The 81,242-nt window shown below is 48.1% G+C and carries 76 protein-coding genes, 2 tRNA genes, 1 pseudogene and 1 other annotated feature; of the genes and pseudogenes, 48 read left to right on the top strand and 31 right to left on the bottom strand.

The genetic code is table 11. The annotated features are described in order from the left end of the window. The 3 genes and pseudogenes from C8R14_RS05490 to nadB form a co-directional block, all read right to left on the bottom strand. Nucleotides 1-565: pseudogene (locus C8R14_RS05490) on the bottom strand (transposase); the annotation flags it as partial. Continuing rightward, nucleotides 171-287: a sequence feature (AL1L pseudoknot), on the bottom strand. It overlaps the preceding pseudogene by 117 nt. Beyond that, on the bottom strand, nt 549-2,531 hold the full coding sequence (locus C8R14_RS05485; RefSeq protein WP_011635023.1) for a type I polyketide synthase: 1,983 nt from the start codon (nt 2,529-2,531) through the stop codon (nt 549-551). The pseudogene C8R14_RS05490 and the gene C8R14_RS05485, both read right to left, overlap by 17 nt. Nucleotides 2,532-3,153: 622 nt before the next feature. Next, nucleotides 3,154-4,737, bottom strand: a complete 1,584-nt coding sequence (gene nadB, locus C8R14_RS05480) for an L-aspartate oxidase (protein WP_011635024.1) — start codon at nt 4,735-4,737, stop codon at nt 3,154-3,156. Nucleotides 4,738-4,986: 249 nt separating this feature from the next. Between nadB and C8R14_RS05475 the strand changes: the two genes are divergently transcribed. From C8R14_RS05475 to C8R14_RS05390, 19 genes are all read left to right on the top strand, one after another. After that, a complete protein-coding gene (locus tag C8R14_RS05475; RefSeq protein ID WP_011635025.1) occupies nt 4,987-5,907 on the top strand; it encodes a branched-chain amino acid transaminase in 921 nt (306 codons plus the stop codon). A 24-nt stretch (nt 5,908-5,931) separates the two neighbouring features. Then, entirely contained in the window at nt 5,932-6,141 is a 210-nt protein-coding gene (locus C8R14_RS05470; RefSeq protein WP_011635026.1) for a zinc-finger domain-containing protein, read from the top strand. Nucleotides 6,142-6,204: 63 nt separating this feature from the next. Continuing rightward, complete coding sequence (locus C8R14_RS05465) at nt 6,205-7,584, top strand: phosphomannomutase/phosphoglucomutase (protein ID WP_011635027.1); 1,380 nt, start codon at nt 6,205-6,207, stop codon at nt 7,582-7,584. A 36-nt stretch (nt 7,585-7,620) separates the two neighbouring features. Further along, nucleotides 7,621-9,228 (top strand): NAD+ synthase, encoded by a 1,608-nt coding sequence (locus C8R14_RS05460; protein WP_011635028.1) that lies wholly within the window; start codon nt 7,621-7,623, stop codon nt 9,226-9,228. Then, nucleotides 9,225-10,898: a M48 family metalloprotease gene (locus tag C8R14_RS05455; protein ID WP_309147356.1), complete on the top strand. Its 1,674-nt coding sequence runs from the start codon at nt 9,225-9,227 to the stop codon at nt 10,896-10,898. Before C8R14_RS05460 ends, C8R14_RS05455 begins: the two co-directional genes overlap by 4 nt. A 79-nt stretch (nt 10,899-10,977) precedes the next feature. Further along, nucleotides 10,978-12,123 (top strand): efflux RND transporter periplasmic adaptor subunit, encoded by a 1,146-nt coding sequence (locus tag C8R14_RS05450; protein ID WP_011635030.1) that lies wholly within the window; start codon nt 10,978-10,980, stop codon nt 12,121-12,123. A 10-nt stretch (nt 12,124-12,133) separates the two neighbouring features. Beyond that, complete coding sequence (locus tag C8R14_RS05445; protein WP_011635031.1) at nt 12,134-12,901, top strand: ABC transporter ATP-binding protein; 768 nt, start codon at nt 12,134-12,136, stop codon at nt 12,899-12,901. Next, entirely contained in the window at nt 12,898-14,121 is a 1,224-nt protein-coding gene (locus C8R14_RS05440; RefSeq protein WP_011635032.1) for an ABC transporter permease, read from the top strand. Before C8R14_RS05445 ends, C8R14_RS05440 begins: the two co-directional genes overlap by 4 nt. 40 nt (nt 14,122-14,161) lie before the next feature. Beyond that, a complete protein-coding gene (locus C8R14_RS13480) occupies nt 14,162-14,332 on the top strand; it encodes a hypothetical protein (protein WP_166485017.1) in 171 nt (56 codons plus the stop codon). A gap of 77 nt (nt 14,333-14,409) precedes the next feature. After that, nucleotides 14,410-14,595 (top strand): hypothetical protein, encoded by a 186-nt coding sequence (locus tag C8R14_RS05435; protein WP_041353560.1) that lies wholly within the window; start codon nt 14,410-14,412, stop codon nt 14,593-14,595. Nucleotides 14,596-14,636: 41 nt separating this feature from the next. Further along, on the top strand, nt 14,637-16,094 hold the full coding sequence (gene atpD / locus C8R14_RS05430; RefSeq protein ID WP_011635033.1) for a F0F1 ATP synthase subunit beta: 1,458 nt from the start codon (nt 14,637-14,639) through the stop codon (nt 16,092-16,094). Next, nucleotides 16,091-16,501 carry an ATPase gene (locus C8R14_RS05425; RefSeq protein ID WP_011635034.1) on the top strand — a complete coding sequence of 137 codons (411 nt, stop codon included), beginning with the start codon at nt 16,091-16,093 and terminating at the stop codon, nt 16,499-16,501. The genes atpD and C8R14_RS05425 overlap by 4 nt, the downstream gene beginning before the upstream one ends. Continuing rightward, entirely contained in the window at nt 16,498-16,779 is a 282-nt protein-coding gene (locus C8R14_RS05420; RefSeq protein WP_011635035.1) for an AtpZ/AtpI family protein, read from the top strand. Before C8R14_RS05425 ends, C8R14_RS05420 begins: the two co-directional genes overlap by 4 nt. A 45-nt stretch (nt 16,780-16,824) precedes the next feature. Next, complete coding sequence (locus C8R14_RS05415; RefSeq protein WP_166485018.1) at nt 16,825-17,118, top strand: N-ATPase subunit AtpR; 294 nt, start codon at nt 16,825-16,827, stop codon at nt 17,116-17,118. A gap of 21 nt (nt 17,119-17,139) precedes the next feature. After that, nucleotides 17,140-17,832 (top strand): F0F1 ATP synthase subunit A, encoded by a 693-nt coding sequence (locus C8R14_RS05410; protein ID WP_011635037.1) that lies wholly within the window; start codon nt 17,140-17,142, stop codon nt 17,830-17,832. Between the two features lie 2 nt (nt 17,833-17,834). Beyond that, the gene (locus C8R14_RS05405; RefSeq protein ID WP_011635038.1) at nt 17,835-18,113 is read left to right on the top strand and encodes a F0F1 ATP synthase subunit C; all 279 of its coding nucleotides are present in this window, start codon (nt 17,835-17,837) and stop codon (nt 18,111-18,113) included. Nucleotides 18,114-18,119: 6 nt separating this feature from the next. After that, nucleotides 18,120-18,890, top strand: coding sequence for a F0F1 ATP synthase subunit delta (locus tag C8R14_RS05400; protein ID WP_011635039.1), 771 nt, complete (start codon nt 18,120-18,122; stop codon nt 18,888-18,890). Between the two features lie 12 nt (nt 18,891-18,902). Beyond that, nucleotides 18,903-20,453 carry a F0F1 ATP synthase subunit alpha gene (locus C8R14_RS05395; RefSeq protein WP_011635040.1) on the top strand — a complete coding sequence of 517 codons (1,551 nt, stop codon included), beginning with the start codon at nt 18,903-18,905 and terminating at the stop codon, nt 20,451-20,453. A 4-nt stretch (nt 20,454-20,457) separates the two neighbouring features. Continuing rightward, complete coding sequence (locus tag C8R14_RS05390; protein WP_041353561.1) at nt 20,458-21,327, top strand: F0F1 ATP synthase subunit gamma; 870 nt, start codon at nt 20,458-20,460, stop codon at nt 21,325-21,327. A 54-nt stretch (nt 21,328-21,381) separates the two neighbouring features. On the opposite strand, the gene C8R14_RS14010 is transcribed toward C8R14_RS05390, so the two are convergent. Continuing rightward, complete coding sequence (locus C8R14_RS14010) at nt 21,382-21,516, bottom strand: hypothetical protein (protein WP_256211953.1); 135 nt, start codon at nt 21,514-21,516, stop codon at nt 21,382-21,384. Between the two features lie 601 nt (nt 21,517-22,117). Between C8R14_RS14010 and mutS the strand changes: the two genes are divergently transcribed. Next, nucleotides 22,118-24,706 (top strand): DNA mismatch repair protein MutS, encoded by a 2,589-nt coding sequence (mutS, locus tag C8R14_RS05380; RefSeq protein WP_049753164.1) that lies wholly within the window; start codon nt 22,118-22,120, stop codon nt 24,704-24,706. A 34-nt stretch (nt 24,707-24,740) separates the two neighbouring features. Here the strand turns inward: mutS and C8R14_RS05375 are convergent, their stop codons facing one another. The 17 genes from C8R14_RS05375 to C8R14_RS05295 all read right to left on the bottom strand — a co-directional run bounded on the left by C8R14_RS05375 (nt 24,741) and on the right by C8R14_RS05295 (nt 40,839). Next, nucleotides 24,741-25,220: an FKBP-type peptidyl-prolyl cis-trans isomerase gene (locus C8R14_RS05375; protein ID WP_011635043.1), complete on the bottom strand. Its 480-nt coding sequence runs from the start codon at nt 25,218-25,220 to the stop codon at nt 24,741-24,743. 155 nt (nt 25,221-25,375) lie between these two features. Further along, a complete protein-coding gene (gene rnhB / locus C8R14_RS05370) occupies nt 25,376-25,990 on the bottom strand; it encodes a ribonuclease HII (protein ID WP_049753165.1) in 615 nt (204 codons plus the stop codon). A gap of 23 nt (nt 25,991-26,013) precedes the next feature. Further along, on the bottom strand, nt 26,014-26,457 hold the full coding sequence (gene fabZ, locus C8R14_RS05365; protein WP_011635045.1) for a 3-hydroxyacyl-ACP dehydratase FabZ: 444 nt from the start codon (nt 26,455-26,457) through the stop codon (nt 26,014-26,016). A gap of 32 nt (nt 26,458-26,489) precedes the next feature. Next, complete coding sequence (locus tag C8R14_RS05360; RefSeq protein WP_011635046.1) at nt 26,490-27,053, bottom strand: OmpH/Skp family outer membrane protein; 564 nt, start codon at nt 27,051-27,053, stop codon at nt 26,490-26,492. Between the two features lie 25 nt (nt 27,054-27,078). Continuing rightward, a complete protein-coding gene (gene bamA / locus C8R14_RS05355) occupies nt 27,079-29,355 on the bottom strand; it encodes an outer membrane protein assembly factor BamA (protein ID WP_011635047.1) in 2,277 nt (758 codons plus the stop codon). A 2-nt stretch (nt 29,356-29,357) separates the two neighbouring features. Next, nucleotides 29,358-30,725 carry an RIP metalloprotease RseP gene (gene rseP, locus C8R14_RS05350; protein WP_011635048.1) on the bottom strand — a complete coding sequence of 456 codons (1,368 nt, stop codon included), beginning with the start codon at nt 30,723-30,725 and terminating at the stop codon, nt 29,358-29,360. 18 nt (nt 30,726-30,743) lie between these two features. Beyond that, entirely contained in the window at nt 30,744-31,985 is a 1,242-nt protein-coding gene (ispC, locus tag C8R14_RS05345) for a 1-deoxy-D-xylulose-5-phosphate reductoisomerase (protein WP_011635049.1), read from the bottom strand. Then, nucleotides 31,982-32,809, bottom strand: a complete 828-nt coding sequence (locus tag C8R14_RS05340) for a phosphatidate cytidylyltransferase (RefSeq protein ID WP_011635050.1) — start codon at nt 32,807-32,809, stop codon at nt 31,982-31,984. Before C8R14_RS05340 ends, ispC begins: the two co-directional genes overlap by 4 nt. Nucleotides 32,810-32,843: 34 nt before the next feature. Then, the gene (gene uppS, locus C8R14_RS05335; RefSeq protein ID WP_011635051.1) at nt 32,844-33,635 is read right to left on the bottom strand and encodes a polyprenyl diphosphate synthase; all 792 of its coding nucleotides are present in this window, start codon (nt 33,633-33,635) and stop codon (nt 32,844-32,846) included. A 3-nt stretch (nt 33,636-33,638) separates the two neighbouring features. After that, nucleotides 33,639-34,196 (bottom strand): ribosome recycling factor, encoded by a 558-nt coding sequence (frr, locus tag C8R14_RS05330; protein ID WP_011635052.1) that lies wholly within the window; start codon nt 34,194-34,196, stop codon nt 33,639-33,641. A 100-nt stretch (nt 34,197-34,296) separates the two neighbouring features. Then, on the bottom strand, nt 34,297-35,010 hold the full coding sequence (gene pyrH / locus C8R14_RS05325) for a UMP kinase (RefSeq protein ID WP_011635053.1): 714 nt from the start codon (nt 35,008-35,010) through the stop codon (nt 34,297-34,299). Nucleotides 35,011-35,066: 56 nt separating this feature from the next. Continuing rightward, a complete protein-coding gene (locus C8R14_RS13475) occupies nt 35,067-35,210 on the bottom strand; it encodes a hypothetical protein (protein ID WP_160803517.1) in 144 nt (47 codons plus the stop codon). A 350-nt stretch (nt 35,211-35,560) separates the two neighbouring features. Further along, nucleotides 35,561-36,445: a translation elongation factor Ts gene (gene tsf / locus C8R14_RS05315; RefSeq protein ID WP_011635054.1), complete on the bottom strand. Its 885-nt coding sequence runs from the start codon at nt 36,443-36,445 to the stop codon at nt 35,561-35,563. A 72-nt stretch (nt 36,446-36,517) separates the two neighbouring features. After that, a complete protein-coding gene (gene rpsB / locus C8R14_RS05310) occupies nt 36,518-37,273 on the bottom strand; it encodes a 30S ribosomal protein S2 (protein ID WP_011635055.1) in 756 nt (251 codons plus the stop codon). Nucleotides 37,274-37,487: 214 nt separating this feature from the next. Then, a complete protein-coding gene (fnr, locus tag C8R14_RS05305; protein WP_011635056.1) occupies nt 37,488-38,216 on the bottom strand; it encodes a fumarate/nitrate reduction transcriptional regulator Fnr in 729 nt (242 codons plus the stop codon). Nucleotides 38,217-38,277: 61 nt separating this feature from the next. Then, nucleotides 38,278-38,589 (bottom strand): c-type cytochrome, encoded by a 312-nt coding sequence (locus tag C8R14_RS05300; RefSeq protein WP_011635057.1) that lies wholly within the window; start codon nt 38,587-38,589, stop codon nt 38,278-38,280. Nucleotides 38,590-38,826: 237 nt separating this feature from the next. Then, complete coding sequence (locus tag C8R14_RS05295; RefSeq protein WP_011635058.1) at nt 38,827-40,839, bottom strand: TonB-dependent receptor; 2,013 nt, start codon at nt 40,837-40,839, stop codon at nt 38,827-38,829. Between the two features lie 173 nt (nt 40,840-41,012). On the opposite strand from C8R14_RS05295, the gene C8R14_RS05290 reads away from it, so the two are divergent. From C8R14_RS05290 to icd, 8 genes are all read left to right on the top strand, one after another. Next, complete coding sequence (locus tag C8R14_RS05290; protein WP_041353562.1) at nt 41,013-41,228, top strand: hypothetical protein; 216 nt, start codon at nt 41,013-41,015, stop codon at nt 41,226-41,228. 420 nt (nt 41,229-41,648) lie between these two features. Then, nucleotides 41,649-42,536, top strand: coding sequence for a 3',5'-nucleoside bisphosphate phosphatase (locus tag C8R14_RS05285; RefSeq protein WP_011635059.1), 888 nt, complete (start codon nt 41,649-41,651; stop codon nt 42,534-42,536). 122 nt (nt 42,537-42,658) lie between these two features. Further along, nucleotides 42,659-43,291 carry an L-threonylcarbamoyladenylate synthase gene (locus tag C8R14_RS05280; protein WP_011635060.1) on the top strand — a complete coding sequence of 211 codons (633 nt, stop codon included), beginning with the start codon at nt 42,659-42,661 and terminating at the stop codon, nt 43,289-43,291. Next, nucleotides 43,284-43,949, top strand: a complete 666-nt coding sequence (locus tag C8R14_RS05275) for a site-2 protease family protein (protein WP_011635061.1) — start codon at nt 43,284-43,286, stop codon at nt 43,947-43,949. The genes C8R14_RS05280 and C8R14_RS05275 overlap by 8 nt, the downstream gene beginning before the upstream one ends. Before the next feature lie 75 nt (nt 43,950-44,024). Next, nucleotides 44,025-45,227 carry a tryptophan--tRNA ligase gene (locus C8R14_RS05270; protein WP_011635062.1) on the top strand — a complete coding sequence of 401 codons (1,203 nt, stop codon included), beginning with the start codon at nt 44,025-44,027 and terminating at the stop codon, nt 45,225-45,227. Continuing rightward, nucleotides 45,227-46,072, top strand: a complete 846-nt coding sequence (locus tag C8R14_RS05265; protein WP_011635063.1) for a segregation and condensation protein A — start codon at nt 45,227-45,229, stop codon at nt 46,070-46,072. The genes C8R14_RS05270 and C8R14_RS05265 overlap by 1 nt, the downstream gene beginning before the upstream one ends. Further along, on the top strand, nt 46,038-46,688 hold the full coding sequence (gene scpB / locus C8R14_RS05260) for an SMC-Scp complex subunit ScpB (RefSeq protein WP_011635064.1): 651 nt from the start codon (nt 46,038-46,040) through the stop codon (nt 46,686-46,688). The genes C8R14_RS05265 and scpB overlap by 35 nt, the downstream gene beginning before the upstream one ends. Nucleotides 46,689-46,711: 23 nt before the next feature. Then, a complete protein-coding gene (icd, locus tag C8R14_RS05255) occupies nt 46,712-47,959 on the top strand; it encodes an NADP-dependent isocitrate dehydrogenase (RefSeq protein WP_011635065.1) in 1,248 nt (415 codons plus the stop codon). A gap of 138 nt (nt 47,960-48,097) precedes the next feature. Here the strand turns inward: icd and C8R14_RS05250 are convergent, their stop codons facing one another. Next, on the bottom strand, nt 48,098-48,301 hold the full coding sequence (locus C8R14_RS05250; protein ID WP_011635066.1) for a cold-shock protein: 204 nt from the start codon (nt 48,299-48,301) through the stop codon (nt 48,098-48,100). Between the two features lie 373 nt (nt 48,302-48,674). Between C8R14_RS05250 and clpS the strand changes: the two genes are divergently transcribed. From clpS to C8R14_RS05165, 17 genes are all read left to right on the top strand, one after another. Next, nucleotides 48,675-48,986 (top strand): ATP-dependent Clp protease adapter ClpS, encoded by a 312-nt coding sequence (gene clpS, locus C8R14_RS05245; protein WP_011635067.1) that lies wholly within the window; start codon nt 48,675-48,677, stop codon nt 48,984-48,986. 1 nt (nt 48,987) lies between these two features. Next, nucleotides 48,988-51,258, top strand: a complete 2,271-nt coding sequence (clpA, locus tag C8R14_RS05240; protein ID WP_011635068.1) for an ATP-dependent Clp protease ATP-binding subunit ClpA — start codon at nt 48,988-48,990, stop codon at nt 51,256-51,258. A 16-nt stretch (nt 51,259-51,274) separates the two neighbouring features. Beyond that, nucleotides 51,275-52,336 carry a TRAP transporter substrate-binding protein gene (locus C8R14_RS05235; RefSeq protein ID WP_011635069.1) on the top strand — a complete coding sequence of 354 codons (1,062 nt, stop codon included), beginning with the start codon at nt 51,275-51,277 and terminating at the stop codon, nt 52,334-52,336. Between the two features lie 93 nt (nt 52,337-52,429). Beyond that, nucleotides 52,430-53,092, top strand: a complete 663-nt coding sequence (gene pyrE, locus C8R14_RS05230; protein WP_041353563.1) for an orotate phosphoribosyltransferase — start codon at nt 52,430-52,432, stop codon at nt 53,090-53,092. 194 nt (nt 53,093-53,286) lie between these two features. Continuing rightward, complete coding sequence (locus C8R14_RS05225; protein ID WP_011635071.1) at nt 53,287-54,363, top strand: ABC transporter substrate-binding protein; 1,077 nt, start codon at nt 53,287-53,289, stop codon at nt 54,361-54,363. Nucleotides 54,364-54,367: 4 nt separating this feature from the next. After that, nucleotides 54,368-55,204, top strand: coding sequence for an ABC transporter permease (locus C8R14_RS05220; RefSeq protein WP_011635072.1), 837 nt, complete (start codon nt 54,368-54,370; stop codon nt 55,202-55,204). A gap of 4 nt (nt 55,205-55,208) precedes the next feature. Continuing rightward, on the top strand, nt 55,209-56,030 hold the full coding sequence (locus C8R14_RS05215) for an ABC transporter ATP-binding protein (protein WP_011635073.1): 822 nt from the start codon (nt 55,209-55,211) through the stop codon (nt 56,028-56,030). 114 nt (nt 56,031-56,144) lie between these two features. Next, a complete protein-coding gene (gene glgP / locus C8R14_RS05210) occupies nt 56,145-58,700 on the top strand; it encodes an alpha-glucan family phosphorylase (RefSeq protein WP_011635074.1) in 2,556 nt (851 codons plus the stop codon). A 312-nt stretch (nt 58,701-59,012) separates the two neighbouring features. Further along, nucleotides 59,013-59,495 (top strand): flagellar basal body-associated protein FliL, encoded by a 483-nt coding sequence (fliL, locus tag C8R14_RS05205; RefSeq protein ID WP_011635075.1) that lies wholly within the window; start codon nt 59,013-59,015, stop codon nt 59,493-59,495. Between the two features lie 12 nt (nt 59,496-59,507). Next, nucleotides 59,508-60,500, top strand: a complete 993-nt coding sequence (fliM, locus tag C8R14_RS05200) for a flagellar motor switch protein FliM (RefSeq protein WP_011635076.1) — start codon at nt 59,508-59,510, stop codon at nt 60,498-60,500. A 28-nt stretch (nt 60,501-60,528) separates the two neighbouring features. Next, complete coding sequence (gene fliN / locus C8R14_RS05195) at nt 60,529-61,002, top strand: flagellar motor switch protein FliN (protein ID WP_011635077.1); 474 nt, start codon at nt 60,529-60,531, stop codon at nt 61,000-61,002. 26 nt (nt 61,003-61,028) lie between these two features. Continuing rightward, nucleotides 61,029-61,472 carry a flagellar biosynthetic protein FliO gene (gene fliO, locus C8R14_RS05190; RefSeq protein WP_011635078.1) on the top strand — a complete coding sequence of 148 codons (444 nt, stop codon included), beginning with the start codon at nt 61,029-61,031 and terminating at the stop codon, nt 61,470-61,472. Further along, nucleotides 61,462-62,247: a flagellar type III secretion system pore protein FliP gene (fliP, locus tag C8R14_RS05185; RefSeq protein ID WP_011635079.1), complete on the top strand. Its 786-nt coding sequence runs from the start codon at nt 61,462-61,464 to the stop codon at nt 62,245-62,247. Before fliO ends, fliP begins: the two co-directional genes overlap by 11 nt. A gap of 15 nt (nt 62,248-62,262) precedes the next feature. Then, nucleotides 62,263-62,538 carry a flagellar biosynthesis protein FliQ gene (gene fliQ, locus C8R14_RS05180; RefSeq protein WP_011635080.1) on the top strand — a complete coding sequence of 92 codons (276 nt, stop codon included), beginning with the start codon at nt 62,263-62,265 and terminating at the stop codon, nt 62,536-62,538. Nucleotides 62,539-62,634: 96 nt separating this feature from the next. After that, on the top strand, nt 62,635-63,435 hold the full coding sequence (fliR, locus tag C8R14_RS05175) for a flagellar biosynthetic protein FliR (protein WP_011635081.1): 801 nt from the start codon (nt 62,635-62,637) through the stop codon (nt 63,433-63,435). Between the two features lie 159 nt (nt 63,436-63,594). Further along, nucleotides 63,595-65,691 carry a coiled-coil domain-containing protein gene (locus C8R14_RS05170; protein ID WP_011635082.1) on the top strand — a complete coding sequence of 699 codons (2,097 nt, stop codon included), beginning with the start codon at nt 63,595-63,597 and terminating at the stop codon, nt 65,689-65,691. A gap of 105 nt (nt 65,692-65,796) precedes the next feature. Next, complete coding sequence (locus tag C8R14_RS05165) at nt 65,797-67,233, top strand: DUF4139 domain-containing protein (protein ID WP_011635083.1); 1,437 nt, start codon at nt 65,797-65,799, stop codon at nt 67,231-67,233. A 62-nt stretch (nt 67,234-67,295) separates the two neighbouring features. Here the strand turns inward: C8R14_RS05165 and C8R14_RS05160 are convergent, their stop codons facing one another. The 9 genes from C8R14_RS05160 to prsT form a co-directional block, all read right to left on the bottom strand. Next, the gene (locus tag C8R14_RS05160; RefSeq protein WP_107818362.1) at nt 67,296-68,225 is read right to left on the bottom strand and encodes an alpha/beta fold hydrolase; all 930 of its coding nucleotides are present in this window, start codon (nt 68,223-68,225) and stop codon (nt 67,296-67,298) included. A gap of 271 nt (nt 68,226-68,496) precedes the next feature. After that, a complete protein-coding gene (locus tag C8R14_RS05155; protein WP_011635085.1) occupies nt 68,497-69,711 on the bottom strand; it encodes an argininosuccinate synthase in 1,215 nt (404 codons plus the stop codon). Nucleotides 69,712-69,749: 38 nt separating this feature from the next. Further along, nucleotides 69,750-70,673, bottom strand: coding sequence for an ornithine carbamoyltransferase (gene argF, locus C8R14_RS05150; RefSeq protein WP_011635086.1), 924 nt, complete (start codon nt 70,671-70,673; stop codon nt 69,750-69,752). A 175-nt stretch (nt 70,674-70,848) separates the two neighbouring features. After that, the gene (locus tag C8R14_RS05145) at nt 70,849-72,030 is read right to left on the bottom strand and encodes an aspartate aminotransferase family protein (RefSeq protein ID WP_011635087.1); all 1,182 of its coding nucleotides are present in this window, start codon (nt 72,028-72,030) and stop codon (nt 70,849-70,851) included. Nucleotides 72,031-72,264: 234 nt separating this feature from the next. Further along, nucleotides 72,265-72,690 (bottom strand): YdbL family probable chaperone protein, encoded by a 426-nt coding sequence (locus C8R14_RS05140; protein WP_011635088.1) that lies wholly within the window; start codon nt 72,688-72,690, stop codon nt 72,265-72,267. Between the two features lie 25 nt (nt 72,691-72,715). Next, nucleotides 72,716-72,961, bottom strand: coding sequence for a hypothetical protein (locus tag C8R14_RS05135; RefSeq protein ID WP_011635089.1), 246 nt, complete (start codon nt 72,959-72,961; stop codon nt 72,716-72,718). Then, the gene (locus tag C8R14_RS05130; RefSeq protein WP_011635090.1) at nt 72,962-75,037 is read right to left on the bottom strand and encodes a hypothetical protein; all 2,076 of its coding nucleotides are present in this window, start codon (nt 75,035-75,037) and stop codon (nt 72,962-72,964) included. Between the two features lie 5 nt (nt 75,038-75,042). Then, the gene (gene cysM, locus C8R14_RS05125; RefSeq protein WP_011635091.1) at nt 75,043-75,921 is read right to left on the bottom strand and encodes a cysteine synthase CysM; all 879 of its coding nucleotides are present in this window, start codon (nt 75,919-75,921) and stop codon (nt 75,043-75,045) included. 131 nt (nt 75,922-76,052) lie between these two features. After that, entirely contained in the window at nt 76,053-78,845 is a 2,793-nt protein-coding gene (gene prsT / locus C8R14_RS05120; RefSeq protein WP_011635092.1) for an XrtA/PEP-CTERM system TPR-repeat protein PrsT, read from the bottom strand. 494 nt (nt 78,846-79,339) lie between these two features. Between prsT and C8R14_RS05115 the strand changes: the two genes are divergently transcribed. The 3 genes from C8R14_RS05115 to C8R14_RS05105 all read left to right on the top strand — a co-directional run bounded on the left by C8R14_RS05115 (nt 79,340) and on the right by C8R14_RS05105 (nt 80,508). Beyond that, a tRNA-Arg gene (locus tag C8R14_RS05115) sits at nt 79,340-79,416 on the top strand. Between the two features lie 68 nt (nt 79,417-79,484). Further along, nucleotides 79,485-79,560: transfer RNA gene (locus tag C8R14_RS05110), tRNA-Phe, on the top strand. A 663-nt stretch (nt 79,561-80,223) separates the two neighbouring features. Beyond that, entirely contained in the window at nt 80,224-80,508 is a 285-nt protein-coding gene (locus C8R14_RS05105; RefSeq protein WP_011635093.1) for a ComEA family DNA-binding protein, read from the top strand. Nucleotides 80,509-81,242 lie beyond the last annotated feature (734 nt).

Below are 81,242 nucleotides of genomic sequence, written 5' to 3'. Positions count from 1 at the left end.
ACCTGGACATCTTCACGCTTAAGCTGACGCCAGACCTTGTCGGCACCATAGACCTGCATGTTGGTCTGCCAGACCCGCTGTATTTGCGGCAGCAGTTCATCATCACGCAGGACGCGAGCACTGCGCAAAGCCGGATTACGCTGCTGCGCGAAATATCGCCGATACCCTGATGGGGCGACCTGCAAAACCTTGCAGATCGGCTCGACCCCATGGGCGTCGCGGTGCTGGTCGATGAACGATCTCAGGATTTGAGTTTGCGGTCGAGCTCCGCCTGAGCGAAAAAAGCGCTGGCCAGCTTCAGAATCTCATTCGCCTTGCGCAATTCCTTTACTTCGCGTTCCAGGGCTTTGATGCGGTCGCGCTCTTCGCTGGTCACACCGTCTCGCAAGCCGGTATCGGTCTCGTGTTTGCGCACCCATTCAAGCAATGTGTGGGCTGAACAGCCGATCTTCGGCGCGATGGATTCAATCGTCGACCACAACGAGGGATACTCACTGCGGTGTTCCTGCACCAGACGGACTGCGCGCGCTCTTACTTCGGGGGAATATTTATTTGATTTGTTCATGGCTCCATCTTCTCAGATAGTGGAGCCTCCTCAAAACCCGGGGCGGTTCAAGATCCAGCGCACCGGCCGCCCAGGCAGCGGCGATTTCACCCACGCTATGGCCGGCGACAGCGGATGGTGTCACCCCCTGCTCTCTCAGTAGAAGTGTGACTGCAACCTGAATAGCGAACAGCAGAGGCTGCGCGACAGCTGTGTTACTAAGCCTGGCAAGCTCACTTTCGGATTGCAGCGTCTCAAGCAGAGAAAAATCTGTCAAGGGGCGCATGGCGATATCGATTTCCGTAAGAATTTCTTCAAACCGGGAGGATTCAGTCAGCAGCGCACGCCCCATACCAGCCCACTGCGCGCCGTTACCTGAATAGATAAACGCCACATCGCCACTTTGTGGCAGGCTATCCTCAATGAAGATATCCGCTGAAACATTATCCAACGCATATTGCTGCAGCAAATGAATTGTCGATTCAACAGAGCCGGAATGGAGCGCGAGCCGTTTTTCCATACGATCACGCTGATTGACAGCAGCATGTGCCACGTCATAGAAATCCTGCCCGGATTTATCGTGTAACAGATCTGCATAACGACCCGCCAGCTCTTTTAGTGCTGTTTCGGAACGGGCTGACAGAAAAAGAGGTGGCAAGGATGCCGGTAGCGGTTCCGTCGTTGCCAGATCACGGCAACGATATTCCTGCAGCAGCACATGCGCATTGGCACCACCAAAGCCGAAGGAATTCACACCGGCAATCAGAGCTCGATTATTCTTTTTCGCCAGTTCCAGATACTCGGTCACCGGCCTCAGATTCAAGCCGAGAAAATCAATATTTGGATTGGGCGTTTCCAGATGAATCTGTGGTGGCAGAGCATGATGCTTGAGCGCCAGAATTGCCTTGATGATTCCTGCCATGCCGGAAGCCGGTTCCATGTGTCCAAGATTGGCCTTGACCGATCCGATCGGCAAAGGTTTTTCGCGCTTTTTGCCATAGACTTCACCAATTGCTGCTGTTTCAACAGGATCTCCCACCGCCGTACCTGTGCCATGCGCTTCGATAAAATCGATGTCTCGTGCTGACAGACTGGTTTTGGCGAGGACGCTCATCATGAGCTCGGATTGTCCATCACGGCTGGGAATGGTAATGCCAGCCTTGCGTGCGCCATCCGTATTGATACCAGTGGCCAGGATCACCGCCTGAATATCGTCGCCCTCTGCAATCGCCTGTTCAAACGGCTTGAGCAGCAAGACTGCCCCGCCTTCGGCACGTACATAACCACTACCGGAAGCATCGAAAGCCTTACAGCGGCCATCAGCAGACAGCATGGATGCTTTGGTAAAACCAACGAAGGGATAGGGATGCAACAATAAATTAACCCCTCCCACCAGCGCAGTGCCTGCCTCACCAGTTTGCAGGGCCTGACAAGCATGATGCAATGCAACCAGCGACGATGAACAGGCCGTGTCAACCGCCAGCGAAGGGCCATGCAGATTGAAAACATAGGAAAGACGATTGGCGGCAATGCTGAGCGTGTTGCCGGTCATCATGTGGGGCGAGAGCGACGCCAGATCATCCAGTCCGCGCGTGCCGTAATCCAGGCCGGAAATACCCACATAGACTGCACAATTGGAACCGGACATGGATGAAGGCGGAATACCTGCATTTTCCATGGCCTCCCAGGATAATTCGAGCAGAAGCCGCTGTTGAGGGTCCATCCAGGCTGCTTCGCGCGGAGAAATACCAAAGAAGCTCGCGTCAAATTCATCGATACGCGACAGAACGCCTGCTGAATAAGTAATGCTGCGACCAGGCTCGGAACGTTTGTCATGCTGAAGCTCACTGATCGCCCAACGCTCGGGCGGGATACTGGTTACAAGATCACGTTTTTGCTTCAGTGCATTCCAGAAATCTGTTTCGTCACCAAGATCACCAGGGAATCGGAAGCCGATACCAATAATTGCAACCGCTTTTGAGGTCATATCTCCAGATCAATATCCATGCAATCCGCTTCACGTTAACTCAGGGAAGTTCTTCGGATTTATTGCGATCACCATCCCCTTATTGAAACTTGAATCAGTTTGTCGTCATTTGAGAACATGACGGGCGATACTATCTTATCGTCATGAAATGAACAACAGGAAAACCGGTATTATAAATGCCTATATCATATATGAAACAGTCAATCATTGATGAGCACACAGTTACCGGCAAACTTCAGTATTGATTTTTCAGATCATAGCTAAAGCAACAAAAGGTTTATTTAAAAAAAGTAAAAATGATTTTATAAAGATAAAATCTATTGTCTCCAAACAGAGACATAGTAATTTTGCCTGATTGCCAGACTGCTGGTGAAATTACAGAAAAATCTGGATAACACAGTTGAATCCCGGATTTGGCCGAGAAATGCTGAAGGGCACTCTAAAAATTGGTTACTCAGGGACAAACGAAGGAAAAGAATCCGCAGAAAATCAGGATGCTGAACACGATGTACATGTACAGCACATTATTACGATGCAATGAATATGGGCAGACGGACTATCAAACCTGTGAGGCAGGTAAATCAAGCGAGAACGCTTGATCAGCCACGCCTTATTTTTGCCGCTATCGTGACAAGATCGTATCAGTGGCTCGTGGCAAGGCTTCCGGGTAATCCCGGCTGGAGTGCAATCCGCGACTTTCATGCCGCAGCATGGCGCTGCGAACAATCAGATCTGAAGTACATACGAGATTACGCAGCTCAAGCAAATCGCTGGTTACCCGGAAATTGGAATAGTACTCATCAATTTCCCCGCTCAGCAGTCTGATGCGGTGTTGTGCCCGCTGCAATCGCTTGTTGGTGCGCACGATACCGACATAATTCCACATGAAACGACGCAGCTCATCCCAGTTATGGGAGATAACGACTTCTTCATCCGCATCCGTCACCCGACTTTCATCCCAGTCAGGCAATGGAAAATCCGGCGCAGGCGATCGGGTAAGGATATCTTCAACCGCTGAAAGACCGGTTACCAGACATTCCAGTAAAGAGTTACTGGCCAGCCGGTTGGCGCCATGCAATCCAGTGTGCGCGGTTTCACCAATCGCGTACAGATTATCGAGATCCGTTCTTCCACGTTGATCGATCACGATGCCGCCGCAGGTATAGTGCGCTGCGGGAACTACCGGAATGGGTTCGCGTGTGATATCGATGCCCAGCTCCAGACAGCGCTGATAGATTGTCGGAAAATGCTGCACCAGAAAATCGGCTGACTGGTGCGATATATCCAGAAACACGCAATCCAGTCCACGTTTTTTCATTTCAAAATCGATTGCACGCGCCACGACATCGCGCGGAGCAAGTTCAGCTCGCTCATCGTGTTTAAGCATAAAACGCTCGCCATCGGGCAATTTCAGCACCCCGCCCTCTCCTCTCACTGCTTCAGTGATCAAAAAGGATTTTGCATGCGGGTGATACAGGCAGGTGGGGTGAAACTGGATAAATTCCATGTTGGCAACCCGGCAACCCGCACGCCATCCCATGGCAATACCGTCTCCGGTTGCTACATCCGGATTGGTGGTGTACAGGTAGACCTTGCCTGCCCCGCCAGTAGCCAGAATTGTATTTTGCGCCGCTATCGTACGTACTTTTCCGGCATGAATATCAAGCACATAAGCACCGTAACAGCGATTACTGCCCCGGGCATGAGATAGTTTCTCACTGGTGATCAGATCCACTGCAATATGATGTTCCAGCACGGTAATGTTCGGGTGCTGAGCCGCCTGCCTGGTGAGCGTGAGTTGCACTACCTTACCGGTCGCATCATCAGAATGGATGATACGGCGAACACTATGGCCGCCTTCGCGCGTCAGGTGATAACCGGTTTTATTGTGATCATCGCGTGTAAAATTAACCCCTCGTTCAATCAGCCACCTGACCGCTCGCGGGCCGTTCTCTACAATATGACGTGTCATGGCTTCGTTACACAGCCCCGCACCAGCAATCAGCGTATCGCTGATATGTGCTTCCAGCGAGTCTTCCATCGAAAGTACAGCTGCAATCCCTCCTTGCGCCCAGGCACTAGAACTATCGTAGAGTGTCCGCTTGGTAATCAGCACGACTTTTTGAGTTTCAGCCAGCTTCAGGGCGAGTGTCAGCCCGGCGAGACCGCTGCCGATAATCAGTGCATCGAAACGAGGTGGTTGCATAGATAGCAATAATTACTCAAAAATAATTGAAAGTGAAAATACTTCCTGAAATTACCACACTTTTTGCCAGGATTTCGAATCCATCAAACTGTGCTGGCGTTCCCGTCAGCAAAAATACGCTAGAATACAGACAAAGGTTTCAGGGGAGGCTTAACCGGTCAAAATCCCGATGGATTCAAGAAAAACAATAGCCTGACGTCGGCACTTCCCGTCGTCCAATTTACAGATCTAATACAGGAGAGTTTCAGCATGTCGATGGCGGACCGTGACGGGGTTATCTGGTATGACGGAAAACTGGTTCCGTGGCGCAATGCCACAACACATGTGCTTACCCATACCCTGCATTATGGAATGGGAGTATTCGAAGGATTGCGCGCCTACCAGACACCCCGGGGAACAGCTATTTTCCGCTTGCCTGAGCATACAGAACGCCTGTTCAATTCGGCACATGTTTTCAGAATGAAAATCCCTTTTGATCAGGCCACGTTGATACAGGCGCAACTGGATGTTGTTCGGGAAAATGGATTGGCCTCTGGCTATATCCGTCCGATTATCTTTTATGGCTCGGAAGCCATGGGGCTATCTGCCAAGAATCTGTCTGTCCATATTGCAATCGCTGCCTGGTCATGGGGAACCTATCTGGGTGCCGATGCACTGGAAAACGGCATTCGCGTGAAGACTTCCTCGTTCACCCGACATCACGTCAATATCAATATGTGTCGCGCCAAATCGGTATCCACCTATACCAATTCCATCCTCGCACATCAGGAAGTTGCGCAGGATGGCTACCAGGAAGCCTTGTTGCTGGATGTAGATGGTTATGTGGCAGAAGGCTCCGGTGAAAATATTTTCATCATCAAGAAAGACAGGATTTACACGCCTGATCTGACATCCTGCCTGGAAGGCATCACACGTGCGACGGTCATTCAGTTGGCGGAAGAAGCCGGCATGGAAGTGGTTCAGAAGCGGATTACGCGTGATGAAGTCTATTGCGCAGACGAAGCATTCTTTACCGGCACGGCGGCAGAAATCACACCGATTCGCGAACTGGATTGCCGCACGATTGGCAATGGCAAACGCGGCCCGATTACCGAGCAGTTGCAAACCTCATTTTTTGATTGTGTCAACGGCAAATCAGATAAACATGCTGATTGGCTGCATTACGTTTAATTGTTAAACCAGACGAAATTTCCTATGAGCACTCCTTCTACAGTCACTTATCCGCAAGCAATTGAAATCCATCCGGATGATTTACCACTATACTGCCCAAACCCGGCTATGGATACAAAAAGCTGGCATCCACGTGTTTTCCTCGAAATAGAAGCGACCGGCAAAGCCATGTGTCCTTACTGCGGCACACGCTATACCCTGATCGGCACACCGAATCCGGATCATCACGGGTAACACGGGCAAAAGACTGGCTTTCGTATCATTCATTATTTATCCGGATCAAGGAATCATCACTGCATGAATACACTTCCACGCCGCGAAATCTTCAAGGCTTACGACATACGTGGCATCGTAGAAACCGCACTGACTCCGGAAGTAGTGGAACAAATCGGCCATGCCATTGGTTCCGAAGCACGCGCACGTCAGCTGACAGCTATTGCAGTGGGTCGCGATGGCCGTTTATCCGGTCCTCAACTGGTGCAAGCCTTGACGAACGGTATCCGTAAAAGTGGAATTGATGTCATCGATATTGGCATGGTCGCCACCCCGGTGCTGTATTACGCTGCTCACGAACTCTGTCATTATTCTGGGGTAATGGTAACCGGCAGCCACAATCCGCCAGAATATAACGGTCTCAAGATCGTGCTGGGAGGCGAAACGCTGGCAGCCGAGACCATTCAATCATTACGGTTGCGTATTGAGCAAAATAACCTGACGCATGGACAAGGCGGTTATCGCCAACACGACATCATCCCCGCCTATTTGCAACGCATCGTGGAGGATGTCAAGCTGGCTCGGCCAATCAAAATCGTGGTGGACTGCGGCAATGGCGTAACTGGCATTCTGGCGCCAGAACTGTATCGCCGCCTGGGCTGCGAAGTAATCGAGCTGTTTTGTGAAGTGGATGGTACTTTCCCGAATCATCATCCCGATCCTTCAGTCCCGGAGAATTTGCAGGATGTCATCCGCACACTTGCTACTACCGATGCTGAAATTGGTTTTGCCTTTGATGGCGATGGTGACCGGCTGGGCGTCGTCACCAAGGATGGAAGCATCATTTTCCCGGATCGCCAACTTATGCTGTTTGCTGCCGATGTGTTGTCCAGAAACCCTGGCGGCCAGATCATCTACGATGTCAAATGCACACGCACACTGGCACCGTGGATCACACAACATGGCGGCAAACCCATCATGTGGAAAACGGGGCACTCCTTCATTAAGGCCAAGTTAAAGGAAACAGGCGCACTCCTGGCAGGCGAGATGAGCGGCCATATCTTTTTCCAGGAACGTTGGTACGGATTCGACGATGGCCTATACGCAGGTGCGCGTCTGCTGGAATTATTGAGTAAACAAACCGATCCGGAAGCGGTGCTGCATGCCCTGCCTGATACGATCAACACACCTGAATTGCAGATCAGACTCAAGGAAGGAGAAAATCACGCCTTGATTGCGCAACTTCAGCAGGAGGCAAACTTCCCTGAGGCGGATCAGGTGATTACGATTGACGGGCTGCGGGTGGAATACAAGGATGGATTCGGCCTGATCCGGGCATCCAATACCACTCCGGTCGCAGTACTACGTTTCGAGGCTGACAATCAGGATGCGCTGAAACGTATCCAGCAAGATTTTCGCCAAATCATTCTGCAAGCCAGGCCGGATGCAAATCTGCCTTTCTAACCGGGTTCCAGTTACGGACCCGAATACCCTTCCACAATGAAGATCGCGCTTGCCCAGATCAACTGCATGGCAGGCGATTTGAACGGTAACCCGCTTAAAATACTGCACGCCTGCCAGCAAGCCAGGGAAGCCGGGGCCAGGCTGGTTATCACTCCGGAAATGGCGCTGTGTGGCTCCCTTCCGGAAGACTGGTTGCTGCGCGCAGAGTTTGTACAAGTCTGTCATCAGGCTTTGATGGATCTAGCCACGCAGATACATGACGTAACATTGGTAATCGGGCATCCGCACCGCACGAACGGTAATCTGCTCAATGCTGTTTCCGTTATTCGAGATGGTCGCCTGCTTATCACCTATGGTAAAAATCATTTGCTCACCGATCCGTTGCTGGATGAACGCCGTTATTTCACTCCCGGCAACCAGCCTTGTACGTTTGAGTGTGACGGTACACTTTTCGGATTGACCACTTTCTCTGATTATCAGCATCCGGCACACTTGCAGGCTTTGCGTTCTGCTGACGTGCAGGTTTTACTGACGGTGGGTGCATCACCCTACGCTATTGATGGTCAGGCTGACCGACTCCGAATTGTACGGGCGGGAATTACGCAAACCGGTCTGCCAACTGTTTACACCAACCTAGTCGGCGGACAGGACGAACTGGTTTTCGATGGTGCTTCATTTGCGATGGATCACAGCGGTAAACTCGTTTGTCAGCTAGCGGCTTTCCAGGAAACACTTGGCTTGATTGAGCTTCATAATAATCAACTGATCCCCGGACAATGTTCTCCGCTGCCAGATCGGATCGAAAGTGTGTACTCGGCACTACGTCTGGGCTTACGCGATTTTATTGATAAAAACAGAATCTCCGGAGTATTGATTGGTTTGTCAGGCGGGGTTGATTCAGCGCTGGTACTGGCGATTGCGGTGGATGCGCTTGGAGCAGATCGGGTCAGCAACGTGATGATGCCCTCCCCTTATACCGCCGACATCAGCCTGGAAGATGCGCAAATCATGGCAGGCAATCTGGGTGTACACTACACTGAAATACCCATTACCGAGCTATTCGAGCAATTCAAACAAACATTACACCCCGCACTGCAAACCTATCCAGCTACCGGTCCCCAAACTACCATGGAGAACCTGCAGGCCCGTATCCGTGGAACCTTGTTGATGGCATTAGCCAATCAATCCGGAAGACTGGTACTGACAACAAGTAACAAATCCGAAACTGCAGTGGGCTACAGCACGCTATACGGCGATATGGCTGGTGGGTTTTCGATACTCAAGGATGTCAGTAAAACGCTGGTTTATCAGCTTTGCCACTACCGTAACAGAATTTCACCCATCATCCCGGAGCGCATCCTGCAGCGCCCGCCTTCGGCTGAATTACGTCCCGATCAGACTGATCAGGATAATCTCCCACCGTATGCTGTACTGGATGCAATCATTGCAGCCTACGTGGAAAACAACCTGTCACCTGCAGAAATTATTGCCATGAATTATCCGGAGGAAACCGTCCGGCAGGTGCTGCACATGATCCATTCCTGCGAGTACAAACGCAGACAGGCAGCTCCCGGCATCCGCATTACCCGACGTGATTTCGGTCCATCATGGCGATTCCCGATCACGTCTGGTTTCCGGCAATGATCAGCCCCAATAATATTTTGGCATTCCTCAATTCAACAGTTGTTACGCAATTTCGTATACAACAGGTGTTATCGTACTTGCGGCTGAAATCACAATCTGCTGTAACACAGGAACGGGAACAGGAACTCGATCTGTCAGCGTTCGTCAAATACAGCATGAAACTCCACTACCTTATTATCATTGTGCCCTTGCTGTTTCCAGCCCATATTTTTGGACAGGAACTGCCTGATCTGGGGGATGTCTCGCAAGCTACGGTAACACCTCACCAGGAGCGGCAAATCGGGATGCAGATCATGCGTGAAATCCGCGCCGATGCCAGTTATCTGGATGATCCTGAAATCACCGACTATCTTGCCAGATTGGGCCACCGGCTGATTTCTGCTGCCGGCCAGACAAATTCAGACAATCCATTTGAGTTTTTTGCCATTGATGATTCCTCAATCAATGCTTTTGCGCTTCCCGGCGGATTTGTGGGATTTCATAGCGGCCTGATCACCGCCGCACAAAATGAATCCGAGCTGGCAGGCGTTATGGCACATGAAATTGCACACGTCACCCAAAAACACTTGGCCAGAATGCTCTCCGGGAGCTCATATCTGGGTATCATCGGCTCGATCGCAGCGCTGGCTATTGCGATTCTTGCTTCACGCTCCAATCCCCAAGCTGGCCAGGCAGTGCTGGCCACCGCCCAGGCCAGCGCGATCCAGTCTCAACTGAATTTCACCCGTAAGCATGAAAAGGAAGCAGATCGTGTCGGGTTTGGCATGCTCGTCAAAGCAGGATTCGATCCACATGGCATGTCAACTTTCTTTGAGCGCATGCAACACGCCAGTCGTTACTATGAAAACGGGATTCCTTCATACCTCATGACTCACCCGGTTACCCATGAGCGTATCGCTGATATTCAGAATCGCACCCGGGAATTGGGCTACCGGCAGGTTCCGGACAGCCTGGAATTTCATCTGGTACGCGCCAAAATCCGCGCCTCCCGGGGTAACCCGGCTTCAATTGTCAGTGAATTCAAGGCACGTCTGCAGGATAAACGCTATATTAACGAAATTGCTGAGCGATACGGACTGATTCAGGCGTTATTACGTGCCAAGCAATTCAAACAGGCAGATGAGGAGTTAAATACACTTTACCGGACTATCCAATCCGATTCTTCTGCGCAGCCCCTAAGAAATCACCGCTTGGGAAAACCCATCCAGGTGGAAGGTGATTATCTGCAATCGGCTGCTATGATTGAAACACTTGCTGCACGCGTTAAGTTTGCTGACGGACAAATCGACGATGCGTTCAAACTGTACCAGGCTGCACTACAATCTTTCCCGCATTATCGTGCGCTTGTTTATGATTATGTTGATGCACTACTGGAACACAAAGATGCGCAGACCGCGCTGAATTTTATCAATGAGCAATCCCGTTTCATTCATGATGATATCCGGCTTTACCGGCTGACGGCACAATGTCATGCTGCGCTGGGAAACGCCCTGTTGCAACATCAGGCTGAAGCTGAAGCGCTGATCCGCGAGGGAAATCTCCGGGCAGCAATCGAACAGCTCCAGGTTGCACTACGTTATAAGCACGACAATTTTTACCAACTATCCAGCGTGGAGGCCCGCTTGCGTCAAATCAAGGAGTTCGTGGCTGCCGAAGAGAAAAACAAATAAGCACCTTTCAATGATTTGCATCTTCTGTTAAAACCCAGTCATCTGATATTTCTCATACGATAAAAAATATTACCCCCCTATGTTCAGTTCACGCGGAAGAATTATCCTTTTCCTGATCATCCTGCTCGCCGCTACACTCTATGGATATTTTTCGCTCCGGGATGAATCTGGCAATGTACGTTACAAAACACATGTTGTTGATCATGGAGATATTGCGCGCACGATTTCTGCCAACGGCACGCTCACCCCACTGGAACTAGTCGAGGTCGGTACACAGATTTCCGGCAGAGTGATCCAGCTGTTTGCAGATTTCAATGATGAGGTGAAAACCGGCCAAATCCTGGCAAAACTGGATCCCGCATTGCTTGATGCACAACTACAACAATCTGAGGCTAACCTAAAAAGCGCACAGACTGCATTATCCGTGGCCATCAATAAAGATAGGCGCAGCCGTAATCTGGTTGAAAGAGGTTTCATCTCCAGAGAAGCGATGGATGAATCAAAAGAACTGCTCGATTCAGCGCGGGCACAGGTGGTCGTCAGTCAAGCGCAGATTGCCCGTGACCGTACCAATCTGGATTACAGCATCATCCGCTCTCCCGTTTCCGGTGTTGTCATTGCCCGTAACGTCAATATTGGACAAACCGTTGCCGCTAACTTCCAGACACCTATTCTGTTCCAGATTGCGCGTGACCTGAAACAGATGCAAATTGAAATCAGCGTAGTGGAAGCGGACATTGGCCAGATTCATGATGGCCAGACCATGGTATTCACGGTGGATGCCTTCCAGGATCGTGAATTCTCTGCTGTGGTCAAACAAATACGGCTCAATCCCACCATCCAGGAAAATGTGGTGACTTACAGCGTTATTGCGACCGTTATCAATGAAGATGGCAGCCTGCTGCCTGGCATGACCGCCAATGTACGTTTTATCGTCAATGAAAAATCCGGCGTACTGCGTGTACCCAATGCGGCTCTGCGTTATAAACCCAGTCGAAAGGAATTTGCCAAACCCACTGACACACAGCCTGGCCAGCGGTTGCTCTACCGGCTGGAAAACAACCGGCCAGTACCGGTCAAAGTGGCAACAGGCATTACAGATGGCAGCTTCACTGAAATTCTTTCAGGTGAGCTCAACGCGAATGACGAACTAATCACCGAGGAAATTGACGACAGCAAACAGGATAAATCGGGCGGCAGCAACTTCAAGTTCAGAATGTTCTGATGAGCCAGCGATGATGTTTGCAGATCATTCCCACGGCCGGACGGGTGAACCGCTGATAGAGGTGGAAAAACTCTCCAAGATTTACTATCTGGGCAATCCCGCTGATTCATCCCTAAGTCTGCAAGTGTTGTTTGATGTCAGCTTAACAATACAACGCGGGGAATTTGTGTCGATCATGGGGCATTCCGGCTCCGGAAAATCCACCTTGATGAACATACTCGGTTGCCTGGATACTCCCACCAGCGGCCACTACCGACTGGCGGGACGTGATGTATCAGCACTTTCCGGTAATCAGCTGGCCAGCGTCCGCAACCAACTGATCGGCTTCGTTTTCCAGGGATTCAATCTGCTCAGGCGCATGACCGCGCTGGACAACGTGGCCATCCCGTTACTGTACGCCGGACGCAGCCGTGCTGAAAGTCGTGAGCGAGCAATGTCATTGCTGCAGCAAACCGGGCTTGGCAATTTTGTTACACACCAGCCCAACCAGCTTTCCGGGGGACAACAACAACGTGTTGCCATCAGCCGTGCGCTAGTTAACCAGCCACAGCTTATTCTTGCCGACGAACCTACTGGTAATCTGGACACACAAACCAGCTATGAAATCATGCAATTACTTGATCGCCTCAACCGTGAAGAAGGTATGACCATCATTATCGTTACCCATGAAGAGGATATCGCTGCCTGGACACAGCGCCTGATCCGGCTCAAGGATGGACGCATCATTGAAGATCGTCCAATGGAAAAACTCGCTGCCTCCCCCGCTGCCTCATCATGAATTTACTGACCATCATCGGTGAAGCCATGCGGGCACTGCAGACCAACCGCCTGCGCACCGCCCTCACTATGCTTGGCATGATCATCGGCGTAGCTGCAGTGGTACTCATGCTTGCCGTAGGACAAGGCGCACAAACCAGCATCAACAGTGCCATCGCTTCAATGGGCAGCCATTTGCTGATCATCATGCCGGGTGCGACTTCTTCTGGCGGCGTGCGCTGGGGCATCGGCAGCGTTAAAACGCTGACAGTGCAGGATGCGCAAGCCATTGCAGAATTACCCATGATTGATGCAACCGCCCCGATTATTTCGGGTGCAGCACAACTTAACTACAATGCAAATAACTGGAGCACCATCTTGACAGGTGTTACGCCGGATTATTTTTCCATTAACAACTGGGAAATTGCCAGCGGCACCATCTTTTCCGAAGGAGATTTACGCTCCGGCACACGTATGGCTGTTCTGGGACAGATCACCGCAACCAGCCTGTTTGGTGATGAAGATCCGGTGGGAAAAGTCATCCGGATTACCAATCGGCCATTCACGGTTGTCGGTGTACTGGCTGCCAAAGGCCAAAGTTTGTCAGGACGCGATCAGGATGACAACGTATTCATTCCACTCACTACCGCGCAGCGACAGATCATTGGCAACCAGTTTCCCGGCTCCATCAATTTTATGATGGTTCGTGCAAAATCGGAGAACGACATGGAAGCTGCCGAAGCAGAGATCACGCATCTGCTCCGTCAGCGCCACCGCATCAGCAACCACATGGAAAATGATTTTACTGTTCGCAACCTGACCGCACTGGCCTCTGTAGCAAGCAACACCGCCAAGATCATGGGTTGGATGCTGGGCGCAATTGCATCCGTCTCACTACTGGTAGGTGGGATCGGCATCATGAATATCATGCTGGTCTCCGTTACAGAACGTACTCGTGAAATTGGAATACGCATGGCAATAGGAGCCAATCAGCGCATGATTCTTACCCAATTCCTGCTGGAATCACTGATGATCTGTACGTTAGGCGGGCTGACTGGTATCGCCCTGGGAATTGGTGGCGCGTGGCTCGCCAGTCAACTTGCCGGGATTGACATTGTCATTACATCCGGGACAATTGCTCTGGCCTTCTCATTTGCCTCCATCACCGGTATTTTCTTCGGCCTCTATCCCGCCCGGAAAGCCGCCGCACTCAAACCCGTGGAAGCCTTACGCCACGAATAATCCCGGATTCTCTATCCGACTGGAAAACACGGGATGCAAATTGCCAGGAACGGAGCACGAGCTTTGGAAAAAATTTGATTTGGATTATGTTCCCATAGCAACCGATAAATTTCAGTTGGATGGAAATATCGCATTAGATGGCACTATTAAATATGATCTTGAAGCGCAAATTTACCACTTGAATCCACTGGATTTTAGCGCAGACATATAACCTGACATACTGAAACAGTATCGCTAAAAAAAGAGAGTGGTTGCAGGTCATGAGAACTGAGATCAAAGGTGAAGTGAATGCCAGCAATATTTCTCGACCCCATTCCACTGGCAGATGGTGAAATCACTATCACCCCACCAAGCATTACTGAACTGCTGAAAACACTGGAGCAAGATCCAGAGCAAGTATCACTAAAAAGCCTGAATGCCCATGCGAAATTCAGCAGCGATAACATGTGCGACCATATGGGATACAGCACTTAAACAATAATAAGCGGACAGCAATAGTATTTATTAAGGGTAAGATGAGTGGTATGGGTGAGAAATCAGAGCAAATATCAAAATCAGCCCGTTCAACAGATCCCCAAGAGCAAGAGTCTGTTGCTCTTGCATCGCAGTGTGTTGGCGAGGGGCGTGTACTCAAGATTCGCGGGGGGGTAGTGGATGTCTTTTTTACAGAGCATATTCCACGTATCCACGACTTGGTTTATGCCGGCGATTTAGCGATGGAAGTTGCTGCTCTGTTAGATCAAGGTACCGTACGCTGTATAGCGTTAACACCAGTGCGCGGTCTGGGTTTAGGTATGCCGGTACACGCAACCGGAGCACCGATTCAAGTGCCAGTTGGTGAAGCGGTACTGGGACGTATGCTCAATGTCTTTGGCGAACCCATTGATGGAAAACCCGCACCAAATGCTACAATTTCCCGTTCCATCCACCAAGCCCCGCCAGTATTAGAAGAGCGTGTGGTGCACAGCACCATCCTCGAAACCGGGATTAAAGCCATTGATTTACTCTCACCAATTGAGCGTGGAGGTAAAACAGGATTATTTGGTGGCGCTGGAGTGGGCAAAACGGTTTTGATTACTGAGCTAATTAATAACACCGCGCAACATCACAAAGGCGTCAGTCTGTTTTGTGGGATTGGAGAGCGCTCGCGTGAAGCAGAAGAGCTGTACCGAGAAATGGGCGAAGCTGGCGTGCGCGATAAAACCGTGATGCTATTTGGGCAGATGAGTGAAGCTCCCGGCGTACGTTTTTTAGTCGGTAAAACAGCACTGACCATGGCTGAGTATTTTCGCGATGATCTAGGGCAGGATGTGTTGCTGCTTATCGATAACGTGTTTCGCTTTGTGCAGGCGGGCTCTGAAGTTTCAGGTTTATTAGGACGGATGCCATCGCGGGTGGGTTATCAGCCGACCTTGGCCACTGAGTTGGCTTCGTTGCAAGAGCGTATTACCTCGACCCGTAAAGGTGCGATTACCTCGATTCAAGCGGTGTACGTGCCGGCAGATGACTTTACTGACCCCGCCGCGGCGCATATTTTCTCGCATCTGTCGGCTTCAGTAGTGTTGTCGCGTAAGCGTGCCAGTGAGGGCTTGTATCCGGCGGTTGACCCGTTAGCCTCCACCTCAGTGATGTTAACCCCAGCGGTGGTGGGTCAGCGCCATTATGATATTGCCCGCGCTGTACGCCGCACCCTTGCTGAATATGAAGAGCTGCGTGACATTATTGCCATGTTAGGTTTAGAGGAGTTATCCGCAGCAGATCGCACGGTGGTGGCTCGAGCACGCCGTCTTGAGCGTTTTTTAACCCAGCCGTTCTTTTCTGCTGAGTCTTTTAGCGGTGAGATAGGCGCACGGGTCTCGGTTGCCGAGACCTTAGCCGGGTGTGAAAGAATCTTGCAGCAAACCAAATTTGCCGATGATGAAATAGATTATTACATGATTGGTGCTTTGCCCGAGCAGAAGACTGCAGTATGAGCCAGGCTGAAGTGATGCATGTTAATCTACATTTGCCAACTCGCTTGCTGTTTGGCTGTGAAGCTAAGCAAGTATTTGCTGAAGCTGAAAACGGTGCTTTTGCCATGCTGCCCAATCACACTGATTTTGTTGCTGCTTTGCTGCCATCGGTATTGGTGATTACCGATGCTGAGGGCGCGGAGCTGTTTTTTGGTATTGATCAAGGCGTACTGGTGAAACATGGCCATCAGGTTGATATTGCCGTGCGTCGTGCTGTGCAAAGCGAGGATTTGGTCAGCTTAAATGACATTATTCAAACCACTTTTATTGAGGTAGATGAAAATGAACGAGTGGCGCGCACGGCCTTATCGCGCCTTGAGGCCGGTATTGTGCGGCGTTTCAGTGATTTACGGAAACCTTTAACATGACAGAAAAAAATGATGCCTCCGCGACCATTCGTCGTCATGCTGAACGCATGCAGCAGAAACGTAAAGCACCAAAATATAGCCCCTTAAGCGGTCTGGGTGTATTTGGAGTGATTGGTTGGTCAGTGGCCATTCCTACTGTTGGCGGCGCTTTTCTGGGAATGTGGTTAGATCGTGTCGTACCGCAAAGTTTTTCCTGGCCCATTGCCTTAATACTCGGTGGTGTTGTCGTCGGGGCAATGGTGGCTTGGAACTGGATTGATAAAACCCGTGATAAATAACTGACAGTGTATTTGTTTGTCAGCGAAGTAGCAGGGAGAGATAAAGTGATTGATATAGATGGCAGCGCAATATTGCTTGGCTTTGTGGTTGGTCTACCCGTAAGTGCGTTGTTTTTTATGGGTTTAAATTGGGGAATACGTTTGGCCTTAGCTTCAGCGTATCCAGGTCGTTTGTTAATGCTAAGTTTTTTTTGTCGCTTAGTGGTGTTGCTGGCAGTGGGGTTTGGCTTAATCGCGCTGATCCAAACACTGTGGTCATTAGCTGGTTATATGTTGGCTTTTGTACTGATGCGCGTACTGGCAGTGGTACGAGCGCAGTTGACCCACAGCGTCACCTAATCAAAACACGAAGGTATATAAATGCAGCTCACACCAGACCAAACAGTAGTGTTTACTTTAGGACAGTGGCAGGTTAACGCCACTATCGTTAATACTTGGATTGTGATGATACTGTTGGCTGGCATTTCGATGCTGGTGACTCGCAATCTACGTGCTGACAAAGCACCTGGGCGCTGGCGCAGTGCTTTAGAACTGATTGTCACTATGATTCAAGGGCAAATTGAAGAGGTAACCCGCAGCAGTGCACGGCATGTATTGTATTTTGCCGGTACTTTATTTCTCTTTATAGCTGCGTCCAATGTGCTAACAGTTATTCCAGGCTTTGTTCCGCCCACTTCATCGTTATCAACTACGGTTGCGCTAACCTTGTCGGTGTTAGTCGCGATTCCTTTGTTTGGAATTGCCAAGGGGGGGGTGCGCCAATACTTACGCAAATTTATTGAACCGTCGATGATTATGCTGCCATTTAATATCATTGGTGAATTTTCTCGAGGCGTATCTTTAGCGATCCGTCTGTATGGAAACGTGATGAGCGGTGTGGTGATTGCAGCTATTTTACTCAGTATTGCACCATTCTTTTTTCCTGTGGTAATGGATATGCTGGGCCTGCTAACCGGCTTTATTCAGGCCTACATCTTTGCCATTTTAGCCACTGTGTATATTTCATCTGCCATGGCAGATCCTCCCCTGGATACATCTGATAAGGATAAATAATCATGACTGATCTTGCACTGATTGCCGCTATTTCTATTTTTACTGCTGGCCTAACCATCGCGATTGGCTCGCTAGGGCCCGCGCTAGGTGAAGGACGTGCGGCGGCTGCAGCGATTGCTGCAATTGCTCAACAGCCTGATGCTGCACCGACCTTATCACGTACGCTGTTCGTTAGCTTGGCGATGATTGAATCAACCGCAATTTATTGTTTTGTGGTGGCGATGATTCTTATTTTTGCCAATCCGTTTTGGAATGCAATGCAGGCGGTAGCAGGAGGTTAATGTCTGATGTCCATTGACTGGATAACAGTACTGGCACAAATTGCTAATTTTTTAGTCTTGTTGTGGCTGCTCAAACGTTTTCTCTATCGTCCTATTTTAGATGGTATCGACGCCCGTGAAGCTGAAATAGCCAAGCGTATGGCTGATGCAGAACTTGCGCAGCAAGAAGCGAAAGCTGCAGAAAGACAATATATTAAGCAGCGCGCGCAGCTGGTATCTGAGCAGGACGCCTTGCTGGAAAAAGCATTACAAGCTACCGAGAAAAAACGCGATGGCTTATTGTCTGATGCACGTACTCAGTTGCAGCAAGAGCAGCAGAATTGGCGCAAGTATCTTGAGCATGAGCGTCAGGCGTTTAATCAGCGTTTGCAACAAACCGGTGCTGATGCACTGTTGCGACTGACCCGTAAAGCACTACATGATCTGGCCGATGAACACTTAGAAGATGCGATTGTTCGGCATATTGGTCAGCGATTAAAGCCGATTGCTGCTGAATTGGTGCAAGCTGCGGCAGGCAGTCAGCAAGCGCAGGTTACCACCCGTGATGCATTACCGGCCGCCACGCAAGCGTTATTACAGAAAGAAGTGCAGCAATGGCTGCCTGACGTCACTTTAAGTTTCGCTACCGATCCACAGCAGTCGCCCGGCGTAATCATGCAAGTGGGCGGCGCGCAAGTAGCGTGGACGACGGACAGCTATATGGATGAGTTAGCCGAACTGTTAACCCAGCATACTTCTAGCGTTGCTGCTGTGCACTTAACCGCTGATGGCCGCTAAAAAGGAATTGAAGTGAGTGTACTTGACGATGTCACTGAGCAGCAGTTTGAGCAAAACTTTAACGCTTGGTTAGACAGTCTCAGCACAGGTGCCACACCCACGCCGGTACTCACCGAAACCGGCACAGTGACCGAGGTGGCGGATGGTGTGGCCATCGTCTCAGGTCTGGCGCGCGCCTTAGCTGATGAGTTGCTGGTATTTGCCAGCGGTGTGCACGGTATTGTGCTCGACTTGGAACCGGGTCGCTTAGGGATTATTTTATTGGGCCCGTCTGAACAGATCCACTTAGGCGAGACGGTGTATCGCACTCGTAAAGTAGTCAGTGTGCCAGTGGGCTCGGCGTTACTTGGGCGCGTAATCGATGCTATGGGCCGTCCACGTGATACCTTAGGACCGATTGATGCGATAGCTGAGCATCCCATTGAAGCGGAAGCGCCGAGTATTCTAAATCGCACCCAGATTTTCAGACCCTTAGCCACGGGATTAAAGGCTATTGATGCGGCGATCCCAGTGGGTTTAGGCCAGCGTGAATTGATTATTGGCGATCGCCAGACTGGTAAAACTTCTATCGCTATCGACACTATGCTGAATCAGGCACGTTCGGATGTGCTTTGTATTTACTGCGCAGTGGGGCAACGCGGTGATGCTGTCGCACGGGTGATTCGTGCGCTCAAAGATGGCGAAATGCTGCAGCGCTGCATTGTGATGAGTGCCGGTGATGAAGAAGCTCCAGGGCTGTCCTATATTGCGCCCTATGCGGCTATGACTATGGCGGAATATTTCTCGGCGCAGGGCCAAGATGTATTGGTGATCTTTGATGATATGACTCATCATGCGCGCTCTTATCGCGAATTATCGTTATTGCTGCGTCGACCACCAGGACGTGAAGCCTTTCCTGGGGATATTTTCTATGTGCATGCGCGTCTTTTAGAGCGCGCTGGACAATTTGGCGCCGACATCGGTGGCGGATCGATTACCACTTTGCCCGTGGTAGAAACGCAGGCCGGAAACCTCTCGGCTTATATTCCTACTAACCTCATTTCGATTACTGATGGGCAGATTTATTTATCGCCGCAGTTAGTACGTAAAAACCAATTCCCCGCAGTAGATTTAGGACTGTCCGTGTCACGGGTTGGTAGTAAAGCGCAGAACCGTACCTTGCGTGGAGTGTCAGGCAACTTGCGGGTGACCCTCTCACAATTTGAAGAGTTGGAAGATTTTGCCCGCTTTGGTACACGGCTCGATGATGTTACCCGTGCACGTTTGGCACGTGGTTCTGCGGTGCGTACCGCCTTACGTCAAGCTGAGCGTGACCCGATGTCTGCCCTTGAGCAGCTGGCGGTGTTGATCGCAGCGATGGAAGGCTTATTTGATCAGTTTAATGAGCAAAAAATTAATGATGCTATGCGTTTAGTGCGTGATGCCGCCCAACAACAGCTGGCTGTGATTGAACAACGTATTATTGATAACCAAACCCTACAGGATGACGATCACACACTGATTGTTAATTGCGCGCAAAAAGCTTTAAGCATATTCGATCAGCCAGCAACGAATACAAAGTAGTGAGATGGCACAAACTCTAGAGCATCTATCGCGAAAAAATAATACCCTAACCAGCATCAGGGGTATTGTGCATACGATGAAAACCCTATCAGCAATTAATGCTGCACCCTATGAGCAGGCAGCGCAATCGATTGAAGCCTATCATCAAACGATATTGCAAGGTTTTGCTGCTTTTATTTATCGTACTGGTGGCGCCAGTTTGCTCACTGAAGCAACCCAGCCTAACAAGCGGCTACTGGTAGCGTTTGGCTCCGATCATGGCTTGTGTGGTAACTACAATGAGCTACTAGCCGATACGGTAACGGAGTACAGCAAAAATCAGCCGATGGTAAAACAACATATTCTCTGTATTGGCTCACGTATGAGCAATGCCTTGCTAGAGCAAAAACTCACTCCAGATGTGGTGTTAATGCCACCTGCATCAGCAGATGGTATAGGTCGTTTAGCCGGCGATATTGTCATGCATATTGAACGCTTGGGCCGTGGTCAGCCTTTAGCCAATCTAGTGGTAACTTTGATTTACACTCAACGCGCTAAACATGGCTATCAAGAATCTGTGACACGCGCTTTACTGCCACTGGATAAAAGCCTATTACAACCTGAGCGGCGCTGGCATTCGCGTTCACTGCCGGATTACAGTATGGCGGCCGATGCTTTGTTATCATCACTGGTACGTAATCATGTATTTGCCAGTGTGTTCCGCGCTTCTGCCGAAGCTATGGTTACCGAGAATGCGACCCGGCTAGCCTTAATGCAACAGGCCGAACAGTCAGTGGATGAGCAGCTAGAAGAGGTGCAACAAGAAATGAGCAACGTGCGCCAAGATGAAATTACCAATGAGTTAATGGATATCGTGATTGGCCATTTAGCTTAATCAGCGCGCCCTAGTCATAATCAGCTAGGGTTGATATCTGCAGCGCAGTCTGGCTTACGCCAACATCCCGCCCCATCCACAGTTAGGGGTAGCACCGATGGTGTAACTTGACGCATCGCTGGCTAGATACAGCACCGCACCAGCCATTTCACTGGGATCAGTCACGTGATTCAGCGAGATACGAGACAACTAAACTGCTTACGAAGCTGCGCAAGGATTAGTTATCCTCCTTTAAAAGCTTGATATAGAAATCACAGGAGCAGGCCGAGCCTTCTGCTTGCGCTTCTATCCCAGCAAAAACATCCCCTTTTATAACATCCCAAGCAGAGACTTATTTTGCATTTTTGAGCGAAGCGACAGAAAAACAAATCCTGCTGGCTTGGCTTGTTAGGTGTTTTTATCTGAATGAATCCATTTTGTGGTTAATCCAAGGCCTGTGCCCTCCTCCACCTGGGACAATTTTTTTACATACCGACTCAACGGATTACCACGTTACAATAAAATGTACGACATCAGCCAGCTGCACGCTTGATGTCGATTAATCAAAAATTGCCTGATCCCACTGGAAAAAAATGGTCAGCATGAAATAATGGTCAATGTAATTGAAGTAATGATCCCAGCTTGTGTATTACACCTGCTGTTTCAGTAATTTTTGCAAGAAACCACACCTACAAAATCAGATTTGATTTTTGAGCTCGATACAAACCCCGAATCTGACAAACACCTGGAGTAATTATTGACAACATCTGGAAACTCAATAAATAAACCAGATCATTCCGCTCACACCCCCATGATGCAGCAATACCTGCGTATCAAAACACAGCATACCGACAAGCTGCTGTTTTACCGCATGGGAGATTTTTATGAGCTGTTTTATGAAGATGCCGAAAAAGCAGCCAGGTTGCTGGATATTACATTGACTCACCGTGGCTCCTCCGCCGGGGAGCCAATCAAAATGGCAGGTGTGCCATTTCATGCGGCGGATCAATATCTGGCTAAATTGGTGAAACTAGGTGAATCCATTGCTATTTGTGAACAGATCGGCGATCCCGCTACCAGCAAGGGGCCGGTAGAACGTCAGGTTGTTCGCATCATCACCCCTGGCACCCTGACTGATGCCGGGTTGCTGGAAGAACGTGGCAACAGTATTGTATTGACACTGGCACTGCATCACGGCGTGATTGGTCTAGCTTGGCTCAACCTGGCAGCCGGGGATATGCGCGTACTGGAAACTTCCCCGGATAATCTGGCTAGCGAGCTGGAGCGTTTGCATCCATCAGAAATTTTGCTACCGGAATCACTTGCTCTGCCTGTGATATTAAACAGTTTTACCGCCCCCAAACGCCTGCCGGATTGGCAATTTGATTATGAGCATGCTATGCAGCAGCTTACCCGGCAATTCGGTACCCGTGATCTGAATGCCTTTGGTTGTGAAGAGTTGCGTGCCGCAATCATGGCAGCCGGTGCGTTATTTGAATATGTCAGGCTGACGCAGCACACTGCAACCGATGAATCAGCAACACAGGTACTTGGTCATTTGCAAACATTACGGGTGGAACGGCCAGAGACCTATTTGCGTATGGATGCCGCTACCCGCCGTAATCTTGAAATTACGCTGACATTACGTGGAGAAGAAGCTCCCACGCTATCATCCCTGCTGGACATCTGCGCAACCAGCATGGGTAGCCGGTTGTTGCGGCATTGGCTGCATCACCCGTTACGCAATCGTATCACCCTGCAGCAGCGACTGGATGCCGTTTCTGACTTGATTGGAGCAAAGCCGGGAATCCTCTATGCAGGTATCCGGGAGCGGCTCAAACATATCGCTGATATCGAACGTATCACCAGCCGAATTGCCTTAAGAACGGCCAGACCTCGTGATTTATCCGGTTTACGCGACAGCCTGACGGCACTTCCTGAAATTATCAAACTGATTACAACCTCAACAGCTATTGCCATTCATCGTTTTGTCCCGGCCATGGAGCCAGATACTACACTCACACAACTGCTCGTTCACGCGCTGCAGCCAGTGCCCGGCGCAGTAATTCGTGAAGGAGGCGTCATCGCTGACGGCTATGATGCTGAACTGGACGAATTACGCGCTTTACAGAAGAATTGTGGTGAATTCCTGTTGCAACTGGAAGCACGGGAACGCGAGCGTACCGGCATTCCAACCCTTAAGGTGGAATATAACCGGGTACATGGTTTTTATATCGAGGTAACCCGCATCCATGGCGAAAAAATCCCCGCTGACTATCGCCGCAGACAAACCTTGAAAAATGCGGAACGCTATAGCATCCCCGAGTTGCAGGTATTTGAGAACAAGACACTGACAGCACGTGAACAGGCATTGGCACAGGAAAAGAAACTGTACGAGCAGTTACTGGAACAACTGGCAGATTTCATCATTCCTTTACAGGAAATTGCCCGCTCTGTTGCTGAACTGGATGTTCTGTGTGCTTTTGCTGAACGTGCAGATTTGTTTGGTTATACCAAACCGGTATTTACTGATGATCCTGCTTTGGATATCGAAGCTGGGCGGCATCCGGTAGTGGAAAATCAAATAGAACAATACATTGCCAATGATATACAGCTGGGTGCTGTCACGCGGGAAGGACGGCAGATGCTGATCATCACCGGCCCAAACATGGGCGGAAAATCTACCTACATGCGACAAACAGCGCTAATTATTCTGCTAGCGCATTGCGGTAGTTTTGTTCCAGCCGGGAGCGCCCGTATCGGCCCCATTGATCAGATTTTTACCCGGATTGGTGCAGCTGACGATCTGGCAGGGGGGCGTTCCACTTTCATGGTAGAAATGACGGAAGCCGCCAGTATTTTACGCAATGCAACCGCACAAAGCCTGGTGTTGGTGGATGAAATTGGCCGGGGAACTTCAACTTTTGACGGGCTTGCATTGGCTTTTGCCATCGCCCGCCACTTGCTGACTCAGAATCAGAGCTATACCTTGTTTGCCACGCACTACTTTGAACTGACCCGACTAGCAGAAGAATTTCCGCAGGCAATTAATGTACATGTCACCGCAGTGGAGCACAAGAGACGTATTGTCTTTCTTCACCGGATAGAGGAAGGATCTGCCAGCCGGAGTTATGGGCTGCATGTTGCCGCACTGGCAGGTGTGCCGGATAAAGTTATCCGAAATGCCGGAAAGATTCTGGCACAACTGGAGCAGGAAGCACTCAGCAAGAGTCCTCAGCAGACATTATTTGAAACAATTGAGGAAAACGCGGAAGCTGCTCCTGCTTCCGCGCATCCGGTGCTCGATTACCTTGAGCAACTTCACCCGGATGAGCTGACTCCCCGGGAGGCACTGGAACAGCTTTACCTCATTAAATCAATGGCCAATCGGATAAAATAATTAACAAGATGGTGAAAAATGCTGGTGAGATCGTCTAATGCTCGTGGCCGTGCGGCCCGTGTACATGTCCGTGAGATAATTCTTCTTCCGTTGCCGGGCGTACTTCCGTAACTGTGCATTCAAACTGAAATGCCATACCAGCGTAGGGATGATTACCATCCACTACCACGACATCATCAGTGATCTCTCTCACTGTATAGATATAAAAATCATCAGAATCTTCCTCACCCCCCTCAAATTGCATCCCGACCGTGATTTCTTCCGGGAACGCACTACGTGGCTCAACGCGCATCAGTTCCTCATCATATTCTCCAAAAGCATCATCCGGTTCCATTTGCAGGGATAAGGTTGCCCCGGTTTCTTTTTCATGCAGCGCTTCTTCCACTACTGGAAATATTCCATCATAACCACCATGCAAGTAGCTGATGGGTTCATCAGTTTCTTCCATCAGATTTCCTTCCTGATCGGTCATTTTATAGTGGAGTGATACCACCGTATTTTTTACTATGCGCATGCTTCCTCTGCCTGAATCAGGCTTCCTTGTAGTTGGGCACCTCGAAAAACCTATAAATTCTGAAGAGATTTGTATGTAACACATTGAGTTTACGATCAATGGATTTTCAAAAACAGGGTTTTTCGAGGTAACCAGTTGATAAAATTTGTTTAAAATCACACCGTTGATTTCTCAGCACACGGCGCGAAACTTTTGCGATGAGTAGCTGTTATTCCATGCAAACGAATTGCGTCCAAGTGCACTCTGGTGGGATAGCCTTTATGTCGATCAAAACCATAAATCGGGTAAATCTCGTGTAGCCGTAACATTTCTGCATCCCTCGCAGTTTTGGCAAGAATTGAGGCTGCCGAAATCTCAGCTACCAGACTATCTCCTCTGATAACTGCCTGCACTTCATAATCCAGTTGTGGTACATGGGTGCCATCTACCAGAATTAGTGCATTAGACACCGGCATTAATTCAATGACTGCTCTTCGCATTGCGAGCATGCTGGCTTGTAAAATATTCAGCCGATCAATCTCCTCCACTGAGGCTGAAGCAATTGCCCATGCGCGAGCATGCTGTTTTATTTGTTCGGCCAAACTGGCCCGCCGTTTTTCACTTAACTGTTTGGAATCCGCCAGTCCATTGATAACGTAGCAAGAATCCAGCACAACACACGCAGCATAGACCGGACCAGCTAGCGGCCCCCTACCAGCTTCATCCACCCCGTAGATAGCTTTCCCTTCCGGATGGATCCATTCTCGAACGACGACACCAGAAGTCTTGATTTCTAACCTCCCTGCTAACCGAATCAGATGGCCCGAGCAGTACACATCAGCTGAGCTTCGGTGACAAGCTGGCCATCCACTTCTGCACAGGCTGAATATTTCCAAATTCCTTTCAGCTGACGGGTGATTTCAACCTTTAATACCAGCTGATCACCCGCGATAACCGGCTTTTTGAATCGTACTCCGTCGATACCCACGAAGTAATACACCTGTCCGGCATCTTTTTCCATATTTTCTGATCGAATCGTCAGCAAGGCAGCTGCCTGCGCCAGTGCTTCAACAATCAATACTCCCGGCATCACCGGATGATGCGGAAAATGTCCGGAAAAATAAGGCTCATTGATAGAAACATTCTTGTATGCGTGAATCCGCTTGCCCAACTCAAGTGAAACCACCCGATCAACCAGAATCAGTGGATAACGATGCGGCAAGTATTTCAGTATTTCATGGATATCCATCACAGCCATTCTATCTCTCTGTTATACAAATTTTTATATATTTATTGTTTCCTGGAAGTCGGTTCCTGTGCGTTTAATGCCTTGATCACCTGGTCAGTAATATCAATACGCGCACTTCGGTAGACTGAATCTTGCAGCTGCAGGATCAGATCATAATCCTGTTGCTCCGCGAGTTCTTTGATCACCTTGTTGGTACGTTCCAGAATCAGGCTGTACTCTTCATTTTGGCGCAAACTCAAATCTTCCCGCATCTGCTGCTGTGTACGTTGGTAACGTCGGCTGAGTCCAGCCAGTTCCCGCTCCTTCAAGCGCCGTTCCTCTTCATTGACAAAGTCAATATTTTTTTCCAGCTCCTGCTGTAAAGCTCTGATCTGCACGGAAAGCTCCCTGATACGTGCATCACGTGCCTGAAATTCATTTTCTATCTTTTTCTGTGCGGCTACGGCGGGCATTGATTCCCGCAGCACTCTCTCGGTATTGACAACGCCGATCTTGATCTCCCCAGCAAACAGATAAGGTGACAAAATCAGCACTGCCAAAAAAATGAATATTTTTACAAACCGAACAACAGTTATCTGGCTGTATCTATTTAATGAATCTTTCATTTTCTTTTAATACAATTTTTCAGATTCAGAAAGTCTGTCCAAACTGGAACTGGAAACGTTGCAATTTGTCGCCTGGTTTATCATTAAGTGGCTGGGCGACACTGAACTTCAGCGGCCCCATGGGAGAAATCCAGGTTGCAGCCAACCCGGCAGAGTAACGAAAATCATCAAATCCCAGTCCGGAAAATGAATTAATAATTGTACCGCCATCGGCAAATGCACTCAGACGAACTGATTTGTCATCCTTCATAAATGGTACCGGGAATAATACCTCAACGTTACCGACTATACGTTTGCTGCCACCCAGAGCCAGATTATTATTGTCACGAGGCCCCAACGTATTGATGTTGTACCCTCTAACCGAATTAAAGCCGCCTGCAAAAAAATTCTTGAAAAAAGGTAGCGGTTTACCGGAATATCCATCGCCCACTCCCACTTCACCATTCAGCATCAGGGTAAATAGCCTGGAAACGGGAAAAAACCATCTCTGCTCATAACTGACCTTGTAGTAATTCAGGTCTCCGAACGGCATACCAAATTCGCCAAATAATCGCTGCGTCAATCCGGAGGTTGTCCAGATCGCACTGTCACGACGATCACGTGCCCAGCTCAAGGTAAGCGGGAGGTTATTGGAAGTCTTGCCAAACTGATCGACGAAATCCCTGAAACGTTGCGGGCTGTCATTGCGCAAATCAATTTTGGTGTGTTCATAACCCAGTCCCAATGAAACCATGTCATTTTCCGCGACGGGGATACCAAAGCGAATGTTGGCACCAGTCGTATCGGTATTAAACACCCCCACCCTGCTCAGAGAGCGGGTATTGATGTCACGTCTGAACGCTTCCAGACCGAGACTGACTCCATTAATCGTATAATACGGATTACTAAATGAAGCCGAGATGATCTTGTTAACGCTCCCGGTATTCACCTGCAGACTAAGAAAATTACCCGTCCCCAGAATATTGTTCTGGGCAATTGATCCATTCAGGATAATCCCTTCGCGATCAGAATAGCCGGCACCAAACATGATTGCTCCAGTTGGCTTCTCAACTACATTGACATTGATATCCACCTGATCCGGAACATCGGCAACCGGGGGAGTTTCAACGTTAACGCTGGTAAAAAAATCCAGCCTGTCCACCCGTTGGCGGGAGCGATTGATCTGTTCAGTAGAATGCCAGCCCCCTTCCATTTGCCGGAACTCACGCCGTATCACTTCATCCCGGGTACGTTCATTACCGCTAATATTAATGCGTCTGACATAAACCCGGCGCCCTGGGTCGATAAAAAAAGTAAAGGCTGTCTTGCGAGTTTCCTTGTCCAGCTCCGGTGATGCATTGACATTGGCAAAGGCGTAACCATCATTCCCCAGCCTGTCACTGATTAGCTTGATAGATTCAGTCAGCTTCTCGCGGACAAATACGCCACCTGGTTCAAGCTTGATCAATTTACGCAACTCTTCTTCCGGCACAAGCAACTCGCCGGCCAGTTTTATATCGGACACCGTATATTGAGGACCTTCCGTTACATTGACTGTAATGTAAATATCTTTCATATCCGGCGTAATCGAAACTTGCGTAGATTCAATATTAAACTCCAGATACCCCCGATCAAGATAATAGGAACGTAGCGTTTCAAGATCAGCCGATAATTTTTGCTTTGAATACTGATCGTCCTTCGTAAACCATGTCATAAAACCCGGTGTTTTGAGACTGAACAGACCGGTCAGATCATCTTCAGGAAAAACATGATTGCCGACGATGTTGATTTGCTTGATCCGAGCTGTTTTTCCTTCCTTGATATCGAAATTGATACCGATACGGTTTCGTTCCAGCGGCGTGGTTGTGGTCGTAATTTTGACGGCATACTTACCCCGGCTGATGTACTGACGCTTCAATTCCTGTTCAGCCTTTTCAAGCAGCGAACGACTGAAAATACGAGATTCTGATAAGCCTGCCTGCTTCAGCCCTTCCTTGAGTTTATCCTTGTCAAATTCCTTTGCACCGTTGATTGTGATCTGCGCGATTGCAGGGCGTTCCTGAACCTGTACAATCAACAGCTCTCCTTCGGATTTCAGTTTGACATCACTGAAAAAACCGGTTGCATACAATGCTTTGATCGCCGCACTGGCTTTTTTACTGTCGAGTACATCGCCGACTTTAACAGGCAGATAACTGAATATTGTTCCAGCCTCGGTACGCTGAATACCCTCCACCCGGATATCCTTGACCACGAATGAATCATTTGCCGCACAGCCTATTGAATACAGGAAAAAAAATAATGCATAAAACCTGAATTTCATGTCTATTCAGAAGCCAGGCGAAGTAGATCGTTATATATTGCAAACATCATCAGTGTAATTAGCAAAGCCATACCAATCTGATTGCCGATATACATTACTCTTTCAGATAATGGTATACCTCGCACCACCTCGATCAAGTAATACATCAAGTGTCCGCCATCCAGAACCGGAATCGGCAGAAGATTCAACACACCAAGACTGATACTGATCAGGGCCAGGAATCCCAGGTAGGCAGTAAACCCTATTTGTGCCGACTGGCCGGCATAGTTTGCAATGGTAATCGGCCCGCTGATATTCTTCAGAGAAACATCACCAGTGACCATTTTCCCAAGCATGCGCACGGTAAAATAAGACATTTCCCAAGTCTTGGTAGCTGCTTTAACCAAAGCTGCCATCGGAGGATAGCTGGTTTTCACCAGCAGATTTTCCAGTATCTCATGATGGATTTCAGGCGTAATTCCAGCCTTGCCAATTTCAGCGTGACCCTCGGATACGGTTTCCGGTTGTAATGACATAGCAAGCTCCCGGTCATCCCGCATCACCTCAACCGAGAGTGTGTGCCCGGGATTTGAACGCACCATATCGACAACATCTTCCCAGGCGGAGACTTCCTTTCCATTAATCGCCACAACTCTGTCGCCAGTCTTGAGACCCGCGCGTTCTGCCGCCCCGCCAACCATCACCTGATCAATAACTGGGGCAACAATTGGCCGATAAACACTCAAACCCAGTCGATTCAGAAAATCACTTTCAAGATCTTCTGCGCCAAGACTGCTCATATCGAGTTTAAGCTGACGAGAAATTCCACTTTCGCCTGTTACTGTTATCCTGACATCAGGATTCTTGTCTACTGCATTGTCCAGCAGTAGCAGTCGGGCTTCCTGCCAGGTGGTAATTGCCTGGTCGCCGATCCCGGTAATGGTATCCCCGTTTCTGAAACCTGCTGAAGCCGCAAGTGTCGCGGGTTCAATTTCCCCCAGGATTGGCTTTACACCACTGACACCGAGTATAAAAAGTAACCAGTACAGCAGAATAGCCAATAAGAAGTTCGCCACAGGGCCTGCAACCACGATAGCGAAACGCTTGGAAACAGGTTGTCGGTTAAATGCACGTGGAAGTTCGTCAGCGGGAACCCGCCCTTCCCGTTCATCCAGCATCTTGACATATCCCCCCAGAGGGATCGCAGCGACCACCCATTCCGTCTGATCATTACCAAGGCGTTTTTTAAACAAGGGCTGGCCAAATCCGAGAGAAAAGCGCAGCACCTTGACTCCACACCAACGAGCGACCAGATAATGGCCAAATTCGTGAAAAGTGATCAGTAGACCCAGTGCAATTACGAATGCAAAAATAGTTGAGAGCAGTGTCATATTAAAGATCTGCAAAAATTATCCATTCCACTGCTCGGCACGAAATAACGGAGCTCCGGACTGTCCTCTTTGCCAAGCCTGAGTATCCAACCACTTGCGAGCTGTCTCACGCGCCCGTAAATCAGCAGCAAGCACATCTTCCAGGTCTGTAATTTCCTGCCTGTCTATTGATTCCATTACATGCTCGATGATCGCAGGGATTACCGTGAAAGGTATTTTACCAGCCAGAAAAACTTCAACCGCAACTTCATTGGCGGCATTCAGTACGGCGGGCATATTACCTCCCTTTGAAAGGGCTTCATATGCAAGCCTGAGACAGGGGAATCGCTCGAAATCCGGAGCCTCAAAATTCAATTGTGCAATTTTGAAAATATCCATGGATTGCACACCACTTTCTATTCTCTCGGGATAACCCAACGCATGCGCTATCGGTGTGCGCATATCCGGATTACCGAGTTGGGCAAGCACCGAGCCATCAATATATTCAACCATAGAATGAATGACGCTTTGCGGATGAACAACCACCTGGATTTTTTCGGGTTCCACATTAAACAGCCAGTGCGCCTCAATGACTTCCAGCCCTTTATTCATCATGGTAGCTGAATCAACCGATATTTTTCTGCCCATTACCCAATTGGGATGAGCACAAGCTTGCTCCGGCGTAACGGTTGACAGGGTCTGCAAATCTGCTTTATGGAAAGGTCCTCCCGAGGCAGTAAGCAATATCCGGCGCACCCCAGAACTAATCAGATCTCCATTGTAATGTTGTGGCAATGACTGAAAAATCGCATTGTGTTCGCTGTCTATCGGTAATAACGTTGCATGATATTGTCTGATCGTATCCATAAAGATACGTCCAGCCATCACCAGCGTCTCCTTGTTAGCCAGAAGAATATGTTTGCCCGCCTGCGCAGCCGAGAGTGTCGGACGAATACCTGCCGCGCCAACAATCGCTGCCATAACCGTATCGATTTCTGGTAAAGATGCTACTTTTTCCAGTGATTCGATACCTGAAAGCACCATGGTACCCAAGCCTGCCACACGCAATTTAGCTTCCAGTTGCTCGGCACTCTGAGCGTTGAGCATCACAGCGTACGACGGGTAAAATCGTTTGCACTGCTCAAACATTTTTTCAACATTCTTGTCGGCAGTCAGGGCAACCGCCTGAAACCGGTCGGGATGTCTGGCTACCACGTCCAATGTGCTTTCCCCAATGCTGCCGGTCGAGCCCAAGATGGTCAGATGACGGATTGGAGTCATAATTCAGTCGAATAAAATAAGATGGCCGATAGCGCAGCAACAGGTAAAACTGGGATCAACGCATCAATACGATCCAGTATACCGCCGTGACCTGGCAGAATATTGCCACTATCCTTAACGCCTGCCTGCCGTTTCAACAGTGATTCAAACAGATCACCCACTATTCCCAGCACCGCGAGCACAAGCAATAAAGGAACCAGCAAGCTAATCAGCTTGTTTTCTCTATCTACTATGCAAAACCAGATCAATGCATAGATCAATACGCCAACTAGCGCAGCAGCCACTCCCTCCCACGTCTTTCCAGGACTGATCTGCGGGGCAAGTTTATGCTTGCCATAGGTACGCCCGATAAAATAAGCAACGCTGTCAGATACCCACACTACTCCCATGAATCCAAGTAACAATAATGGATCCATCGCACGAAGCTGATATAGTGACAGACACGCCGGCAGCAATACCAGCCAGCCGGTTAACATGAATACCCACACATTGCGGATGGGTTGGATTGTTACCAATTGGTAAGGTACCGCTAACAGCCAGAAGATGGCAGATGCAATATAAAACCAGATCATCGATGAATCTGCCGGATTTCTGGCTACCGCCATGCTGGTCAGGAATAATAGCTCCCCTCCCAGCAAGGTGGTAAAAATCATATAAAGAACAGTCTGGCCAATTGAGAAACGCCCCAGACGGCACCACTCTCTGGCTGCTGTAACAGTCAATCCCAGGAGTAATACTGCCCAGAAAATATCCGGTAGATAAAATAATGCCGCCAGAAAGGCGGTCAATAATATGAGTGCGGTAAAGAGTCGGGTGCTAAGCATGAACGGGTGAGTCCCGTTAATTGAACAATGATGGTTAAACTTTATTTTCGTTCAAGATCGTATCCTTGATTTCCTGCCGACTTGCAAGCTGCTCACTTGTTTGACCAAATCTGCGCTCACGTTTCTGATAGGAAAGGATAGCCTTGTCAAGAGTTGATACATTGAAATCTGGCCACAAGGTATCGGTAAAATATAGTTCGGTATACGCAAGTTGCCAGAGCAGAAAATTACTGATCCGACATTCTCCTCCGGTGCGAATGAATAAATCTGGCTCGGGAGCATCCGCCATAGTCAGGTATCTAGAAAGATCAGATTCATTAAAATCCATAGTTGAATCAGAGCGTTGGGCGATCATTTTGCGTACAGCTTGCATGATATCCCAGCGTCCTCCGTAATTTGCAGCCACCGTAAAATGCAAACGAGTATTTCCGGCAGTAAGCATCTCACCATGCCGAACACATTCGATTACTCTGGGATCAAATTTCGAAAGATCACCAATCACCCGGAATCGGACTCCATTTTCATGCAAGCTGGTAACCTCCCGTTCAAGCGCAGCGAGAAACAGTTGCATCAGCAGCTTGACCTCTTCCGCAGGTCTTCGCCAGTTTTCACTACTGAACGCAAAAACTGTCAGATACGGAACGCCTCTTTCAATGCAGGCTTTAATCGTACCTCGTACCGCCTCAACACCCTGAGTATGTCCTGCTATTCGTGGCAGATAACGCTGCTTTGCCCACCGGCCATTACCATCCATGATAATAGCGATATGCTTGGGTATCATCCCGGTTTCCGGGATTCCACGAGTTGAACTCAATATTGAAGGCATATATCAGACAGCCATCAATTCTGCTTCTTTGGCTTGCAGCAGCTTGTCTACCTCGGCAATATATCGGTCTGTCAGTTTCTGGATATCATCCTGCGCACGGCGATCTTCATCTTCCGCGATCAACTTGTCCTTCAACAATTCTTTCAACTGGGTATTAGCATCACGCCGAATATTCCTCATCGCGATACGAGCTGTTTCCGCTTCCGTTCTAACAATCTTGGTCAAGTCCTTGCGTCTTTCTTCTGTCAAGGGAGGCATAGGCACCCTCACCATTTCACCCGCAGTCATCGGATTCAAGCCCATATCAGAATCTCGTATCGCTTTTTCAATGGCTGAAAATGCTTTTTTATCCCATGGAATAACGCCTATAGTCCGCGCATCAGCCAGAGTTACATTCGCAAGCTGTCTGATCGGTGTAGGTGTTCCATAGTAGTCAACTGTTATATGATCCAGCAGCCCTGTATGTGGACGTCCACTTCTTACTTTGCTGAAATCAACTTTAAGTGCATCCAGGCTTTTTTGCATTTTCTGCTCAGTAGCCTTTTTTATATCAGCAATCATATTTAAGTAGATATTGACATTAAAAAGCGATTACAACAATGCACATGTGCTCTGCCATATACCGCGAGGAATAACGATATTTTAGATAATGTCCAAAAATTCAAATAATTACCAAAGTCCCTTCATCTTCACCCATGATAACTCGTTTGAGTGCTCCGGTCTTAAAAATACTGAATACATTGATGGGAAGTTTCTGATCACGGCACAAGGTCAGTGCAGTAGCATCCATTACCTGAAGGTTTTTATTAATTGCCTCATCAAAAGTCAGGTTACGAAAACGTTGTGCATCTTTATTTTCAAAAGGGTCACTGGTATAAATCCCATCAACTTTGGTCGCCTTGAGAACTATGTTGGCATTCATTTCCATACCACGCAAGGCAGCTGCTGTATCCGTAGTAAAAAAAGGATTACCAGTCCCCGCAGCAAATATGACCACTTTACGTTCATTTAAATAACGTAAAGCCTTGCCACGAATATAAGGTTCCACGACCTGATCTATCCGCAAAGCTGATTGTACCCGTGAGACGACGCCATTCCGCCTCATCGCATCGTGTAATGCTAAAGCATTCATGGTGGTAGCAAGCATTCCCATATAGTCAGCTGTTACGCGATCCATGCCATCTCCCGCGGATTTCATGCCACGAAAAATATTACCCCCACCTACCACAATCGCAACCTCAACGCCTAACTGCAACACTCCGGCAATCTCGACAACGATACGCTCAACCACTGTACGATCAATGCCATACTGCGCATCACCCATAAGAGCCTCGCCCGACAACTTCAATAAAATACGTTTATAGACGGCTGGCATATATGCTCGTGTAATGGAGATTTATCGTAACGTCTTCCTGAAAATTGATCACGCCGCTATTCATACACCATCAACAGCCACTCCAGATTCTGTTGAGATTCACCTGAAATGATGACAGTAGATAGGGAAATGGCTGACAAGAAGTTGCGGTCGGTCTTGTTATTGCACAAAATACGCCTGAAAGAAAGATCGTGTTCCATTTGCTAAATTCGACTGACAAATCGCGCCAGGAACTGCCTGTGCGTATTATCCATACACGGTCTCTACCAACTGACGATTGTTCGTATCGCCGCGTCCGGATCGTCTGCCTGGCCTAAACAACAGGGGTCCATCTTTACTCACTGCGCCTCTGTTCATACGTGAATTGAGCCCCAATAATCCATTAGAAACCTATAGAAAATATACAGAATTTACGCCTGATGAACAGGCTCAGGTTGTAGCACAACCCACCTACACCAGATACTGAATCTCAACAGATCCTAGCTTATAGTGATAAGTTATCATTTACCTCTGCCACATGCCCGGTCAAACCAATCGCTGGAAAACATTCTTATTTTGACTGACTTACCTGCGCCATAACCTCAGCTGCAAAATCATCAGATTTCCTTTCGATTCCCTCACCTACAACGTACAGTGTAAAATTGCTGACTTCAGCAGATTTTGTTTTTAACAGCTTCTCAACAGTCTGCTCGGGATCTTTAACAAAAGGCTGGCCTAACAATGTAACTTCTGCCAAATATTTGGTAACTCGCCCTTCCACCATTTTCTCAATTATATTAGCCGGTTTGCCACTTTCTGCTGCCTGGGCAGTAAATATCTGACGCTCATGCTCAAGTAAATCAACGGGGACTTGTGCACTTGATACGCAAACAGGCTTGCTGGCCGCAATATGCATGGCTATATCTTTACCCAAGGCTTCGTCTCCCCCCGAATAATCAACCATTACACCGATCCTGCTCCCGTGTAGATACATCGCGAGACGACCTTCGGCATGGTAACTGATCCCACGACGAATACTAATATTTTCGCCCAGCTTCATAATCAAAGCCTTGCGAACAGATTCAACCGTTTCTCCACCAGCCAGAGGCATTTCAGCCAATAATGCTGTATCTGAAACACTTTGACTCACCATCAGCTTCGCCAGATCGCCGGCAAAATTGATGAAATCTTCATTCTTGGCAACAAAGTCGGTTTCACAGTTAACCTCTATCAGCGCTCCCTGTTTGCCATCAACGGTAATAAATCCGCTAATAACTCCTTCTGCAGCAATACGAGCAGCCGCTTTACTTGCTTTGGCTCCACTTCTGATCCGCAATAAATCCTCAGCGGCTTTCATATCTCCACCAGCCTCGGATAAGGCTTTTTTACATTCCATCATGCCCAAGCCGGTAAGCTCGCGCAATTCTTTAACCATGCTTGCAGTAATCTCTGCCATACTGACTCCGGATCCGGTTAATACAAAAACTTTGAATAATCTATTTCAATAAGAGGTGGTAACGGAGATCATTTATGCATCTGCAGACAGATCTTGACCAGACAGAACTTCACTATCAGTTTTACCTATCTCGACAATTTCCTGGATGGCTTGGTTGCGCCCCTCCAGAATGGCATCCGCCATGGCGCGCGCATAAAGTCGTATCGCTTGGCTGGAGTCATCATTTCCCGGTATCACATATTGAATACCGGCCGGGTTATGATTGGTATCTACTACACCCACGACCGGAATACCCAGTTTATTCGCCTCGATAATCGTGCCTTTCTGATACCCCACATCAATCACAAACATGGCATCCGGCAGCCCTTTCATCTCCTTGATGCCGCCAAGACTGGCGTTCAATTTTTCTAATTCACGCTGAAAATCAAGAGCCTCTTTCTTTACCAGCTTGTTTAATGTTCCGTCTTGCACCATTTTTTCCATATCTTGCAAACGCTTGATCGATTGCCTGATCGTCTTGAAATTGGTCAGCATCCCTCCCAACCAGCGCTGATTAACATAAGGAGCGCCACACCGGATTGCTTCTTCTTTAACAATATCACGTGCCTGACGCTTGGTTCCCACGAAAAGAATTGTTTCTTTGTTCGCTGCTAACCTGCGGGCATAATCCAGCGCATCTCTGAACATGACAAGCGTATGCTCAAGATTAACGATATGAATTTTATTACGCTGGCCAAAAATATATGGCGCCATTTTCGGGTTCCAGAAACGGGTTTGATGACCAAAATGAACACCCGCTTCCAACATTTGCCGCATAGTAACTGACATGCATTCTCCCTAGGGTTAACCGCTACTTATCGACGTACTTCCTTAATGAAGGCACCCTATTTTGATAAGTGCGAATTGTAAATTATGTTATAAAAAGTTAATAAAACAAGAAATTTCCTCGGCGCAGAAAATCACCTCTGGCACCGCACGCCATTATAACATGGCAGATCCTGTGCTCAAGAAAACTCATTTTTCAAATCGGATGAAACCGAAATCAGTCCGCTGAATTACCAATTCTGAGGTTCAACTTATCAACGTCATGTAATGTGATATGTTTGATATTAACCGTGATAAGCCCTTCCTCCTGCAGCTTGGAGAATGATCGACTGACTGTTTCCAGCTTGAGCCCCAGATAACTGCCAATATCTTCCCTTGTTGCTCTCAAAATAAAATCCGTTGGCGAATACCCCCGTCTGGCCAGGCGGGTAGATAGGTTAAGCAAAAAAGCAGCCAGCCGTTCTTCTGCCCGCATGCTGCCCAGTAGCATCATAACCCCTCTGTCCTGCACAATTTCACGGCTCATAATCTTGTGAAGCTGACTCATCAATGAAGGAATATTTTGCCCGATTTCCTCAAGTTTTTTGAAAGGCACTTCACAGACTTCACTATCAACCAGCGCAACCGTGTCACAAGTATGCTTCTCCGGACTGATCGCATCCAGTCCCAGCAGCTCGCCTGTCATATAAAAGCCAGTCACCTGCTGGCGCCCATCCACCTTCAGCACACAAGTTTTAAAGGAGCCGTTTTTTACTGCGTAGAGTGACTTGAAATCAGATCCGGCATGCGACAAATACTCGCCTCTCCGCACCTTGAATTTATAATTGATCAGATTACCAAGATACTCTATTTCCTCATCAGTCAACCCCACCGGCAGACACAACTCTCGAAAACTGCAAGTCATACAGTCGGATTTTTGCTGCAGGACAGTGGAATTACCAGGCATTGCGCAGTTATACAAAACGACTCCCACCTTAATTTAGAGAGGAATAAAAACCAGCACTGATTTATCTAGTCACACTATTTATCAGCACATACTCCGCCAGACTCTGCGCAGAATCCCCTGTCAAATTTGGAAAAGCGGGCATCCCGATTCCTTTGCCATTCTTCACTCTTTCCATGATAGCATCCGCATTAGCCATCTCGGGCCTCAATATCATTACGTTGCCGCTTACAGGCGTATGACACTGCACACAGGCTTCCTTAAAAATCTTTTCACCTGTCGCGCCTGATAATGGCATGTAGTCATTATTTCTAGTGCAACCACCCAACGCAAACAACACAAAACCAAGCAGCATCACAGGCAAAATAGTTTTCATTTTTCCAGTATCTATCAATAATAATATTTCTAAAAACAGTCAAGCTTACAGGCAACCGGTCAAGTCTAGCATACTTACCATTCCATCGGATTAATTCCTATAAAAACATATTAAAATCAATTGATTATCTCGAATATATCAAATATGAAAACAGCATAATCGTTGCGAACAAAAAGCTTGCAATGAATCAATGAATTTCAGCCACCCCGGAAGCCTGAGTTCATCATAGTATTCATCCTAAAAATTCACACGCACTCCCGCAAGACCAGAACGCCCGGGCAATGGCGCGCGATCCTTTAAAAAGGAGGTATGTCGCCGCGCCTCTTCATTTAACAAGTTGGAGCCTCGCACGAACAGGCTGCAATTCATCTCTCCCCAGTCAAACCCGTAATCCAGCTGAATATTCAGCATCGTATAGCCGGCAGTAGCTGTTTCCAGTGAAGCGGTATCAGTCTGTTTATATACTTGCATCACATCAACCTTCCCTCGCCAGGGGCCATAGACATAATCGAGCGCCCCACCAAAACGAAGTGGCGTTATCCGTGGCAAATATCCCCCTGTGGACAGCCGCCCACGCACGTAGTCAGTCCACAATCGCAAATCCAGTTTGCCGTGACGATCGTTTAGCAGATGAATATTCGTCTCGAATTCCGCTCCTATGAAATTTGCATTACTCTGATCGTAATTCAGTAATAACAAGCCATCCTTGTCCAACGCACCCTTGATATCAACACGATCCGGCAATCTGTCACCTGTCAAATCTGATTCCCGTAAAAATATAAAATCATTGATCCGTTTAGCAAACAGGTTAAGTGTCCAGTTTAAATTCCCGTTCTGTTTGCTCAGAGACAGATCAATACTACTGGTCTTTTCCGGCGAGAGCGTAGTTTTGCCCACTTCAAATGTATTTGTGGCCAGATGCGGCCCGTTGGAATACAGCTCTTCCAATGCCGGGGCGCGCAGCGCGTAGGAAAGACTCCCGCCCAGCGAATAATCCTCCTGAAATTTCCACGTTGCACCACTCGAAATACTGAATATGTTATGACTGACTGCGACAGCGTCATTTTTACGCTCTGTCCATTGATGTTCAAAGCGCCCACCCACTTCAACAATCCAGCGTCCGACATTCAGTTTTTCCAGCAAAAACATTCCCAGTGAATCCAAGCGAGAATCGGGAACAAAGGCTTCTTCACCAGCAGTAGCAAGATTGCGGTTCTGGTATTGTAATCCCAGCACGCCCTTCCAATTGTTTAAGGGCTGGTGCAGCATCTCAAGCCGACCATCCCACTCACGATTTAACAGCAATGTTCCGCTCCCATCATCTCCCGATTCCCGATGCGCATGATCGTTATAACCCCAGCGCAGTTTTATTTTCTGCAACCCGGGCAAAGGTCGATTTAATGCTCCCTTCATATCAAAACGCGTCTGTTTTTGTCTGATTCGCGCCCCTTCTTCATGGCCCGGCGCAACATCGTCATCATGCAAATCTTCGTCATGCCCGTGATCATGTCCGGGCACACCATAGTGATTAATAAAGCGACTAACCGCAATCCCTAAAAACCCCCGTTCATCAATATAAGACAAACCACTGGAAAAATTTTCTGTCCGGACATCACTGTTCTCAAGCACACCTTTTCTCGCACTGGGCTCTGGCTCAATCTGCGCGAAACCGGGTATCGAATAATTCCCGGTGTGCCGCTTCATTCCATCCAGATGCCAGGCAAAATGTCCGCCCCCCGTATTAAGTCGGAATGCTCCCGTAAAATCATCAGCAACCGAACTGTAATGCCCATACAGATCTCCCTCCGTTTTATCAGGAATATGATCTGGTATTCGTTGATTCACGACATTCACCACCCCACCACTGGCTCCGGAGCCATAAAGCAAAGCCGAAGGCCCGCGAAAAATTTCAACCTGATCGGCAAACAATGCCTCTACTGCCACGGCATGATCAGGGCTGACCGTGGAAACATCCATCGTACCGACACCATCCTCCAGCACCCGCACCCGCGCGCCACCCAGGCCGCGGATTATCGGGCGACCGACTGCCGGCCCGAAATCACTGCTGGACACACCCAACTCCTGAGAAACTGCCTCACCAATGTTACGTAAATCATGTGTTTGAATACGTTCTCGTTGCAAAATTGATACAGGCTTGGGTATATCTGCCTGAGTTCCACTTAAAGGATCAGCCGTCACCACGATAGGTTTAAGTGATATGGACTCAGTTGCTGCAGACCCAAATACCATACCATTGGACACCTCCGATACATCCCGGGCGCAAGCACAAAACGAAATCAACAGCCCTGCAAACATTATCAGAGCGGTTAAAGCCTTCGGCTTTCCTGAATCAAATTTGAATAAACGGAAAAGTTCGATTATGCTAGTACTCGTAAACAAAACGATGAACATAGGAGGTTTAAATGTTTAGATTTTCATTTTTAGCAATCGCATGCGCAGCCATCTTGGCGTTAAGTGCCTGCGAAGAGAAAAAAAGCCTTGACGGGCACTCAATGGAGAAACCACCTCCCTCAGCTTTCATGGAGCGTGATTCCGCCCCAGATCTCGATGCTATAGAGGAACCTGAAGGAATGGCTACCAGCTCATCTTCAGCCAAAGAAGAAAAGAGTCAACCTTAAAACTTCATAATTACAAACAGCTTACCAGCACTGTCAGCGTGGCCTGTATCATGTCATGCATAGCCTTCTTGTTTGAAAGATATGTCGCAAAATACAATGAAGGCTATGCAGGCAAAATAAAATCAGAACAAACAGCCTCTCTTGCAGGCATGCAAGATTAATCAGCCTTACCATCTATACATATGCGCCATATTCTGACTCTGGCGCATATTTACCCGCCATCACAAGAAACAGCTCAATTATTTACTGGCAGCAACAAATGCTGTCCAAAAAGCACTCGTAAAAACAAGTTGCAACGCAGCCGTTAGTTCATCTGTGAGATGTATATACATAAAAGCTCCCAGTAAAAACACGACAATAGTTGCTACCCACAACACCTGTGCCCGTTAAGTAAGCTATTTTTATTATGGCTGTTTTGCTATGATGAGGAACCTTGTGATCACATATTCTTCGATGCTAAACATTGACTTGCACAGCCACTCAACCATATCCGATGGGATGTTATCACCCTCCCGATTATTGGCGCACGCTGCCTCGCGCGGTGTAAATATACTGGCATTAACAGATCATGACGATATTGCCGGGTTGAGTGAAGCCCGCCACTGTGCCCTGCAGGAAAATATCACATTAATCAACGGCGTTGAGATCTCTGTCACGTGGCACAGCCGAACTTTACACATCATAGGACTTGGAATCAACCCCGAGCATCCACCCCTGGCAGATGGACTAGAAGAAATCCGGGATGGCCGTATGGATCGGGCACAAGCAATTGCTGCACAACTGGATAAATACGGTATTCATGGCAGCCTTGAGGGGGCTCGCGCCCAGGCTGGTGAAAGCAGATTGATCGGTCGCACACACTTCGCCCGCTTCCTGGCTAGCCAGGGATACGCCAAGGACGTCAAATCCGTATTCAAGAAATTCCTGGTTAAAGGCAAGCCCGGTTATGTCTCACACGTATGGACCAGCCTGAGCGAAGCCATAGACTGGATCCGTGGCAGTGGAGGTCAGGCTGTTATTGCCCATCCAGCTCGCTACAAGCTGGGTAATAACTTGCTCGAACAATTACTCAGCGAATTTTGTGAGCTGGGAGGCACAGGAATAGAGGTTGTCTCTTCCAGCCATACGCCCGAACAAACTCGGCAATTTGCACAACTGGCTTCTCACATGAATCTATATGCGTCGTGCGGATCCGACTACCACGGCCCGGGAGAAAGTTACTTTGATCTGGGCCGGTTACCTGCATTACCGCCCGAATGTACCCCAATATGGTCAGAATGGAAAATTCCAGACATTCAGGAAAGTTAATACAGTAACCACAAATATAAGCAAGCCGGATAAACCAGATTATTATTCTCTGGAAAATTATCCTATTTCACTCGATCATGAAGCTGCTGTAATTTCCTTATATAACCGCTTAAAAAATAGCCATGGCTCAATTTTTTTCCATACACCCACAAACACCTCACTTAAGACTTATCCGCCAGGCAGCTGATATCGTTCGCGAAGGCGGCATAATTGTTTATCCGACCGATTCCTGTTATGCACTGGGTTGCCAGATCGGCAACAAGGAGGCAATGGATCGTATACGCACCATCCGAAAAGTGGGTCAGGATCATAATTTCACACTGGTGTGCCGGGATCTGGCGGAAATAGCAACGTATGCCAAAGTAGATAATGCGCAATATCGTCTGCTTAAAGCTACCACACCCGGCAGTTATACTTTTATTCTGACTGCGAGCCGCGAAGTCCCGCGCCGGCTTCAACATCCCAAGCGACATACAATCGGGCTACGCATCCCTGAGCACCCTGTCACACAGGCATTATTAGCCGAATTAAATGAACCTCTGCTGAGTTCAACACTTATCCTCCCAGAGGACGAGCTGCCACTAAATGATGCCGAAGAAATACGCCAGCGCCTGGAACATCAGGTCGAGTTAATCATGGATGCCGGCTCATGTGGCACCAACATGACTACGGTAATTGACCTGACGGAAGCAACCCCGAGAATCGCCCGCCTTGGAAAAGGAGATCTCTCACCCTTCGGAATCACAAATGGATGACATCATTCAAGGTATCGCTATTTACGCACTGCCTGTTATTTTTGCCATCACATTGCATGAGGCCGCCCACGGCTACGTTGCCCGGCATTTTGGTGATCTGACCGCAGAAAAAGCCGGGCGTATCAGCCTGAATCCGCTCAGGCACATCGATCCCTTTGGCACTATCCTGCTTCCCTTAATGATGTTCCTGGCCAGCAAACTGGTAATGGGTAACGGCCTGCTTTTTGGCTGGGCCAAACCGGTTCCTGTTAATTTCAACCAGTTACGACAGCCCAAAAAAAACATGCTGTGGGTAGCTGCCGCCGGCCCGGGCGCCAACCTGTTGATGGCTTTCTTCTGGGCAGCCATCATCAAATTCGGAATCAACGCACCTGACGGCATTTATGTCAAACCCATGATACTAATGGGTATTGCTGGTATCGAAATCAATGTGGTTTTGATGGTACTGAACCTCTTACCTCTGCCACCGCTTGATGGTGGGCGTATTGCAGTAAGTCTGCTGCCCAACAAGCTTGCCTGGAAATTTGCCCAAATTGAACCTTATGGTTTCGTAATTTTGCTGGTGCTACTCGTCAGCGGTGTCCTGGGTGTGGTGCTGTGGCCTCTAATTACAATCACCAAGCAGATGATCGTCATACTTTTTGGTCTTTATGTATAAATAGTATTTTTCTACGTTTCACCAGACACCCTTATATTTTTTCTTCGATTCCATGCTATCCGGAGCTCTGTAAAAATGTTTGTTGATCGCGTTCTCTCAGGCATGCGCCCTACAGGAAATCTACATCTGGGACATTACCATGGTGTATTGAAAAACTGGCTGGCCCTGCAACAGAAATATGAATGCCTCTTTTTTGTAGCTGATTGGCATGCATTGACGACTCATTACGACTCCCCTGAAATCATTGAGCAGCATAGCTGGAACATGGTGGTCGATTGGCTGGCAGCAGGGGTAGATCCTGCACAAGCAACCTTGTTCATTCAGTCGAAAGTCCCCGCACACGCCGAGTTATACTTATTATTATCAATGATTACCCCGCTTGGCTGGCTGGAACGTGTCCCTACTTACAAGGATCAGCAGGAAAAACTTGTTGCGAAGGATCTCAGCACCTACGGTTTTCTCGGGTATCCCCTCCTACAAAGCGCTGACATACTGGTTTACCGGGCCAATCTTGTTCCTGTAGGAGAAGACCAGGCGCCTCATTTGGAGTTTACGCGTGAGGTATCCCGCCGGTTTAACCATATCTTTGGTAAAGAACCGGATTTCGAGAACAAAGTAACGCAAGCCATCAAAAGAATGGGCTCTAAAAAAGGAAAGCTTTATGGTGAACTGCGTAACCGCTATCAGGAACAAGGTGACGAAAATGCGCTATCCGAAGCCAGATTACTGCTGAAGGGACAACAAAATCTCAGCATGGATGATCGCGAGCGGCTATCCGGCTATCTGGAAGGAAGAAGCAAGGTCATTTTGCCTGAGCCACAAACGCTATTGACCAAAGCGTCCAAAATGCCTGGTCTGGATGGCCAGAAGATGTCCAAATCGTATGGCAACACAATTGGTTTGCGCGAAGATGTGGACAGTATTGCTCGAAAAATTCGCACCATGCCGACTGATCCAGCACGCGTCCGCCGCAACGACCCTGGTAACCCGGAGAAATGCCCGGTATGGCAATTCCACCAGCTTTATTCATCAGAAGATGCCCGGAAATGGGTATGGCAAGGCTGCACAACCGCAGGGATCGGGTGCCTGGAATGTAAACAACCGATCATTCAATCAATACGGGAAGAACAGGCGCCTATTCTGGAACGTGCCAAAATGTATCAGGAAGACCCTGCTCAAGTAAAAAAAATTGTCGCCGAAGGATGTGAAAAAGCCAATCAACTGGCAGAAGAAACCATGCGGGATGTCAGAGCGGCACTGGGGATCGGGTATCCGTGATGAATGACATATCCAGACAAACCCTTGCAGACACCGGGAATATATTGGATAACGCTGCGCTGAACGACCCGATTGCAAGAGTACAAGGCATACCGCTACTGGAGATTCCACAAGATTTATACATTCCACCCGAGGCACTCCAGGTTTTTCTGGAAACCTTTGAAGGACCGCTTGATCTGCTGCTTTATCTGATCCGCAAGCATAACCTGGATATTCTTGATATCCCCATGGCCGAACTCACGCGGCAATATATCGCTTATGTTGAAACCATGCGTGCGGATCAGCTTGAGCTGGCGGCTGAGTATTTGCTCATGACTGCGTTACTGATCGATATCAAATCTCGCATGCTGCTACCGCACCCGGCCATCATTCAGGAAGAGGAAGCCGATCCCCGGGCAGAGCTGGTACAACGGCTCTTGGAATATGAACGCATCAAGCAAGCGGCTATCCACCTACATAACCTCCCGCTTGTCGGTAAAGATTTTATGTTGACCTCTGTCTGGACAGATTTCATTGCCGAAAGACAGTTCCCTGATGTCAATCCTCAGGATTTGTGTGATACCTGGCTTGCACTGACGGAACGCCTCAAACTTAACCGCAACCACACCATCCGATATGAAGCCATCTCTGTACGAGCATGCATGAGTGAAATTCTGAAAAATCTGCAGCCTCGAGGCAGTGCTTCCTTTACTGAATTATTCAGTAATATCTCCAATATTCATAAACTTGTAGCCAGTTTCCTTGCGTTGCTGGAGCTGGCCCGGGAAGCGCTGGTTGATATTGTTCAATCAGATCGCTTTGGAACAATTTATGTCCACACCTGCCATTCTGACCGAGCCAATTGAAGCGAACCTGGTTCTTTCGCTGAATGATCAGGTCGTCAGGGTTGTTGAAGCCGCATTGTTAACCACGTCTGAGCCTTTGACCATTAATGATCTCAAGAAACTCTTTGAGGGTAATATTGATAAAAAAATGCTGCATGAATCCCTGACAATCCTGGATGAGAAATGGTGTAACAGCGGAATAGAATTGGTTTTAGTTGCTGGAGGCTGGCGTTTCCAAAGCAAGCCTGAAATGCAAATTTTCCTGGATCGACTTAACCCACAAAGGCCACCCCGTTATTCGCGTGCAGTAATGGAAACATTAGCCATCATCGCCTACCGACAACCCGTCACCCGTGGAGATATTGAAGAAATCCGGGGGGTAGCGGTTTCTACACAAGTTATTAAAACCCTGGAATCACGCGGCTGGATTGAAACTATTGGGCAACGCGAGATACCGGGCAAGCCTTATCTTTATGCAACCACCCGGCATTTTCTTGATGATCTGAATTTGCAATCGCTGGAACAGCTGCCCTCCCTGGAAAATTTTAATTCCCTGAATATATCTGCAGAGGAAAAGTTAAACGATCAGAGAATAGATCAAGAGTCCGGCGAGTCCAGCATTCATGAGTCAATATAATTTTTTAACTTCTTGGAGACACGATGTATCAACATATCAAGGTACCGGCCATCGGCAGCAAAATTCAGGTAAAAAATGACTCTACCCTGATCGTACCAGATAACCCGATCATCCCTTTTATTGAGGGAGATGGTACAGGTATAGATATCACACCCGTCATGATCAAAGTGATCGATGGCGCAGTAAAAAAAGCATATGGTGATTCCCGGAAAATTTCCTGGATGGAAATTTACGCGGGTGAGAAATCGACTCGCGTCTATGGACAGGATGTCTGGCTGCCAGACGAAACCTTGCAAGCAGCAAAGGAATTTGTGGTATCCATCAAGGGGCCATTGACCACACCAGTAAGCGGTGGCATTCGGTCAATCAATGTAGCATTACGCCAACTGCTGGATCTGTATGTTTGTCTGCGCCCGGTACGGTATTTCCAAGGGGTTCCCAGCCCGGTCAAACAACCGGAGAAAGTAGATATGATCATATTTCGCGAAAACTCGGAAGATATCTATGCGGGCATCGAATGGGAAGCTGGAACAGCAGCTGTTGGAAAAGTAATTAATTTCCTGACAACAGAAATGGAAATCACCAAGATCCGATTTCCTCAATCTTCTGCGATCGGGATAAAACCGGTTTCAAAAGAAGGCAGCGAACGTTTGATCAGGAAAGCCATTCAGTATGCGATTGACCATAAACGGCGCTCTGTCACCTTGGTGCACAAAGGAAATATTATGAAATTCACAGAAGGGGCTTTCAAGAAATGGGGTTACGAACTAGCAGCAAAAGAATTTGGCGCAGAATTACTGGATGGCGGTCCGTGGATGAAACTGCGGTATGATGGTAATGAAATTACCATCAAGGATGTTATTGCTGATGCCTTCCTCCAGCAAATCTTGCTGCGTCCGGATGAATACGATGTTATCGCCACACTTAATTTAAATGGTGACTATATTTCTGACGCTCTGGCTGCACAGGTGGGTGGTATCGGAATCGCTCCCGGAGCAAATTTGAGCGACAGCATAGCGATATTTGAGGCGACACACGGCACAGCACCAAAGTACGCTGGCAAGGATCAAGTCAATCCAGGATCAATCATCCTGTCAGCAGAAATGATGCTCAGATACATTAACTGGCACGAAGCAGCCGATATCATTATCAGCTCAATGGAGAAAACGATACAAGACAAAATCATGACCTATGATCTGGCAAGACTTACACCGAATGCCAGGCAGGCCACTTCTTCAGAATTTGGGAGTGCAATGATACAAAGAATGTAATAGAACTTATTAGACTGATATTCTCTGTAACATTTACTTCAGTCAGCTTATTTCAGAAATCAACCCCCGGCCTGGCATTATAAAAACTTCAGGCCGGGGGAAAACTAACCCGAAAGGTCGGCTCTTACACCGTCAGAATCAGGGAGCTTGAATATTTGAAGCTTGCTTGCCTTTTGGTCCTTGCGTAACTTCAAAGCTTACTTTTTGGCCTTCCTTCAGGGTCTTGAAGCCTGACATATTGATTGCGGAAAAATGCGCGAATAAATCCTCGCTGCCGTCATCCGGTGTAATAAAACCAAATCCTTTAGAATCATTAAACCATTTTACTGTGCCTGTTGCCATTTCTACTTCCTATAAAAAACTGGGCCGGATACCCTGATACTATTTGAATTTCAAGACCGCAAACGGCTCTAACCAGTACTGCAGAAAACTTGAAGCCAAACGCCGGTTGCAGTTTTACGCAAAATATGTCCCAAGTCAAGCAAAGATATGATGTTGATGCTACAAATTTTCACTTATGAAATGAGACAAATAACTACCTGACTAATCACTCAAGGAAGGCAGGAACTTTGTCGTAATCGACCCAGATGATTCCGGGAAACAAGGTAGCTATAAGCACCGGAAAGATCGGGTTAGCGGTTAGAATACAGAAGTCAGTACTGATTAAATATTTTTCTTATAAAATACCAGACCCAGAACATCGAAAACGTAAGCCATGGCAGCAAATAACCGAAATCCTGAAAGTGTTATCGAAAAAGGCAAGACCAGATTGACCCCCCCACCTTTATATAAGGTAATACTGATTAATGATGATTTTACCCCCATGGATTTCGTGGTAAAGGTGTTGCGCCATTTTTTCTTCATGGATGAAGAAATGGCAACCCGAATTATGTTGAAAATTCACACTGAAGGTGCAGGAATATGTGGAACTTATCCTGGCGATATTGCAGCCACAAAAGTACAACAGGTCAATGAATTCTCAAAACAAAATCAGCATCCACTCATGTGTGTGATGGAGAAGGAATAATATGATTGCGCAAGAATTGGAAGTAAGTTTGCATATGGCTTTCGTCGAGTCACGACAAAAACGTCACGAATTCATTACGGTTGAACACCTGCTACTGGCTCTGCTAGATAATCCCAGCGCTATAAAAGTGTTGCTTGCCTGTACAGTTGATATCGAGGATTTGCGCAAGTCCCTGCAGGATCATATTGCCCGCCATACACCAGTAGTAGAAGGATCTGGGGATGTTGACACCCAGCCTACTCTGGGCTTTCAGCGGGTCATCCAAAGAGCGATTCTCCATGTCCAATCCTCCGGCAAAAAAGAAGTCACCGGTGCTAACGTCCTGGTCGCAATTTTTGGCGAGAAAGATTCACACGCAGTTTATTTTTTACAGCAGAAAGGCGCAACACGACTGGATGTGGTGAATTATATTTCCCACAAGATAGACAAGACAGCACAGAACAGCGAATCTGAAAAAAATGAGGACAGTACTGACAGCGAGCAACGGGATTCAGGCAGCCCGCTGGAAAGCTACACCATCAATCTGAACAGCCAGGCAGCTGCTAACCGAATAGATCCTCTGATTGGACGTGAAAAAGAGGTTGAACGAGTCATTCAGACATTATGTCGTCGCCGCAAAAACAACCCGCTGCTGGTTGGTGAGGCTGGTGTAGGAAAAACTGCCATTGCCGAAGGGCTGGCCAGAAGAATTACTGAAAATCGAGTACCGGATGTACTTGCCAATCATCAGGTCTATGCCCTGGACATGGGGGCGTTACTGGCCGGAACAAAATATCGGGGCGATTTTGAACAGCGGCTGAAGGCGGTATTAAAACAGCTCACTGACAACCCCAAAGCAATTCTGTTCATCGACGAAATTCATACTCTGATCGGTGCTGGTGCTGCATCGGGCGGTACGCTGGATGCATCCAATCTGCTCAAACCCGCACTCAGCTCCGGACAGCTTAAATGTATCGGGGCCACTACCTACAACGAATATCGTGGCATTTTTGAGAAGGATCACGCCTTGTCTCGCCGCTTCCAGAAAATTGATATCTCTGAACCTGATATCAGCGAAACCGTGGAGATTCTGCGCGGGCTAAAATCCCGCTACGAAAAACATCATAATGTTAGATACACTGAAGTCGCGCTAACAGCAGCCGCAGAATTGTCCGCACGTTTCATTAATGATCGTCACTTACCAGACAAGGCAATTGATGTCATCGATGAAGCCGGCGCTGCCCAGCGAGTGCTCCCCAAATCCAGACAGCGGAAAATTATCGGCAAACAGGAAATCGAGCATGTTATTGCTGGAATAGCGCGGATACCGCCACAGAATGTTTCCAATGATGACCGCAATAAACTGAAAACACTGGATCGTGACCTCAAGGCCATCGTTTTCGGGCAGGATGCAGCAATTGATGCGCTCACTGCTGCCATTAAAATGGCACGCAGTGGACTGGGAAATACCGGCAAGCCTATTGGTTCCTTCCTGTTTTCCGGACCAACCGGCGTAGGAAAAACTGAAGTGGCACGTCAGCTTGCCTATATACTCGGAATCCCTCTGCATCGCTTTGATATGTCCGAATACATGGAACGCCATGCGGTTTCAAGACTGGTCGGTGCACCGCCGGGCTACGTTGGATTCGATCAGGGAGGCCTGCTGACTGAAACGATCATCAAACAACCACACGCTGTACTGCTATTTGATGAGATTGAAAAAGCACACCCTGATATCTTCAACGTCATGCTCCAGATCATGGATTATGGAACATTAACGGATAACAATGGGCGCAAGGCTGATTTTCGTAACGTGATCATCATCATGACGACTAACGCGGGTGCCGATACGCTCACCAAGACAGTAATTGGATTTACCAAACACGCAAAATCCGGAGATGAAATGATTGAAATCAAACGGCTGTTCACGCCCGAGTTTCGTAACCGGCTGGACGCTATTATCTCGTTTGCACCACTGGGAGAAGCCATTATATTGCGCGTTGTTGACAAGTTCCTGATAGAGCTCGAAGCACAACTGCAAGAAAAGAAAGTGGATGTTACATTCACCGACAACCTGCGCAGTCATCTTGCCAGCCATGGATTTGACCCGCTAATGGGTGCTCGCCCCATGGCTCGGCTTATTCAAGATATTATCCGCCGGGCACTTGCTGATGAATTGTTATTCGGGCAACTGGTTAACGGTGGCAAGGTAACCGTAGATATTGGTGAAGACGGCAAAGCTGTTCTCACATTTGAAAATAAGGAAAATGTAGCTGCACCCATCCCATCTTGAAAACCAAAAGAATAAAATGAACCTTCGGATACGCTTCCGTACATTCTTCATTGCACTTCTTATTTTCGTATACCCCCTGACTGCTGATGCAGACGCCACGTATAAGTGGCGTCTGGCCATGTCTTGGCCGGAAGGAACGCCGATACTGCACAATGCGGCCAGGCGTTTCGCTGAAAATGTCGAAAAAATGTCAGGGGGGCGGATGCACATTACTGTCGATGCACCTGGCCGACACAAATCTGCTCTGGGAATTTTTGATTTTGTGCGCATCGGTGCATACGAAATGGGCCACACTGCTTCCTACTACTATAAAGGCAAAGATCCGACCACCACATTCTTCACGACAACGCCGTTCGGCATGACCCCCACCGAGATGAACGCCTGGTATTACTACGGTGGCGGACTGGAATTGCTGCATAAGATCTATGCCCGGCACAACATTGTTGCTTTCCCGGCCGGAAACACGCACATTCAGATGGGAGGATGGTTTAGAAACGAAATTCACTCACTGAAAGATCTGCAAGGGCTAAAGATGCGCATTCCCGGACATGCCGGCGAGGTGGTAGAAAAAGTCGGCATGAAACCTGTCAACATCCCGCCTGGTGAACTCTATACAGCATTGGAACGCCGCACAATTGATGCCGTCGAATGGCTGGGTCCCGCCAATGATGAAAAAATGGGCTTTCAGCAAATAGCTCCCTACTATTACACTGGATGGCACGAACCGGGCGCTGAACTTCATCTTCTCATCAATAAGGAAAAGTTTGATGCGCTGCCTGAAGATCTGCGCACCATCATCGCAGTCGCTGCCAAGGAAGCCTCACTTGATATGCTGTCCGAGTCCTTTTACCGCAATGCCCTTGTCTGGGGAAGAATGCGTGAGGAACATGGCATTCATATTCGCACTTTTCCTGACGATGTACTCCAGGCTTTCAAAAAGGCCAACGATGAACTGCTGCAGCAGGTTGCCAACAAATCACCGGTTGCCCGTGAAGTCATTGAAAGTCAGCGAGTGTTCCTGACCAAGGCAAAAGAATGGAGCAAAATCACCGATCAAAACTATCTGGAGTTACGTTAATTCCGACTCTAAAAATACTTTCCCGGAATGAAACAGTCTGCTGCATGCAGCTATCAACTTGACTCTGATCATTTAATACACAACCTGATACCTATGGCGGATTTTCGACAGGAATTTATTGATTTTGCTCTTCGGTATAACGTCTTGCGTTTTGGCAATTTCAAAACCAAGGCAGGTCGCCCCTCTCCTTATTTCTTCAATGCCGGCTTGTTCAATGATGGCCAATCGCTGCAACAACTGGGGCAGTTCTACGCTCAGGCCATTCTTGCTTCTGAGATCCACTTTGATGCCCTGTTTGGCCCTGCCTATAAAGGCATTCCACTAGTCAGTACTGTTGTTATTGCCCTTGCCAAAGCTGGGTATAACCATCCTTTCAGCTTCAATCGCAAAGAAACCAAGGATCATGGCGAAGGTGGCAATATCGTAGGTGCTCCGCTGGTCGGGCGTATCTTGATTGTCGATGATGTCATATCGGCAGGCCTGTCTGTCAGTGAATCTGTCACCATGATTCGCGCAGCCAGCGCCACACCATGCGGCATCATGGTTGCGCTGGATCGTATGGAAAAAGGCAAAAATGAATGCTCCACTTTGCAAGAAATCAGAAACCAATACGACATCCCGGTCATTTCCCTGGTCACACTGGATGATATCGTCGCTTATTTACACACCCGGCACGATCTTACCTGCCATATTCCAGCAATAGAAACCTATCGCGCACGCTACGGCGCAAAAATATCGGTTAGCTCCGGACAGTAGCAGCAACAACGCTGCGGACAGGTACATATCACACGTCATTCCATCACTATTCTTAGCCTGGTTACATCTTTTGTTTAGCTGTTATTTTCCCCACTTCCGATCAAGTTAAAAATATTTGCTGGCTTTTCCAGGAAATCTGATTACAATACAAAACGGAGAGAACGATCAGTCTACTTTTATAGGGAATTCCAGTCATGATAAAAAACATTATTGGTCGTCTGATTCGAAAGAACACCACTGCCCCGACAATCCGTGAGCCAGGCAACGCGCTGTTTATCCCATCAAGACGCCGATTCTTGTGTACCTGCGGCTGTGGAATGTTCTATGTCACTGCTGCTGGCGCCGGATTGCTGGCTGCTGCGACGCGCACCGAAGCCGCTGCGGGCGGCACGGTCATTCGTGTCGGACATCTACCAGCAGGCTGCGTCTCTCATCTGCTGTTGGCAAAAGTAAGAGGAAAGTTTACCAAAGCAGGGTTGAATGTTGTTCTGACGCAATTCAACAGCCCCGGTGATGCCATGCAATCGCTGATCGCCAATAATCTTGAGATAATACACAGCCCGTGGACCATGACAGCAGCCGCCTACACCGCTGGCACTACCGACCTGCGCATTATTGGCGGCTCCGGTCAGGCTGGCATCGAGCTGGTTGCACGCAATGGCTCGGTCAGATCTGTGGAAGAATTTATCGATGCAGCAGGTAAAGGGCTGCGTGTGGGGACCTTGCGGCTGGATACGCTAGAGCTGGTTGGATACGGCACCATGTCACAACATGGTAAATCCTATGACGACTACCACATGACCTTCTTTCCGAGCATGATCGGCATGGGAGAAGCCATTGCCAACAAGGCGCTGGATGTCTGCACCTTGGCGCAACCTTATGCTGAGCATGTTGTCGCTGAACAAGGGGCAGTTTATTTGACTGATTCCAACTCAGTATGGGGACCTGAAGCGGCAGACTGTGTTGTCACCACCAGAACCCGCACTATTGATCGCCAGCAGGATGTGTTGAGAACCTACCTCCTGGTTCTGCAAGAATCTGCCCGAGCCTTTGCTGAGGATTATGAAACAGTACTGGATGATTTACAGCCTATCTATGGTGTACCACGACCGATATTATCCGTTGCGCTCAAACGCCAGTTCCCCAATCCGGTCATCAGCCAGACGGGGGTTAACGGCCTGCGTCAGGGAGCAAAATATCTGACCGAACTGGGTTATCTGAAGCCGGATGTCATTGATACCGTTCTGGATCTGCAATACCAGCCGGCCTGACGCCATGAAACCTCATGTTTCAGAAAAATCCGGTCACCAGCTCACGCTAACTGGCCGGGTTAGCCAACTGCTTTTTAAATCAAATTTCCTGTGGTTTTGTCTGGCCTGGTTGCTGATCATTCTATCCTGGGAGCTTGGTTCCTGGCTGGAATGGTTAAATCCGCAAATTCTGCCCCCTCCTAGTGAAACTATTCCGTATGCCTTTTCCGGCAACATCACCATCGGGTTCGGTCAGCAGAAAACCGGGTTGTTTGAGTCTACTACCATCACGCTGGGGCGCGTGGGTGCCGGTATGCTGATCGGCCTCCTGGTTTCATCCTGCCTCGCTATCATGGTGATTGAGCTGCCCATTTTGCGACGATTGATCTTGCCCCTTGTCCAGTCGCTTGCACCTATCGCACCGGTGGCCTGGATCCCTTTCACCATCGTTGTTATTGGTATTGGTGGCCCAGCCGCTGTATTCATCGTATTCATGGCAGTACTCGGAACCATGACGCTCTCGCTAATTGCCGCACTAGATAGCATCCCGGATGAATATCTGAAAATCGCCCATAATTTGGGTACCTCACGCATCCGTATGTGGTGGTATATACGGCTGCCCGCCATCATCCCCAGCACAATGACAGCCATTCGCATGTCGTTCTTCGGTGCCTGGATGGCTGTTCTGGCAGGAGAAATGGCTGGCCTCAACTCCGGCCTGGGGTACATGATCATCATGGCGCAGCAGATGTACAACATGAAATTAGTCATGGTCGGCATTCTCGCCATTGGCTTCATTGGTTTTGCCATTGATCGCCTGTTATTGCTGATCAATGCCAGACTATTGCAATGGGTGCAGTAAATCCATGAACACAATACCTTCTTCCTCATCCGGCGCTCGGCTAGAATTCAGTAACATCCGTAAATCCTTCAGCGATACTGTTTCTGTAGAAGCAGATAGGCTCATCATAGAACCGGGCAGTCTGACTGTACTCCTCGGCCGCAGTGGTTGCGGCAAAACAACCCTGCTCAACCTCGCTGCCGGACTGGATTTTCCAGATCAGGGCAACGTCAGCTACGATAATCAGGTACTGCAAGGCCCGGCCCCTTCGACTGCGCTAATTTTTCAGACTCATAATCTGTTTCCATGGATGACAGCGGAAGAGAATGTTGCTTTCCCGTTGCGTAACCAAGGTATGGTAAGGGTGGAAGCACTGGAACACGCAAAGCAATATCTCAAACAAGTTGGGTTGGAATCTTTTGCCGGCCACAAGCCTTCACAATTATCTGGCGGCATGCGTCAGCGTATCACCCTGGCGCGGACCATCGCCACCAAACCTCGGTTGCTACTACTGGACGAACCCTTCTCCGCACTGGATATGCAAACTCGCCGCATGATGCAACGCTACCTGCTGCGTGTCTGGAGTGATTCTGCCGCCACCATACTGATGATCACCCATGATCTGCACGAAGCACTCATGCTGGCAGATCGTATCGCGCTCATGGCCTCATCTCCCAATGGCCATATTGCAGAAATTCTGGATATTGAACTTGATCGTCCCCGCAATCCAGAAAACCAGTCCTTCCGCGTTATCCAGCAACAACTTGACCGCTTCCTGGAACACGAAACCCTCCTGGCAGAACATGCCCCCATCCTCGAAGCAACTGATCAGACAAACCATCTGTAAAACAGTAAAGGCATAAGATCGCCAGGGTTCTCCCCCTACGCTGCACTCACATCTCGACGAACAACCGAGTTAATATGTAACATCTGACATTGCAGCAGAAGGAGGATGAAGTATATGAAGACACCTCGTTTACTGATGCCCTACTTGAGAGATCTGCCCGCTGATCTGCTGCCACTGGTCGAACAGATTGCAAGCTTGGCAATGGATTTACGTTGGACATGGAGTCATGCCGGAGATGCAATGTGGAAGATCATGGATCCGCAGCTGTGGGAGCAAAGTGAAAATCCTTTCGTTGTTCTGCAAAATCTGTCGTATGAACGCTTGCAGACACTGAACCAAAACAAGGAATTCAGGCAATATCTTGATCACCTGGTCAAAGCACGCAACGATTACTGCAGTTATGGCGGATGGTTCGGTGAGGTGCATGGCGACGTCAAATTGCGAGGAGTTGCCTATTTCAGTATGGAATACGGTCTGGGCAAGGCCTTGCCACTATATGCCGGTGGCCTGGGTGTGCTGGCGGGTGACTATCTCAAGGCAGCCAGTGATCTGGCTATCCCGATAACTGCAATTGGCCTGCTGTATCAGGAAGGTTATTTTCGGCAGATGCTGGATACCAGCGGCTGGCAGCTGGAAATCTATCCATATAATGATTCCAGCAGCCTGCCTTTGCGCCCCCTCCTGGCCCATAACGGCACCTGGCTATCCATTCCAATCGAATTGCCCGGACGAACAGTACAACTGCATGTCTGGGTAGCACAGGTGGGGCGAATCAACCTGTATTTGCTCGACAGCAATAACCCTCTGAACAATGCACTTGATCGCGGCATTACCGGCAAGCTGTACGGTGGTGGGGAGGAAGTCAGACTGATACAGGAAATTGTGCTGGGGATTGGTGGCTGGCGGCTCATCGAAACATTGGAGCTGGCAATTGATATCTGTCACCTGAATGAAGGCCATGCTGCATTCGTTACACTGGAGCGTGCCCGCTGTTTTGCGCAGAAAAGACAGATAGATTTCCAGGAAGCGCTCTGGGCAACACGGCCTGGCAATCTGTTTACTACTCATACCCCGGTGGCAGCTGGTTTTGATACCTTTCCGCGCGAACTGGTCATGAAATACAGCCAGCCCTATGTCAAAGACCCGGGAATGCCATTGGAAGAGTTGATGGCGTTCGGGCGTAGCAACCGGCAAGATGAGAGCGAGCCTTTCAACATGGCTTATCTGGCAGCACGCACCTGCGGCAGGATCAACGGTGTCAGCCGACTCCATGGCCAGGTCAGCCGAAATATTTTTCAGAAACTGTACCCCCGCTGGCCCGAACGCGAAGTACCGGTTACGCATGTCACCAATGGCGTACATGTTCCATCGTGGGATTCTCCCTGGGCAGATAAAATCTGGACGCTTTTTTGTGGCAAAGGTCGCTGGCTGGGTTCAGAAGAAGCACTCGCCGCTGAAATACGCAAACTGGATGACACGACGCTCTGGACTTTGTGCGGCCAGGAGCGCGCCGATCTGATACGCTACGTCCGGCAGCGGATGCAGGTACTACTGGGACAAAGGGGAGCAGATATGGAAGCCGTCAATCAGGTTGACCGGATTCTGGATCCCAATGTGCTGACGCTTGGATTTGCACGGCGCTTCACTGCTTACAAACGCCCCAACCTGCTGTTGCACGACCGCGAACGCCTTGCCAGACTGCTGACACGAGTAGATCGGCCAGTGCAGCTGGTGGTAGCCGGTAAGGCTCACCCCGCTGATAATGAAGGCAAGCGCTTCATCCAGGAATGGGCACAGTTCTCCAGCCGCCCGGATGTGCGTAATCATGTTGTATTTCTCGAAGATTATGACATTGCACTGGCGCAGGAAATGGTGCAGGGAGTAGATGTCTGGATCAACACCCCGCGCCGGCCGTGGGAGGCCAGCGGCACCAGCGGCATGAAAGTACTAGCCAACGGCGGATTGAATCTTTCGGAACTAGACGGCTGGTGGGCCGAGGCCTACACTCCTGAAACCGGTTGGGCACTGGGTGATGGCCATGAACACCACGAACCGGGCTGGGATGCAGTAGAGGCAGAACAGCTTTATCACTTGCTGGAAAAAGAAATCGTACCGATGTTTTACGACCGCGATGCCAGCGGCATTCCCGGAACCTGGGTAGCCCGTATGCGCGCCAGCATGGCACATCTTGCTCCGCAGTTCAGCAGCAACCGCATGGTGCGTGAATATGTCGAGCAACTGTATCTTCCCGCAGCGGCCACCTTTCAGCATCGAACAACCCCTGGAAGCTCTGCTGCGCAGGAATTGCGCCAATGGGATGAACAACTGAAAAAAAGCTGGCACGAGATACACTGGGGAAACCTGATCATATCCAGAGATCAGGAAGACTGGGTATTTGAAGTGCCGGTTTATCTGGGAGGTGTATCACCTGAATTCGTACAGATTCAGCTCTATGCTGATCCGGTTGCTGAGGAGCCTCCTGTTTGCGAAACAATGCAGCGTGGTGACGAGATACCGGGAGCTATCAATGGATATCTGTATAAATCCCGGTTAAATACCGACCGTGTTCATACCGATTTCACGCCACGCTGCGTGCCGTATCATCCCGATGCCCATATCCCGATTGAAAGCCACCTGATTCATTGGTGGATCGGAATAATGGCTCCATAAAAGCATTAATCCCGGATTTTCATCAGATTCTGGCAACGCAAGGAACACTTTCAAAATTGACAAGGTTGCTCAACGTAACTACTTCGCAGGGAAGAGAGCTTCTCCATTGGGATAAAAAATACAGATTAATCACTACCACGCCACTATCACTCTCCCGGAATTACCCATTACAAATACCCCAGCGGCATAGCACGCCCCTCCCTGCCCAGAGTATGGAAATAGCCCGCGATTAGGTGATTATTTACGTGATCAAATCCTCTGGAGATTATCCATAATGCGCTGGTATTAATTAATATCCACGCAGGAGAAATCATGAGCGAAGCGACTGCAGCGGCCGGCACGGGCAATAAAAGTAAACTGATCCTATTCATCCTGATCGGATTACTGTTTACTGGGGCAGGTATCGGCGGGACTTGGTATTTTATGAAAAAACAGCATGAAGAGGCGGGATCAGAAGCTGTAGTCGAAAAGAAAAAACCGGCAGCTTTTGTCAAGATCGAATCTTTTACCGTCAACCTGCAGCCAGAAGAAAGGGAATCTCACTATCTGCAGGTGGAACTATCCCTCAAAGTAAACGAAACCGCAGTAATCACGGTTATCGAAAACAGCAAACCTGAAATCCGCAATCAGATTCTGTTGCTGCTATCCAGTAAAAAACCCTCTGAAATCAATACATTGGATGGAAAGCAGAAACTCAGCCAAGATATCATTCAGGCGATCCGATCAAAGATTGGATCTGAAGCCCTGCAAAATGACATTCTGGATGTTTTGTTCACCTCTTTCATTATTCAGTAAACCCTGCGCGCCATGGCCGAGAATTTTCTCACTCAGGATGAAGTTGATGCGCTACTGAATTTTGATAACAGTAACAAGCATCAGCAAGCAGCCCAGAAGGAAAACGGGGTTACCTATCCGGGCGGTATCCGTCCTTACGACATGGCCACCCAGGAGCGGATTGTGCGGGGACGCATGCCCGCTCTGGAAATTATCAATGCACGCTTTGCCAATTCTCTGCAGATTGGGCTCTACAATTTTTTACGCCGGGGGGTAGATATTTCCGCTGGCTCAATAAAAACCATCAAATACAGCGAATTCACCCGTTCGCTGGTCGTGCCTGCAAATATCAACATGGTCAGCATGAAACCATTGCGCGGCACTGCACTGATCACCATTGATCCGAACCTGATATTTCTGATCGTGGACAATATGTTCGGTGGAGATGGTCGTTTTCATACCCGAGTGGAAGGACGTGAGTTCACCCTGACCGAACAGGGCATTATCCGACGCTTGCTGGATGTTTTATTCGAAAACTACGAGAAAGCCTGGAAATCTGTCTACCCGGTCAGATTTGAATACATCCGTGCGGAAATGAATCCGCAATTTGCCAATATTGCGACACCAACCGATGTTGTTGTTGCAAGCTCGTTTGAGCTCAATCTGGGCGGTAATCGTGGAGAGTTCTACATCTGCACCCCCTACACCATGCTGGAGCCAATACGTGATCTGCTCAACAACAGCATGCAGGAAGATCATGCAGAAGTTGATAATAACTGGATCAAGTCGCTAACCAGACAGGTACAAGGCGCAGAAATAGAAATTATTGCTAATCTCGGCCATACCCGGGTGACGTTACACCAGATCCTCAACATGCAGGAAGGCGATGTCATCGCACTCGATATTCCGGACACAGTAGTTGCTATGGCAAATGGTGTACCGATCATGGATTGTCATTACGGCATTCTCAACGATCACTATGCACTTAAAGTCAAGACTGTACGAACCCCAACTGAAACTGACTGATAATTAAAATCAAACATCGGAGCAGAACATGAATGAACCGATATCAACCGAACCACAAACCGAACAGGATGACTGGGCCGCCGCCATGGCGGAACAACAGGCTGCTGAAACTTATTCGGTTATCGACGAAGCTAGCGAATCATCAGCCAGCGCATCGGCCCATATACCAGACGAGGATCTGACAAAGCCATCTTCTGTTTTCGAGCAGTTTTCCAGGAATAATGTGCTGAACGATACCCGCAACGATATCGATATGATTCTGGATATTCCGGTGCAACTGACAGTTGAGTTGGGTCGCACCCGAATCGCCATTAAAAATCTGCTGCAACTGGCACAAGGCTCCGTCATTGAGCTGGATGGCATGGCGGGCGAACCAATGGATGTGCTGGTCAATGGCTGCCTGATTGCCCAAGGTGAAGTCGTTGTCGTCAATGAAAAATTTGGCATTCGCCTGACAGACATCATCACTCCCAGTGAACGCATCCGCAAACTGAACCGCTAGCCCACCTCTGGATTGATTCCATACCCATGCCACGCATAATTGTCCAGATTGGCAGCATACTGTGGTTACCCCAACAGGTGCTTGCTGAATCCGTGCGAAATCAGGGCTTTACCCCGCCCTCCCCGGTAATTTCCAGCGAGAATATGCTGCAACTATCGGCAGGATTGTTCATTGTGCTGGCATTTATTGCACTAATTGCCTGGTTGTTCAAGAAAATAGGACTTAATCCTGCCAATCGGACAGGTCTGCTAAAAATTATCTCGTCCGCCAGTGTCGGCCAGAAAGAAAGAGTAGTGATTGCAGAGATTGATGATATCTGGCTAGTGCTAGGTGTCGCACCAGGTCAGGTCAACTTGTTGCACCAGATGCACAAAAAACCCTCTCCATCTACTGAAACAGCTGAGCCTCCCTCTGGCAACGGTTTTACAGAGAAGTTGCAGGCCAATCTGGGGCAAGACCATGAGCAATAAAAACCTGCTATGCAAACGAATCGTTATCCGGCAACACTCCATCGGTTGCATCATTCTGCTACTGGTAGTGGGTATCAGCCCGGTATTTGCCCAGAAAGCAGGACTTCCGGCCATCACCAGCACACCAGCGGCAGGGGGAGGTACTACCTATTCCCTCAGCCTGCAAACTCTGCTGCTGCTGACTTCGATGACATTTTTGCCTGCTACTGTCCTGATGATGTCCAGCTTCACTCGCATTATCATCGTTTTGTCATTGTTGCGACAGGCGCTGGGTACGCAGTCATCTCCTCCCAATCAGGTGCTGGTTGGTTTGGCACTGTTTTTGTCTTTCTTTATTATGTCGCCGGTCATTGACAAAATGTATACGGAAGCATATCTGCCTTTCTCTGAAGACAAGATCAGTATTATCGAAGCAATGGACAAGGCAAGCGATCCACTCAAGATCTTCATGCTACGCCAGACACGCGAAACAGATATTGCACTGTTCGCCCGGATTTCCGGGAGCGAGGAAATCGAAAGCCCGGATCAGGTACCAATGAAAATCCTGGTACCTGCCTACATCACCAGCGAGCTAAAGACAGCTTTTCAAATTGGATTTATCGTCTTTATCCCTTTTCTGATCATTGATATGGTTGTTGCCAGCACACTGATGGCAATGGGAATGATGATGCTGTCGCCAATGATTATCTCTCTACCGTTCAAGCTGATGCTGTTTGTACTGGTGGATGGCTGGCATCTGCTGATTGGTTCACTCACCCAGAGTTTCTATACCTGATAAGGAGATCGCCACATGAGCCCAGAACAGGCAATGACTATCGGCCGACAGGCGTTGGAAATTACATTCACAATCGCTGCACCTTTATTGCTGGCAGCGTTGGTGACAGGTCTGGCCATCAGTATCTTCCAGGCTGCCACACAGATCAATGAAATGACTTTGTCATTCATTCCTAAACTGCTGGCTATCTTCCTTACCCTAGCGCTGGCTGGCCCCTGGATGTTACAAATCATACTTGACTACATTGAAAGGCTTTACACCAGTATTCCCTGGATTATCAACGGTGGATAGGCCGTTACAAATACACGGAACGGCAGCTCTCTGGTCACGTTTCTTCACAGCCTGAGAAATCACCTTTAACAGCGTTCAAAAACAGGTTATCGATCCATGTTCAGCATCACCACCGAGCAACTGAACGGCTGGCTGATTATCCTGATCTGGCCACTGGCCAGAATTCTCGCACTCATGACTGCCACCCCACTGCTAGGCAGTAGCAGTATCCCAATCCAGGTCAAACTGGGGCTGGCTGTACTACTGACTATTCTGATTGCCCCTCTGCTGCCCCCGCTACCTCAGATTGACCCAGGCTCCGGCGTGGGTCCCATTGTCTTGCTGCAACAGATTATTATCGGGCTGGCGATGGGTTTCTCCATACGCATTGTTTTTACTGCAGTAGAAATGGCGGGAGAAATTACGGGGTTGCAGATGGGGCTCGGTTTTGCAACTTTCTTTGATCCGCAGCAATCCGGCCAGGTTCAGCTGGTCGGCCGTTTCTACGGACTACTTGCTACACTCTTGTTTCTGGCCATCGATGGGCATTTGCAGGTTATTGCTGTGCTCGCACAGAGTTTCACCATCTTGCCAATCGGTGCAGATGGGATGAATGTTACTTCATTCACAACTCTTGTTAACTGGGGCGCTGAAATTTTCACATTGGGATTACATCTGGCCCTGCCAGTTCTGGCAGCTTTGCTGATCACCAATCTTGCACTGGGCATCCTGACACGCGCTGCGCCGCAATTGAATATTTTTGCAGTTGGATTTCCATTGACGCTGGGAATCGGCCTGCTGGTCATGTCATGGGCCTTGCCTTATTTTACTCCTGTGCTTACGCAAATGTTTCAGGAAAGCTTTTCCATCATGCGTTCACTCGCCGGTGGAAGTGTCAATGTAACCGGCATACCATAAACCCGGTTCCGGAAAGCTATTTACGCTATGGCTTATCTGTGGCGCTCACATTCTTTTAATTAACCAGGCTTTTCACCCCCTTTTTAGCCGATTGCCATGCCACAGTGATTGATAAGGTAAGCGCCGCTCCCACATTTTTCTCGATAAACGGTACCCGCCATGCTATTCAAATCTCATCTCAGATCGATTTTGAACATTTCACCACAACCAGAAAATGAGGCTGAATTAAACGTTGTCCCCATTCATACCGGCAAAATGCCATCCGGGAACGAACTCCCACAGATAAATGATCCTTTCGGGCAAGAAGATTGCGATTCTTCTTTTGATGACAGTAACGCCTCACGACTGGAGGCTGAAAATATCGCAATCCGCGAGGCCAAAGGTCGGATTGAAACCGAGGCCCGCGCACGTGTTACCGCAGAAGCACGTGCGCGGGTAGAAGCCAGTGCTAGACTGGCCGCCGAAGCACGCATCAAGGCCGAAACAGCAGCCACGGAAGAAGCCAGGGCACGCACCCGGGCAGAAACATTGGCAACACAGGAGGCTCAGGCACGCCAAGAGCTAGAGGCAAAGTTACGTCAGACTGTTGAAGACAGCCTTAGAGCAGAAAAAGCAATCGTTGCTGCTTTGCGTGCCAGAGTACAAACTGAAGCGGCCACAACCGAGAAAGCACGCAGGCGTACACAAGAAGAAGCGCTCGCCCTGGAAAAATCCAGAGAAAAGGAATTGGCAGAGCAAAAAGCAATAGAAGCAGCCATTGCACGCAGAAAAAACAGTGAGGAAGCACTGAAGATAGCGCTTGCCGCCTCGGCAGCAGAAGCAGAAGCAGCAACACTGGCACGCACCAGAGCTGAAGAGGATGAGAAAAAAATTGTGCTGGCAAATGCCAAAGCTGAAGCTGAACGTCAGACTATCGAGGAAATTCGATTGCGCACAGAGGCTGAAGCCAATCTGGCCTCACAAATACAAGAGAAATTACAGGCAGAAACCAGGGCACGGGAAGCTGAACAAGCCAAACTGGATGCTGAAAAAAAAGCGACTGAGGCAGCAGATACCCGACAAAAACTTGATCTTGCGGCAAAATCAGAGGCAGAGGGCCGCACTGCAACCGAACTGGCAGCCGCGGCTGCGGCACGCAGCAGGATAGAGGCTGAACGAAACGCTAAAACAATCGCGGAACAGCTTATCCAGAGCGAGCAGGAGGCTGAACAGGCTGCCTTGGAACGCACCCGGACCGACACCCTGCTGCTGGAAAAAGTACAAGCCCGCATCATTGCAGAAAATGAAGCACGAGTTGCTGTTGAGGCTCGCATACAGGCGAAAGAACAGGAAACAGCCATATTCAATGAAAAAACACAAGCTGATCTGGCTATTACGGACACAATTCGGGAACGTATTCAGGCACAGGAAGTGGCGATCAAACGATCCCGCGCTCGTGCTGCTACAGAAGCAGTCGCCAAGAAAACCGCCGAAGATAGAATCGCAGCAGAAACCCATGCAGCAAAACTGGCTGATGAACGAATTGCACTGGACAAACAGCTTGAAAAAGAAGCCAATGAGCTGGCAGAAATGGAAGCACGCCTGATCGAAAACAGGAAAAAACAGGCGGAAGCCGTTCAGCAAGCCAAGTCAGCAGCCAGAGTACGCATGGAAATGGAGCCAAAACTGACCGGACTCGCCATGACCATTGCACAGAACCAGATTATCGCCATGGCAAAAGCGGAAGAGCGGCTCCAGGCAGCTGAAACAACGGCTGCCACGGTACTGTATAAAATCCGGACAGAGGCTTCAGCCCTGATGGCAATACAAGCACGCATAGAGCAGGATGCACTGGCTGTCGAACGCGCCATTGCGCGAGAAGCGGTTGAAACCATGGCTGTAGAAGCCGCACGGGCACGTATTCAGGCAGACGAGGCTGCGATTGCACTGGCCTCTCGGAAAATACGGGAGGAAATTGAAACAACCAGAATTATTCAGGATTGTTCCGACGAAGAAATTTCACCCGATATAGTCGTAGATTATGAAGAGCATTCTACTCACCTCTCTTCTGATAACAGCGAAACCATGTTGGCAGATACTGAAGAAAGCACGGAAAAAGAAGCATCTGCTGAATTTATTGAGCCTGATGATTCAACAAATCGACTGGATTCGAACACATCCGGTAATTCACTTCAATTAGATACACTCGACAACTCAATAAAGCCTGGTGAAACAGCAGTACCATTCGATAAATCCAAAACTGCTGAAGTAGCATAACCTTGCAACTTAAATATCAAAATAGCAGCATGATACGCAATGTATCTAGCTGCAATTTTTCAGGGTCGGACTAACAACAATACTAAAGAATCAGGAAAGAATGACATGCTGAAAGCCTTATATTCAACTGTACTGCCGCTGACACTGGCAATTACCAATGTTACCGGATTTACCATGCACATGCAGGAAAAAACCACCACACTCCAGGATCAAAAGCAGGTCGGTGTTACGATCTACAATGAAAACCTGGCATTGATCAGGGATCTGCGACAAGTTTCTATGGAACAAGGTATAAACAGGCTGGTTTGGCGTGAAGTTTCAACCCGGATACGTCCACAAACAGTACTGCTGCGCACACCGGGGCAATCTTCCGAATCCCGGTTGCTGGAACAGAATTTTGATTTTGATCTGCTTACCCCGGAAAAACTGCTGGAAAGCTATCTCGGACGTACCGTCAATGTTATTTACACTAATCCTGTAACTGGAAAAGAAACAATAGAAGCCGCCACCGTACTCTCCACCCTTGGGGGAGTTATATTGAAATTCACAGATCGTATCGAAACCGGTACTACAGGACGAATCACCTTTCCGGATATCCCCGATCACCTGCATGATCGGCCCACCTTGTCACTGGTACTGGAGAATACTTCTCCAGGAAAACGTGAACTCGAATTATCCTACCTGACCTCCGGGCTTTCCTGGCAGGCTGACTATGTGGCTAAACTCAATGCCGATGATAGCCGGATTGATCTTAGTGGATTAATTACGCTGGCCAACCATAGTGGCATTGCGTATCCAGATGCCCATCTGCAGCTGGTGGCCGGGAACATCAATCAGGTTTCCTTCGAGCAACCCCAGACCAGAAAAATGATGGCTATGGTGGCTGATGCCGCCGAATATCAGGAGAGTAAGCAAGAATCCCTGTTTGAATACCATCTCTACACCATGCCTGCCTCCGCAACGCTGGCAGAAAACCAGACAAAACAGATTACGCTGATGACAGCTGCAGATATTCCGGTCAACAAGGAATTTCTACTGCGTGGTATTGAAGCCCATTACTTCAGCAGATATACCGGCGACGATAACAAACTGAGGCCGGATGTTTTTATCCAGTTTGAGAACAAGGGAAAAGAGCTGGACAAGCCGCTACCTGGAGGAACAGTGCATGTTTACAAAAATGATTCCCAGGGCAATGCGCAATTTCTGGGTGAAGATCGCATTAAGCACACCGCGAAAAATGAACTCGTTCGTGTGAAGCTGGGTAAAGCTTTCGACATTACAGCCACGAGAACCCAGACGGATTTTCAGCAGCTGGATACTCCTTCTCAACATTTCACTGAAACAGCCCACAAGATTGAAATTCACAACACACGCCAGGAAGCAGTCACCATTCGAGTACAAGAACCCATCCCCGGTGACTGGATAGTAATTTCAGAATCTTTTCCCCATACCAAGCCAGCCGCTAACCTGGCTGAATGGCAGATCATCATTCCCGACAATGAGAAAATTGTGCTGAGTTACCGGGTCCGGATTAAACATTGATAAATTCCGTCTGCTGTTTGCATTGTAGGCTGCAGATCTGATTACTCGTCTAAAGGTATTTATTACACCTGATTTCTGAATTGCAGCAGAAAGTTTCTGACCAGGTTGATTTGTTCTGTATCCATCAGCATGGGCGCATGACCGATACCAGACAGCTCAACGAACTTTACATTGGGCTGATGTAATTGCATTTCACTGACTGTTTCCGGTGTCAGAACCTCTGATTTTTCTCCCCGGAGCACCAGTATCGGAAGATCAAGCCGGTTCCAGTAGGGCCATAGATTGAGATCTCTCAAATTTGATGGACGAAAACCAGATGAGATGACAGGATCATAGCGGTAGCCAATTGTGCCATCCTCATATTCACGCGCACTGTACAGCGCCATATGATGCCATTGCATATCCGTAAGCGCATTATAGGGCAGTGCCGTATTGCGCATGTGTGTTTCCAGTTCACTCAGGCTCTGGAAACGGAGATCTTGCCCGATAGTCATGGCAAACACAGATAGGATAGCAGATGAAACAAACGGGCCAATATCACTCATTACCAGTGCCCTTAGCCGGTAAATGGTTGACAAACGCTGCCGGGCAGCCAGCAACATGCCAACCAGCCCCCCCATGGACACACCCACCCAGTAAAAGTGAAGACAATCATGGTGGCTTTGCCGGTAAATATGTTTGAGCACACATTCCATGTCCGACAAATAAGTCATCGCAGAATTGTAATCCTCTGCGTTTTCCAGCCAGTCACTGCGACCACGCCCCGCCAGATCAATGCAAATTACTCTGAAATCTTGCTCCAGGGCCTCCGCCAGAAAATCAAAATCCCTACAGTTGCGTGTCAGGCCATGTACACATACCACTACATGATGATTTTCCGGATTTCCCCAATCTGTATAGGCAAGCTGACGGCTGCCTCGTCCAGATTTTGCTTTTCCGTGTTGTGCTGGTACAGATAGATATTTCCACGATATATCCGAAGGGTTTTTCATAGGAAATTTTTCAGAATGATGCGTAATCATATCAAAACGAGTTTGCTGAACCGCAATCGCACAAATACCAATCAGTTTATACAACCGGACAATCAAAAAAGAACAGAGATAACTAGAGCAGCAGTCAATGCAGTACTTTCTGCAAATTTGATAACAAGAACTAAGAATAGCTGATCTGAGTAGCTCTATCCTCTGCTAACGGATACTGACTGTATGGTTTTAAAGTCAGCACCTTGGTTAACAGAAATAATGGAATAGTCGGTTTCCTAAATCAGTGCCTACGGAGAGCTTTTGCAATCCGCATTCTCAGCGCATTAAGTTTGATGAAGCCCGCTGCATCCGCCTGATGATAAGCCCCTCCGTCTTCCTCAAAAGTAGCAATCGTAGGATCGAATAGCGAATCTGTCCGGGAATCACGCCCGACCACCATCACGTTACCCTTATAGAGCTTGACCCGGACTTGGCCATTTACATGTGCCTGGGACTCATCAATAAGCACCTGTAATAATTTTCTTTCTGGGCTCCACCAGTAACCGTTATAAATCAGTGCCGCATAGCGCGGCATCAGATCATCCTTCAAATGTGCGACTTCCCGATCAAGAGTGATTGATTCGATTGCACGGTGGGCACGCAGCATAATTGTGCCACCAGGCGTTTCATAGCAGCCACGTGACTTCATTCCAACATAACGGTTTTCCACCAGATCAAGACGCCCGATGCCATGTTTACCGCCTAGCTGGTTGAGTTTTGTTAGTACGGCTGCAGGAGATAGCTTCTCACCGTTCAATGCAACAATATCTCCCCGCTCGTATTCCAGATCCAAATATTCAGGTTCGTTTGGCGCTGCTTCCGGTGAAATCGTCCAGCGCCACATGCTTTCTTCTGCTTCTACAGCAGGGTCTTCCAGTGCACGTCCTTCATAGGAAATATGCAAAAGATTGGCATCCATACTGTACGGTGATCCCTGCTTTTTCTTCATTTCAATTGGAATACCCTGTTTCTCGGCATACGCCAGCAGTTTTTCACGTGAAGTCAAATCCCATTCACGCCAAGGAGCGATAACACGGATATCCGGCTGCAAGGCGTAATACCCAAGCTCGAAACGTACTTGATCGTTGCCCTTCCCGGTTGCGCCGTGAGAGACCGCATCAGCGCCCGTTTGCTGTGCAATTTCAACTTGACGTTTGGCAATCAACGGGCGGGCGATACTAGTACCAAGCAGATATTCCCCTTCATAAACCGTATTGGCACGGAACATGGGAAAAACATAGTCGCGTACAAATTCTTCACGCAAATCTTCGATGAAAATTTCCTTGATACCAAACTGCAGGGCCTTGGCGCGTGCCGGCTCAATTTCCTCGCCCTGGCCGATATCCGCCGTAAAAGTAACCACCTCGCACTGATAGGTATCCTGGAGCCATTTCAGTATGACCGAGGTATCCAACCCCCCCGAAAATGCCAATACCGCTTTCTTAACTTTATCCATGTCTCTTTACAATCAAAAATTTACAGGTAATTAAAAGATTACCTGACACTAATCCTGCCCAGCAGCAAGTACTCCATCAACGCTTTTTGTGTGTGTAGCCGGTTCTCTGCTTCATCCCATACCACCGATTGGGGGCCATCAATGACTTCCGCATCCACCTCTTCGCCTCGGTGTGCTGGCAGACAATGCATGAACAAGGCTTCTTTTTTTGCACAGGCCATCATCTCAGCATCCACACAAAAATCTGCAAAATCATTTTTACGTGTATCCAACTCATCTTCGAAACCCATGCTGGTCCACACATCCGTTGTGACCAGATCAGCATCTTTCACTGCATCGTGCGGCGAGACAAACTGTTCATAGTGATCTGTGCCATACAAACCCGCCCGCTCGGGCTCCACTTCATAACCCGGTGGTGTAGAAACATGTACATTGAAGTCAAAAATTTCGGCAGCTTGCAGCCAGGTATTGCACACGTTATTGGAATCTCCAATCCAGGTTATGGTTTTGCCTGTGATACTTCCGCGATGTTCTATGAAGGTAAAGATATCTGCCAGAATCTGGCAAGGATGATATTCGTCCGTCAGGCCATTGATCACCGGCACCCGTGAATTCTCGGCAAAACGTTCAATAATCTGATGCTCGTGAGTACGAATGGTAATGATATCAACCATTCTTGAAATAACTCTGGCTGCATCCTCCACCGGTTCGCCACGGCCCAATTGGGTATCACGTGTTGAGAGATAGATAGCACTGCCACCCAACTGATGCATGCCTGCTTCAAATGAAAGGCGCGTGCGCGTGGAGTGTTTTTCAAAAATCATGGCCAACGTACGGTCAGTCAGCGGCCAGTAGCGGCGATATTGCTTGAATTCATTCTTGATCCAGCGCGTCCGGTCGAACAGGTATTCGAATTCCAACCGGTCAAAATCCTTGAACTGTAAAAAATGCCTGATCTGCATAAATGATTTCTACCAACAAAAACATCCGGAGATTTTTATATTTCTGGCTCTCTATCAGGTAGATGAAACAGAAATCACTTGAATCCGGAAAAATAAAAAAGGCGGGATAACCATGTAGCGAGAAAAAATCTTTCGAGTGCACTCTGGCGACAACCGTCGGCTCACACCCTTATCATTATTTCTCTCGATTCTCAAGAAACCAGGAAATAAGAGCGGATACCTCATGTACCACCTGTTCTGCCTCTGCCTTTTGCATATTCAATGCCGGCAGTAATCGTACTACTTTTTCAGATGTTACATTGATCAGCAAATGGCGTTTCAATGCTTCAGGCACAAGTTCACCACAGGGTATCGGCAGCTCAACCCCGATCATCATCCCCTGCCCGCGAATTTTCAGCACGTTTTGCCAGGCATGTAATCTCTGCTTGAATTCCTCTCGCATGAAATTACCGATAGTCACAGCATTAGCCATCAATCCTTCCTGCTCAATGATGTCAAGAGTGGTCAAGGCAGCTCTACATGCAAGTGGATTGCCACCGAAAGTAGATGCGTGATTACCAGGCTTGAATACTTCCGCTGCTTTCCCGCCTGCCAGGCAGGCGCCGATCGGCAGGCCGGATCCCAATCCTTTTGCCAGTGTCATGACATCCGGTACGATATCACTATGCTGAAAAGCAAACCACTTGCCCGTCCGTCCAAGGCCACACTGTACCTCATCAAGCATCAGCAACCAACCGTTCTGGTCGCAGATCTTGCGCAACCCTTGCAGATAATTTGCTTGTGGGAAATTAACTCCACCTTCGCCCTGATAGGTTTCCAGTAGCACCGCCACAATTTCCTTGTTGTTCGCTGCAACCTGGTTGACTGCTTCCAGATCATCATAGGGCACACGCACGAAACCCGTGAGTAGCGGCTCAAAACCCGCTTGAGTCTTGCGATTGCCCGTGGCAGTAAGTGTTGCCATGGTCCGGCCATGAAATGAGCGTTCCATAACAATAATCGTTGGCAGATCTATTCCCTGGTTATGGCCATAAAGCCGCGCCAGTTTAATGGCTGCCTCATTCGACTCTGCTCCGGAATTACAGAAAAAAGCCTTCTCCAGGCCTGACAGACTGGTCAATCTGTCTGCCAAACGCTCCTGATTCTGAATGTGGTAGAGATTAGAGGTGTGTATTAACGTAGCAGCCTGTTCACACAACGCTTTCGTCAGTACCGGATGGCAATGTCCAGCCCCGCAGACCGCAATTCCTGATAGCGCATCAAGGTAGCGATTACCTTGATCATCCCACAGCCAAACGCCTTCTCCCCTGACAAAGGTAACGGGAAGCCGTGCATAAGTATTCATTAAATGAGACACAGAAAATACACCCTATTTTTGTTCTGAAACAACATGGTGGCTGGTGCCACCACTCCTGGGAACAGGTTCCCTCATTCAGAACCTCTGAATAAATTTATACGCAAAAACAACATAGACTTATTCAGAAGTTCCTTTACACTTTAGCGAAACAATATTCACTTATCTATCAAGTCATTTCAAGCAGTTTTTCTGTTAGATATTCTGGCCGAAGTCAGCCATCTATACCTCGTCAGATCACTTTTTTTGCCAGGAGCCGTTCTCTTGCTGATACCACCAGCCTGGTTTGGCCCACTTTATCCATCGTTGGGCAAATGTTGAACGAATATTGCTTTCCCATTCCGGATGATTGTTAGCCAGTGCTATTTCCCGATAAAGTGCATTACGATCTTGGTTCTCGGCTGTCACAAGCGTATTAACCGATTGCCGTCCTGATAAAGGTACAACACTGGCATCACGCAACACGATCAGACCGTCACGGGTCAAACCTACTGCACCACTATCATAAAATGGTATCAATTGACCGTGACGCTGTTTTATATTTTGTTTTAACTGGGTAACTGCTGGTGAACTGGCTTTAAAATCCACCGCACTCGCAAAGCTGATACACAGAAAGAAACCCAGTGATATCAGTGTTATATACCGAATTAACTGTCTATGCACAAGATTCACATCCTCAGAAGATCTTTCATGGCCTGGTCTTGTCGGGTTTATTGTCAATTTTATTGTTGCGAGTATCATTACCCGATTTTTCTCTGGGTTGTTCCCTGCCGTCAGCCTCATCATCAGCTTGCCAAACCTCATCGATAATTTTGTCGGCCACTTTCTCCGCGGCTGCTGCCGGAAAGTAAATATTGATAGTTACGCAAGCTGCTACCACAAAGCCAGCGGCCATCAGCAAAATCAGGTTGGAATTACGATTTGTCATTATCATTTAGTGAATCACCGGGTTGCCACTTTCAATGGCGCGCTCCAGACGCTTGAGCAGTTCAGGCCAGTCCACCTCTGAATTATAGCCGGTAATGGTAATTGCAGGTATTCCACTGCCCTTGACCAGCACATATCCCTTGTCATCACGAGAAGCCGACTCAATCCCGCTCATATAACAAATATGTCCACGTAACTTACAACCCCAGCCAATTTCAGTATAGCGAAATTGTTCAAACATACTGAGAAAACTTTTCTGGATAGCTGTCACTGCAGATTCGCCACCTAATGCAATAATATTCTTGATCGCTGCCTGACTGATCCGACGTTTGTAATCCCCCGCGCTACTGGTAAGTTTTGCATCAAATCTTACCGGTTCCCAGTTAACCAGCTCAAGATCGTTCACCTCAACATCAACCCGTCCCTGTATATTTCCAAACGAATAGGCACGGGTCAACAAATCAAGATCGATGTGATACATGGCCACATCCGCTGTCAGATGAGGGGTCAAGCTAAGTGGCTTGGTCAGCACCAAATTCCTGGCTACCGCGACACCGTCGAATATCCCTGAAACAAGCTCGCCTTCCATTGTTATAGTTGAATTGGTATAGCTCATTTTCGGCATAGTACCCGACAGCGTTCCAAACATTGGTTGAATCTGCAGGAATTCAGTCAGTTTTTCCATAGAGATCGGAAAAAGCCGCCCGTTTAACTGCCATTGCCAGCCGGACGTCTGCAAAGAAGCTATGAAATTTTCTATCAGCAGTCTTCCATCCAGTATCGGCACCTCTGCACGAGGAATATTGAGCTGCATCCCGTTTGTCTCGATTGGAATATGTGTTGTACCCAGCGGAATCCTCAAGATCTGGGCATTACTGAACCGGATTAATCCATCCAGCGCCTCGTTTCGATTCCATGGTACATAGGCGTCCAATCCTTCAACTGCAAACCGCTCGCGAGTATCGGTTAATGATACATTCTGCAAATCAATGATTAGTGACTGGTTTGCATTATCCTGGTAATGCCAGGCAATATTTACCTTGCCGGCAGCCTCTGTTTCCGCCAGTGCCGTCTCCTCAGCCAGGGGTCGAATAATACTACCAAACAAAGTGGATAACTCCAGGCTCTCGGCCGACAATCTAGCCTGCTGTAATGCTTGATCCGGAATGCTGGCAATAGCAGAAAAATCTGCTTTACCTATACCCGTCAAACTGAGTTCACCTTGTGATAGGTTAATATGATCACCTTTTATTATCCCTTTGGCGGTTAATTGGTGCCCTTCTCCAGAAAAATAAAATGGCTGCCAAAAGACCTCTCCTTCCGGCCAGGTGATCTTGCCTCGCCATTGCCAAACATCCTGTTTTCTTCGCACATCCAGGTCAAGCAACAGATTGATCCGTTCACCCACGCGCAACCCGCTCGAATCGCTGAAAGATAATTTATTGATGCTCAGCTGTGTGGATAACGCCGATATTGAAGTCTTACTTCCATTCAGGTAGATACTTCCATTAAGTTTTGCCTGATGTATCTGTAGTGAATCTTCTTCTTGAGGCAACAGATCGGCCAAAAATTTCCCCTCTCCATTTACTATCTTCAACACACTTCGCCACTTTTCTGCCTGCCAGTCGATCATCAGCTGCCATTTCTCTCCTGAATTTTTTTTCGGGAATGGATGAACTTCAAGTACAAGCTGTTTATGTTGCAAGGAAAGCTGGAAAGTTATCGATGAAGATAGCTTGCCAAGCTCCAATGTCCCCATTTCACAGCCAATTAATTCGCGATTAATACGGATCTGATTACATCTCAAACGAAGATCATGCCATCTCCAATTTCCTGCGAGCAACTCACCCACACTGATTTCAAGAACGGGCGATAAGATGCCAGTCAGCTTGATGCTGGCTGAGTGAATATTAAAGGCAGGATGCCGGATATTCTCCAGTACAAGATTAAAATAAGGGACCGCAGCATTAGCCGGAGAACAGCAACCTGCGTAAAGTAGAAAAAACAGCCAGAGGCGTGTGGCAAGCCTGCAGATACAAACCGGAATACTGACACGACGAAACCAGAGATACCTCGGCTCCATGCTCTTCAGGAAGGAAAAACTCCGGTTGACAGGTAACGATCCCCACGGTCACACACAATAGAAACAATCACCGCGTTTCTTACTTGAGCAGAAAGTTTCAGCACTGCTGCCAGTGCCCCCCCGGAAGAAATGCCAGCGAATACTCCCTCTTCTGATGCCAATCGACGCGCCATGATCTCGGCCTCTTGCTGGGATACCAGCAAAATACGATCAACAAGTTCCGACTGATAAATTTTAGGCAAATAAGCTTCCGGCCATTTGCGGATTCCGGGAATCTGGGCACCTTCTTGCGGCTGTACACCTACAATTTCCACCTTCCGCTCTTTTTCTCGGAAGTAGCGGGCACAACCCATGATTGTGCCAGTCGTTCCCATACTGCTTACAAAATGAGTAATCTTGCCCGCAGTATCCTGCCAGATTTCGGGAGCAGTACCTTCGTAATGTGCCAACGGATTATCGGGATTGGAAAACTGATCAAGAATAAAACCCTTGCCAGCCTCGCACAATTGTCCGGCGACATCCCGTGCTTCCTCCATATTTTCTGTCAGAATAATTTTGGCACCGTACGCAGCCATCACTTGACGACGCTCCAGACTCTGATTTTCCGGCATGACCAGAATCATGTGATAGCCTAGTATTGCTGCCGACATAGCCAATGCAATCCCGGTGTTGCCGCTAGTTGCCTCAATCAACGTATCTCCCGGCTGAATATCTCCACGCTGCTGAGCTCGTATGATCATGGAGTAGGCTGGCCGATCTTTGACTGACCCCGCCGGATTATTACCTTCCAGTTTTGCCAGAATAATATTGCTGGTTTTCCCCGGGATACGTTTAAGCTGGACCAAGGGGGTATGTCCGATGAAATGTTCGATAGTTTTATACATGACCAGATACGTGCTGCCACAAATAAATCAGGATTATCTCATACACATACAAAAAACCCCTTGTGAAAGGAATTCACAAGGGGTTCAGTCAAGGATTAGCCTGAAAAAAATAGCATGCTAGCACTGTTTCGTCACAGGCTTTCAAACAATTTCTTCGCCTCATCTTTCTGAGAAAAAGGTTTATCGCTACTCAGTAGTTTCTCAAGCTCCTGGCGCGCTTCAACCGTATTGCCAGATTTATATAGTCCGACTGCGTAATGATAGTGGATTTCAGCAGCTTCCGGAACAGCTGCAACAGCCTGTTGCAGCAAGGAAACCCCTCGTTTGGTATCCCCTTGCTCAACCAGAATCCATCCAAGTGTATCCAGGATCGCTGGACTATCCGGGGCCTGCTTGTATGCCTTCTCGGCATAATCGAGCGCGGTGGCAAAATCTTTTTTCTGCTGGTATATCCAGGCTAGATTATTCAGTGTGGCAGCATGATCAGGATGTTGCTTCAGGATGGTTTTGTATTCCCTGATAGCAGGATCATATTTTTTGCTGGCAAGGTAAACACCTGCAAGATACATACGAACGCCATCATCAGCCGGATTTTCCTTCAGCCATTGCGTGACACGTTGATCAGCCTGCTTTTCTTTCCCGCTTTGACTCAGAGCTGTATGCAATTTGATCAATAATTGACCGGTTTTCTGTTTAGTCAGCGCCTCTTCATAAGCCGTGGCAGCGGCAACTGCATTTTTCTGCCGCATTTGTAAATCACCCTCCAGCTCAAATCCAACCGGCAGCTTTTCATGTTGTTTTTGTATATCCCGCGCGATACTGAGTGCATCATCCACACGACCGTCTCCAACCGCCAGTTGAGCCTGCATTAGTTTAGCTTCCCAGAAATCCGGCTTAATAGCCAACGCCTTTTTCAATGAATCAGCCGTTGCCCTGGTATTCTGCATAGAGGCATAGATCTGCGCTAGTTGAAGCTGGGCAGGGGCAGAATCTGGTAATCTGGCAGCCAGTTTCTGGAAATTTTCCAGTGCAGCATCCTTATCCCCAGTAGCCAGATAAGCACGAGCCAACAGCTCTATGGCGCTCAAATTATCCGGATGAATGCCTTGCAGTTTCTTGGCCAGCGCAAGCGATTTCCCAGGTTCATTGATGGCCAGATAATGCGCTCCCAGCTGCAAAGCTGGCGGCAGCTCATCCGGATTTTCCTGACTGGCTTTTTCCAGCCATTCAGTTGCTTTTTCTTTATTTCCTTGTGAGAGCGCGATACCTGCTAGCGCATTCATTGCCTGTACGTTTTTCTTATCCTGCTTCAGTACTTCTTCAAAACGCTGCTGTGCAGCTTCGGGATGTTTTTCCTGTAAATCAATTCTCGCCAGGTTGGAAATGGCGGGAAAATAGTCTGGCTGTATGGAAAGCGCCTGATTGAAGCTTGCACGCGCCTTGATCAGGTCTTTTTTACCCAGATAGACTCCACCTTCCAGATTATGTAGCAGCGGATTGTCAGGTTGCTCGGCAAGCTGCGATTTGACAACTTTCAGCGCTTTATCAAATTCACGCTGCTGCAGATGAGTCAAAACAAGCATAATACCTGCCCGGCCGGATTTATCATCCAGTTGGGTAGCGTGTTCCAGATCAGCAATGGCACTTTCATTTTCCCCCTGTCCCATTTTGCTCATAGCCATTGCGGTATATAATGCAACGTTATCCGGAGATAATTCACCAGCCTTCTCAAAATACTCCGTGGCTTTCGTAAAATCCCGCGCCCGCATATAGGCCTCACCTGCCAGTGCAAACAATTGTGGATCCTGTTGTACTACCTTCAGCGCCGGGGTCAAGGTAGTAACCGCCTGTTTTGCCTGGTTATTCTTCAACTGAATCGACGCCATAAGCTTAATGGCATAAAGATTATTCGGAATCTTCTTCAAGTATTGATCAACATACTGCTCTGCTTGTGGAAGCGACCCCAATGCAAACTGGGTGGCCCCCGCAAGTAATACACTGGGAAGATGATCTGGTGCTGAACTCAACACCTGTTGCAAAGTTTCAAGAGCAACCACATGTTTACCCTGGCTAAAATCGAGTAATGCCTGTGTGTATGCAGCAGGCAGGCTACCGGGAGCAATCTTGCGAACGGCATCCAGATCTGCTTGGGCAGCTTTAAATTTTTTGGTACTGATTAATATGGTTGCCCGGTTAATATACGCCGCTAATGATTCTGGGTTCAGTTTTATAGCTTTGTCATAATCGGCCAGCGCTTCATCAATCTTGTTCTGCGCACGCAACAAATCTCCTCTGAACAATACTGTATCGCTGTTTTCTGGATTAAGTTTCACTGCTTCTTCGGAAAAATTCATAGCAGATTCAATATCGTTCCGGGCAAGCGAACACCTGGCCATACCCATCAGCGCACCTGCGAATCCTGGTTTATCCCGCAAAGCCTGCTCAAACAATGCTTTGGCTTCTTCGATTTTACCTAGCGCTAATGACGCATTGCCACGCAGGGTAAGTAATTCAGCAAAATTCCCTTCTTCGGATAATTTCTCAGTTTCATCCAGTACCTGTTGAAATTTCCCCATTCCCAGCCATGCCTGGCTCAATCCGGGCAACACCTTGACTGGATCCATGCCGAGATCAAGTGCCTTATTCAATTCTTTTTCTGCCGACTGAATATTCCCTTCCTTGTTATAGAGCGTTCCCAGCAAATAACGGACTTCAGGGTCATTTGGATTTTGTTGCAGGGCATTCTTCAACTGAATAATAGCTGCCTTGTCATTGCCCTGTTGCTGATACTGTTTAGCTTCGGCTACCAGAGCTTGCGCATCCATAGGCTTCCCACAGGCAGAAAGCACCAGAATAACGGCCATCATAGGAGCAAGAATTGTTGTCGATTTCATCTGGGTGATCGCTATACCAGAACAGCTCATATTTACCTCTTTTGGTAATTAAGTTAAATACATAAATTCACAAAACACCGACTGAAACAAAATTCAGAATAGCAGTTTTTATATCCAAATATCATTTAACGGGATGGTAATAGTTATAACACAGTCAACTTATAGGCAAATTTGTGAAATCAATTGGGATTGCATGTTTTAACACTGTAATGATCGATGTACCAATGAATTACCGAGATACCAGACACCTCGGTCAACAGGAATACGCAATCTGAATCCGCCCACGCACCATAATCCGACAGACTCGACCCTCAAATCAGCCAAATCTATTAATTAATTTATTCGATCCATCCCTGCTTTACTGATATAAAAAGCACAGCCAGTACCGGATACGATGACATCACCCCACATCAGATTCTTGACAACAGGGTCTAAATATAACATTATGCACAGCTCTTCGAGCGTATCCGGATACCACTATTCGTAGAGGTTACGAAACAAAAAGAGATATTTATCGTAAAAATGCGCCCGTAGCTCAGTTGGATAGAGTACTTGGCTACGAACCAAGGGGTCGTGGGTTCGAATCCTGCCGGGCGCGCCAGTAAATTAATATTATTTATCGGCGCGATAAGATATAGTCAGCTTTATATGCTGTTTTGATTTTTTTGAGGCCAAGTAGCTCAGTCGGTAGAGCAGAGGACTGAAAATCCTTGTGTCGGTGGTTCGATTCCGCCCTTGGCCACCATCATTTTGGTCAACCCATTCTTCAATTGACCCTCTCGTTTTCTACATTTAACAGATCTCCACACGATTCTTACTAACCTCCATATTTCCTGAGATTTCCCAGGATCTTTCGTCGCATCCCCAATACTCCATTAGGAGTAAATCCTACGCATTTAGGCAGATTTCCAATAGCATCATCCTATTAGAGTAACCCATTGATTCACAATGAGGTCAATCTCTAATAGATTATATTTACCAGTCCCATATCAGCTACCACAACTTCACTTCACCCATCGCTTGAAGATGCAACGTATCAATATTTGACGCAGACAAAGCCAGCCTGACAGACGCACCAACAGATACTTCGAGCCTCTGACACTCATCTGATCGACGCTCAAACAATCCCATCCCACAAGCACCTCATGATATTTGCAGAAAACAATCTCTCATTAGCTATAACCCTGCAAATACCAGTTTGTTTCAACAAATCATACAAAATCTACATAAGTATTGGTTATTAACAATTACTTTGACTGAGCCATGTGTCTCTGATGCACCCAGTTAAAGTTAGCAAGGATAGTGTCGATATTGATTTCTTGGCAGGAGAATCACAACCTGTCCAAAAAACATAAGTCAAATAACCAAAAGATTTTATTTTGTTAATTTTCATATGGAGACTCAGAAGATGAAAAAAATTTTTTTGATTCTTGTAATATTTTTCGGGTTAAATTTATCCGTATTAGCTGGAGTAGACATCAATACAGCAAGTCAAATTGATCTTGAGTCGGTAAAAGGTTTGGGGCCGGCCAAAGCAAAAGCGATAATTGAATATCGAGAAAAACACGGTATGTTCAAGTCAGTAGGAGATCTAACCAATGTGAAGGGTATAGGTGTCGGGACGCTCAGACAATTAGGTGATCAGGTGAGTGTTCAAGAGGAAACTGCTTCAAATGAAGCTGAGGCGCATTAATTTAAAAATAGTGTCTTAGACATTATGTTTTAACCTGATGGTTAAGATTTATCGGGTAGTCAGCGCAGTATGATATAAGCTGCCCGATAAATCCATACAGTCAATAATTTCTGTGCCGGTTTAATTTACACAGATACCTTTAAAAAGTGAAATACGCACTTAAATCCAGCTTAAATGATTTTTCAGACAATTTTACTACAACACTATGGAATTTTCTCATCTACTGCTTGAAGTCACGCCAGCACCACATAAAAGTATCATCGATGAAAGGCTTCTTAAGATCGACTCCCACTTCGCGTAGAAACAAAATTATTTGATCCTGGATAGAGACGGCTCTCTAGTAGGCAAATAGAATTATCTAAATAATACCGGCTCCACCTGGTTTTTGGGAGAGATTACGACATGGGTATAACCAATCTGCATCATAACAACATCACATCAATAGCCATGTGACTTTCAACTACACATTTTTATCCACAGTATCCAGAATGATAACTTACTATCCAGAACCGTTATTACTATTCAATATTTGCCGATTCATGTTCATATCCAGATCCCTAGATACAAACACAAATCAGCCACAGCAAACTAATTAATCAGTATTTTCTATGTATTTTTTTCTTTTTGACTTTTTGAAGCGAAGAAGAAGTATCCACCGCCTATGACAATGATCAACAAGGGCCAGAAATACATATTCATCTTAAATTTGCCTCCTGTGCCCACAGCGAAAGGGA

Source organism: Nitrosomonas eutropha (genome assembly GCF_003201195.1).
In the GTDB taxonomy this organism is placed as follows: Bacteria; Pseudomonadota; Gammaproteobacteria; order Burkholderiales; family Nitrosomonadaceae; genus Nitrosomonas; species Nitrosomonas eutropha.
This window is presented reverse-complemented; position numbering and strand designations above follow the sequence as displayed.

Bases quoted from the DNA above. Each gene is read 5' to 3' on its own strand.
- fliL (WP_011635075.1), top strand. From the start codon at position 59,013: ATGAGCGAAGCGACTGCAGCGGCCGGCACGGGCAATAAAAGTAAACTG.
- C8R14_RS05340 (WP_011635050.1), bottom strand. From the start codon at position 32,809: ATGCTTAGCACCCGACTCTTTACCGCACTCATATTATTGACCGCCTTT.
- C8R14_RS05485 (WP_011635023.1), bottom strand. From the start codon at position 2,531: ATGACCTCAAAAGCGGTTGCAATTATTGGTATCGGCTTCCGATTCCCT.
- C8R14_RS05400 (WP_011635039.1), top strand. From the start codon at position 18,120: ATGTCCATTGACTGGATAACAGTACTGGCACAAATTGCTAATTTTTTA.
- cysM (WP_011635091.1), bottom strand. From the start codon at position 75,921: ATGTATAAAACTATCGAACATTTCATCGGACATACCCCCTTGGTCCAG.
- C8R14_RS05105 (WP_011635093.1), top strand. From the start codon at position 80,224: ATGAAAAAAATTTTTTTGATTCTTGTAATATTTTTCGGGTTAAATTTA.
- icd (WP_011635065.1), top strand. From the start codon at position 46,712: ATGTATCAACATATCAAGGTACCGGCCATCGGCAGCAAAATTCAGGTA.
- clpA (WP_011635068.1), top strand. From the start codon at position 48,988: ATGATTGCGCAAGAATTGGAAGTAAGTTTGCATATGGCTTTCGTCGAG.
- pyrE (WP_041353563.1), top strand. From the start codon at position 52,430: ATGGCGGATTTTCGACAGGAATTTATTGATTTTGCTCTTCGGTATAAC.
- C8R14_RS05290 (WP_041353562.1), top strand. From the start codon at position 41,013: ATGTTTAGATTTTCATTTTTAGCAATCGCATGCGCAGCCATCTTGGCG.
- C8R14_RS05440 (WP_011635032.1), top strand. From the start codon at position 12,898: ATGAATTTACTGACCATCATCGGTGAAGCCATGCGGGCACTGCAGACC.
- C8R14_RS05445 (WP_011635031.1), top strand. From the start codon at position 12,134: ATGATGTTTGCAGATCATTCCCACGGCCGGACGGGTGAACCGCTGATA.
- C8R14_RS05295 (WP_011635058.1), bottom strand. From the start codon at position 40,839: ATGGTATTTGGGTCTGCAGCAACTGAGTCCATATCACTTAAACCTATC.
- C8R14_RS05420 (WP_011635035.1), top strand. From the start codon at position 16,498: ATGACAGAAAAAAATGATGCCTCCGCGACCATTCGTCGTCATGCTGAA.
- tsf (WP_011635054.1), bottom strand. From the start codon at position 36,445: ATGGCAGAGATTACTGCAAGCATGGTTAAAGAATTGCGCGAGCTTACC.
- C8R14_RS05275 (WP_011635061.1), top strand. From the start codon at position 43,284: ATGGATGACATCATTCAAGGTATCGCTATTTACGCACTGCCTGTTATT.
- C8R14_RS05300 (WP_011635057.1), bottom strand. From the start codon at position 38,589: ATGAAAACTATTTTGCCTGTGATGCTGCTTGGTTTTGTGTTGTTTGCG.
- C8R14_RS05155 (WP_011635085.1), bottom strand. From the start codon at position 69,711: ATGGATAAAGTTAAGAAAGCGGTATTGGCATTTTCGGGGGGGTTGGAT.
- C8R14_RS05235 (WP_011635069.1), top strand. From the start codon at position 51,275: ATGAACCTTCGGATACGCTTCCGTACATTCTTCATTGCACTTCTTATT.
- rpsB (WP_011635055.1), bottom strand. From the start codon at position 37,273: ATGTCAGTTACTATGCGGCAAATGTTGGAAGCGGGTGTTCATTTTGGT.
- fliM (WP_011635076.1), top strand. From the start codon at position 59,508: ATGGCCGAGAATTTTCTCACTCAGGATGAAGTTGATGCGCTACTGAAT.
- C8R14_RS05220 (WP_011635072.1), top strand. From the start codon at position 54,368: ATGAAACCTCATGTTTCAGAAAAATCCGGTCACCAGCTCACGCTAACT.
- C8R14_RS05450 (WP_011635030.1), top strand. From the start codon at position 10,978: ATGTTCAGTTCACGCGGAAGAATTATCCTTTTCCTGATCATCCTGCTC.
- C8R14_RS05475 (WP_011635025.1), top strand. From the start codon at position 4,987: ATGTCGATGGCGGACCGTGACGGGGTTATCTGGTATGACGGAAAACTG.
- C8R14_RS05280 (WP_011635060.1), top strand. From the start codon at position 42,659: ATGGCTCAATTTTTTTCCATACACCCACAAACACCTCACTTAAGACTT.
- C8R14_RS05460 (WP_011635028.1), top strand. From the start codon at position 7,621: ATGAAGATCGCGCTTGCCCAGATCAACTGCATGGCAGGCGATTTGAAC.
- fliR (WP_011635081.1), top strand. From the start codon at position 62,635: ATGTTCAGCATCACCACCGAGCAACTGAACGGCTGGCTGATTATCCTG.
- C8R14_RS05270 (WP_011635062.1), top strand. From the start codon at position 44,025: ATGTTTGTTGATCGCGTTCTCTCAGGCATGCGCCCTACAGGAAATCTA.
- atpD (WP_011635033.1), top strand. From the start codon at position 14,637: ATGAGTGGTATGGGTGAGAAATCAGAGCAAATATCAAAATCAGCCCGT.
- C8R14_RS05250 (WP_011635066.1), bottom strand. From the start codon at position 48,301: ATGGCAACAGGCACAGTAAAATGGTTTAATGATTCTAAAGGATTTGGT.
- fliP (WP_011635079.1), top strand. From the start codon at position 61,462: ATGAGCAATAAAAACCTGCTATGCAAACGAATCGTTATCCGGCAACAC.
- prsT (WP_011635092.1), bottom strand. From the start codon at position 78,845: ATGAGCTGTTCTGGTATAGCGATCACCCAGATGAAATCGACAACAATT.
- scpB (WP_011635064.1), top strand. From the start codon at position 46,038: ATGTCCACACCTGCCATTCTGACCGAGCCAATTGAAGCGAACCTGGTT.
- C8R14_RS05425 (WP_011635034.1), top strand. From the start codon at position 16,091: ATGAGCCAGGCTGAAGTGATGCATGTTAATCTACATTTGCCAACTCGC.
- fliN (WP_011635077.1), top strand. From the start codon at position 60,529: ATGAATGAACCGATATCAACCGAACCACAAACCGAACAGGATGACTGG.
- mutS (WP_049753164.1), top strand. From the start codon at position 22,118: ATGATGCAGCAATACCTGCGTATCAAAACACAGCATACCGACAAGCTG.
- C8R14_RS05375 (WP_011635043.1), bottom strand. From the start codon at position 25,220: ATGCGCATAGTAAAAAATACGGTGGTATCACTCCACTATAAAATGACC.
- rseP (WP_011635048.1), bottom strand. From the start codon at position 30,725: ATGACACTGCTCTCAACTATTTTTGCATTCGTAATTGCACTGGGTCTA.
- C8R14_RS05135 (WP_011635089.1), bottom strand. From the start codon at position 72,961: ATGATAATGACAAATCGTAATTCCAACCTGATTTTGCTGATGGCCGCT.
- ispC (WP_011635049.1), bottom strand. From the start codon at position 31,985: ATGACTCCAATCCGTCATCTGACCATCTTGGGCTCGACCGGCAGCATT.
- fliQ (WP_011635080.1), top strand. From the start codon at position 62,263: ATGAGCCCAGAACAGGCAATGACTATCGGCCGACAGGCGTTGGAAATT.
- C8R14_RS05285 (WP_011635059.1), top strand. From the start codon at position 41,649: ATGATGAGGAACCTTGTGATCACATATTCTTCGATGCTAAACATTGAC.
- C8R14_RS05160 (WP_107818362.1), bottom strand. From the start codon at position 68,225: ATGAAAAACCCTTCGGATATATCGTGGAAATATCTATCTGTACCAGCA.
- C8R14_RS05215 (WP_011635073.1), top strand. From the start codon at position 55,209: ATGAACACAATACCTTCTTCCTCATCCGGCGCTCGGCTAGAATTCAGT.
- glgP (WP_011635074.1), top strand. From the start codon at position 56,145: ATGAAGACACCTCGTTTACTGATGCCCTACTTGAGAGATCTGCCCGCT.
- fliO (WP_011635078.1), top strand. From the start codon at position 61,029: ATGCCACGCATAATTGTCCAGATTGGCAGCATACTGTGGTTACCCCAA.
- C8R14_RS05265 (WP_011635063.1), top strand. From the start codon at position 45,227: ATGAATGACATATCCAGACAAACCCTTGCAGACACCGGGAATATATTG.
- C8R14_RS13475 (WP_160803517.1), bottom strand. From the start codon at position 35,210: ATGGAACACGATCTTTCTTTCAGGCGTATTTTGTGCAATAACAAGACC.
- argF (WP_011635086.1), bottom strand. From the start codon at position 70,673: ATGCAGATCAGGCATTTTTTACAGTTCAAGGATTTTGACCGGTTGGAA.
- clpS (WP_011635067.1), top strand. From the start codon at position 48,675: ATGGCAGCAAATAACCGAAATCCTGAAAGTGTTATCGAAAAAGGCAAG.
- C8R14_RS05455 (WP_309147356.1), top strand. From the start codon at position 9,225: ATGATCAGCCCCAATAATATTTTGGCATTCCTCAATTCAACAGTTGTT.
- C8R14_RS05405 (WP_011635038.1), top strand. From the start codon at position 17,835: ATGACTGATCTTGCACTGATTGCCGCTATTTCTATTTTTACTGCTGGC.
- C8R14_RS05435 (WP_041353560.1), top strand. From the start codon at position 14,410: ATGCCAGCAATATTTCTCGACCCCATTCCACTGGCAGATGGTGAAATC.
- pyrH (WP_011635053.1), bottom strand. From the start codon at position 35,010: ATGCCAGCCGTCTATAAACGTATTTTATTGAAGTTGTCGGGCGAGGCT.
- C8R14_RS05170 (WP_011635082.1), top strand. From the start codon at position 63,595: ATGCTATTCAAATCTCATCTCAGATCGATTTTGAACATTTCACCACAA.
- C8R14_RS05410 (WP_011635037.1), top strand. From the start codon at position 17,140: ATGCAGCTCACACCAGACCAAACAGTAGTGTTTACTTTAGGACAGTGG.
- C8R14_RS05225 (WP_011635071.1), top strand. From the start codon at position 53,287: ATGATAAAAAACATTATTGGTCGTCTGATTCGAAAGAACACCACTGCC.
- C8R14_RS05130 (WP_011635090.1), bottom strand. From the start codon at position 75,037: ATGGAGCCGAGGTATCTCTGGTTTCGTCGTGTCAGTATTCCGGTTTGT.
- nadB (WP_011635024.1), bottom strand. From the start codon at position 4,737: ATGCAACCACCTCGTTTCGATGCACTGATTATCGGCAGCGGTCTCGCC.
- C8R14_RS05390 (WP_041353561.1), top strand. From the start codon at position 20,458: ATGGCACAAACTCTAGAGCATCTATCGCGAAAAAATAATACCCTAACC.
- C8R14_RS05465 (WP_011635027.1), top strand. From the start codon at position 6,205: ATGAATACACTTCCACGCCGCGAAATCTTCAAGGCTTACGACATACGT.
- fnr (WP_011635056.1), bottom strand. From the start codon at position 38,216: ATGCCTGGTAATTCCACTGTCCTGCAGCAAAAATCCGACTGTATGACT.
- uppS (WP_011635051.1), bottom strand. From the start codon at position 33,635: ATGCCTTCAATATTGAGTTCAACTCGTGGAATCCCGGAAACCGGGATG.
- bamA (WP_011635047.1), bottom strand. From the start codon at position 29,355: ATGAAATTCAGGTTTTATGCATTATTTTTTTTCCTGTATTCAATAGGC.
- C8R14_RS05470 (WP_011635026.1), top strand. From the start codon at position 5,932: ATGAGCACTCCTTCTACAGTCACTTATCCGCAAGCAATTGAAATCCAT.
- fabZ (WP_011635045.1), bottom strand. From the start codon at position 26,457: ATGGCTGTGATGGATATCCATGAAATACTGAAATACTTGCCGCATCGT.
- C8R14_RS05165 (WP_011635083.1), top strand. From the start codon at position 65,797: ATGCTGAAAGCCTTATATTCAACTGTACTGCCGCTGACACTGGCAATT.
- C8R14_RS05360 (WP_011635046.1), bottom strand. From the start codon at position 27,053: ATGAAAGATTCATTAAATAGATACAGCCAGATAACTGTTGTTCGGTTT.
- frr (WP_011635052.1), bottom strand. From the start codon at position 34,196: ATGATTGCTGATATAAAAAAGGCTACTGAGCAGAAAATGCAAAAAAGC.